Source organism: Massilia sp. Se16.2.3 (genome assembly GCF_014171595.1).
Taxonomy (GTDB): domain Bacteria; phylum Pseudomonadota; class Gammaproteobacteria; order Burkholderiales; family Burkholderiaceae_D; genus Telluria.
Window position 1 is genome coordinate 789,443 of sequence record NZ_CP050451.1, and the last position, 112,215, is coordinate 901,657.

The 112,215-nt window shown below is 64.3% G+C and carries 111 protein-coding genes and 6 pseudogenes (2 of these 117 only partly in view); 48 read left to right on the forward strand and 69 right to left on the reverse strand.

The features are described from left to right. The 7 genes from atpB to G4G31_RS03765 form a co-directional block, all read right to left on the reverse strand. On the reverse strand, positions 1-649 hold the 5' portion of the coding sequence (atpB, locus tag G4G31_RS03735; protein ID WP_182990344.1) for a F0F1 ATP synthase subunit A. The gene continues 188 nt to the left of window position 1, outside the view; only the first 649 of its 837 coding nucleotides appear in the window; the start codon lies at positions 647-649; its stop codon lies beyond the left edge, outside the window. 1 nt (position 650) lies between these two features. Next, the gene (locus G4G31_RS03740; RefSeq protein WP_182990345.1) at positions 651-986 is read right to left on the reverse strand and encodes an ATP synthase subunit I; all 336 of its coding nucleotides are present in this window, start codon (positions 984-986) and stop codon (positions 651-653) included. A gap of 375 nt (positions 987-1,361) precedes the next feature. Beyond that, on the reverse strand, positions 1,362-2,231 hold the full coding sequence (locus tag G4G31_RS03745; protein WP_182990346.1) for a ParB/RepB/Spo0J family partition protein: 870 nt from the start codon (positions 2,229-2,231) through the stop codon (positions 1,362-1,364). A gap of 18 nt (positions 2,232-2,249) precedes the next feature. Beyond that, on the reverse strand, positions 2,250-3,020 hold the full coding sequence (locus G4G31_RS03750; protein WP_182990347.1) for a ParA family protein: 771 nt from the start codon (positions 3,018-3,020) through the stop codon (positions 2,250-2,252). A gap of 153 nt (positions 3,021-3,173) precedes the next feature. Further along, complete coding sequence (rsmG, locus tag G4G31_RS03755; protein ID WP_182990348.1) at positions 3,174-3,821, reverse strand: 16S rRNA (guanine(527)-N(7))-methyltransferase RsmG; 648 nt, start codon at positions 3,819-3,821, stop codon at positions 3,174-3,176. Further along, a complete protein-coding gene (mnmG, locus tag G4G31_RS03760; protein WP_182990349.1) occupies positions 3,818-5,752 on the reverse strand; it encodes a tRNA uridine-5-carboxymethylaminomethyl(34) synthesis enzyme MnmG in 1,935 nt (644 codons plus the stop codon). The genes rsmG and mnmG overlap by 4 nt, the downstream gene beginning before the upstream one ends. 225 nt (positions 5,753-5,977) lie before the next feature. Further along, positions 5,978-6,748: a TSUP family transporter gene (locus tag G4G31_RS03765; RefSeq protein ID WP_182990350.1), complete on the reverse strand. Its 771-nt coding sequence runs from the start codon at positions 6,746-6,748 to the stop codon at positions 5,978-5,980. A gap of 184 nt (positions 6,749-6,932) precedes the next feature. On the opposite strand from G4G31_RS03765, the gene G4G31_RS03770 reads away from it, so the two are divergent. Beyond that, the gene (locus tag G4G31_RS03770) at positions 6,933-8,090 is read left to right on the forward strand and encodes an iron-containing alcohol dehydrogenase (protein WP_182990351.1); all 1,158 of its coding nucleotides are present in this window, start codon (positions 6,933-6,935) and stop codon (positions 8,088-8,090) included. A gap of 7 nt (positions 8,091-8,097) precedes the next feature. Here the strand turns inward: G4G31_RS03770 and G4G31_RS03775 are convergent, their stop codons facing one another. From G4G31_RS03775 to G4G31_RS03810, 8 genes are all read right to left on the reverse strand, one after another. Then, on the reverse strand, positions 8,098-8,961 hold the full coding sequence (locus G4G31_RS03775) for an alpha/beta fold hydrolase (RefSeq protein ID WP_182990352.1): 864 nt from the start codon (positions 8,959-8,961) through the stop codon (positions 8,098-8,100). Then, positions 8,958-9,980: a branched-chain amino acid ABC transporter permease gene (locus G4G31_RS03780; RefSeq protein ID WP_182990353.1), complete on the reverse strand. Its 1,023-nt coding sequence runs from the start codon at positions 9,978-9,980 to the stop codon at positions 8,958-8,960. Before G4G31_RS03780 ends, G4G31_RS03775 begins: the two co-directional genes overlap by 4 nt. Before the next feature lie 2 nt (positions 9,981-9,982). Further along, positions 9,983-10,867: a branched-chain amino acid ABC transporter permease gene (locus G4G31_RS03785; RefSeq protein WP_182990354.1), complete on the reverse strand. Its 885-nt coding sequence runs from the start codon at positions 10,865-10,867 to the stop codon at positions 9,983-9,985. Positions 10,868-11,089: 222 nt separating this feature from the next. Then, positions 11,090-12,295 carry an ABC transporter substrate-binding protein gene (locus G4G31_RS03790; RefSeq protein WP_182990355.1) on the reverse strand — a complete coding sequence of 402 codons (1,206 nt, stop codon included), beginning with the start codon at positions 12,293-12,295 and terminating at the stop codon, positions 11,090-11,092. A 40-nt stretch (positions 12,296-12,335) separates the two neighbouring features. Continuing rightward, positions 12,336-13,055 carry an ABC transporter ATP-binding protein gene (locus G4G31_RS03795; RefSeq protein WP_182990356.1) on the reverse strand — a complete coding sequence of 240 codons (720 nt, stop codon included), beginning with the start codon at positions 13,053-13,055 and terminating at the stop codon, positions 12,336-12,338. Beyond that, a complete protein-coding gene (locus tag G4G31_RS03800; protein WP_182990357.1) occupies positions 13,052-13,825 on the reverse strand; it encodes an ABC transporter ATP-binding protein in 774 nt (257 codons plus the stop codon). The genes G4G31_RS03795 and G4G31_RS03800 overlap by 4 nt, the downstream gene beginning before the upstream one ends. A 139-nt stretch (positions 13,826-13,964) precedes the next feature. Then, positions 13,965-15,605, reverse strand: coding sequence for a GMC family oxidoreductase (locus tag G4G31_RS03805; protein ID WP_182990358.1), 1,641 nt, complete (start codon positions 15,603-15,605; stop codon positions 13,965-13,967). 11 nt (positions 15,606-15,616) lie between these two features. Next, a complete protein-coding gene (locus tag G4G31_RS03810; RefSeq protein WP_182990359.1) occupies positions 15,617-16,648 on the reverse strand; it encodes a nitronate monooxygenase family protein in 1,032 nt (343 codons plus the stop codon). Positions 16,649-17,323: 675 nt separating this feature from the next. On the opposite strand from G4G31_RS03810, the gene G4G31_RS03815 reads away from it, so the two are divergent. Both G4G31_RS03815 and G4G31_RS03820 read left to right on the forward strand, forming a co-directional pair. Further along, positions 17,324-17,506, forward strand: coding sequence for a hypothetical protein (locus G4G31_RS03815; RefSeq protein ID WP_182990360.1), 183 nt, complete (start codon positions 17,324-17,326; stop codon positions 17,504-17,506). Between the two features lie 631 nt (positions 17,507-18,137). Continuing rightward, the gene (locus tag G4G31_RS03820; protein ID WP_182990361.1) at positions 18,138-18,932 is read left to right on the forward strand and encodes a 5'-methylthioadenosine/adenosylhomocysteine nucleosidase; all 795 of its coding nucleotides are present in this window, start codon (positions 18,138-18,140) and stop codon (positions 18,930-18,932) included. On the opposite strand, the gene ald is transcribed toward G4G31_RS03820, so the two are convergent. Together ald and putA are read right to left on the reverse strand one after the other, a co-directional pair. Beyond that, complete coding sequence (gene ald / locus G4G31_RS03825) at positions 18,902-20,017, reverse strand: alanine dehydrogenase (protein ID WP_182990362.1); 1,116 nt, start codon at positions 20,015-20,017, stop codon at positions 18,902-18,904. The two genes, G4G31_RS03820 and ald, sit on opposite strands and share 31 nt — an antisense overlap. A 46-nt stretch (positions 20,018-20,063) precedes the next feature. Further along, positions 20,064-23,710, reverse strand: a pseudogene (gene putA, locus G4G31_RS03830) (trifunctional transcriptional regulator/proline dehydrogenase/L-glutamate gamma-semialdehyde dehydrogenase). A gap of 211 nt (positions 23,711-23,921) precedes the next feature. On the opposite strand from putA, the gene G4G31_RS03835 reads away from it, so the two are divergent. After that, positions 23,922-24,377: an Lrp/AsnC ligand binding domain-containing protein gene (locus tag G4G31_RS03835; protein WP_056340766.1), complete on the forward strand. Its 456-nt coding sequence runs from the start codon at positions 23,922-23,924 to the stop codon at positions 24,375-24,377. A gap of 82 nt (positions 24,378-24,459) precedes the next feature. Here G4G31_RS03835 and G4G31_RS03840 read toward each other — a convergent pair whose 3' ends face one another. Then, positions 24,460-25,416, reverse strand: coding sequence for a LysR family transcriptional regulator (locus G4G31_RS03840; RefSeq protein ID WP_182990363.1), 957 nt, complete (start codon positions 25,414-25,416; stop codon positions 24,460-24,462). A 162-nt stretch (positions 25,417-25,578) separates the two neighbouring features. Here G4G31_RS03840 and G4G31_RS03845 point away from each other — a divergent pair, with 162 nt between their 5' ends. Continuing rightward, positions 25,579-25,788, forward strand: a complete 210-nt coding sequence (locus G4G31_RS03845; protein WP_182990364.1) for a hypothetical protein — start codon at positions 25,579-25,581, stop codon at positions 25,786-25,788. Positions 25,789-25,867: 79 nt separating this feature from the next. On the opposite strand, the gene G4G31_RS03850 is transcribed toward G4G31_RS03845, so the two are convergent. From G4G31_RS03850 to G4G31_RS03875, 6 genes are all read right to left on the reverse strand, one after another. Then, positions 25,868-26,464: a chalcone isomerase family protein gene (locus G4G31_RS03850; protein WP_182990365.1), complete on the reverse strand. Its 597-nt coding sequence runs from the start codon at positions 26,462-26,464 to the stop codon at positions 25,868-25,870. 166 nt (positions 26,465-26,630) lie between these two features. Beyond that, entirely contained in the window at positions 26,631-27,176 is a 546-nt protein-coding gene (locus tag G4G31_RS03855) for a DUF1003 domain-containing protein (RefSeq protein ID WP_182990366.1), read from the reverse strand. A 64-nt stretch (positions 27,177-27,240) separates the two neighbouring features. After that, positions 27,241-27,501, reverse strand: coding sequence for a YfhL family 4Fe-4S dicluster ferredoxin (locus tag G4G31_RS03860; RefSeq protein WP_182990367.1), 261 nt, complete (start codon positions 27,499-27,501; stop codon positions 27,241-27,243). A gap of 30 nt (positions 27,502-27,531) precedes the next feature. Beyond that, positions 27,532-28,029: a pantetheine-phosphate adenylyltransferase gene (gene coaD / locus G4G31_RS03865; protein ID WP_182990368.1), complete on the reverse strand. Its 498-nt coding sequence runs from the start codon at positions 28,027-28,029 to the stop codon at positions 27,532-27,534. A 212-nt stretch (positions 28,030-28,241) separates the two neighbouring features. Then, on the reverse strand, positions 28,242-28,886 hold the full coding sequence (gene rsmD, locus G4G31_RS03870; protein WP_182990369.1) for a 16S rRNA (guanine(966)-N(2))-methyltransferase RsmD: 645 nt from the start codon (positions 28,884-28,886) through the stop codon (positions 28,242-28,244). Positions 28,887-28,918: 32 nt separating this feature from the next. Further along, complete coding sequence (locus G4G31_RS03875; protein WP_229425334.1) at positions 28,919-29,815, reverse strand: DUF6279 family lipoprotein; 897 nt, start codon at positions 29,813-29,815, stop codon at positions 28,919-28,921. A gap of 27 nt (positions 29,816-29,842) precedes the next feature. On the opposite strand from G4G31_RS03875, the gene glmU reads away from it, so the two are divergent. Next, positions 29,843-31,219 (forward strand): bifunctional UDP-N-acetylglucosamine diphosphorylase/glucosamine-1-phosphate N-acetyltransferase GlmU, encoded by a 1,377-nt coding sequence (gene glmU, locus G4G31_RS03880; RefSeq protein ID WP_182990370.1) that lies wholly within the window; start codon positions 29,843-29,845, stop codon positions 31,217-31,219. 243 nt (positions 31,220-31,462) lie between these two features. On the opposite strand, the gene G4G31_RS03885 is transcribed toward glmU, so the two are convergent. Continuing rightward, positions 31,463-31,930, reverse strand: a complete 468-nt coding sequence (locus G4G31_RS03885) for an Lrp/AsnC family transcriptional regulator (RefSeq protein ID WP_182990371.1) — start codon at positions 31,928-31,930, stop codon at positions 31,463-31,465. 161 nt (positions 31,931-32,091) lie between these two features. On the opposite strand from G4G31_RS03885, the gene glmS reads away from it, so the two are divergent. The 11 genes from glmS (at position 32,092) to G4G31_RS03940 (ending at position 43,523) form a co-directional block, all read left to right on the forward strand. Then, complete coding sequence (gene glmS, locus G4G31_RS03890; RefSeq protein WP_182990372.1) at positions 32,092-33,921, forward strand: glutamine--fructose-6-phosphate transaminase (isomerizing); 1,830 nt, start codon at positions 32,092-32,094, stop codon at positions 33,919-33,921. Positions 33,922-34,241: 320 nt separating this feature from the next. Then, the gene (locus G4G31_RS03895; protein ID WP_182990373.1) at positions 34,242-34,901 is read left to right on the forward strand and encodes an ArsI/CadI family heavy metal resistance metalloenzyme; all 660 of its coding nucleotides are present in this window, start codon (positions 34,242-34,244) and stop codon (positions 34,899-34,901) included. 66 nt (positions 34,902-34,967) lie between these two features. Beyond that, positions 34,968-35,474: an ArsI/CadI family heavy metal resistance metalloenzyme gene (locus G4G31_RS03900; protein WP_182990374.1), complete on the forward strand. Its 507-nt coding sequence runs from the start codon at positions 34,968-34,970 to the stop codon at positions 35,472-35,474. A gap of 8 nt (positions 35,475-35,482) precedes the next feature. After that, positions 35,483-36,328: a phosphate ABC transporter substrate-binding protein gene (locus G4G31_RS03905; RefSeq protein WP_182990375.1), complete on the forward strand. Its 846-nt coding sequence runs from the start codon at positions 35,483-35,485 to the stop codon at positions 36,326-36,328. Continuing rightward, complete coding sequence (pstC, locus tag G4G31_RS03910) at positions 36,328-37,239, forward strand: phosphate ABC transporter permease subunit PstC (protein ID WP_182990376.1); 912 nt, start codon at positions 36,328-36,330, stop codon at positions 37,237-37,239. The genes G4G31_RS03905 and pstC overlap by 1 nt, the downstream gene beginning before the upstream one ends. 10 nt (positions 37,240-37,249) lie before the next feature. Beyond that, the gene (locus tag G4G31_RS03915) at positions 37,250-38,086 is read left to right on the forward strand and encodes a PstA family ABC transporter permease (RefSeq protein ID WP_182990377.1); all 837 of its coding nucleotides are present in this window, start codon (positions 37,250-37,252) and stop codon (positions 38,084-38,086) included. Positions 38,087-38,099: 13 nt separating this feature from the next. After that, the gene (locus G4G31_RS03920) at positions 38,100-38,981 is read left to right on the forward strand and encodes a phosphate ABC transporter ATP-binding protein (protein ID WP_182990378.1); all 882 of its coding nucleotides are present in this window, start codon (positions 38,100-38,102) and stop codon (positions 38,979-38,981) included. A gap of 36 nt (positions 38,982-39,017) precedes the next feature. Beyond that, on the forward strand, positions 39,018-40,352 hold the full coding sequence (locus tag G4G31_RS03925) for an RND family transporter (RefSeq protein WP_182990379.1): 1,335 nt from the start codon (positions 39,018-39,020) through the stop codon (positions 40,350-40,352). Then, positions 40,292-41,416 (forward strand): RND family transporter, encoded by a 1,125-nt coding sequence (locus G4G31_RS03930; RefSeq protein WP_182990380.1) that lies wholly within the window; start codon positions 40,292-40,294, stop codon positions 41,414-41,416. The genes G4G31_RS03925 and G4G31_RS03930 overlap by 61 nt, the downstream gene beginning before the upstream one ends. Then, complete coding sequence (locus tag G4G31_RS03935) at positions 41,413-42,237, forward strand: outer membrane lipoprotein-sorting protein (protein ID WP_182990381.1); 825 nt, start codon at positions 41,413-41,415, stop codon at positions 42,235-42,237. Before G4G31_RS03930 ends, G4G31_RS03935 begins: the two co-directional genes overlap by 4 nt. Continuing rightward, positions 42,234-43,523 carry a DUF1302 family protein gene (locus G4G31_RS03940; RefSeq protein ID WP_182990382.1) on the forward strand — a complete coding sequence of 430 codons (1,290 nt, stop codon included), beginning with the start codon at positions 42,234-42,236 and terminating at the stop codon, positions 43,521-43,523. Before G4G31_RS03935 ends, G4G31_RS03940 begins: the two co-directional genes overlap by 4 nt. Positions 43,524-43,562: 39 nt before the next feature. On the opposite strand, the gene G4G31_RS03945 is transcribed toward G4G31_RS03940, so the two are convergent. The 9 genes and pseudogenes from G4G31_RS03945 to G4G31_RS03985 form a co-directional block, all read right to left on the reverse strand. After that, positions 43,563-44,198, reverse strand: a complete 636-nt coding sequence (locus G4G31_RS03945; protein ID WP_182990383.1) for a class I SAM-dependent methyltransferase — start codon at positions 44,196-44,198, stop codon at positions 43,563-43,565. 37 nt (positions 44,199-44,235) lie between these two features. After that, positions 44,236-44,712, reverse strand: a complete 477-nt coding sequence (gene sufU, locus G4G31_RS03950) for a Fe-S cluster assembly sulfur transfer protein SufU (RefSeq protein WP_182990384.1) — start codon at positions 44,710-44,712, stop codon at positions 44,236-44,238. A 20-nt stretch (positions 44,713-44,732) separates the two neighbouring features. Next, complete coding sequence (locus G4G31_RS03955; protein ID WP_182990385.1) at positions 44,733-46,001, reverse strand: cysteine desulfurase; 1,269 nt, start codon at positions 45,999-46,001, stop codon at positions 44,733-44,735. Between the two features lie 96 nt (positions 46,002-46,097). After that, complete coding sequence (locus G4G31_RS03960) at positions 46,098-46,988, reverse strand: methyltransferase domain-containing protein (RefSeq protein ID WP_182990386.1); 891 nt, start codon at positions 46,986-46,988, stop codon at positions 46,098-46,100. 214 nt (positions 46,989-47,202) lie between these two features. Continuing rightward, positions 47,203-47,496 carry a hypothetical protein gene (locus G4G31_RS03965; RefSeq protein WP_182990387.1) on the reverse strand — a complete coding sequence of 98 codons (294 nt, stop codon included), beginning with the start codon at positions 47,494-47,496 and terminating at the stop codon, positions 47,203-47,205. A 242-nt stretch (positions 47,497-47,738) separates the two neighbouring features. Further along, complete coding sequence (locus tag G4G31_RS03970) at positions 47,739-48,464, reverse strand: helix-turn-helix transcriptional regulator (protein ID WP_182990388.1); 726 nt, start codon at positions 48,462-48,464, stop codon at positions 47,739-47,741. 292 nt (positions 48,465-48,756) lie between these two features. After that, positions 48,757-49,234, reverse strand: a pseudogene (locus G4G31_RS03975) (arsenate reductase ArsC). 224 nt (positions 49,235-49,458) lie between these two features. Then, positions 49,459-51,642 carry a CehA/McbA family metallohydrolase gene (locus tag G4G31_RS03980; RefSeq protein ID WP_182990389.1) on the reverse strand — a complete coding sequence of 728 codons (2,184 nt, stop codon included), beginning with the start codon at positions 51,640-51,642 and terminating at the stop codon, positions 49,459-49,461. A 686-nt stretch (positions 51,643-52,328) separates the two neighbouring features. Beyond that, positions 52,329-52,595: a hypothetical protein gene (locus G4G31_RS03985; protein ID WP_182990390.1), complete on the reverse strand. Its 267-nt coding sequence runs from the start codon at positions 52,593-52,595 to the stop codon at positions 52,329-52,331. Positions 52,596-53,013: 418 nt separating this feature from the next. On the opposite strand from G4G31_RS03985, the gene G4G31_RS03990 reads away from it, so the two are divergent. Beyond that, positions 53,014-56,016 (forward strand): type VI secretion system tip protein TssI/VgrG, encoded by a 3,003-nt coding sequence (locus G4G31_RS03990; RefSeq protein ID WP_308622098.1) that lies wholly within the window; start codon positions 53,014-53,016, stop codon positions 56,014-56,016. Between the two features lie 49 nt (positions 56,017-56,065). Beyond that, a complete protein-coding gene (locus G4G31_RS03995; protein ID WP_182990391.1) occupies positions 56,066-58,450 on the forward strand; it encodes a hypothetical protein in 2,385 nt (794 codons plus the stop codon). Here G4G31_RS03995 and G4G31_RS04000 read toward each other — a convergent pair. The 5 genes from G4G31_RS04000 to tssK form a co-directional block, all read right to left on the reverse strand. After that, entirely contained in the window at positions 58,447-59,394 is a 948-nt protein-coding gene (locus tag G4G31_RS04000; RefSeq protein ID WP_182990392.1) for an SUMF1/EgtB/PvdO family nonheme iron enzyme, read from the reverse strand. The two genes, G4G31_RS03995 and G4G31_RS04000, sit on opposite strands and share 4 nt — an antisense overlap. A 61-nt stretch (positions 59,395-59,455) precedes the next feature. After that, on the reverse strand, positions 59,456-60,232 hold the full coding sequence (locus G4G31_RS04005) for a hypothetical protein (protein WP_182990393.1): 777 nt from the start codon (positions 60,230-60,232) through the stop codon (positions 59,456-59,458). Between the two features lie 41 nt (positions 60,233-60,273). Beyond that, complete coding sequence (locus G4G31_RS04010) at positions 60,274-60,624, reverse strand: hypothetical protein (RefSeq protein WP_182990394.1); 351 nt, start codon at positions 60,622-60,624, stop codon at positions 60,274-60,276. A 276-nt stretch (positions 60,625-60,900) separates the two neighbouring features. Then, positions 60,901-61,128 carry a PAAR domain-containing protein gene (locus G4G31_RS04015; protein WP_182990395.1) on the reverse strand — a complete coding sequence of 76 codons (228 nt, stop codon included), beginning with the start codon at positions 61,126-61,128 and terminating at the stop codon, positions 60,901-60,903. Positions 61,129-61,192: 64 nt separating this feature from the next. Further along, positions 61,193-62,533, reverse strand: a complete 1,341-nt coding sequence (tssK, locus tag G4G31_RS04020; protein WP_182990396.1) for a type VI secretion system baseplate subunit TssK — start codon at positions 62,531-62,533, stop codon at positions 61,193-61,195. A 227-nt stretch (positions 62,534-62,760) separates the two neighbouring features. On the opposite strand from tssK, the gene tssE reads away from it, so the two are divergent. The 5 genes and pseudogenes from tssE to G4G31_RS04045 all read left to right on the forward strand — a co-directional run bounded on the left by tssE (position 62,761) and on the right by G4G31_RS04045 (position 69,395). Continuing rightward, the gene (tssE, locus tag G4G31_RS04025; RefSeq protein ID WP_182990397.1) at positions 62,761-63,246 is read left to right on the forward strand and encodes a type VI secretion system baseplate subunit TssE; all 486 of its coding nucleotides are present in this window, start codon (positions 62,761-62,763) and stop codon (positions 63,244-63,246) included. After that, on the forward strand, positions 63,247-65,085 hold the full coding sequence (gene tssF / locus G4G31_RS04030) for a type VI secretion system baseplate subunit TssF (RefSeq protein WP_182990398.1): 1,839 nt from the start codon (positions 63,247-63,249) through the stop codon (positions 65,083-65,085). Beyond that, a pseudogene (tssG, locus tag G4G31_RS28835) lies at positions 65,049-66,136 on the forward strand (type VI secretion system baseplate subunit TssG). Before tssF ends, tssG begins: the two are co-directional and overlap by 37 nt. A 174-nt stretch (positions 66,137-66,310) precedes the next feature. Further along, positions 66,311-68,023: an Hsp70 family protein gene (locus G4G31_RS04040; protein ID WP_182990399.1), complete on the forward strand. Its 1,713-nt coding sequence runs from the start codon at positions 66,311-66,313 to the stop codon at positions 68,021-68,023. 1 nt (position 68,024) lies between these two features. Beyond that, positions 68,025-69,395 (forward strand): TonB C-terminal domain-containing protein, encoded by a 1,371-nt coding sequence (locus tag G4G31_RS04045; protein WP_182990400.1) that lies wholly within the window; start codon positions 68,025-68,027, stop codon positions 69,393-69,395. A gap of 2 nt (positions 69,396-69,397) precedes the next feature. Here the strand turns inward: G4G31_RS04045 and G4G31_RS04050 are convergent, their stop codons facing one another. From G4G31_RS04050 to G4G31_RS04060, 3 genes are all read right to left on the reverse strand, one after another. Beyond that, a complete protein-coding gene (locus tag G4G31_RS04050) occupies positions 69,398-70,138 on the reverse strand; it encodes an SDR family oxidoreductase (protein WP_182990401.1) in 741 nt (246 codons plus the stop codon). A gap of 66 nt (positions 70,139-70,204) precedes the next feature. Beyond that, positions 70,205-70,636 (reverse strand): DoxX family protein, encoded by a 432-nt coding sequence (locus G4G31_RS04055; RefSeq protein ID WP_182990402.1) that lies wholly within the window; start codon positions 70,634-70,636, stop codon positions 70,205-70,207. 118 nt (positions 70,637-70,754) lie between these two features. Next, entirely contained in the window at positions 70,755-71,642 is an 888-nt protein-coding gene (locus G4G31_RS04060) for a LysR family transcriptional regulator (RefSeq protein ID WP_182990403.1), read from the reverse strand. Positions 71,643-71,743: 101 nt separating this feature from the next. On the opposite strand from G4G31_RS04060, the gene G4G31_RS04065 reads away from it, so the two are divergent. After that, positions 71,744-72,763: a zinc-binding alcohol dehydrogenase family protein gene (locus G4G31_RS04065; protein ID WP_182990404.1), complete on the forward strand. Its 1,020-nt coding sequence runs from the start codon at positions 71,744-71,746 to the stop codon at positions 72,761-72,763. Positions 72,764-72,888: 125 nt separating this feature from the next. Here the strand turns inward: G4G31_RS04065 and G4G31_RS04070 are convergent, their stop codons facing one another. Beyond that, positions 72,889-73,533: a DUF6624 domain-containing protein gene (locus tag G4G31_RS04070; protein WP_182990405.1), complete on the reverse strand. Its 645-nt coding sequence runs from the start codon at positions 73,531-73,533 to the stop codon at positions 72,889-72,891. 199 nt (positions 73,534-73,732) lie between these two features. Here G4G31_RS04070 and G4G31_RS04075 point away from each other — a divergent pair, with 199 nt between their 5' ends. Beyond that, a complete protein-coding gene (locus tag G4G31_RS04075; RefSeq protein WP_182990406.1) occupies positions 73,733-74,512 on the forward strand; it encodes a glutaminyl-peptide cyclotransferase in 780 nt (259 codons plus the stop codon). 6 nt (positions 74,513-74,518) lie between these two features. On the opposite strand, the gene G4G31_RS04080 is transcribed toward G4G31_RS04075, so the two are convergent. From G4G31_RS04080 to G4G31_RS27415, 4 genes are all read right to left on the reverse strand, one after another. Then, complete coding sequence (locus G4G31_RS04080) at positions 74,519-75,538, reverse strand: NAD(P)-dependent alcohol dehydrogenase (RefSeq protein WP_182990407.1); 1,020 nt, start codon at positions 75,536-75,538, stop codon at positions 74,519-74,521. 88 nt (positions 75,539-75,626) lie between these two features. Beyond that, a complete protein-coding gene (locus G4G31_RS04085; RefSeq protein ID WP_182990408.1) occupies positions 75,627-76,091 on the reverse strand; it encodes a DUF2269 domain-containing protein in 465 nt (154 codons plus the stop codon). A 1-nt stretch (position 76,092) separates the two neighbouring features. Continuing rightward, positions 76,093-76,668, reverse strand: a complete 576-nt coding sequence (locus G4G31_RS27410) for a DoxX-like family protein (protein WP_267873651.1) — start codon at positions 76,666-76,668, stop codon at positions 76,093-76,095. Then, complete coding sequence (locus G4G31_RS27415) at positions 76,635-77,396, reverse strand: NAD-dependent epimerase/dehydratase family protein (RefSeq protein ID WP_267873652.1); 762 nt, start codon at positions 77,394-77,396, stop codon at positions 76,635-76,637. Before G4G31_RS27415 ends, G4G31_RS27410 begins: the two co-directional genes overlap by 34 nt. Before the next feature lie 59 nt (positions 77,397-77,455). Between G4G31_RS27415 and G4G31_RS04095 the strand changes: the two genes are divergently transcribed. Then, positions 77,456-77,902 (forward strand): hypothetical protein, encoded by a 447-nt coding sequence (locus tag G4G31_RS04095; RefSeq protein ID WP_229425335.1) that lies wholly within the window; start codon positions 77,456-77,458, stop codon positions 77,900-77,902. Between the two features lie 33 nt (positions 77,903-77,935). Beyond that, positions 77,936-78,442 (forward strand): hypothetical protein, encoded by a 507-nt coding sequence (locus tag G4G31_RS04100; protein ID WP_182990410.1) that lies wholly within the window; start codon positions 77,936-77,938, stop codon positions 78,440-78,442. Positions 78,443-78,637: 195 nt separating this feature from the next. On the opposite strand, the gene G4G31_RS04105 is transcribed toward G4G31_RS04100, so the two are convergent. Both G4G31_RS04105 and G4G31_RS04110 read right to left on the reverse strand, forming a co-directional pair. After that, positions 78,638-81,115: a TonB-dependent siderophore receptor gene (locus G4G31_RS04105; RefSeq protein ID WP_229425336.1), complete on the reverse strand. Its 2,478-nt coding sequence runs from the start codon at positions 81,113-81,115 to the stop codon at positions 78,638-78,640. A gap of 162 nt (positions 81,116-81,277) precedes the next feature. Continuing rightward, positions 81,278-82,225, reverse strand: a complete 948-nt coding sequence (locus tag G4G31_RS04110; RefSeq protein WP_182990412.1) for a DUF808 domain-containing protein — start codon at positions 82,223-82,225, stop codon at positions 81,278-81,280. A 203-nt stretch (positions 82,226-82,428) separates the two neighbouring features. On the opposite strand from G4G31_RS04110, the gene G4G31_RS04115 reads away from it, so the two are divergent. The 3 genes from G4G31_RS04115 to G4G31_RS04125 all read left to right on the forward strand — a co-directional run bounded on the left by G4G31_RS04115 (position 82,429) and on the right by G4G31_RS04125 (position 83,782). Then, entirely contained in the window at positions 82,429-82,659 is a 231-nt protein-coding gene (locus tag G4G31_RS04115; protein ID WP_182990413.1) for a BrnA antitoxin family protein, read from the forward strand. 102 nt (positions 82,660-82,761) lie between these two features. Further along, the gene (locus tag G4G31_RS04120) at positions 82,762-83,046 is read left to right on the forward strand and encodes an HU family DNA-binding protein (protein ID WP_182990414.1); all 285 of its coding nucleotides are present in this window, start codon (positions 82,762-82,764) and stop codon (positions 83,044-83,046) included. Positions 83,047-83,146: 100 nt separating this feature from the next. Beyond that, on the forward strand, positions 83,147-83,782 hold the full coding sequence (locus G4G31_RS04125; protein ID WP_182990415.1) for a LysE family transporter: 636 nt from the start codon (positions 83,147-83,149) through the stop codon (positions 83,780-83,782). A 103-nt stretch (positions 83,783-83,885) separates the two neighbouring features. Here the strand turns inward: G4G31_RS04125 and G4G31_RS04130 are convergent, their stop codons facing one another. After that, entirely contained in the window at positions 83,886-84,236 is a 351-nt protein-coding gene (locus tag G4G31_RS04130) for a hypothetical protein (RefSeq protein ID WP_182990416.1), read from the reverse strand. Between G4G31_RS04130 and G4G31_RS04135 the strand changes: the two are divergent. From G4G31_RS04135 to G4G31_RS04165, 7 genes and pseudogenes are all read left to right on the forward strand, one after another. After that, positions 84,171-84,668, forward strand: a pseudogene (locus G4G31_RS04135) (hypothetical protein); the annotation flags it as partial. The gene G4G31_RS04130 and the pseudogene G4G31_RS04135 sit on opposite strands and share 66 nt — an antisense overlap. Before the next feature lie 179 nt (positions 84,669-84,847). After that, complete coding sequence (locus G4G31_RS04140) at positions 84,848-85,903, forward strand: hypothetical protein (protein WP_182990418.1); 1,056 nt, start codon at positions 84,848-84,850, stop codon at positions 85,901-85,903. An 88-nt stretch (positions 85,904-85,991) separates the two neighbouring features. Further along, positions 85,992-86,258, forward strand: a complete 267-nt coding sequence (locus G4G31_RS04145; protein ID WP_182990419.1) for a DUF493 family protein — start codon at positions 85,992-85,994, stop codon at positions 86,256-86,258. Positions 86,259-86,373: 115 nt separating this feature from the next. Next, positions 86,374-87,078, forward strand: a complete 705-nt coding sequence (gene lipB / locus G4G31_RS04150; protein ID WP_182990420.1) for a lipoyl(octanoyl) transferase LipB — start codon at positions 86,374-86,376, stop codon at positions 87,076-87,078. 23 nt (positions 87,079-87,101) lie between these two features. Then, a complete protein-coding gene (gene lipA, locus G4G31_RS04155) occupies positions 87,102-88,103 on the forward strand; it encodes a lipoyl synthase (RefSeq protein WP_182990421.1) in 1,002 nt (333 codons plus the stop codon). A 242-nt stretch (positions 88,104-88,345) separates the two neighbouring features. Then, entirely contained in the window at positions 88,346-88,573 is a 228-nt protein-coding gene (locus G4G31_RS04160) for a hypothetical protein (RefSeq protein WP_182990422.1), read from the forward strand. Between the two features lie 269 nt (positions 88,574-88,842). Further along, complete coding sequence (locus G4G31_RS04165; protein ID WP_182990423.1) at positions 88,843-90,834, forward strand: helicase-related protein; 1,992 nt, start codon at positions 88,843-88,845, stop codon at positions 90,832-90,834. A 100-nt stretch (positions 90,835-90,934) separates the two neighbouring features. Here the strand turns inward: G4G31_RS04165 and G4G31_RS04170 are convergent, their stop codons facing one another. Then, positions 90,935-91,273, reverse strand: a complete 339-nt coding sequence (locus G4G31_RS04170) for a ribonuclease E inhibitor RraB (RefSeq protein WP_182990424.1) — start codon at positions 91,271-91,273, stop codon at positions 90,935-90,937. Positions 91,274-91,376: 103 nt separating this feature from the next. Between G4G31_RS04170 and G4G31_RS04175 the strand changes: the two genes are divergently transcribed. Further along, positions 91,377-91,805, forward strand: coding sequence for a PaaI family thioesterase (locus tag G4G31_RS04175; RefSeq protein WP_182990425.1), 429 nt, complete (start codon positions 91,377-91,379; stop codon positions 91,803-91,805). Positions 91,806-91,838: 33 nt separating this feature from the next. Here G4G31_RS04175 and G4G31_RS04180 read toward each other — a convergent pair whose 3' ends face one another. The 7 genes from G4G31_RS04180 to G4G31_RS25130 all read right to left on the reverse strand — a co-directional run bounded on the left by G4G31_RS04180 (position 91,839) and on the right by G4G31_RS25130 (position 96,196). Next, positions 91,839-92,480 (reverse strand): hypothetical protein, encoded by a 642-nt coding sequence (locus G4G31_RS04180; RefSeq protein WP_182990426.1) that lies wholly within the window; start codon positions 92,478-92,480, stop codon positions 91,839-91,841. Positions 92,481-92,680: 200 nt separating this feature from the next. Then, positions 92,681-93,199 carry a peroxiredoxin gene (locus G4G31_RS04185; RefSeq protein ID WP_182990427.1) on the reverse strand — a complete coding sequence of 173 codons (519 nt, stop codon included), beginning with the start codon at positions 93,197-93,199 and terminating at the stop codon, positions 92,681-92,683. A gap of 15 nt (positions 93,200-93,214) precedes the next feature. Beyond that, positions 93,215-93,850: a BON domain-containing protein gene (locus G4G31_RS04190; RefSeq protein ID WP_182990428.1), complete on the reverse strand. Its 636-nt coding sequence runs from the start codon at positions 93,848-93,850 to the stop codon at positions 93,215-93,217. Continuing rightward, positions 93,843-94,439, reverse strand: coding sequence for a phosphoheptose isomerase (locus G4G31_RS04195; protein ID WP_182990429.1), 597 nt, complete (start codon positions 94,437-94,439; stop codon positions 93,843-93,845). Before G4G31_RS04195 ends, G4G31_RS04190 begins: the two co-directional genes overlap by 8 nt. A gap of 112 nt (positions 94,440-94,551) precedes the next feature. Continuing rightward, a complete protein-coding gene (locus G4G31_RS04200) occupies positions 94,552-94,911 on the reverse strand; it encodes a YraN family protein (protein WP_182990430.1) in 360 nt (119 codons plus the stop codon). Between the two features lies 1 nt (position 94,912). After that, on the reverse strand, positions 94,913-95,614 hold the full coding sequence (locus tag G4G31_RS25125; protein WP_229425337.1) for a penicillin-binding protein activator: 702 nt from the start codon (positions 95,612-95,614) through the stop codon (positions 94,913-94,915). Between the two features lie 201 nt (positions 95,615-95,815). Then, entirely contained in the window at positions 95,816-96,196 is a 381-nt protein-coding gene (locus G4G31_RS25130; protein WP_229425338.1) for a hypothetical protein, read from the reverse strand. Between G4G31_RS25130 and rsmI the strand changes: the two genes are divergently transcribed. Beyond that, positions 96,173-97,090, forward strand: a complete 918-nt coding sequence (rsmI, locus tag G4G31_RS04210) for a 16S rRNA (cytidine(1402)-2'-O)-methyltransferase (RefSeq protein ID WP_182990431.1) — start codon at positions 96,173-96,175, stop codon at positions 97,088-97,090. The two genes, G4G31_RS25130 and rsmI, sit on opposite strands and share 24 nt — an antisense overlap. A 19-nt stretch (positions 97,091-97,109) precedes the next feature. Here rsmI and G4G31_RS04215 read toward each other — a convergent pair whose 3' ends face one another. The 11 genes and pseudogenes from G4G31_RS04215 to G4G31_RS04250 all read right to left on the reverse strand — a co-directional run bounded on the left by G4G31_RS04215 (position 97,110) and on the right by G4G31_RS04250 (position 105,941). Then, on the reverse strand, positions 97,110-98,273 hold the full coding sequence (locus G4G31_RS04215; protein WP_182990432.1) for an FAD-dependent monooxygenase: 1,164 nt from the start codon (positions 98,271-98,273) through the stop codon (positions 97,110-97,112). Between the two features lie 7 nt (positions 98,274-98,280). Further along, positions 98,281-100,398, reverse strand: a pseudogene (locus G4G31_RS28840) (class I SAM-dependent methyltransferase). Positions 100,399-100,468: 70 nt separating this feature from the next. Continuing rightward, on the reverse strand, positions 100,469-100,972 hold the full coding sequence (locus tag G4G31_RS04225; protein ID WP_182990433.1) for a 3-hydroxyacyl-ACP dehydratase FabZ family protein: 504 nt from the start codon (positions 100,970-100,972) through the stop codon (positions 100,469-100,471). Beyond that, entirely contained in the window at positions 100,969-101,985 is a 1,017-nt protein-coding gene (locus tag G4G31_RS04230; protein WP_182990434.1) for a beta-ketoacyl synthase N-terminal-like domain-containing protein, read from the reverse strand. The genes G4G31_RS04225 and G4G31_RS04230 overlap by 4 nt, the downstream gene beginning before the upstream one ends. A gap of 20 nt (positions 101,986-102,005) precedes the next feature. Continuing rightward, complete coding sequence (locus G4G31_RS04235) at positions 102,006-102,632, reverse strand: beta-ketoacyl synthase (protein ID WP_374011273.1); 627 nt, start codon at positions 102,630-102,632, stop codon at positions 102,006-102,008. After that, positions 102,517-103,254, reverse strand: a complete 738-nt coding sequence (locus G4G31_RS25150) for a beta-ketoacyl synthase N-terminal-like domain-containing protein (RefSeq protein ID WP_229425343.1) — start codon at positions 103,252-103,254, stop codon at positions 102,517-102,519. Before G4G31_RS25150 ends, G4G31_RS04235 begins: the two co-directional genes overlap by 116 nt. An 11-nt stretch (positions 103,255-103,265) precedes the next feature. Next, positions 103,266-104,015, reverse strand: a complete 750-nt coding sequence (fabG, locus tag G4G31_RS04240; protein WP_182990436.1) for a 3-oxoacyl-ACP reductase FabG — start codon at positions 104,013-104,015, stop codon at positions 103,266-103,268. Next, positions 104,006-104,284: a hypothetical protein gene (locus G4G31_RS25155; protein ID WP_229425344.1), complete on the reverse strand. Its 279-nt coding sequence runs from the start codon at positions 104,282-104,284 to the stop codon at positions 104,006-104,008. Before G4G31_RS25155 ends, fabG begins: the two co-directional genes overlap by 10 nt. 17 nt (positions 104,285-104,301) lie before the next feature. Beyond that, the gene (locus G4G31_RS25160; RefSeq protein ID WP_229425709.1) at positions 104,302-104,610 is read right to left on the reverse strand and encodes a hypothetical protein; all 309 of its coding nucleotides are present in this window, start codon (positions 104,608-104,610) and stop codon (positions 104,302-104,304) included. A 58-nt stretch (positions 104,611-104,668) separates the two neighbouring features. Further along, positions 104,669-104,995, reverse strand: a pseudogene (locus tag G4G31_RS28845) (MBL fold metallo-hydrolase); the annotation flags it as partial. Continuing rightward, entirely contained in the window at positions 104,949-105,941 is a 993-nt protein-coding gene (locus G4G31_RS04250; protein WP_182990437.1) for a beta-ketoacyl-ACP synthase 3, read from the reverse strand. The gene G4G31_RS04250 and the pseudogene G4G31_RS28845, both read right to left, overlap by 47 nt. A 229-nt stretch (positions 105,942-106,170) precedes the next feature. Between G4G31_RS04250 and G4G31_RS04255 the strand changes: the two genes are divergently transcribed. The 8 genes in view from G4G31_RS04255 to G4G31_RS04290 are tightly spaced (at most 34 nt apart) and all read left to right on the forward strand, a layout consistent with a single transcriptional unit that may run on beyond the window. Further along, complete coding sequence (locus tag G4G31_RS04255) at positions 106,171-106,731, forward strand: flavodoxin (protein WP_202033867.1); 561 nt, start codon at positions 106,171-106,173, stop codon at positions 106,729-106,731. A 14-nt stretch (positions 106,732-106,745) separates the two neighbouring features. Then, positions 106,746-108,293 (forward strand): AMP-binding protein, encoded by a 1,548-nt coding sequence (locus G4G31_RS04260; RefSeq protein ID WP_229425345.1) that lies wholly within the window; start codon positions 106,746-106,748, stop codon positions 108,291-108,293. After that, positions 108,293-108,535 carry a hypothetical protein gene (locus G4G31_RS04265; protein WP_182990440.1) on the forward strand — a complete coding sequence of 81 codons (243 nt, stop codon included), beginning with the start codon at positions 108,293-108,295 and terminating at the stop codon, positions 108,533-108,535. The genes G4G31_RS04260 and G4G31_RS04265 overlap by 1 nt, the downstream gene beginning before the upstream one ends. Continuing rightward, positions 108,523-109,077, forward strand: coding sequence for a hypothetical protein (locus tag G4G31_RS04270; RefSeq protein ID WP_182990441.1), 555 nt, complete (start codon positions 108,523-108,525; stop codon positions 109,075-109,077). The genes G4G31_RS04265 and G4G31_RS04270 overlap by 13 nt, the downstream gene beginning before the upstream one ends. Further along, positions 109,074-110,132 (forward strand): 3-oxoacyl-ACP synthase III family protein, encoded by a 1,059-nt coding sequence (locus tag G4G31_RS04275; RefSeq protein WP_182990442.1) that lies wholly within the window; start codon positions 109,074-109,076, stop codon positions 110,130-110,132. Before G4G31_RS04270 ends, G4G31_RS04275 begins: the two co-directional genes overlap by 4 nt. A 34-nt stretch (positions 110,133-110,166) precedes the next feature. Then, positions 110,167-110,442 (forward strand): acyl carrier protein, encoded by a 276-nt coding sequence (locus tag G4G31_RS04280; protein WP_182990443.1) that lies wholly within the window; start codon positions 110,167-110,169, stop codon positions 110,440-110,442. 8 nt (positions 110,443-110,450) lie between these two features. Continuing rightward, positions 110,451-112,043 (forward strand): NAD(P)/FAD-dependent oxidoreductase, encoded by a 1,593-nt coding sequence (locus G4G31_RS04285; RefSeq protein WP_182990444.1) that lies wholly within the window; start codon positions 110,451-110,453, stop codon positions 112,041-112,043. After that, on the forward strand, positions 111,991-112,215 hold the 5' portion of the coding sequence (locus G4G31_RS04290; protein WP_182990445.1) for a diiron oxygenase. Its footprint extends 747 nt past the window's final position; the window shows 225 of its 972 coding nt (coding positions 1-225); the start codon lies at positions 111,991-111,993; its stop codon lies beyond the right edge, outside the window. Before G4G31_RS04285 ends, G4G31_RS04290 begins: the two co-directional genes overlap by 53 nt.

Here is a 112,215-nt window from a genome sequence, read left to right on the forward strand (position 1 = left end):
ACATGTTGCCGAACAGTCGCATACCGAGCGACACCATTTTTGCTACGTATTCGATGATGTTCAGCAGCAGGTTGAACGGCGCCAGCCAGATGCCGAAGGGTGCTGCGAACAATTCGTGGAGCCAGCCGCCGAAGCCTTTGATCTTGATGCCGTAGAACAGCATCAGCAGCAGCACGCCCAGCGAAATGCCGATGGTGCCGTTCAGGTCGGCGGTCGGGACCACGCGGTGGTAAGGGAACAGGTGCTCGACGCCGAACCATTTGAAGGCTTCGGAAAACAGGTCGACCGGCAGGAAGTCCAGCGAGTTCATCAGGGCAACCCACACGAACACGGTCAGCGCCAGCGGAGCGATGAAGCTGCGGTCGCCATGGATGATGGTCTTGGCCTGGTTATCGACCATTTCGACCAGGATCTCGACGGCAGCCTGGAAGCGGCCCGGCACGCCCGAGGTGGCGCGGCGCGCGGCCATCCACATCAGCAGGCAGCCGATCGCGCCCATCAGGACGGACCAGAAGAAGGTGTCGTAGTGGAAGACGGAAAAGTCGACCGGGCCATGTTGATGGTGGTTCGACAAGTGACTCAGGTGGTGCTTGATGTACTCGCCTGCTGTGGGCGCGTGCTGTGCTGCGCCTTCTACGGTTGTCGTCATATCAGTGCCTAAATAATAAGAATATGTAACTTTTCAGCGCCACGATGAACCCGGCGATGAGCGCCAGCGGGTTCAGGTCACGGTACAGCCACACGGTTGCGCCCAGCAGGGCAAGCGTGAAACCAATCTTTATAAATTCCCAGATGAAAAACGTGAGCGGGTTGGCACTGCCCGCTTTCGTTGATGCGAACAGGCGAAACGCCATGACGGCGTTGGGCAAAACACAGCACAGCCCGCCGAGTACCGCCGAAAACATCGCAGCCCATCCCCCCAGCAGTGCGGCGAGGACGCCAGCGACGACTGTTGCGATCAATTGCAGGGAGACCAGGCGCAACATTTTTTCTTCTTCGCCTAGGCCGTGGGAACCGAGTTACGGTGTGGTAATTACATGAATCAGCGGGATTATAAGTTCGATAGTGCATTTGAGTCAAACGTTTCCAGCTGTGCGGTATCGGGCACGTAGGGGCGCAAATGTCACATAAATCTGGGCAGTAGGCTCGGTTTTCGCCGCAGTTGGATGCGCGAAATACAGATGTCGGCGGGCGCGAACTGCCCGAAATATGGGCAGGCGCGGCAGGAAAAGTGTGGACATGATGACACGGCACGGAGCGCGCCCTGCCGTAGGGTTGGCCTCGGCGGCCCCGCGGTCCCCGCCGACGCGTCCAGCCGGCGTTCGCATGCCCGATGCGCCGGCTGGACCTCCTTCGGGGTCTTACGCGCGCAAGCGGGCCAGCACCCCGTCGAGCACATCGAGGTCGGCAAAGTCGATGATCATCTGGCCCCTGCCCTTCGGTCCCATCTTGAACACGACCGGTGTAGCCAGCTTGTCCGACAGCTCTTCCTCCAGGCGCACGATGTCGCCCGACTTTTCTTTTTGGGTTTTGGCCTGGGCCGGATTCGCCTGCTCTTCAATTGCGCGCGCCACCAGCTTTTCCGTCTCGCGCACCGACAGGCGCTTGGCGATGACCTGGTTCGCCAGGGCGATCTGGCTGGCGTTGTCGACCGACAGCAGCGCGCGGGCATGGCCCATGTCGATGTCGCCGGCCATCAGCATGGTCTGCACCGGTTGTGCCAGGTTCACCAGGCGCAGCAGGTTCGACACCGCGCTGCGCGAGCGGCCGACCGCGCTGGCCGCCTGCTCGTGGGTGAAGTCGAAGTCGGAGATCAGGCGGGCGATGCCCTGCGCCTCTTCCAGGGGATTGAGGTCTTCGCGCTGGATGTTTTCGATCAGGGCCATTGCCGCGGCAGCCTGGTCGTCGACTTCACGCACCAGCACGGGGATGTTTTCCAGACCGGCCAGCTGCGCCGCGCGGAAGCGCCGTTCGCCAGCGATGATTTCGTAGCGCCCCGCCTCGACCGGCCGCACCAGCACCGGCTGCATCACGCCCTGGCTTTTGATGGATGCCGCCAGTTCGTTCAGTGCGCCCTCGTCCATGCGGGTACGCGGCTGGTATTTGCCAGCTTGCAACTGGGCAACGGGCAAGGCCGTCGGCAGGCCGGCCGGTGCCGGGGCAGCGTCGAGGTCGCCGCCGAGGAGTGCATCGAGACCGCGGCCGAGGCCCTTGAGTTTTTTGGTAGCCATGTGGATAACTCTCCGTGATTACATTGTCTTGATGCGCTCGACCATTTCGGCGCCGAAAGCGATGTACGCCTGCGCCCCTTTCGAGCTCGGGTCGAACACGACGCCGGGTACGCCATACGAGGGCGCCTCGGCCAGGCGCACGTTGCGCGGGATGATCGTCTTGAACACCTTGTCGCCGAAGTGCTGCTCGAGCTGGCTCGAGACCTGCTGCGACAGCGTCATGCGCGGATCGAACATGACGCGCAAGAGGCCGATGATCTTCAGGTCCGTGTTCAGGTTCGCATGCACCTTCTTGATCGTGTTGACCAGGTCCGAGAGGCCTTCGAGCGCGTAGTACTCGCACTGCATCGGGATGATCACGCCATGCGCGGCGCACAGGCCGTTCAAGGTCAGCATCGACAGGGCGGGCGGGCAGTCGATCAGGATGAAGTCGTATTCCTGGTCGACCTGGGCCAGCGCGTTCTTGAGGCGGCGCTCGCGGTTTTCCAGTTCGACCATCTCGACTTCGGCACCGGCCAGTTCGCGGTTGGCGGGCAGCACGTCGAAGCGGCCGGCACCGGAGCGCACGCGTGCTTCGCCGATCTCGGCTTCACCGAGCAGCACCTGGTAGGTGGACGCTTCCAGCTCGGCCTTGTTGATGCCGGCACCCATGGTCGCATTGCCCTGCGGGTCGAGGTCGACCAGCAGCACGCGCTGCTCCAGCTTGGCAAGGCCGGCCGACAGGTTGACGCTGGTGGTCGTCTTGCCGACGCCGCCCTTCTGGTTTGCAACGCAAAATATTTTTGCCATCTGTTCTTATCCGGACGCGACAACATTGTTTAATATTGTTCATACCTTTTAGACCGTATTAACGATTTACAAGGTATAAACAATATAAACGATTTATATTGTTATGTTGGTTGATTGTGATTGGTGCTCGAATTGCCTGCTTGTCCTGCCTGCTTATCCTGGCGCCCGCTCGATGAATACCAGGTGCCGTTCCGCTTCCAGTTTCGCCACCCGCAAGGGCCGCAATTCCTGCACTTTCCATTCGCTCGGCAGCCTTTCCTGTTCCTCGCTTGGCGCTACCCCTTTCAGGGCAATGAAGCGTCCGTTCTCGGCCAGCAGGTGCCCGGACCAGTTGACGAAATCCGACAGGTCGGCAAAGGCACGCGAGGTGATGACATCGAAGGGCCCTGCTTTCAGGTCCTGCACCTTCATCGTGTACACCGTGACATTGCTCAGGCCCAGTTCCGCCTTCACCTGGGTGAGAAAGGCGGTTTTCTTGTGCACGGTGTCGATCAGGGAGACCTTCATGTCCGGCCGGGCAATTGCCAGCACGATGCCGGGCAGGCCCCCGCCCGCCCCGACGTCGAGTACGTTCTGCGCACCGGCAAAGGCCGGCACGGCGGCCAGGGAATCGAGCAGGTGGTGCGTCACCATCTGCATCGGGTCACGCAAGGAAGTCAGGTTGTAGACGCTGTTCCACTTCGCCATCAAGGCCAGGTAATCCATCAATTGCTCGCGCTGGGCCGCCCACAGCGGCAGGTCCATGGCGTCGATGCCGTCGCTGAGTACGGCCATCAGTGTGCCGCGGTCGAATCCCCTCACTGCGTTGCCTCCTCGGTTGGGGTATTGGTGAAGCCCCTGGCACCGCGCTTTTTCAGGTGCACCAGCAGCAACGAGATGGCCGCCGGCGTCACGCCGGAAATGCGCGAAGCCTGGCCCAGGGTTTCCGGACGCTGCTTGTCGAGCTTCTGGCGGACCTCGATCGACAGTGCAACAATGTCGAGGTAGTTCAGGTTTTCCGGCAGCTTCAGGTTTTCGTAGTGGTCGTGGCGTTCGACCTCTTTCGCCTGCCGATCGATGTAGCCGGCGTATTTCAGCTGGATTTCAACCTGTTCCTTCACCGCTGGATCTGCCACGCCGGGGCCGGCGAGCGGCTGCCCTTCACTGCCCGTCATCGTCATCAAGGTGTCGTACTCGACGCCGGGACGGCGCAGCAAATCGGCCAGGTTGTATTCGCGCTCGAGCGCCTGTCCCACGACGCGCTCCGATTCGGCTGCTGCGAGGATGCGCGGGTTGACCCAGGTCGAGCGCAGGCGCTCGAGTTCGCGCGCGACCGACTCGCGTTTGGTCTCGAATGCCGCCCACTGGGCGTCACCCACGACCCCGAGCTTGCGGCCGATTTCGGTCAGGCGCATGTCGGCATTGTCTTCGCGCAGCGACAGGCGGTACTCCGCGCGGCTGGTGAACATGCGGTAAGGTTCGGCCACGCCCTGGGTCGTGAGGTCGTCGACCAGCACGCCGAGGTAGGCTTCGGAGCGGCCCGGCGTCCAGGCCTCCTGCCCCTTGGTCTGCAGGGCCGCGTTCATGCCGGCGAGCAGGCCTTGCGCGGCCGCTTCCTCGTAGCCGGTGGTGCCATTGATCTGGCCGGCGAAGAACAGGCCGCGAATCGCCTTCGTTTCCAGCGAGGCTTTCAGGCCACGCGGATCGAAATAATCGTATTCGATGGCATAGCCCGGTCGCAGGATGAAGGCGTTTTCCATGCCCTTCATCGAGCGTACAAGCGCCAGCTGCACGTCGAACGGCAGGCTGGTCGAGATACCGTTCGGGTAGATCTCGTGGGTAGTCAGGCCCTCCGGCTCGAGGAAGATCTGGTGCGATTCCTTCGAGGCGAAGCGGTGGATCTTGTCTTCGATCGAGGGGCAGTAACGCGGGCCGACGCCCTCGATGACGCCGGTGTACATCGGGCTGCGGTCGAGACCGTTGCGGATGATATCGTGGGTTTGCGCATTCGTGTGCGTCACCCAGCACGGCACCTGGCGCGGGTGCATGGCGGCATTGCCCATGTAGGAAAACACCGGTACCGGATCGACGTCGCCGGGCTGTTCGCCCAGCACGGAATAGTCGATGCTGCGGCCGTCGATCCGCGGCGGCGTGCCGGTTTTCAGGCGGCCTTGCGGCAGCTTGAGTTCCTTCAGGCGGCTCGACAGCGCCACCGCCGCCGGGTCGCCGGCACGGCCGGCGGTATGGTTTTGCAGGCCGACGTGAATCTTACCGTCGAGGAAAGTACCGGCGGTGAGCACCACGGCACGGGCGCGGAACTGCAGGCCGATCTGGGTGACGGCGCCGACAACGCGGTCGCCCTCCACCATGAGGTCGTCGACAGCCTGCTGGAACAGCCACAGGTTCGGCTGGTTTTCCAGGCGCGAACGGATCGCCGCCTTGTACAGGATGCGGTCGGCCTGGGCACGGGTCGCGCGCACCGCCGGGCCTTTGGAAGAGTTCAGGATGCGGAACTGGATGCCGGATTCGTCGGTGGCAATCGCCATCGCGCCGCCGAGGGCATCGACTTCCTTGACCAGGTGGCCCTTGCCGATACCGCCGATCGACGGATTGCAGGACATCTGGCCAAGCGTTTCGATGTTGTGGGTCAGGAGCAGGGTCTTCTGTCCCATGCGTGCCGACGCGAGTGCGGCTTCGGTGCCGGCATGGCCGCCACCGACGACGATGACGTCGAATTCAGTAGGAAATAGCATGATGGAAGTGGAAAGCGAGGAGGGCTAATTCCCGATTATAGAATCTTTTGGGGTGTCGGACTCGGCGTCGACCGAAAACGGAAGGTTTTTTGTTTCACGTGGAACACACCCGCGACGTAGGTGGCGTTAGCTCAGCAGGCTGTTTCACGTGAAACAATGGCGGCGGCGATTGTTCAGGCACAAAAAAAGCCGGGTCTCCCCGGCTTTTGTTTCACGTGAAACAGCTCAACTGGCAAGCCGTACCACCGCATCGAACGCTGTCTTTACGATCAGCGTTGAGACTACCACCAGGAACAATTTACGCACGAATGCGCTACCGTGCTTGATCGCCAGCTTCGTTCCCACCAGCGAGCCACCCACCTGGCACACCGCCATCAGCAAGCCTAGTTGCCACAGCAAGTGCCCGCTGTAACCAAACCACATCAGTGCCGACAGGTTACATGCCACATTCACGATCTTTGCCGCCGCCGACGCGCTGAGGAAATCGAAGCCGAAGAAACGTACGAATAAGAAGATCAGGAAGCTGCCGGTACCCGGACCGAAGAAGCCGTCATAAAATCCGATAGCGGCACCGATGGCGACCGCCCACCAGCGCTCGGCACTGCCGCTGTGCACCGGCGCATGCACGCTGCCCAGGTCCTTCTTGCGAAAGGTGTAGAGCGCCACCGCCAGCAAAATGAAGGGCAACAAGGCCCGCACGAAGTCGCCCGGTACCCGCGTGACAGTCCAGGCACCGACGAAGGACAAGGCAAAGGCTGCCACTGCCGCCGGCGCGGCCGCGCTCCACGCAACGTGCACGCGCCGGGCGTAGTTCACCGCCGCGGCGCTCGTGCCGCAGATGCTGGCCAGTTTATTCGTGCCGAGCAGGGTCGCCGGCACCTCCCTGGGCAAGAAGGAAAAGATGGCGGGAACCTGGATCAGCCCGCCTCCACCGACCACGGCGTCCACCAAACCGGCAAGGAAGGCGGCGCCGCCAAGCCATACGAAATCGATCATCGATGCATCCGACATAGTGAAGAGGTGAAATTGTACGGCAAGGGGAACGGCCCGGCGCTCGCCACCTGTGCTCCCTAAGAGCCAGTGGATGCGTACGTGAAACCGCTCCACCTACGCCGAACGGCAGCGCAACTTTTGCCCGTTCTCGTGTAAGCTGACCGGACCGCCATCCCATCCAACGACCATGACCGCCTTTGCCTTCAGCACCGTCGCCCACATCGTGTCGCAACCCAGCGCCGCTGCCGAACTCGGCAAACTGATCGCCGAACGTTTTCCCCAAGCCCGCCGCGCCCTCCTCGTCACCGACGCCGGCTTCCTGCGTACAGGACTACTCCGGCCCGCGTGCGACGATCTCGCGCACCAGGGCATCGACGTCAGCATCTATTCGGACGTTGTCGCCGACCCGCCCGAAGCGACCGTTCTCGAGGCGGTGGCCTATGCCCGCGCGCAGGACGTCGACCTTGTCATCGGCTTCGGCGGCGGCAGTTCGATGGATGTGGCCAAGCTGGTGGCGGTCCTGGCCTCAAGTGCGCAGGAACTGCCGGCCATCTACGGCATCGGCAAAGTGGCGGGAACGCGGTTACCGCTGGTCCAGGTACCGACGACCGCCGGAACAGGCTCGGAGGTCACCAATATCGCCATCGTCACCACTGGCAAGACCACCAAGATGGGCGTCGTTGCGCCCCAACTGTATGCCGACCTCGCCGTGCTGGACGCCAGCCTGACACTGGGTTTGCCGCCACTCGTCACGGCCGCGACCGGCATCGATGCGATGGTGCACGCCATCGAGGCCTACACCAGCCGCCACAAGAAAAATCCCCTGTCCGATGTGCTCGCGCGCGAAGCGCTGCGCCTCCTGTCGGACAACCTGCTCGCTGCCTGCGAAAACGGCAGCAACCTGGAGGCACGGCAGGCGATGCTGCTGGGCGCCTGTCTGGCCGGGCAAGCGTTTTCGAACGCACCGGTAGCGGCCGTGCATGCGCTGGCCTATCCGATCGGCGGCATCTTCCACGTCCCCCACGGGCTGTCGAATGCACTCGTGCTGCCCCATGTATTGCGCTTCAATGCGCCGGCCGCGGCGCCGCTGTATGCGGAGCTGGCCGACGTGGTGGTGCCGGGAACAGGAGGAAGCGCGGAAGAACGGACGGAAGCCTTGATTGCTGCGATGCAGCAGTTTGCACAAAAAACAGGCATCGCTACCTCCCTGCGCGAGGTCGGCATCGGTAATGATGATCTTGACCGGCTGGCGGATGACGCCATGCTCCAGACCCGCCTGCTGGGGAATAACCCGCGCGAACTCACCCGCGAGGACGCGCGGTCAATCTACGCCGCCGCCCTGTAACGCCCATTCACAGCGCCTCGGCGGCGCGCGGCGGCACGGGCTGCGCCGCGCCAGGCGTGAAGAAGTCGAGCAGCAGCCGGTTGACCTGGTCGGGCGCCGTCAACTGCAGCCAGTGGTCGGCGCCATCGATACGCTCGTAGCGGAAGCCATCGGCCACATATTCCCGCGAATCGAGCATCTGCTCTTCTCCCGGGGCGGGATCGAGACTGCTCCAGACGCCCATGACCGGCACCGGCACCGGCTCGCGCCGGCTGCCGAGGGTCAAGCCGCGCGGCAGGTTCGCCCGATAATAGTTCAGTGCCGCCGTCAGCCGGCCCGGCTCGCGCAAGCCTTGCCGCCAGTAGCCGGCCTGCGTTGGTTCAGACGTAAAACGGCGTAGCGCAAAGAAATCTCCCGCACGCAGCGATGCCTCGGCCAGGCCGGGCAGCATGAACCACAGCATGTAGCTCGAACGTAGCTTCTGCATCAAGCCTGCCCCTGCAAACGCCGCCGGGTGACCGACCGACAGGGCCACGTACTGTTCGACGCGGCCTGGCGCATCCATGCACAGCTGCCAGCCCACCAGCGCGCCCCAGTCGTGCCCGACCACGCGGGCGCGCTCGATGCCCAGCAGGTCCATCAGGCCGAGCACGTCGTCGCGCACGTCGACGCGGTAGGCGGAGACGGCACCGGGCGCATCGGTCCCGCCGTAACCGCGCAGGTCGGGCGCCAGCACGCGGTAGCCGGCGTTCACCAGGGGCGCTATCTGCTTGCGCCAGACGATATGGGTATCGGGAAAACCGTGCAGCAGCAGCACAGCTGGCCCCTGCCCCGCGCTCATCACCTGCATGCGCAGGCCATTCACGCTGACCTGCAGGAATTGCTCTTTCATGCCGCCTCCCGTTCCGTATCGATGGCCATGTTAGCGCCAGCCACTTTCCTGTTGCGCGCGCCACGCGCGAACAGGGCGCCGAGTTCGCCGACGATACCGCGGCGGAACAGCAGCACGCAAACGATGAAGATCAGGCCCGTCACCATGCCGACCGATTCGCCCAGGGTCGAGAACCAGGCGACGCCGCTCTTGTCGGCGAGCCAGGTCCCGAACTCGCCCAGCTTGTTTTCCAGCGCGACAATGAGGAAGGCGCCGATGATCGGCCCGGCCATCGTGCCCATGCCTCCTACCAGGGTCATCAGGACGACCAGGCCCGACATGGTCCAGTGGACATCGGTCAGGGTCTCGAAGCCCAGCACGACCGTCTTGGTGGCCCCTGCAAGGCCTGTGAGGGCGCTGGAGAGCACGAAGGCGAGCAGCTTGTAGCGGTCGGCGTCGTAGCCCAGAGAAATGGCCCGTGGCTCGTTCTCCTTGATGGCCTTGAGCACCTGCCCGAAGGGCGAATGCACCACGCGCACAATCAGCGCGAACCCGGCCACGACGATGGCCAGTACGACGTAGTAGAGGGTCAGGTCGTTCGACAGGTCGATCGCGCCGAACAGGCGTCCGCGCGGCACGCCCTGCAGGCCATCCTCGCCATGGGTATACGGACTGCGCAAGGCCGCGAAATACACCATCTGCGCCAGCGCGAGGGTGATCATCGAAAAATAGATGCCCTGGCGGCGGATCGCCAGCGCCCCGATCGCCAGTCCCAGCAGCGAACTGGCGGCGACGCCGGCCAGGATGCCGAGTTCGAATGGCAGGCCGCTCGTGGCCAGCAGGTGACCGGTGACGTAGCCGGCGCTGCCAAAAAAAGCGGCATGGCCGAAAGAGAGCAGGCCCGTAAAGCCGATCAGGAGGTTGAAGGCGCAGGCGAACAGCGCGAAGCACAACAGCTTCATCAGGAAGACGGGATAGCCGAAGAAGGGCGCGGCCAGCGCCAGCGCCAGGACGAGGCCGTAGCCGATACGTTTATTCATGCTCACTTTTCCTTCCCGAACAGGCCGGCCGGGCGCAGCAGCAGCACGATGACCATGACGACGAATACGACCACTTCCGACCCTTCCGGATAAAACACCCGGGTCAGCCCCTCGATCACGCCCAGCATCAGGCCGGTGACGATGGAACCGAGGATCGAGCCCATGCCGCCGATCACGACGACGGCGAAGACGACGATGATCAGGTTTGAGCCCATCAGCGGGGTGACGTTGATGACGGGCGCCGCCAGCACCCCCGCCAGGCCGGCCAGCGCGACACCGAAGCCATAGGTCAATGTCACCATGCGTGGCACGTTGATGCCGAAGGCTTCGACCAGTTTCGGGTTCTCGGTACCGGCGCGCAGGTAGGCGCCCAAGCGCGTCTTTTCGATGACGAACCAGGTACCGAGGCAGACCGCCAGCGAAGCGGCCACCACCCAGGCGCGGTAGTTCGGCAAGATCATGAAGCCGAGGTCGGTGGCCCCCGTCAGCGCGTCGGGCACGTCCAGGGTCTGGCCGGAGACCCCGAAGAAGGAGCGGAACAGGCCTTCGAGCAGCAGCGTGATGCCGAAGGTCAGCAGCAGCCCGTATAGATGGTCGAGTTTGTACAGCCAGCGCAGCATCGTCTTTTCGACCGCGATGCCGAAGGCGCCGACCAGGAGCGGCGCGAGCACCAGCATCATCCAGTAGTTCAGGCCATACGAGGTGACGCCGATATAGGCGATGAAGGCGCCCATCATATAGAGCGCGCCGTGCGAGAAATTGATGACGTTGAGCAGGCCGAAGATGACGGCCAGGCCGAGCGAGAGCATCGCATAGAAGGAGCCGTTCACCAGGCCCAGCAGGAGCTGGCTCATCAGGGCTTGCAGGGGGATGCCGAATAGTTCCATAGGTGCCGAAAAGGTTGTGCGTCAGCGGTATGCGTCGAATTCAATGCACAGCGCAACACGTTTTCGATTTGCCAGCCTGGGTTGAACGCGTAGGCGGGAGACCCGCCTACCCTACGAGCAATGGCAATATTCGAAGGACCGTAGGGTGGGCGGGTTCCCCGCCCACGCGTTCAATTCACGTCCGAATCGACGCGCACATGTTTTGGACGCGACGAAAAACCCTCACTTCCAGGCCGCGCATTTCGTCTCGGCCTTGGTCGTGTACGCCTGCGCCCCCGGAATCGTTGCCACCAGCTTGTAGTAATCCCACGGATACTTCGACTCGCTCGGCGCTTTTACTTGCATCAGGTACATGTCGTGCACCATGCGCCCGTCCGGGCGGATTTCGCCGTTCCTGGCGAACATGTCGTTGACTTTCGTCGCCTTCAGCCTGGCCATCACCTTGGTCGGGTCATCCGACCCAAGCGCCTTGACCGCGTTCAGGTAGTTCGTCGTCGCCGAGTAGTCGGCCGCCTGCAGCATCGACGGTTCCTTCTTCATCTTGCCGAAATAGCGCTTGGACCAGGCGCGGGTGTCGGCATTCATGTCCCAGTACCAGCCGTCGGTCAGGTACATGCCTTGCGTCGTGTTCAGGCCGAGCGTGTGGATATCGTTGATGAACACCAGCAAACCGGCGATCTTCATGTTCTTGGTCAGGCCGAATTCCTTGGCCGCCTTGATCGAATTGATGGTGTCGCCACCCGCGTTCGCCAGGCCCAGCACCTGCGCCTTGGACGACTGGGCCTGCAGCAGGAAAGAGGAAAAATCGGAGGCCGACAGCGGGTGCTTCACGCTGCCGAGCACGGTGCCGCCATTTTTCTTGAGCACCTCGGTCGTGTCCTTTTCCAGCGACTGGCCGAAGGCATAGTCGGCGGTCAGGAAATACCAGCTCTTGCCGCCCTGCTTGATCACGGCGGAACCGGTGCCGCGCGCCAGCGCCACCGTGTCGTAGGCGTAGTGCACGGTGTAGGGGGAGCACTGTTCGTTGGTCAGTTGCGCAGTGCCGGCGCCGATGGCGATGAACACTTTTTTCTTCTCGGCCGCGACCTTGGCCATGGCCAGGCTGGCGCCGGAATTGGTGCCGCCGATCAGCATGTCGACGCCGCCCTGGTCGAACCATTCGCGCGCCTTCGAGGCGGCGATGTCCGGCTTGTTCTGGTGGTCGGCCACGACGAATTCGATCTTCTTGCCGGCGATGGCACCGCCCATGTCGGCGATCGCCATGCGCACGGCTTCGGCGCCGCCGTTGCCGTCGACGTCGGAATACACGCCGGACAGGTCGGTGATCATGCCGATCTTGATGGTGTCGCCGCTGATCTGGGCATGTGCGGGAGCGGCCAGGCTGCCGAAGGCGGCGGCGGTGGCGAGGGCGAGGGCTGTGCGTTTCATGTGGTCTCCGTTCTTGTGGTCTTGTGGGTAAAAACGTGGATCAGACGCCGAGCAGTTCCGTCAGCACCGGCATGCGCGTATCGAGCTCATGGGCGGCGATGGTTTCGACGATCTGGCCGTGTTCGACGACGTGGAAGCGGTCCGCCAACGGCGCGGCAAAGCGGAAGTTCTGCTCGACCATCACGATGGTGTAGCCCTTTCCCTTCAGGGTCGTGATCATGCGCGCCAGCGTCTGCACGATGACCGGCGCCAGCCCTTCGGAGATCTCGTCGAGCAGCAGCAGGCGCGCGCCGGTACGCAGGATGCGGGCCACGGCCAGCATCTGCTGCTCGCCGCCGGAGAGGCGCGTGCCCTGGCTGTGGCGGCGCTCGTACAGGTTCGGAAACATGGCATAGATCTCGTCGAGCGACATCGCCGTGCCCGCCCCATTGCCCGTCCCAGGCAGCACCGGCGGCAGCAGCAGGTTTTCCTCGGTCGACAGCGAGGCGAAGATGCCGCGCTCTTCCGGGCAATAGCCGACGCCGAGGTGGGCGATGCGGTGGGTCGGCAGTTTGATCGCTTCGACACCGTTGATGCGGATCGACCCGCTGCGGCGCCCGGTCAGGCCCATGATGGCGCGCAGGGTGGTGGTGCGCCCGGCGCCATTCCTTCCGAGCAGGGTAACGACCTCCCCTTCGGCCACCGAGAACTCGACGCCGTGCAGGATGTGCGATTCGCCGTACCAGGCCTGCAAATTGGAAATTTCGAGTGCCGCGCTCATGCGTGCGCTCCTTCGAGTTCGCCATCGGCGCTGCCCATGTAGGCCTGCATCACTTGCGGGTTGCGCGAGACTTCCGCATAGGTCCCTTCGGCCAGCGTGGCGCCGCGCTGCAGGACGGAGATGCGGTCGCAGATGCCGGAGACGACGTTCATGTTGTGTTCCACCATCAGGATGGTGCGCCCGGCCGACACTTTTTTGATCAGTTCGGTGACGCGGTGCACGTCTTCATGGCCCATGCCCTGTGTTGGCTCGTCGAGCAGCATCAGTTCAGGCTCCATCGCCAGCGTGGTGGCAATCTCGAGCGCGCGCTTGCGCCCATAAGGGAGGTCGGCGGTGACGGTATCGGCAAAGCCGGCCAGGTCGACCTCGGCCAGCAGCGCCAGCGCGCGCTCGTCGAGCCGGGACAGCGAGCGTTCGCTCTTCCAGAAGTGGAAACTCGTGCCGAGCTGACGCTGCAGGCCGATGCGCACATTTTGAAGTACCGTCAAATGGGGGAAGACGGCGGAAATCTGGAAAGAGCGGATGATGCCCATGCGCGCGATCTGCGCCGGTTTCGAGGCCGTGATATCGCGGCCATTGAACAGGATCTGCCCGGAGCTGGGCACGAGGAACTTGGTGAGCAGGTTGAAGCAGGTGGTCTTGCCGGCGCCGTTGGGACCGATCAGTGCGTGGATGTGGCCGCGCTGCACCTGCAAGTCGACGTGGTTAACTGCAATAAAACCCTTGAATTCCTTCGTCAGGCCTTTTGTTTCCAGTATGACGTCCGCCATCGTCTCTCCAGTGCGTGAATCACCCCTGCGCCGAAATCCCTTAACAAATATTACACACAACAGTTATGGCCCACAATACAACACAGCCCTTGTGCACCCGCGCACACACCGGAATCCCGCGCCCACCAATTGTGCAAAATTACACAGGCAAGTTTTTGGTTCGGGCGGCACGGATCGCGTCTGCCGCCTTTTCCGCGATCATCAGGGTCGGCGAATTGGTGTTGCCGGAAGTAATAAAAGGCATGATGGAGGCGTCGACCACGCGCAGGCCGTCCACGCCGATCACGCGCAAGTCGCTGTCGACGACGGCCAGCGGATCGTCGCGCCGTCCCATCCGGCACGTGCCGACGGGGTGGAAAATCGTGGTGCCGATCAGGCCGGCAGCCTGCGCCAGTTCTTCCTCGGTACGGTAGAGCGGCCCCGGCTTGAACTCCTGTGGCCCATAGCGCGCCAGCGCCGGCGCGGCCACGATGCGTCGCGTCAGCGACAAAGCCGCCGCCGCAGTCTGCCGATCTTCCTGCGTGCTGAGGTAATTCGGCGTGATCTTCGGCGCCGCATAACTGTCCTGCCCGGCCAGGCGCACGTGTCCGCGCGAAGTCGGCCGCAGGTGGCAAACGCTGGCCGTAAATGCGGGAAAACCGTGCAGCGGGTCGCCGAACTTTTCCAGCGACAGCGGCTGCACGTGGTACTGCAAATCCGGCGTCGCCTGCCCGGGATGCGAACGGGCAAAGGCACCCAGCTGCGACGGCGCCATCGACATCGGTCCGCTCTGGAACAGTGCGTACTCGAGGCCGATCCTGAACTTGCCGAACCAGTTGTTGGCGCTGGTATTCAGGGTTTTGACGCCTTGCACCTTGTAGACCATGCGTAGTTGCAGATGGTCCTGCAGGTTTTCGCCGACGCCGGGCGCTTCCACGCGCGGCGTGATGCCGTGGCGCGCCAGGTGGGCGGACGGCCCGATGCCGGACAGTTGCAGGATGTGGGGCGATCCGATGGCGCCCGCGGCCAGCAGGGTTTCACGTGCGGCGCGCGCCATGTAGGCATGCCCGCCGCCGGTAAACTGGACGCCGCGGCAGACGGTCCTGCCATTGTCCTCTTCCAGCACCAGGCGCTCGACATGGCAGCCGGTCATGATGGTCAGATTCGGACGCTGGGCCGCCGGTTTCAGGAAGGCTTTCGCGGTATTCAAGCGGATGCCGCGGCGCTGGTTGACCTCGAAATAGGACGAGCCGGCGTTGTCCCCGGTATTGAAATCGTCGACCTTGGCAATGCCCACCTCTTCGGCCGCATCGCGGAAGGCATCGAGGATTTTCCAGGACAGGCGCTGCTTTTCCACGCGCCATTCGCCGCCGGCGCCATGCAATTCGCTGGCGCCAAGGTAATGGTCTTCGCTCTTCCTGAACAGCGGTAGCACCTGCTCCCAGCGCCAGGAATCGTCGCCGCAGGCCTCGGCCCAGCGCGCATAATCCTGGGCCTGGCCACGCATGTAGATCATGCCGTTGATCGAGGAACTGCCGCCCAGGACTTTGCCGCGCGGGTAGATCAGGCTGCGCCCGTTCAGGCCGGGATCGGGTTCGGTATTGAACAGCCAGTCGGTGCGTGGATTACCGATGCAGTGCAGGTAGCCGACCGGGATGTGGATCCACAGGTAATCGTCGCGGGCACCGGCTTCGATCAGGAGCACGTTGATGTCGCGATCGCGCGTGAGCCGGTTGGCGAGTACGCAACCGGCAGTGCCGGCGCCAACGATGATGTAGTCGTATTCTCCGGCCGATTCCACGCACCCTCCCGTCAGGACTGCAATTCAAATGCCAGTAATTCCACCAGGCGCGCCGCCGGCATCGGCCGTGCACGCGCATAGCCGGTACCAGCCCAGAGCGACATCAATTCGGTATCGCCGCTGGCCGCGGCCGCTGCCCGGATACTGCCGGTCAAGGCGTTCTGGACCGGATAAGGCGGCACCTGCCGCTCCACTTGCGCCATCTGGCGCATGAAACGGTTCTCGATGCCGCGTGCGTAGCGCCCCGAAAAACTGCGCGTCAGCCGCGTCTGGTCGGCGCCGGCAAGCAGGCGCGCCTTGTAGGCCGGATGGATGCCGGACTCGTCGGTAACCAGGAAAGCCGAGCCCATCTGCACGGCACGGGCCCCAAGCGCCAGTGCGCGCCGGATATCGGCGCCGTCCATGATGCCGCCGGCGGCAATCACGGGGATGCGGACCGCCTGCACGACCTGCGGCCAGAGGGCGCTTGCCGTCAGCGTCGCGTCTTCCTGCCTGCCGATGAAGGTGCCGCGGTGGCCGCCCGCCTCGACCCCGGACGCGACCACCGCATCGGCGCCGATCGCCTGCCAGGCCAGCGCTTCCTCGACGGTGGTAACGGTACCGATGACGAGGATATCGGCCGCATGCAGGCGCTCGACCTGCTCGCTGCCGAGGATGCCGAAAGTGAAGCTGGCCACGGCTGGCCGCAGCGCCAGCAGGGTCTCGAACTGCGCGGCAAAATCCTCGCACCATTTTTTGGGGCGCGGCAGCTCGCTCCAGCCCAGGCTTTCCCAGATGGGACGCAAGAATTCGCCCGCCTGTGCCAACTGGTCTTCGCTCGGGGCTGGCGTACCCTGGATAAAAAAGTTCAGCAGGAAGGGCCGGCTGGTGAGGCTGCGAATACGGGCGACCTGCTCCTCGATCACCTGCGGCGCCAGCAGCGAGCCGGGCAGCGCACCCAGACCACCGGCATTCGATACGGCCGCGACCAGCTCGGGCGTGCAAGCGCCACCGGCCATCGGTCCCTGGATCACCGGTACCGGGAACAATGCATCGAATTCCATGTCAGCCCCCTCCGCTCGTCAGTTGATGAAGGCAGCTTACCAGATCGTAAACGGAACGCCAGAGGGGCATCTGTGGATAAGGTTCTTGATATCCACAGGAACGGTTTGTGCAGAAATGGCGCGTTTGGGGAGGCGCGAAAAATTGTCCAGATTCATCAACTGAGCGATACAGCGGCAACGCACCCGCTTATACCGCGTGTAAACCCATGATTTCTTGTCTGTTAACCGGCTTATCCACAGAAAGTGCCACTTGTTAACACTACTACTAAACTTGTATACAGATATTGGTTGTAAACCTGAGAGGCCTCGCGCGCCCTGCCTGGGAAAATATTTTTTGCTGCGCGCTCGAACTGTTGGGCTGATGCTGCAAAAGCCAACGCAGCGCTGGCAGCCTGGCGTCTCTTCCCTGTCGGCCTTGCCAGCTGACGCACGACAGCACTGCCGGCAACCCGAAAACCGCGCCCGCGGGAAGCAGGCTGTGGACAAGCTCATGCATATCCACAGGAAGGAATGTGCAGAACGCGCGCGATTGCCGAGCTGCCGAAATCTGTCCGCATTCCGTGCAAACCCGATACACCGTTTGTTCAGCACATCAGGAATGACGTAAACCCTTGAGCCTGTGGAGAAAATCGGTCTTATCCACAGTTCGGAGGGCGTTTACTACTACTATCAATTTTGTATACATCTATTGTTATTAAACAGAAGAAGCCGGCGGCGCTGGAAAACCCCGAAGCGCTCGCGCCGGTTTGCGCTACTGCTGGCGCTGGCGCTGTCGCGACGCAGCCATTCGATGGTTTGGCAGGAAAAGAAGGGATGGCGCTCATTGCCCATGCCGGCAACCTGCATCCAGGAGCTTGAGGAAGGCCAACCGGACGGCTGCCGCACCGTCGATGCACGGAGTTCGGATCGCACGAGCACACTGACGGCCCTGATCACGGCAGAGCACACTTCCGGCAAAAGATGGCGTCGTCGGTTCAGTAAGCGATCAGCAACACGCTTCAAGCTGAACAACGGTAAGCGTATGAGGCAAGCTCCACTGCGCGATCAGACCTGTCGGACGCTCGCTGTCGGCAGTGGCAATGCGCACATGCCCGCAAAAGCGCGCTGCCGGCACCGGGTCACGGCCGTTTTGCCAGCGATAAGCGCTATCTGGCAGACCGGCCTGTGGACAAGCCGCTGCATATCTACAGGATCCGATGTGCAGAAACGCTGTTACTGGAAGCCCGCTGTTTTTTCTCCAACATCGGTGCAAGCGCGATACAGCGCTTGTCCAGCCAGTCGCGGATAGCGTAAGCCGCTGATCTTGTGGAGTAAACCAATCTTATCCACAAGAAGAGCTTCGTTTACTATCACTACCAGCTTTATATATACATTTATTACTGTAAACATCTGAAAGCAGGGAAAAACGGGACAACCCGTCTTCAGCCAAGCAAAACCGCTTGGAAAACACCGTTTTCAGACTCTTCAACCCATCAACAACATCAAATTCATGCGTCTCGGGATCATCAGTGCACTACAAGAAGAACAGCAGGGGCTCGTGGAGGCCATGGAGAGGCCCTACAAGCTCATCCATGGTCAACGCGAGTACTGGGCTGGAACACTGTGGGAAATCGACGCTGTGTGCGTTCTGTCGCGTATAGGCAAGGTTGCTGCCGCCATGACAGCCACCACGCTTGTGGAAAAGTTCGGAGTTACGCACATCCTGTTTACCGGCGTGGCCGGTAGCGGCGACCCCAGCGTACGTGTCGGCGACATCGTCGTGGCCGATTCGCTGGTCCAGCACGACATGGATGCCAGCCCGCTGTTTCCCCGTTTCGAGGTGCCGCTGACGGGCTTGACCCATTTTCCGGCCGACCATCGCCTCAGCACGCAGCTGGCCGACGCCGCCGCTGCGTTCCTCGAGACCGAATTCCTGGACGTGATCGATGCGCGCGAACAAGCGGCATTCGCCCTGGCGCAACCGCGTGTCCACCGCGGCTTGATCGCCAGCGGCGACCAGTTCGTCAACGAGCGCGCGCATATCCATGCCCTCAACGATGCCCTGCCGGGCCTGGTGGCGGTGGAAATGGAAGGGGCGGCGGTGGCCCAGGTGTGCTATGAGCTGGACCTGCCCTGTTGCGTGATGCGGACGATTTCCGACAACGCCAATGAAAACGCGGCCACCGACTTCATGCGTTTCGTGAAGTCAGTGGCCGCGCGCTATGCTTTTCATGTCGTCAGGCAGTTCTGCCTGCAGATCGGGGGCGTCTCCGTTCAGGCCAGCAGCGAGTCCGCCGGCACGTAGTTGTAACCCAGGGCCTGGGCCACGGCTTCATAGGTGACCTTGCCCTGGCAGACATTCAGGCCATGGCGCAGGTGCGCGTCCTCACGCAGGGCGCGTTGCCAGCCTTTATTCGCCAGCGCCAGGGCGTGGCCAATGGTCGCGTTGTTCAGCGCAAAGGTGGACGTACGCGCCACCGCGCCCGGCATGTTCGCCACGCAGTAATGCACGACACCATCGACAACGAAGGTAGGGTCGGCATGGGTGGTCGGGTGCGAGGTTTCGAAGCAGCCGCCCTGGTCGATGGCGACGTCCACGACCACCGCGCCCTTCTTCATGCGCGCGATCATGTCGCGGGTGACCAGTTTCGGCGCCGCCGCGCCCGGTACCAGCACGCCGCCGACGACCAGGTCGGCCGACAGTACCGCTTCTTCCAGCGCATGCGCGTTCGAATAGACCGTGGCGATGCGGTTGCCATAGACCAGGTCGAGCTGGCGCAGGCGGTCGATGTTCTTGTCTAACACGGTAACGCGGGCACCGGTCCCGACCGCCATTTGCAGGGCATTGGTCCCGACCACGCCGGCGCCGATGATGACCACGTGGCCTGGCGCCACGCCCGGCACGCCGCCCAGCAGCAGGCCCATGCCGCCCTTCGATTTTTCCAGGTGGGCAGCGCCGGCCTGGATGGCCATGCGTCCCGCCACTTCGCTCATCGGTGCCAGCAGCGGCAAGCCGCCGCCCGCGCCGGTGATGGTTTCGTAGGCAATGCAGACCGCTTTCGATTTGACCAGCGCCGCGGTCTGTTCCGGATCGGGCGCCAGGTGCAGATAGGTGTAGAGGATTTGTCCCTCGCGTAGCATCGCGCACTCGCCCGGCTGCGGCTCCTTGACCTTGACGATCATCTCGGCACGGGCAAAGAGCTCCTCGGCCTGGTCGACAATCCTGGCCCCGGCCGCGACGTACTGCTCGTCGGACAGGCCGATCTCGGCACCGGCGTTCTTCTGGACCATGACCTGGTGGCCCCGGTTGACCAGCTCGCGCACGGACGGCGGGGTCAGGCCGACCCGGTACTCGTGGTTCTTTATCTCTTTTGGAACGCCAACTAACATGTCTTCCTCCAATGAGCTACACAATGAACAACAAACCTTTACATGATTACAGCCCCAGCGTCATCAGGCTTGCGTTACCCCCAGCGGCCGTCGTGTTGACGCACAGGGCACGCTCGGCCACCAGGCGCCACAGGGCGATCGGGGCTGCGATATCCGTGTCGACGATGCCGACGATGGCACCCGGGCGCGCCGCCAGTTCGGTGCGCAGGTTGCCCTGCAAACCGGTTTCCAGCATCGCCATCTGGAAGTCGCACTGCGCCACTTCGGCGGCACCGATGAATTGCAGCTGATCCTTCAGTTCCGGCGGCAGATCGTCCGGCACGTGCAGGCCGGGACTGACCAGCACCAGCGCCCGGTTACCGGTCGCCATGGCGGCGGCCAGCTGGTTCAGCATGCCCCGTTGCGATTCGGCCGCGCACAGCACCACCCCGCGCGGGGTAAAGGACAGGCGGTTGCGTTCGCCGGTCGGGCCGGGTAAATCGATGGCCGTGCCGTTCAGTTGCGTGCGCGCATAGCGCTCGCCGAGGGCGACCAGGTCTTCCAGGCCGTGGGTGTGGGCCCAGACCATCAGCGCATCGAGCGCAGGATACGGACGGCGGGCATGCTCGAGCAGCGGCGCGGCACGGCGCTGCAGGCGCTTGATGTAGAGCGGGCCGCCAGCTTTCGGGCCGGTACCGGATTTGCCTTCGCCACCGAACGGTTGCACGCCAACGACAGCGCCAACGATGTTGCGGTTCACGTAGATATTGCCGACATGGGCGCGCGCGGTGATGAAATCGATGGTCTCGTCGATGCGCGAATGCACGCCCAGGGTCAGGCCGTAACCGGTGGCATTGATGGTGTCGACCACGCGGCCGAGGTCGGCGCGGCGGTAGCGCACGATGTGCAGCACGGGCCCGAACACTTCCTGCTTGAGTTCATCGAGCGAGGCAATTTCCAGCACGGTTGGCGGCACGAACGTCCCCCCCTCCGTGAGCGCTTTCGGCAGTTCCAGCGCAAAATGGTTTTTCGCGGTGGCACGGGTACGCTCGATGTGATTCAACAAATTGCGCTGGGCCTCGGCATCGATCACCGGGCCGATGTCAGTCGCCAGGCGGTCCGGGCTGCCGACGCGCAGTTCTCCCATCGCGCCCTTCAGCATGCGGATCGTCTTGTCGGCAATATCTTCCTGCAGGAACAATACGCGCAGGGCCGAGCAGCGCTGGCCGGCGCTGTCGAAGGCCGAGCTCAATACGTCCTGCACCACCTGTTCCGGCAAGGCGGAGGAATCGACGATCAGCGCATTCTGGCCACCGGTTTCGGCCACCAGCGGAATATCGATGCCCTCGTTGTCGGCCCGCTTTGCCAGCGTGCGGTTGATCAGTTGCGCCACTTCCGTCGAGCCCGTAAAGATCACGCCTTTGACGCGCGCGTCGCCGGTCAGGGCGGCACCGACGACTTCGCCTCGGCCCGGCAGCAATTGCAGGCTGGCCAGCGGGAAGCCGGCTTCGTGGAACAGTTGCACGGCGCGATGGGCGATCAGCGGCGTCTGTTCCGCCGGTTTGGCCAGCACGACATTGCCGGCGGCCAGGGCCGCAGCAACCTGGCCGGTGAAAATCGCCAGCGGGAAGTTCCAGGGGCTGATACACGTCACCGGTCCCAAAGCCTGCGCCGGCGCGGCGTCTTTCACTTGCGCGCCGTAGTAGCGCAGGAAGTCGACGGCTTCGCGGATTTCCGCGATCGCGTTCGGCAAGGATTTGCCCGCTTCGCGCACGGCCAGGGCCATCAGCTCGGCGCAGTGTTCTTCGAACAGATCGGCAACGCGGTCGAGCATGGCGGCACGGTCAGCGTTGGCGCCGGCTTGCCACTGGGCGGCGAAAGCGGTGGCTGCGTTCAGGGCCGTTTCGACGTCTTGCGGCGCCGCTTCCTGCACCTGGCCGACGCGATCGGCATGCTGGGCCGGGTTGCGCACTTGCAGCGTATCGGCGCCGAGCACCGGGCCGGCGATCAGCGGTTTTCGCGGTAGTCGCGCTGGCGCGCCAGCTCCAGGCCAAGGCTGCGCAGTGCATCTTCGTTCGTCAGGTCGATGCCGGCGGAATTCCTGCGCTCGGCACCAAACAGGGCGCGCGGCTGGGCAATGGCCGGGTGCGGCAGGCAATCGGCGGCGCGCGCGACTTCGAACGGGTCGTTCAGCAGGCTGTCGACGGGGATCTTTTCGTCGACGATCTGGTTCACGAACGAGGAATTCGCGCCGTTTTCCAGCAGGCGGCGCACCAGGTAAGCCAGCAGCGTTTCGTGCGAGCCGACCGGGGCATAGATGCGGCAGGTTTTACCCAGATTGTCCTTGCCCACGACCTGGTCGTAGAGCGTCTCGCCCATGCCGTGCAGGCACTGGAATTCGTAGTTGTCGACACCCTGCTCTTTCGCCCAGGTGTAGATCACCGACAGGCTGTGCGCATTGTGGGTGGCGAACTGGGCATAGATGACATCGAGCGCACCGAGCAGTTTTTTCGCACAGGTCAGATACGACACGTCCGTGTAGACCTTGCGCGTATAGACCGGGAAGCCCGGCATGCCGTCCACCTGCGCGCGCTTGATCTCGGCGTCCCAATAGGCGCCTTTTACCAGGCGCACCATGAACTTGCGGTTGCTGCGCTTGGCGAGGTCGATCACGTAGTCGATCACGAACGGGCAGCGCTTCTGGTAGGCCTGCACCACCAGGCCGATGCCCTCGAAACCGGCCAGTTCCGCATCAAAAGCCAGTGCCTCGAGCATGTCGAGCGAGATTTCCAGGCGGTCCGCTTCCTCGGCATCGATGTTGATGCCGATGTTATAGCTTTTCGCCAGCAAGACCAGGTTGCGCACACGCGGCAGCAATTCGTTCATCACGCGGGCGTACTGGGCGCGGCTGTAGCGCGGGTGCAGGGCGGACAGCTTGATCGAGATCCCGGGGCCGGCCTTGATGCCGCGCCCATTCGAGGCCTTGCCGATCGCGTGGATGGCTGCCTCGTAGGAAGCATAGTAATTCTGGGCATCCAGTTCAGTCAGCGCCGCTTCGCCCAGCATGTCGTAGGAATATTGATAGCCGCGCGCCTCGTTCGGCTGGCTGTTTTTCAGGGCCTCCTGAATCGTCTGGCCGGTGACGAACTGGTTGCCGAGCATGCGCATGGCCAGGTCGACGCCCTTGCGGATCAGCGGTTCGCCGCCGCGGGCGATCAGGCGCGTCAGGGCGGAGCCCAGGCCGCGCTCGCTGCTGGACGAGACGAGTTTGCCGGTGACCAATAAACCCCAGGTGGCGGCATTCACGAACAGCGAAGGCGATTCACCCAGGTGGCTGCGCCAGTCGCCCTTGCTGATCTTGTCGGCGATCAGGCGGTCGGCGGTGGCGCTGTCGGGAATGCGCAGCAGCGCTTCGGCCAGGCACATCAGCGCGACGCCTTCTTCCGACGACAGCGAGAATTCATGCATCAGGGCGTCGACGCCGGAAGCGCGGGTGCGTTTCGCGCGCACGCTCGTGACCAGGCGCTGGGCCAGCGGTTTCGCTTCCGCGCCCGGACGGGCGCCTTGTGCCAGCAGCCACTGGACGGCTTCCTGCTCGTCGCGGCGGTAGGCGGCGGTGATGGCGGCGCGCAGGGGCGTCTGCTCTTGCCGGGTTTCAGCCTGGAAGGCGTCGAAGGGAACGAAGGTGGTGGCCGGAGTGGCGGCGATCTGCATGGTGGTCTTTTATTAAACTAAAACAGGTCCAGGGTGCACAGCAAAACGCGCCGCACTGCATGGCAGGCGGCGCGCATCTTGGCAGGCGCTTCAATCGTTTGATTGTAGAAGGAAATCTTCTGGATTAATTCTGTTTTTAACGGGCACTAGCAATAGATAGTTTTTGGTGCGAGAATTCGACCAAATAATATTTACGCTTAAGAGAGACGGCATGCTCGACAAAATTTCGAAGAAGATCCTGGCCGAGTTGCAGAACGATGGACGCATCAGCAACGTCGAGCTGGCGACCCGGGTCAACCTGTCGCCGGCGGCCTGCCTCGAGCGCGTGCGCAAGCTGCACGAATCCGGCTACATCATGGGCTATACGGCCCAGTTGAATCCGCAGTTGCTGGATGTGTCGCTGCTGGTCTTCATCGAAGTGGTGCTGGACCGCACGACGCCGGAAGTGTTCGACGCCTTCAAGCAGAGCGTGCAATTGATCCCGGAAGTGCTCGAGTGCCACATGGTGGCGGGCGGCTTCGATTACCTGGTCAAGGCGCGGGTGAAGGACATGGCGGCCTACCGCGAATTCCTCGGCAAGACGCTGCTACAGAAAGGCGTGCGCGAGACGCATACCTATGCGGTGATGGAAGAGGTCAAGAATACGACGAAGTTGCCGATCAGGTAAACGCGTTCAACCAACGCTCGACCTTGTAGGGTGGGCGCCCCGTGCCCACGCCGTACATGGCATACGGTGAGACCGGCCCACCCTACGCGGCTTGCCGCTCCGCCTTCGGTGCCGTCGCCACGGCGGCGGTGGTTTCCAGGTTGTTGCGCAGCCAGCGGTGGGCGGGGCTGCGGCCGTCGCGTTCGTGCCAGAGCATGTCCAGATGCACGGCCGGCAAGGCGAACGGCAGTTCGCGCCAGATCAGCGACTCCGTCATGCCCGTCGACACCATCAGGTGCTTCGGCAGCACCGTGATCAAATCCGAGTTCGCCACCACCCGCCCTGCTGTGAAGAACTGGTTCACGGTCAACAGGATGCGCCGCTCGCGGCCGATCTGCGCCAGCGCCTCGTCGACCAGGCCGTGCGCCCGACCCGAAAAACTCACCAACAAATGGTTCGCCTTGCAATAGGTGTCGAGGTCGAGCTTGGTGTTGGCCAGTGGATGGTTCTTGCGCATCACGCACACATACTGGCCCGAGTACAGGCGCTCGTGGCGGATCGGCGAACCGGTCTCATACGACAGCTGGGCAGCCACGCCCGGAAAGAAGCCGACCGCCAGATCAATGTCGCCGCGCAACAGCATCGGCCGCGGCTCGCGCGTGGTCAGCGGCACCATGCGGATGTTGACGCCCGGCGCTTCGCTCTCGATCGAGCGCATCAGCGAGGGTAGCCAGTAGGCGGCGGTGGCATCGGCCATGGCCATGCGGAAGGTTGCCTGCGCTTTCGAGACATCGAAGGTTTCCGGCATGACCGCCGCTTCCAGCGAGGCCAGCGCCTGGCGCACGGCCGGCCACAGGGCTTCGGCACGCGGGGTGGGCTTCACGCCATACGCCGTGCGGATCAGCAATTCGTCGCCCAGGCTTTCACGCAGGCGTTTGATGGCATTCGATACCGCCGGCTGGGTCATGGCCAGGTGGCCGGCCGCGCGCGTGAGGTTTTGTTCGGTCATGACTGCGTCGAATACGCGCAGCAGGTTCAGGTCCAGTGTCAGGAAGCTCATGGAAAAATCGTCTCGGTGGCAGCGCGCTGCCTGTTTATCGGTCTGGTTTCAGTGTACTCGATTTCATTCATGATCCATATAAGGGCCATTAGAAAACGGAATTAGATTTATATGCTGCATTGCACTATAGTTCTTAGAAACAACGTTCCGTAATCAAACATCATGTCGTTCGTCTCTGCCGTCACCCAATTGTCTTTCCCGCTGCTGCCCCTGGCCGACCTGCTGCGCCTGGCCTGCCTGCTGGCGCTGCTGGCCGCTTTCCTGCTGTTTTTCCGCCCCTTGTTGTCGGGACTGGTCCGCGCGTCGTTGCTGGTGCTGCGTCCCCGTACTGCGCGCACGCGCGGCGCCGCTGACGGCGTGCTCGGCGCTTGAAGCCAGCACACGAATGAAAAACGCGGCCCCGGTTTCCCGGCGCCGCGTTTTTTTATGCCCGCATTTTCCTGCTGCGTGATTAGCGCGCTTCGCCCAGCAAGGCCGGCTTGAGCGAGCGGTCGGCCGGCTTCTCGCCCAGCCAGATGCGCAGCACGGCATTATAGAAATTCACATCCGAAATCGGTTCGCCGATCCGCTTGCCGTTCAGCTCGCAGACGGTGCCGGTGCCCGGGATCCAGTCCAGGTGGAGCACGTCGCCCTTCTTGATTTCGTCGACGGCGGCAAAGATTTCGCCGAGCTTGCCGATCTGGCTGACGATCTTCGCCTTTTCAGCCTTGTCCAGGTTGGCGTTGATCCCTTCCGTGAAAGCCTTGCCCATGTCGTCGGCGCCAACATCGCGTGCCATCACCAGAGTCACGCGGCGCGGACCTTCCATTTTCAGGATGTCGGCCAGGCCCGTCTTTTTCTCGGGCAGATAGAGGCCGGCCGCGTAGACCTTGATGATGATCTTGGTGCGCATACCGGCGCCATTGAGTTTCAAGTCCTTGCCGGCAACCTTGTTCGTGTCCTCGAATTTGATGCCATTCACGTCGACGGCGGCTTGGGCATGCAGTGCCAGGGTCAGCGCCAGCGCCGCGCCGCTGGCAAGGGTGATCGGGTGCTTGAAAGCGGTCATATTGTCTCCTGTCCTGTTTTGGTATGCGGGGCTGCCGTGGCGCCAGGCGCCCGAAAAAGTATGGTCGTGCTAAAAGCGACCGTAGCAATATAGCAGCTAAATATTGTCGTACAACAATATTGAACAGGTATTTTAATGCTGCAAGAGCACAATACAACGGGGACGATCAATGACGTGCAGGGTGGTTTTCGCGTTCGATCGCTTCGAGGACGGTGTGAGTGTCGGCCGATTGCTTCAGTTCCTCGGCCTCGGCATCGGGCTTGTCGGGCAGGTTGGGCGAATCGTGGCGCAGCTCTTCGATCATGGCGATGATCTTGCTGGTCTTTTCCTCGGCCAGCAGGCTGATCTGCAAATCGAGGTGGGCATTGTGCTGGGCCAGCAGCGACATGCGGTTCTGGCGAATCAGGACGGTGGTGGAGATGAGTAAGGCATTCAGGCCGATAATGCCCTGCAGCCAAAAAAAGGGCGGTTCGTCGAACTGGTCGAAGCCCAGCTCGGGCGCGACCAGATTCCAGGCGATCCAGGCGACGATAAACACCAGATTGGCCACGACATACGCAGGCGTTCCCAACACCTGGCTCATCTTTTCAATCAGGGCCTGGGCGCGCGGCACCTCTTCTTCGTGGCGTGCGTAATGGTCGGCAATGGTGCCAATGTTCCGGGTTACCGATTGCGGCAGGCGCGAGCGCGCGTCGTCGTCGTTTTGGGCCATCGGCGCAGGATAGCACGGTCGGAAAAAACGCCTTGCCGGGCAGTGCGAGGGGCACCGCGAAGAATCAGGCGGCGTTCTTGGCGGCCGTCAGGCGTTCGTATTTCGCCAGCAATTCTTCGCGCGTTTCGCGCCAGGCTGGATTGAAGGGAATGCAGGCGACCGGGCACAGCGAGGCGCACTGCGGTTCATCGAAGTGGCCGACGCATTCGGTGCATTTGTGCGGATCGATCTCGTAGATCTCCGTACCCATCGAAATGGCGTCGTTCGGGCACTCGGGCTCGCACACGTCGCAATTGATGCATTCGTCGGTAATGAGTAAGGCCATGATGCTTGTGCGGTAAATGAATGCCCGGGATCAGGCTGTCGGCGGCGCCATGGCGGCGATTTTCTTTTGCAGCCAACGGTCGACCGAAGGGAAGACGAATTTCGACACGTCGCCGCCGAGCATGGCAATCTCGCGCACGATGGTGCCGGAGATGAACTGGTACTGGTCGGACGGGGTCAGGAACAGCGTTTCGACGTCGGGCAGCAGATAGCGGTTCATGCCGGCCATCTGGAACTCGTATTCGAAGTCGGACACGGCGCGCAGGCCGCGTACGATCACGCGGGCGTCGTGCTGGCGCACGAAATCCTTCAGCAGGCCGGAAAAGCTTTCCACCTTCACGTTCGGATAATGGCCGAGTACTTCGTTGGCGATTTCCAGGCGATCCTCGAGCGAAAAGAACGGCTTCTTGTTCTTGCTGTCGGCAACGCCGACCACGAGCGTGTCGAACAGGCCCGATGCACGGCGCACCAAATCCTCGTGGCCGCGGGTGAGCGGGTCAAAAGTACCTGGATAAACGGCTACAACCATTGCGGCTCCCTGGAGAAACACCGATATTGAAAGGCGCATTATGCCTGAAATTCCGGCAGTCGCCCCGGCATTGAACCAGTTTTGCCCGCGAATTGGGCAAGGATGCGGGGTTTATGCCTTAGAGCAGCTAACAAACTGTTCAGGGCAAGACGCATCGTCGAAGACAGTACGACTGTACGGCGAGACGATGCAACGCAGCCATGGGCGGTTTGTTAGCTGCTCGTGTTTTCGTGCAATTTCAGTAAATGGTAGTAGACCATCCCTGCCTTGTCGGCGCGGATCTGTTCCCAGGGCGCGAGCCACTCAGGCGTTTCTTCGCCCGTCGGCAGGGCATGTTCGGCCTCGACATACACCATGCCGTCCGTCTTCAACAGGTCAACGCACAGCGGCAGCGCCTTGGCGACGAAATCCTGGCCATAGGGCGGATCGAGGAAGATGACATCGAAACGCTGCCCGCGCAGCGCCAGGTCGCGCGCGACGGCAAAGGCGTCGCCGCGCAGCGGGTGGACATTGTCCGCCTTCAGGGTTTCCTTGTTGAGTTCGAGCTGGCGCACGGCCGGGCCGTGGAAGTCGAGCATGGTGACGGAACGGGCGCCGCGGCTGGCCGCCTCGAAGCCGAGGGCGCCGCTGCCGGCGAACAGGTCAAGGCAATCGACCGTTTCCCAGTCGCCGCCGACCTGGTGGTGGATCCAGTTGAAGACGGTTTCGCGTACGCGGTCGGGCGTGGGGCGCAGGCCGAGGGCGTCGAGCACCGGCAGCAGGCGGCGTTTCCATTGTCCGCCGATGATGCGTACCTGCTGCGGCGCCAGCCGCGGACGGCCGTGCTGGCCCTGGGGTTTGGTTGGCTTTCTATGCATGGCCGGCACTATAGCACCGCCACGCTGCTGCCTTATTTCGCTTCCTTGGCCAGCGCATTGAAATCGTTGATCCAGCCCTGCATGCGCTGCTGGGCGTGCGCCTTTTGCGCCGGGGTTGCCAGGCGGATTGCCGTCAGGATGAAATTGGTGGTGGCGTTGATATAGCTGTCATAGAAGGCCTTGCGCTCGGGCGCTTCCATGCGGGCGAGGAACTCGTGCAGCAGGCTGTTGATCATCACTGTCGTCTGTTCCTTGTTCGGCTTGTCGCGGGCGATCTTGCGCGCCAGGGTGAGGATGCGGCGCTGGCGGTAGATGCGTTCTTCCAGCCAGATCTGGCTGTCGAGCGGACGGGCATCGGAGGCGCGGCGCAGCGCTTTCTCCTGTTCGTTGGAAAAGCCGCCGAACCACAGCTTGAACTGGTCCATCGACTTGTCGAAGCGCGCCTCATTGCGTTTTTCATTGCTGCCGCTGACGAACTTGCGGCGGTATTCCTCGTTCTTCTTGTTGAAACGTTCTTCCATCTGGTCGATCTGGTCGGGCGTGAGCGAGCGCGCCAGGTCGACCATGTCGGGGACGGCGCGAAAGGCCAGGGTTTCGGTATGGCGGCGGATCTCCCGGTAATCGGCGAGCAGGTCGGCCTGGGTTGGCTGGCCGGCAAGCTGGCGCTGGAAAGTGCCGAGCAGGGCAGCGTAATCGTCGAGCTGGGTTTTGCGGTGCCATTGGAACAGTTCGCCGATGTCGCGTTTGACCCAATCGCCTTGGTCGCCTTCGAAGTCCACATAGGCGTCCAGCCACCAGTACAGTAGGGTGTCGCCATGGTTGTAGCTGAAACGGATGGTGCTGCAGGCGGTCAACAGTGCCAATAGCGCGACGACGAACAGCGCACGCGTGCGCTGGAACAAGGGGTCATGCATGCTAAACTTTTTCATCTTATTAACTCTTCTTGAATTCGGCCTATGAACGTAGTCATCCTTGCCGCCGGCATGGGAAAGCGCATGCAGTCCGCGCTGCCTAAAGTGTTGCATCCGCTGGCTGGGAAGCCGCTCCTGCAGCATGTGATCGATACCGCGCGTGCGCTGCGGCCGAGTAAATTATGCGTGATTTACGGACACGGGGGCGCAGCGGTGCCTGAGATGGTGGCCACGCTGGCGCGTGATGGCGAAGCGCCGATCGACACCGCGCTGCAGCAGCCGCAACTGGGCACCGGCCACGCCGTGATGCAGGCCGTGCCGCAACTGGACGAGAGCGTGCCGACCCTGGTGCTGTATGGCGACGTCCCGCTCACGAGTGTCGATTCGCTGCGCCGCCTGGTCGAGGCTGCGGGTAACGACAAGCTGGGCATTCTCACGGTCGAGCAGGCCAATCCCTTTGGCCTGGGCCGCATCATCCGCGAAGGCGGGCGCATCGTGCGCATCGTCGAGGAAAAGGATGCGAGCGAAGCCGAGCGCGCGATCCGCGAAATCAACAGCGGCATCATGTGCATCCCGACCGCGCACCTCAAACGCTGGCTGGCGGCGCTGTCGAACAACAATGCGCAGGGCGAGTATTACCTGACCGACATCGTGGCCCAAGCCGTGGCGGACGGCGTCGAGGTGACCTCGGCCTCGCCGTCGGCCGAATGGGAAGTGGCGGGCGTGAACAGCAAGGTGCAGCTGGCGGAACTGGAACGCCGCCACCAACTGAACATTGCGAACGCCCTGCTGGAAAAAGGCGTGACCCTGATGGACCCGGCGCGCATCGATGTGCGCGGCGAACTGATTTGCGGGCGCGATGTCGTGATCGACGTCGGCTGCGTGTTCGAGGGCCGCGTGGAACTGGCCGACGGCGTGCGCATCGGCGCGCACTGCGTCCTGGTGGATGTGAAGGTCGCTGCCGGTGCGAACATCAAGCCGTTCTGCCACCTGGAAGAAGCGATTGTTGGCCCGGCATCGCAGATCGGCCCGTATGCGCGCCTGCGTCCGGGCACCGAACTCGGTGAAGATGTCCACATCGGCAACTTCGTCGAGGTGAAAAACAGCCAAATCGCCGCGCACAGCAAGGCGAACCACCTGGCCTATGTCGGCGATGCCACGGTGGGCTCGCGCGTGAACATCGGCGCCGGCACCATCACCTGTAACTACGATGGCGCCAACAAATTCCGCACCGTGATCGAAGACGACGCCTTCATCGGCAGCGACAGCCAGCTGGTGGCGCCCGTCACCGTGGGTAAAGGTGCCACGCTCGGCGCCGGCACCACGCTGACGAAGGACGCGCCGGCCGGCAAGCTGACCATCTCGCGCCCGAAGCAGATGACGCTCGAAGGCTGGACCCGTCCTGTGAAAACGAACAAGTAATCCACCGCCTGTACACTGGATATTGACAGCGAAATCACAGGCAAATCACAGGGATATCCACCGGCTTATGCAGGGTTTTACCGGGGATATCCGCTGTGATTCCACAAGTCATCCACTGAGTTATCCACAGGCAAATCCATCGAGCAGTACTGTAGGGTGGGCGCCCCGTGCCCACCGATTCAGACCGTAGGGTGGACTCCCGAGTCCACGCGGTGCAGCGTCAAATCAGCCATGACGTCCGGTTCAAACCGCAATCCGCGTCTCGAACTTGCTCCGGAACGTAGAAAAATACGCCTTCACATTGCGCACATTCGCATGGGTGGCAAACAACCGGTGCGCCAGCGCGTGATAAGCCGGCATATCGACCACCTGTACCACAAGCACGAAATCCGGCCCGGGCGCCACCCGATAGCACTGCAGCACGGCTTCTTCACTTGCCACCAGCGCTTCGAACTGCGCCATCCGCTCGGCCGCCTGCACATCGAGCGTGATCTCGACGATGGCCGTCAGGCGCGCCCCTACCTTCTCCGGCGCGACGATCACAACTTGCCGCTCGATAACACCGCGTTCGGTCAAGCTCTTGACCCGACGCAGGCAAGTTGGCGGCGACACGTGTACCAGTTCCGCCAACTCGGCATTCGTCTGCGATGCATCAGCTTGCAGCGTATTCAGGATGCGACGATCGAGGTCATCCAATTCGGGTAGCGCCATATTGAAATCCTGAGAAAGAAATCCGCTTATCTATGAAATATCATTTCATCACCATTCACCGATGAAATTTTATAACAAAATTGGCCACACTCTGTACGCATATTTCATCACCGTTGCCATACGATATGCCCCGTTGCTAATTTTTTAAATGAGGTTCGTCCATGTGCGGTATCGTCGGAGCAGTTGCGCAGCGTAATATCACCCCCATCCTGATCGAGGGCCTGAAACGCCTCGAATACCGCGGTTACGATTCCTGCGGCGTGGCGCTGCACGTCGAAGGACGCCTGGCCCGCTCGCGCAGCACCTCGCGCGTGGCCGACCTCGAAACGCAAATCGCCGGTACCGGCCTGCAAGGTTTCACGGGCATTGCCCATACCCGCTGGGCCACCCACGGCGCCCCGGCTTCGCACAATGCCCACCCGCACTTCTCGCCAAACGAAGAAGCGGCGCGCATCGCGCTGGTGCATAACGGCATCATCGAAAACCACGACGAGCTGCGCCGCGAATTGACCGAACTCGGCTATGTCTTCACGAGCCAGACCGATACCGAAGTCATCGCCCACCTGGTCGACCACATGTACAACGGCGACCTGTTCGACACCGTCCAGCAAGCCGTGAAGCGCCTGCACGGCGCCTACGCGATTGCCGTGTTCTCGCGCGAGGAACCGCACCGCGTCGTCGCCGCACGCCAGGGCTCGCCGCTGATCGTCGGCGTCGGCGAAGGCGAGAATTTCGTTGCGTCGGACGCGATGGCGCTGGCCGGCACCACCAACCAGATCATCTACCTGGAAGAAGGCGACGTCGTCGACCTGCAACTGTCGCGCTACTGGATCGTCGACGTCGACGGCAAACCGGTCGAGCGCGAAGTCAAAACCGTGCACGCCCACACCGGCGCCGCCGAGCTTGGCCCGTACCGCCACTACATGCAGAAGGAAATTTTTGAACAGCCACGCGTCATCGGCGACACGCTGGAAGGTGTCACCGGCATCATGCCGGAACTGTTCGGCGACAACGCTTATAAGGTCTTCAAGCAGATCGACCGCGTGCTGATCCTGGCCTGCGGCACCAGCTACTATGCCGGCCTGACTGCGAAATACTGGATCGAGTGCATCGCCAAGGTGCCGGTCAATGTCGAGATCGCCAGCGAATACCGTTATCGCGACAGCGTGCCGCACCCGAACACCCTGGTCGTCACCATTTCGCAATCGGGCGAAACCGCCGACACCCTGGCTGCGCTGAAGCACGCACGCAGCCTCGGCATGCCGCACACGCTGACGATCTGCAACGTCTCGACCAGCGCCATGGTGCGCGAATGCGAACTGGCCTACATCACCCGCGCCGGTGTCGAAGTCGGCGTCGCCTCGACCAAGGCGTTCACCACCCAGCTGGCCGCCCTGTTCCTGCTGACCCTGACGCTGGCGCAAGTGAACGGCCGCCTGACGGACGAGGAAGAAGCCGAACACCTGAAACAGATGCGCCACCTGCCGGTCGCCATCTCGGCGGTGCTGGCACTGGAGCCCCAGATCATCGCCTGGGCCGAGGAGTTCGCTCGCAAGGAAAACGCCCTCTTCCTCGGCCGCGGCATGCACTACCCGATCGCCCTGGAAGGCGCGCTGAAACTGAAGGAAATCTCGTACATCCACGCCGAGGCCTATCCTGCCGGCGAACTGAAACACGGCCCGCTGGCGCTGGTGACCGAAGAAATGCCGGTGGTGACGATCGCCCCGAACGACGCGCTGCTGGAAAAGCTGAAATCGAACATGCAGGAAGTGCGCGCGCGCGGCGGCCAGCTGTACGTGTTTGCCGACGTCGATTCGCGTATCGTCTCCGGCGACGGCCTGCACGTGATCCGCCTGCCGGAGCACTATGGCGAACTCTCCCCAATCCTGCACGTGTGCGCGCTGCAGCTGCTGGCCTATCACACGGCGCTGGCACGCGGTACGGACGTCGACAAGCCGCGTAACCTGGCGAAGTCGGTGACGGTGGAATAAGCCCCTTGTTGTCGCGGCAGCCAATTCTGCCGTAACGAAAAAAAGCCCGGACAGCCTGTCCGGGCTTTTTATTTTTGCGAGGCCGATCCCTGCCATCAGTCCCTTGCGTAGCGCCTCGCCCCAGGCACAGCCAGCGCTCGCGCAGCGGCGTACCACTACCCCAAAGCAACACCCCATTAAGCCCGGCAACACCTCCCTTCCCCTTCGTACAGGCACTGACCAATCGGACAGTAGGCGCCCGCATAGCCCCTCCCTATACTCGGCCACGAATACGCTTTTGCACACAGTAAAAGGTATTTCACCTAACGCGGAGAGTGAACATGTCTGAAGTCGACCCTATTGCAAACACCGGTTCGTCCTGCTGCCCGCCTCGTCCGGGACAGGCGGCCGCGGCATCCTGCTGCGCACCGAGCGCGGCTGCCCCAAGCGCTGCGGCATGCTGCGCCCCGGCTCCAAGCCAGGCCGCCGGCTGCGGCGGCGCCGTGATCCTTGACGACGGTACCGACGAAGTGAGCGCGGTCGACTTCCCGAACGAGCGCCGCATCCACATCAGCCTGAACGTCAGGAACCTCAAGAAATCGCTCTGGTTCTATCGCATCCTGTTCAACCGCAACCCGAGCAAGCTGCGCGAGGACTACGCCAAGTTCGAGCCGACCGTCCCGCCCGTGAACTTCACCCTCAATGAGCACGCCGACGCCATCGACCGCGACGGCCACTTCGGTATCGAGGTCAAGAGCACCGAGGCCGTGCAGGCCGTGATCAACCGCATGACGGCCGCCGGCATGACGGTCAATACCCGCGAGACGCAGGTGTCGTGCTGCTATTCGGTGCAGGACAAGGTCTGGGTGGTCGACCCCGACGGTAACCACTGGGAAGTCTTTGTCGTCACCAACAGCGAAGCGGTCGAAGGCTGCGGCCTTTCCTGCATCTGCTACGACAAGGAAACCGGCGGCTGCAACTGGAAATCGAACCGCGATTAAAACGCCCCCGTCGCGCATTCCAGCCGCATCCGATCCCGCATCGCCCAACCCATTACGAGAGCCGCCATGGACCAGAACACGAACACCGCAGCCCCGGCCGAAGCCGAGCCCTTCCAGCTGAAACCCGCCAATTTCCCTGGCGACGAGCGCATCCATATCAGCATCAACGTGGCCGACCTGTTCGACTCCGTCAACTTCTACCGCCATTTCTTCGGCATCGATCCAGTCAAGATCCGCGAAGGCTATGCCAAGTTCGACGTGCAGGATCCGCCGCTGAATTTCTCCGTCAACGAAAACCCGCTCGACACCCGCACGCAAGGCCACCTGGGCATCCAGGTGAAAAGCACGCGCGTGGTGAAGGACACCTATGCACGCCTGCTGAAAGCCGGCTTCAAGATCCTGACCGAGGACGGTGCCGAGTGCTGCTACGCGGTGCAGACCAAGATGTGGGTGGCCGACCCGGACGGCAACCGCTGGGAAGTGTTCTGCACCACGGTGCCGGATGCCGAACAGGGTTGTGGCGAAGACTGCATCTGCCACCAGGAATTCGAACGCAGCGTCGTCACCCAATAAGAGGCCATATGAAACCCTTCCTGAATCTGACCTTGTCCGCGCTGCTGGTGGCGGGTGCGGCGCTTGCCGGTCCGGCGCTGGCGCAAACCGTGATCACGGCCACCGGCGCGTCGACCATTGCGCCGCTGATGTCCGAAGTCGGCAAGCATTTCGAGAAAGCCAACCCGCAGGTGCGCGTCGAGGTGCAGTCGGGCGGCACCTCGCGTGGGATTGCCGACGTGCGCCAGGGTAGCGCGCGCATCGGCATGGTCTCGCGTGCGCTGCACGAGGACGAAAAGAAGGACCTGGAAGCGCTGTTGATTGCCCGTGACGGCGTCGCCATGGTCGTGCACAAGTCCAATCCGGTAAAAGCGCTGACGCGCGAACAGATCATTGCCATCTATACCGGCAAGGTGAAAAACTGGAAGGAAGTGGGCGGCGCCGACGCGCCGATCACTGTCATCAGCAAGGCCGAAGGACGCTCGACGCTGGAAGTGTTCACCCACTACTTCGGCGTCACGCCGCGCGACATCAAGGCGCAGATCATCATCGGCGACAACCAGCAGGAGATCCGCACCGTGTCGACCAACAAGGGCGCCATCGGCTATGTCTCCATCGGTTCGGCCGAGTACGAGGCCAGCCACGGCACGCCGATCAAGATGCTTGCGCTGGGCAACCTGGTGCCGTCGACGCAGAGTGTGGCGTCGGGCGCCTACCCGATCGCACGCGATTTGAACCTGGTGTACCGCAAGCCGCTCAGCAAGGATGAATCCGCCCTGCTCGCCTACATGTCGACGCCGGCGGCGAAGAAGGAAATCCTGGCGCAGTTCTTCATCCCGGTGGCCACTGCACCGGTCGTGGCGAACAGCAAGTGATGAAAGCCCTGGTGCCGGGCCATGCGCTGTTGCGCGGCGCCCCCAGCCAGCCTGCCGAGGGCAGCGGGCGCCGCGTCGACAGCGTGCTCCTGGCCGTGGTGTGCTGCTGCGCCCTGGTCGCCTCGCTGCTGATCGTCCTCATCGGCGTGTTCCTCGTCAAGGAGAGTTATCCGCTGGTGCAGAAGATCGGCTTCGCGCGTTTCCTGTTCGACGAAGGCTGGTGGCCGGGCAGCGGGCAGTACAACCTGGTGCCGATGATCGGCGCCAGCCTGCTGCTGACGCTCAGCGCCACGCTGATCGCCGCGCCGCTGGCCATCGTCTTTGCCGTCTGCCTCGCCTTTTATTGCGGCGAGCGGCTGCGCCGGGCATTGCGCCTGCTGGTCGACCTCAGCGCCTCGGTCCCCACCATCATCTATGCGTTCTGGGGACTGGTGACAATCGTGCCGCTGGTGGCTGCCATCGACGGCCCGGGCACGAGCGTGCTGGCCGGCAGCCTGGTGCTGGCGCTGATGATTTTTCCGACCATCGCCATCCTCTGCCATTCGGCGATCGCCGCCGTGCCCAGCCATTATTTTGTCGCCGGCGCCGCGCTCGGGGTGCGCCGCTCGGCCTTGATCCGCCACGTGGTGCTGCCGCATGCGCGCAGCGGCATCGTCGCCGCCGTCATTCTCGGCGCGGCCAGGGCCATCGGCGAAACCATGGTGGTGCTGGTCCTGTGCGGGAACATCGTGCAGATGCCCTCGTCCGTCTTCGATCCGGTGCGCACGCTGACGGCCAACATTGCCCTGGAAATGCCCTATGCCCAGGACGACCACCGCGCGGCGCTCTACGTCTCGGGCCTGATCGTCCTCCTTGTCGTGACCACGCTCGTCCTGATGAGTGAACTGTATGCACACCGCAAGCACCGCTAGCACCGCTGACATGCGCCCCTGGCAGATCCTGCCGCGCGCCGCCCTCTGGCTGGTCGTCGCGGCCGTGGCGGCGGCCATGCTGATGCCCGTCATCGACATCGTCATCCACGGCCTGCCGGTGCTGAGCTGGGAATTCATCACCGAGAACCCGCGCGACGCCGACCGCAGCGGCGGCATCGCCTCGGTGCTGGTGTCGACGGCGCTGATCACGGGCGTGAGCCTGGCGGCGGCGGTGCCGGTCGCTTTCGGTACCGCTGTCCTGCTGTCGGAATACGTGCCGGCCGACGGGCTGCTCGCTTCCCTGATCCGCGGCAGCCTCGACGTGCTGGCCGGCGTGCCCTCGGTGGTGTTCGGCCTGTTCGGCCTGACGCTGCTGTGCCGCCAGCTGGGGCTGGGCTACTCCATCGTGGCCGGCGGCCTGACGCTCGCCTGCATGATCCTGCCGACGCTGACGCGCACCATGTACAGCGCCTTCGACGCGCTCGGCACCCAGTACCGTTTCGCCGGCTCGGCGCTGGGCGTGTCGCGCATGGCCATCCTGCTGTACGTGAGCCTGCCGCTGGCGCTGCCCGCCGTCACCGCCGGCATCGTGCTCGGCCTGACGCGCGCGCTGGCGGAGACGGCCGTGCTGCTCTTCACCAGCGGCTACTCCGACCGGATGCCGACCTCGGTCTTCAATTCCGGACGCAGCATTTCCCTGCACATCTACGAGCTGGCGACGAACGTCTCCGGCGGCGACGGCGCCGCCTATGGCTCGGCGCTGGTGCTGATCATGCTGCTGGGCGTGGCCAGCCTGTGCATGCACGCCTTGTCGAACCGCATCCAGAAAAAATTCATCTCATCCTGAAACGGGCGCAACCATGAGCAAGATCGAGCAAAGCGAAGAATTGGCGGCCGCCTGCCTGGCCGCCTGCCAGAACGTGCAGACGGCATGCGAGGGCGGCGAAGACTGCTGCACCGAGAACGTGCCGAGCGCGTGCGAGGGCGACGACTGCTGCATCGTGGTCGACAAGGTCGGCATCCGCTACGGCTCCCACGTGGCGATGAAGGACGTGTCGCTGCGCATCCGCGCCAACAAGGTCACGGCCATCGTCGGGCCCTCGGGCTGCGGCAAGTCCAGCTTCCTGTACTGCCTGAACCGCCTGAACGACATGGTGCCGAACTGCGAAGTCTCCGGCTGCATCAGCTTCGATTTCTTCCAGGGCGCCGCGGCGCCCGACCACGCGCTGCGGCGCCAGATCGGCATGCTGTTCCAGAAGCCGAACCCGTTTCCGTTTTCGATCTGGCGCAACCTCGAGTTCCCGCTGATGCAGCACGGGGTGAAGGACAAGGCCGAGCTGGCGGCGAAGATCGAGCGTGCCTTGATGGACGTCGGCCTGTGGGACGAAGTCAAGGACAAGCTGCACAAGCCGGCCCTGACGCTGTCGGGCGGCCAGCAGCAGCGCCTGTGCCTGGCGCGCGCGCTGATCCTGCAGCCCAGCGTCCTCTTGATGGACGAGCCCTGCAGCGCGCTCGACCCGCTCTCGACCAGGAAGATCGAGGAACTCATCCGCAGCCTCTCGGCCACCATCACCATCATCCTGGTGACCCACAACATGGCGCAGGCGCGGCGCGTGGCCGACTACGTGGCCCTGTTCTGGAGCGAGGGCAATTCCGGCCGCCTGCTCGAATACGGCACCGCGCGGGAAGTGTTCGATTCGCCCAAGAGCGAACTGACACGCTCCTATCTCGCTTTCGCCTGACCCGCCTTACCGAACCATCCACCCGGAACACGAGCCATGAATACATTCTTCGAAAAATACGCGCGCTTCATCGTGCAAAAACGGCGCTGGGTCATCTTCGCCATCCTCCTCGTGACGGGCTTTCTCGGCTCGCGCCTGATGAACCTGCAGGTCGACATGGACCAGGATACCTGGGTGCCGCAGTCGCATCCGTTCGTGAAAACCACCAAGACCCTGGAAAAGATGTTCGGCGGCCGCGAAATCGTCATGATCGGGATCGCCCCGAAAAACGGCGACATCTACCAGCCCGAGGTCCTGGCCCGCATCGCCCGCATCCAGCATGAGATCGAGAACATGCCGGAAGCGATACGCCACAACGTCATCAGCCTGGCAGCCAACAAGGTCAAGGACATCAAGGGCAGCGCCGACGGCCTGGAAGTGCAGCCGATGATGGCGCAGGTGCCGTCTACCGAGGCAGAAATGAACACGCTGCGCGAACGCGTCGAGCGCAACGCGATCTACACCAATTCGCTGGTGTCGCCCGACCACCGCGCCGCCGCCGTCATCGCCGACTTCAAGCTCGATTATTCGAAGCCCAGCTACGAGCCCCTGATGGCCAAGATCCGCGCCATCATGGACCGCGAACGCAACGCCGACATCGCCGTCTACGCCGCCGGCCTGCCGGTCGACTTCGGCTCGTTCGAGCACAACATGATGCAGATGCCGATGTTCTTCGGCGTGGCACTGTTGATCATCATGCTGATCCAGTACTACTCCTTCCGCAGCTTCCAGGGCATGCTGCTGCCGATCGTGACGGCCTTGCTGAGTGTGATATGGGCGCTCGGCTTCATGGGCCTGATGGGCGTGCACATGGATGGCTTGAACACGACCACGCCGATCCTCATCATGGCGGTGGCCGCCGGCCACTCCGTGCAGATCCTGAAACGCTACTACGAGGATTTCCAGCGCCTGCGCACCCTCGAGCCGCACTCGGACCGCAAATGGCTGTCGCAGCGCGCCGTGGTCGACTGCATGGGCCACGTCGGACCGATCGTCGGCACCGCCAGCGTCATCGCCATCATCACCTTCTACACGCTGACCCACTCGGAAGTGTCGTCCTCGGCACACTTCGGCTTCTTCGCCGGCTCCGGCGTGCTGGCCACCCTGATCCTCGAAATGACCCTGATCCCGGCGCTGCGCGCCAGCCTGCCGGCGCCGAAGGTCAAGGAAACGGCCGCCGAACAGAAAACCGGCCTGCTCGACCGCATGCTCGGCGCCCTGTCCCACGGCCTGGCGGGGGCGGCCGCGCCGGCTGGATCCTCGCCGCCGGCGTGGCGGTGGTGGCCCTGCTGGGCGCAGGTGTCACCTTCATCAATGTCGACAACAGCCTGAAGAATTTCAGCCGTCCGGACAGCCTGGTGCGCACCGACGACGCTGCCCTGAACGGCATGTTCGGCGGTACCAATACCGTGTTCTTCCTGGTCGAAGGCCTGCAGCCCGACGCCATCAAGGATCCGAAGGTCTTAAAAGCCATGGACGAGCTGCAGAAGTTCGTGACGGTCCAGCCGCATGTCGGCAAGGCGATGTCGATCGTCGACATCGTCAAGCGCCTGAACCAGGCGATGCACGGCGACGATCCGGCCTATTTCAGCATCCCCGACGACAAGGCGCTGGTCGCCCAGTACCTGTTCATGTATTCGCTCTCGGGCGGCCCCAAGGATTTCAGCAGCTATATCGACGGCGACTACAAGCGCGCCGCCATGTGGGTCTTCGTCAAGACCGACAGCACCTCCTACGCCACGGCGCTGCACGACCGCGCACAGGCGCTCATCAAGGACAAGTTCCCCGCCGGGGTGACCGTGCGCATGGGCGGCAGCCTGGCGCAGACCGTGGCCGGCAACAACGCGCTGACCCAGGACAAGTGGCGCAGCGTGTGGCAGATGGTGGCCGTCGTCTTCATCCTGTCCTCGCTGGCGCTGCGCTCCCTGGTCGGCGGCCTGTTCGTCACCCTGCCCCTCACCATCGTCGTGTTCGCCAACTTCGGCGTCATGGGCTGGCTCGGCATCCCGCTCGACATGGGCACCATGACCACCGCGGCAATGGCGATCGGCATCGGCGCCGACTACGAGCTGTACCTGCTGTTCCGCTTCAAGGAAGAACTGGGCCGCACCCACGACAGTTACCAGGCGACCTACCGTTCCCTGGTCACCTCGGGCAAGGCGGTGATCTACGTCGCCCTGTCGATCGCTGCCGGTTACTCCTTCCTGCTGACCTCGGGCTTCGCCTTCTACACCCGCCTGGCGGTGATGGTGATCGCGACGATGATCGTCAGCGGCTTCGTGGCGGTGATTTTCCTGCGCGCGCTGACGATGGTCTTCAAACCGCGTTTCATCTATGGCCAACACAATGCGCGCGCCGCCGCCGGCGCCGCGATCCGACTGGAGGAACGTGCATGAAAACGACTACCCATTTCAGCTGGTCGCACCGCTGGGCCCATCTCGGCGGCCTGGTGCTGGCCACGGCCCTGCAATCGGCCCACGCGGGCGCGGCGCCTGGCGTCGACGAAATCATGCAGAACAATTTTTATGCCTCCAAGGTCAAGGCGCTGGAAAAGCACGTCACCCTGACGCTGACGGACGAGGGCGGCGTCAAGCGCGAGCGCAAGCTGCATGCCATCTCCGCCCTGCAGCCGAACGGCATCGATTCGCGCCTGATGGTGCGCATCGTCGCGCCGGCCGACGTCAAGGGCGTGGGCTTCCTCAAGCACGAGCACATGGACGGCGAGGACGAGCAGTGGATCTTCCTGCCAGCCCTGCATAAGAGCCGGCGCCTGGTGGCGAACAACAAGAAGGACAGTTTTCTGGGCAGCGATTTTGCCTACGGCGACATCCTGACGCCGAAAGTCACGCTCTACCAGAACCGGCTGGTGGGCTCTGAGATCATCGACGGCATCGACTGCTATGTCATCGAGTCGGTGCCGGTGGACGACAAGGTCAAGCGCGATTACGACTACGGCAAGAAGGTGCAATGGATCGCCAAGTCGAACTTCCACGAGGTCAAAATCGACTACTACGACCTCGCCGGCGCCCTGCTGAAAACCCAGGTCGTCAAGGGCATCACGCAGATGGGCAAGGATGGCGGGCGCTGGGCGGCGACGATGCGCCAGATGGTCAACCACCAGACCAGACACACGTCGACCTTCGTTGCGAATGCCGCCAAGGCCGATATCGCTATCCCGGAAAGCACGTTTACGTTGAGGAACCTTGAACGCGAATGAGCGCGGCTGGCCGCTGTCTGGCCCAGGCGCTGGTCGCAGCGGCGGCCGGCGCCACGGAGCCGGGGGCCGAACCCGCGCCGCTCGAGGGCGAACTGGCGGGACCCGCGGCAATCAAGTTCGCCAGCGCCGCCCGCCTGAACTACACGCGTTCAGACAAGGTCCTGAGCGACGAACGCCACTTCGTGCTGTCGACCTTCGAGACCAAGGCTTCCTACGACCTGTCCTCCAGCCTGCGCGCGGCGCTGCAGCTGCGCGCCAGCGCCATCCTCGCGCCCGGCACCCGCTCCCAAGTCGACTTTCCCTACGCTTACCTCGACTGGCGCACCACGGCCGCCGATTTCCGCATCGGCAAGCAGATCCTCGCCTGGGGCAAGACCGATGCCTTGAATCCCACCGATATCGTCACCCCGCGCAACTACACGACCCTGCTGCCCTTCGACGAGGACGAGCGCAGCGGCGTGTGGGGCGCGCGCGGCACCTATTACGTCACCGATACGGTCGCGGCCACCCTGTTTTTTGGCACCCGCTTCAAGCCGTCCACGCTGCCTTTCGCCTCGCGCGGGGCGCAGCAGTACCGCTTCGATGCCGACGGTGCAAAGAAGCGCCAGGTCGGCGTGCGCGTCGCCGTCACCCGCGACGACATCGATTTTTCCGTCAGCGCCTACCACGGCGCCAGTTTGCTGGCGCAGGCGGAACGGGCCGAAACGCGCGCCGGCACGCACACGGTGTTCCTGCGCTACCCCACCATCGACATGGTCGGCGCCGACCTGGCCCGCAACTTCGGCAAATTCGGCATGCGCATCGAAGCGGCCGCCGTCCGCCCCGTGCGCGGGGAGGCGACAGCGACCGGCTTGCGGCCCTACCGCTACCTGGTGGCCGGGATGGACCGCACCTTTTTCAGCGACCTGAATGTCAATGTCCAGCTCTTCGGACGCTGGACCGATCCCGCACCAGGGCGCGCCGGCGCCTGCGGCTGCGTTGACGCCATGGGGGCGGAACTGACGGGGCTGAACGGCCTGATCTTCGTCCAGTCGCGCCGCCGCACCCAGGGCATGACCTTCCGCGTTGCCAACCAGTGGATGAACCAGACCCTCAGCGCCGAAGTCTTCGTGCAGCATTATTTTGGCGACAACAGCACCTATGTGCACCCGATGGCCACCTACGCGCTGAGCGACCGCACCCGGATCACGGCCGGTGCGGTCTGGTATGGGGGGAATGAGGGCAGCCTGTTTGGCGTCATGAAGAAAAACAGGAGCGTGTTCAGCGAACTGCGTTACTCCTTCTAGCGCGGCCTCGCGGCCGCGCCGGTTCGGCGGGCGAGCGGTTTATTTCGTCGCCAGCACGCAGACGCCACGCGACAGCGGGCCCTGGGAGATCGGCGAGGTGGCGTGCGTCGCGCTTGCGAAGCCGACTTCGTCGAGCATGGCCATCAGTTCGCGTGCCGGATACAGCCGGAACACGCCCGTCTGCGTGATCCTGACGCCGGCCATTTCCTCGGCATCGCCCATGTAGACGGCCAGCTGGCCGCCGGGACGCAGCACGCGCAGGATTTCGCGCAGGGGCTCGCGCGGGTTCTGCCAGAAATAGATGACGTTCACGCAGAACACCTTGTTGAAGCTGGCGTCCGGATACGGCAGCCTGGCCGCGTCGCCGACGCTCAGTTCGACCTGTCCGCGCGCGATGGCCTCGCGGTTGCGCGACGAGGCTTGCGCCAGCATGGTGTCGGAAAAATCGATGCCGCGGATTTTTCCGGAGGTGATTTGCTCGGTCAGCAATTCGATGGCCTGGCCGGGACCGTAGCCGATCTCGAGGACGTCGTCATAGGGTGCAAGCCCCAGCTGCGACAGCGTCCATGCGTTCGCTTCGCGGTTGATGCGGCTCATCGAGAGGCCGAAGAGCCGGCCGAACAATCCGTTCGGGCGGCGCGCCTGCTGCGCCATGGCGTGTACGAGGGAAGGCATCTGGTTTTCTCCGTCTTTTTTGTGTGAAGCGGGCCGCCTATTCGGCAAGCTCCGCAATGTTCGACCTGGCGATGTGCGCCGTCGACAGCAGCGTGCCGAGCGTGTTCCAGGAAAGGCTGACGCATTCGGTGCGCGAAGGCACATCGCGTATCCGTTCGAAGACGCGCAAGCCCGCCAGCTGCGGCGTCTGCAGGCGCTCGCCCGCGTCCACGTCGCCGGCCACCATCGCCGGGAACTGTTCGCGCAAGGCGCGCGCCCCGGCGATCGACAGGCCCTTGATCGCGTCCGTCATCATCGAGGCCGACGCCATGCACAGCGCGCAGCAGGCCGAGCTCGAGAACGACACGGCCTGGACGCGCCCGGCGTCGACCCGCAGGTACAGCCGCAGATGGTCGCCGCAGATCGGGCTGTCGCCTTGCAGCTGCAGGTTCGCGTCGGCCAGCACGCCCCGGTTGTTCGGCTGGCGGCCGTACTTGAGGATCTCGTCCTGGTACAGGATTTGGGCATTCGTCATCGCGCTCTTTCGTGGGTCGGTCAGGGTGCGGCGAAGATGCGCTTGACGTGTTTCACGCCGTCGACCAGGGCATCGATTTCGTCGCGCGTGTTATAGAACGCGAACGAGGCGCGTGCCGTGGCGGGCACGCCGAAACGCTCCATTACCGGCTGGGCGCAGTGGTGGCCGGCGCGGATCGCGACCCCATACGAATTGAGCAGGCTGCCGACGTCGTGCGGATGGATGTCGTCGAGCATGAACGACAGCACGCCCGCCTTCTGTGCGGCGGTGCCGATGATGCGCACGCCCGGCACGGTGCGCATCCGTTCGTCGGCATAGGCCAGCAGTGCCGACTCGTAGGCCGCGATCCGGTCCATGCCGATGGCCGACAGGTAGTCCACCGCGGCGCCGAGGCCGATCGCCGCGACGATGGGCGGCGTGCCGGCTTCGAATTTGTACGGTGCGACGTTATAGATGGTCTCCTCGAACGTGACGCGCAGGATCATGTCGCCGCCGCCCAGGTAGGGGCCCATGCGTTCCTGGATGGCGCTGCGCGCATACAGGATGCCGATGCCGGTCGGGCCGAACAGCTTGTGGCCGGAGAAGGCGTAGAAATCGCAATCGAGGTCGCGCACGTCCACCGCCATGTGCGGGATGGCCTGGGCGCCGTCGACCAGGGTGACGATGCCGCGCTTCTTCGCTTCGGCCACCATCAGCCTGACCGGATTGACCGAACCGAGTGCATTCGACACGTGCGACATCGCCACCAGCCGGGTGCGCGCGTTGAGCAGCTTCATGTATTCATCGACCATCACTTCGCCGTCGTCGTTCAGGGGAACGACGCGCAGCACGCACTTCTTTTCCTTGCACAGCATTTGCCAGGGCACGATGTTCGAGTGGTGCTCGAGCGTGGTGACGATGATCTCGTCGCCTTCCTGCAGGTTCGGGCGGCCGTAGCTTTGCATCGCCAGGTTGATCGAATCGGTGGTGCCGCGCGTGAACAGGATTTCGGTGTGGCTGGCGGCATTGACGAAGGCGGCGACTTTCTTGCGCGCGCCTTCGTAGGCTTCGGTCGCCTCGGCGCCGAGCGTGTGCACGCTGCGGTGCACGTTGGCGTGTTCGTTGGTGTGATAGCGGTGGATGCGGTCGCTCACCTGGCGCGGCATCTGTCCCGAGGCCGCGTTGTCGAGATAGGCGAAGGTCCCTTTCGGCTCCATGTGCCGCTGCAGGACAGGAAAGTCGAGGCGCACGGCATCGACATCGAAGAAATCGGCTTGGACGTTCACGTCCCGCAGTAAGTTTGCCGCCATGTTTGCTCTCCAGGTTTGATAGGTAGGGGCGTGCAGCCCCACACGCCTGCCCTGCAGGCGCGTGACGTGCTGGTCGTACGGTGTGCTTTTTTTTGTTCAGGCGCAGCAGGACGACTGGTTGTCGCAGCAGCCGCCCGTGCTCGCCGCCGGTGCCGCCGTGGCCGTGGTTGCCGCTGGTGGGCAGACGACGCCCGGTGCGCAGCCGCAGGCCGACAGCGGAGCCGCTTTCGCCAGCGCCGGCAGGTCGAGCACCATGAAGTTGTCGCTGTACGGCGCCATGCGCAGGCGCGCGGCCGTGGCATCGCACACCTCGGTCGGGGTGAAGCGCACGAAGTCGTGGTCCTCTTCGTCCTTCACGCTGGCGTAGGGGCCGAGGTAGATCGCGGCATGGCCGCCATAGACGCAACCGGAGACCTTGCTGCTCGGCAGTTTATAGGCGCGCAGCGTGATCGAGCCGAAGTGGTAGCCGGCGACCTTTTCCCAGGTCGATTCGTCGAGCTGCGTCAGGCCGAGGAAGCCCAGGCTTTCGTAGGTGCTGACGAGTTTATTCACGGGGATGGCGCCCGTATAGCACTCCGCCCACAGCTGCTCGTTGGCGCGGTCGGCTTCGGCCACTTCGCGGTCGACGACGATGTCGGAGATGACGAGGCGTCCGCCCGGGCGCAGGATGCGGTGGATTTCCTTCATCACGACGTCCTGGTGCAGCGACAGGTTGAGCACGCAGTTCGAAATGACCAGGTCGACACTGTTGTCCTCGACCGGGAGCTGTTCGATGACGCCCTTGCGGAATTCGACGACGTTGTAGCCGAGTTCGGCTGCCACTTCCTGGTTGAATTCGTGTGCACGCTCGAGCATGGCGTCGGTCATGTCGACACCGATGACTTTGCCGGTCGGGCCGACCAGGCGCGCGGCGACGAAGCAGTCGATACCGACGCCGGAGCCGAGGTCGACGACCGTCTCGCCGGCTTGCGCGCCAGCCTTGAGCAAGGGGCTGCCACAGCCGTAGTTGTGATCGAACGCCTGCTTCGGAATGTGCCTGGTGAACTCCGATTGATAGGATTGCGGGCAGCACAGACCGGCAGGGCGGGCCGCCGCATCTGCATACACGGCGCCCACGGTTTTGGTTTTTGAATCTAGCGTCTCTACGTTCATTCGATCACCCCTGGATGGATTTTCTTACCGTTTTTTTTGCGGACAGCGATCAGGCTTTCTGATCGTAGCAGTCGCATTTCGACAGGCTCGCCTGCACTTCGGAGGCGTTGATGGCGCCGCGCAGGTGCATGGTGACGTTGCCGTCGACGCCGTCGACGACAACCGCTTCCAGGCGCGACTTGAAGTCGTCGCTGCAGCAATCCGATGGGCAGCCGCTACCGCCTGGCGCGCACATATTCGCCATGGCCTGCATCTTCTCAACCGTGATCACGTCGCCTGCGACAGTGATGTCGACGCCTTTGTCGAGCTGGGTCATTCCGGTAACGTTGTTGTTGAGATTCATGGTGTTTCTCCTAGATGGTTGAGGTCTTCAATCGGGGCCAGACCGTTCTCGGGCTGCCCTACGTTGAGCAGGCATTAGACCATCCGGAAAAGCACGAAACTAGCTGACCGTGCGTACAGGCAGGGGCGGCGGACAGGACAGGAGGCGTGCAATGGGGGGCGCGCGCCGGCGCCTGCGCCGGAAGGCGCAACAGGCGAGCTGGGAGGAAACAGCGCAGGCCGCCGGACGGCGGCCCGGAGGAATTACAGCAGGGCGTACTGGTGCGCGACCGTGACGGCCTGGGCGCGGTTGACCACGGCCAGTTTGCGGTACACGTTTTGCAGATGGAATTTGACGGTGCGTTCGGTGACGCCGAGGATGGAGCCCGTCTCGCCGCAGCTCTTGCCGACCGCGACCCATTGCAGGATTTCCTTTTCGCGCGTGGTCAGCACGATGGGCTCGCTTTGCTTGCCCTGGGCTTTTGCCACGACGGCGTTGGCGGACAGGCGGCCGATGGCGGCGGACAGGTAGGGCGTGAGCCCGTCGAGCAATTCCTGGTCTTCCGACGACTGGTCCTTGCGCACGAATGCGGCGCACAGGGCGGGCGTCCTGGTGGAATTCTTGGTGGAATAATTGCAGACCATGATGCCGTCGTCGGTCCTGGTGATGTCGCTGGGGGTGGCTCCGTTGGCGTCGCTGGTGTTCGATGAGCCCGTACAGGAGGATCGACAACTGAGCTTGCGTTCGGCATCGGCCCTGGCGCCATCGCGCTCCTCGGACACCAGCGCCGGATCCTCGGGTGGCTGCAAATGGCATTTCCCGGGCAATGCCGATTCGGAGCAGGTGCCGATCACCAGCTCTTCGCAGCGCAAGGTCTCGTAGGCCAGCCTTTTCAGGCTTTCGTACAGCGCCGCCGAGTCCCTGGTTTTTTGCGTATCAAAAATAAAATCGAGCACGGAAATCAGTTCCGGTTTCGATAAGTTCTGCATGTCGTCTCCCTAACTTCAAACGAAAACTTTTCAAATAGTCTTGGCTATCGGATCGTTTTTTCTATGATTGTCACCACCGCGTTGCAGGCAACGCGGCCGTGGTCGTATCGTGAAGTCCGGGCTTGGGCCCGCATCGGGGCCAGCCTGTTTTTATTGGTTTCCAGAGAATCCCGTCCGTCGAGCGGCTTTTGCTTACCGCCGACCACGTCGAGCTTCCGGCTAAATTGCAGGCCGGTCAACTAGCAAGAAGATGGGGTAGTGATAGGTTTTCAACTACGGTATGCAGCACGGCTCAGGCCAGTTGCCCGATGCGGGTCAGTTCGGCCGCCAGGTGCGCCCGGTCCTGGCGCAATTCGTCCAGCGGCAGCGCGAGGAAGGCCTCGATGCGCAGGCGCAGGATGCGGTAGGCCTGCATGAAGGCGGCATCGATTTCCTCGTCGGTCCCGGTCGCATGCGCCGGGTCGTCGACGCCCCAGTGCGCGCGCATGACCGGTCCCGGGTGAACCGGGCAGGTTTCGCCGGCGGCGCTGGCGCAGACGGTGATGACGATGTCCGGCGTCGCCGGCAAGTCTTCCCGAGGATTTGCTGTGGTAGCCCTCCGTGGAAATGCCCTCGCGCCGCAGCAGCGCCAGCGACCGCGGGTGTACCTGGCCGGTCGGTTTGCTGCCCGCGCTCAGCGCACGCCATGGCGCCGGTGCCAGGTGATTGAAGGTCGCTTCGGCGAGAATCGAACGGCAGGAGTTACCGGTGCAGAGAAACAGGATGTGCATGGATGGAGCGCCTTTTATTGTCGGGTGAACGCCAGGGCGCTCTCCGACAGGATCAGGAAACGGCGCGCGCTGGCAAGGGCTTGCGGCAAATGGGTGGGGGCGGGACGACGCGTGTGCCCCGGATTGCGGACGCAAGTGTGCCCCTGAATCGGGGCACGAGGCAAGTCAAATCGGCCCGGAGGGGGTGTCCGGACCGTATTCCATGCGGTGTGGGTGAAGTCGGCTTACTGCACCGTCAAGGCCACATCATCGACCAGGAAAGTCGTCTGCGCTGACGAATCCTCCGCCCCGGCAAAGAACACCTGCACCGTCTGGCCCTTGTACGCCGTCAGGTTCACGCTGCGCTGCACATAGCCGGTACCCTTGTTCAGGTTCGAGTACGAGGCCGGCGTCGCCAGGATGGTGCCGCCGCTATTGCGCACCTGCAGTTTCAGCGTGTCGTAGACGGTGGTCGTGGTCGTTTCCGCCGAGGTGATCTGCAGCCAGAAGGTCAGCGTTGCACTGGTGGCCGTCGACGGAATCGCGACCTGCTGGTACAGGTTGTCGGTGCGGGTGGTACCGGTGCCAGCAAACTTCGCTTTCCAGCTGCCGGTGCGCGCCGGCGTGGCGGTGGAATTGTTGACGATGCCGCTGCCGCCGCTCCACGATACCGCACCCGATTCGAAGCCCGGATTGGCCAGCAGCTGGGTGCCGGTCGTCGTGTTGCTGACGCTGAAGGCCACCGCGCTGGAGCTGCCGATATTCCCGGCCGCGTCATAGGCCTTCGCTACCAGGCTGTGGCTGCCATTACTCAGCGTGGTCGAATTGAGGGTCATCGAATATGGAGACGTGGTGTCGCTCCCTTTCAGGACGTTATCGACCAGGAACTCGACCTTGCTGACGCCGACGTTGTCGCTGGCATTCGCCGACAGGGTAATCGTCCCGCCCGTGCCGCTTTCGCTGGCGGAGACGGTCGGCGCCAGGGTATCGCCCGAGGTGGAGGTGCCCTGCGTGACCCAGATCGGCGCCGACCACAGGATGTTGCCGTCGTTTTGCGTGACTTTCGCGTAGTAGAAATGCGCGCCCGCGCCTGGCGTGATGGTGGCGCTCGCGCTGCTGGACAGCTGGGTCACGGTGCCGTTGCGGCCGGGTACGCCTTCGAACAGGGCAACCGAGCTCACGCTCTTGCCGGAGGTGCTGGCGAAGTTGGCGTTCAGGGTCAATGGGCCGCTATTGGTAAAGCGCTCGCCCATCACGTGGCCGTTGGCGGTCAGGATCAGTTGCGAGGTCTTGTCCATGGTGGCGAACACGCGGCGTGCACGCAGGGCGTCGTTGAAGCTGGCGCTACTCAGGGCGGTGCCGGTCGGGATCAGAACGCCCGTGCGGTTGGTATAGGACGCGCCCCAATTGGCGCAATGGTTGTCCTGGTTGGTCGAGAAGGCGACGTGGAAGCCCGCCTCGAGCGCCTTCTTGCAGGCGCCCTCGAAGTTGCTGCGGCCGGTTTCGGTCTCGGTGGTATTGGTGGAGAACGCCGACGTGTTGAGCACTTCGCACAGCACCATCGCCTGGTCGCCATCGGCCGTATAGCCGAGCGGGACGCCGTTGACGAGGAACTGGCCGCTGGTGTCGGGGTGGTTGAACTGGCCGAGGTAGCCGCGGTTCTTCATCAGCGTGTAGAGCGAGGCGTAGTCGTTCTTGGCGACGAAGGTGTCGCCGATCAGCTGGTTGCTGCTGTTGTATTCCCATTCCAGCAATTCGGTGCTGTTGAGGATATTCAGGTGGCCGCCATTGTTGATCACGCCCCACTCGAGGCCATAGACCCCCAGGAAACCCGGGTTCGCCGCGTTGAAGTCGCTGGCCGCTTTCAGGCCGGACTGATACAAGGCCTTGGCCGTCGCCGGGCTGGCGGCCGTGTTGGTGCCGTCCGAGCCGTCGTACATGTGGTTGTGCTCGGACGTCATGAGGATGTCCAGGCCCTTGTTCTTCGCATAGGCAAAGGCCTCGGCCGGGCCGTAGGCCGCCGATTGCGGCGCCTGCGCGCCGGTGCAGGAGCCGAGGGCGCCGCCGCCATCGCTGTGGTTGGTCTGGCTGTGCAGGTTGGCGTAGTACACCGTGTGGGGCAGCGAGCCGGTGGCCGGGGCCGAGGCGGGGGAGACGGTACCCGCCGAGCCGCCGGCGATGCTGGCGCTGCTGATCGTGCCGGTACTGCTGGTGGCCGGGGACGAGGTGGGACGGGGACGCGCCGGTTTCGCCTTCTCGGGCGTAGGCAGTGGCGCGAACGGGGGCATCGGCACCGTGTCCGGTGGACCGACGACGATGTCCCAGCTTTGCTCGACACTGTGTCCGCCTTCGGCCTCGAGCAGGGAATCGACTTCCTCGGCGACCGGCTGGACGCGGCGTCCATCGGCTGCGCGTGCCAGCGCCACCATGCACACTGGTAGATGCCATCGCGCAGGGCCGGGTTTGCCGCGCGTCCGGCCCAGTTCACCTTGACCTCGACCGGCTTGCCGCTCAGGCGCTGCGTACCCTGCCAGCGCTCGACCACGCGCCCGGCCGGGTCGATCAGTTCGAGGCGCCAGACGATGTCCTGCGCCTGCTCGACATACGGGTAGCTGAAGCTCAATGCGAAGGTGCGGCCTTCCTGCGCGGCCGCGGGGGCCGTGTAGGGCGCATGCAGCGTCGCTTCGAACTCGCGGTGATCGGCCTCCGACGCATGGCCGGTGATGGCCAACCCAAGCGCCAGGACTAGTGGCAGCAACTTCAATGAACGAACGCGACGCATGTGACTCCCCTTTTTCTCTCGTTATCAAATAAAGTACAAATTATTACAACAATGCATGACACAAACGTTACATGCAAGCATTGTTTGTCTGTACTGACGAGATGAGGGGCGTTTGTCGACAACGGGCTCCGTCGCATGTGCGAAAGCGGCCGGGATGCGGCGTCGCCGCGAGCGTGCGCTGGCCAGAGGAGAACGTGAGGATAGCGGCCGCTCGGTTGGGCGGCGTGACGATCGCGATCGGGCTATTGGAGACAAGATGCCGCCGGCGAGCGCAGCGAGGTAGCCGGGCGCGTCGGCGGTTGCAGGCTGCCTGGAGCCGGGCAGCCGTCGAGATCAGCGCGAGTCGCTGCCGTCGGGCATGTCGGCGCCCGGATCGCCCAGTTTTTTCACCAGGCTGTCGTCACCCGCAACGCCGCCCTGTGCGCCCTCGATCGGGCCATTCGGCATGTCGTCCGAAGTGCCGGGACGCCCGCCACCGGCCGCCGCGCCCATGCCGTTCTCGCTTGACGTGCCCGGCGCCGCGGCGCCTTGCGTGCCGCCGGGAATGGCGCCACCCGCGCTGCCGCGGCTGCTCTGCGGCGCACCAAACCGGCCCGACATTGCTCTCGGCAGAAGTCTGCACGAAACCGCTTTCACGGCTTGTACCGGCGCCTGTCCCGCCCGTGTAGTGCCCGGCCGAGCTGCCGCCGGCGGCGCTTTGCTGGCTCTGCCCGGCGCCTGTTTCAGGCGTACCGGACAGGCTGTCGGCACTGCGCCCGGGGTTGCTTGCCGACCCCGCGTTGTTTCCTTGTTCACCTGCCTGATCTTGCGTTTTATCCCCGGCCATCGTGATTCTCCCTGAGCGTGAATGCATGATGGTTGATGCTAGCGCTTTCGGCGGGCGCTCCAATCGGCGCAGTGGCTGAACGCGTGTAGGAAAGGTCGGACGATGTGTCCCTCTTGCTGTTGATCAAGGATTGCCTGCAACCCACAGGTAACAATGCGCCTTTAGGACCGGACTCATCATGTGGTGTTGTTGATGCACACCATGATGTCTCCTTCTCTTGATCTGGCACATCGCGCTTCAGTGGAGGCATCAGTGGTCGAGCTATTTTCGCGCTTCACGCAAGATACCCGTTTGCTGGGTATTCGTACTCCTCTCGGTCCGGACACATTGCTGGTCGAGTGCCTCCGCGGTGAGGAAGGCCTGAGCAGCGGTTTTACGTTTCAGGTATCTCTTCTTTCCACGGACGCTGATATCCCGCTCAAGTGGCTCATCGGCCAGCCGGCGCTGCTCGAACTTTTAACCGCAAGCCCAGGGATGGGCAGGCGTCCTTTTCACGGCTATATCACCGCCGCCCAATGTGTCGGCGCCAATGGTGGCTTTGCTCGCTATACGGCAAGGATCGAGCCCTGGTGTGCTTTCCTCAAGTTCGGGCGCGACAGCAGGATGTTTCAGGACAAGACGGTTTTTGACATCCTAGACGCCGTCTTCGGAAGGTGGCAGGGCATGGGCAAGCTTGTCCCCATGTGGCGTTACGACATTGCCAATCGGGAGGTCTACCCTGTCCGGTCCCTGACCTGCCAATATCAGGAATCGGATTTCGCCTTCGTCGAACGGCTGATGTACGAGGAAGGCTTGTTTTACTATGTGGAACACAGCCCTGCTGGCAATGACGAGGATCCGGGCTGCCATACGCTGGTCATTGCAGACCACAACGGGGCCTTCCAGCCGAATACACAAGCCGACATTCGCTTTGCCCAACCCGGCGCAGTCATGCGGGAAGACAGCATGGACCGCTGGCGCATCGCAACGCGTTCGGTCATGGAGAGCGCCAGCATGAGCAGTTGGGACTATCGCTCAGTCAACGACCGTCCGGTGGCTGCGAGCGCCGGTTCCCATACGTCAGGCCCGATCAATCGCGACACGCCCGGGGCCTACGCCTACCCGACACGTGCGCAAGGGGAACGTATTGTCAGCAACCAGCTGCAGGCACGACAGCTGGTAAAAGAGACACATACAGGTGCCGGCACCGTACGCACACTTGCGCCCGGCACGACGTTCAGCTTGCATGGACACGCGCACCTGGATCAGGCACACAGTGATGATGCGCGAACCTTCCTGGCAGTGCGCGTACTCCACTTGGCGAACAACAACCTGAGTGCCGAGCTGCGGGGTGCGGTCACGCAGGCATTGGGACACGAGCACGCTCCGGCCTTCGGCGAGGAGCCACGCGATAGCCTGCACGCACCTGCCAACGCAATCAGCGAGCGCCCGCTTTATCGCAATCGCGTCGATGCCATTCGTAGCGAGGTGCCATACCGGAGCTGCAACGATGACGGTCATGGGGTGGTGCTCCACCCACGGCCAACGATCACCGGCCAGCAGACGGCGATCGTCGTCGGTCCCGCAGGCGCCGCGGTCCATACCGACCGCGACAACCGCATCAAGGTGCAGTTCCATTGGCAGCGTAACGCGGGCCGGGATGATCAAAGCCATAGCCGACTACACCACCCGGCTCCAGTCGGACAAACCGGCGCCCCTGCCGACGATCGTTCCGGTACCTGGGTGCGCCTGGCCATGCCACTTGCACCCATTGCGGGAGCGAACTGGGGTGCGGTGGCTGTACCGCGGGTGGGGAGCGAGGTGCTGGTTGATTTCCTGGACGGGAATATTGATCGGCCCGTCGTCATCGGTAGTCTCTACAACGGCGCGGGGGAAACTGATGCCCAGCACAACCGGAGCGCACATGGCCCCGGATCCACGACCGGCAACGCTCCAGCCTGGTTTCCTGGCGAGAGCGGTGCGCATGCGCATCCAGCGGTGCTGTCCGGTATCAAGACGCAAGGCATGAGCACCAGCCAAAGCGGCACCGGCGCCCATAACCAATTGGTATTCGACGACACGGCCGCGCAGTCGCGGCTTGCGCTGCAAAGTCGGGCCGCTTCGCAAGCGGATACTGCCGAACTCAATTTAGGCAGCCTGCGTCACCAAGTGGACAACCAGCGCCTGCATCCGCTCGGGTTTGGTGCCGAGCTGCATGCGACCGGAAGCGCTGCACTGCGCGCAGCCAGGGGTTTGCTGTTATCCACAGATAAGCGCACCGGTGCCAGTGGCAGTCAACTCGACTCGCGCGAGGCTCTGGACCAGGTCGAACAGAGCGTGGCGCTGCAGTCCGCAATGGCGCGCACCGCTCAACAACATCATGCCGTGCTGCCGGGCGAGAAAGGAGACGCCGGGGCTAAATCGGCGCCACTGCCTGCCTTGGGCGCGATGGAAGGCATCGTCGACGTATTGAAAAGCGCCGACACTGGGGCGACTTCAGTTGGCGGAAAGGGCAGCGTCGCGGCCTACAGCGAGCCCCATCTTCAGCTGTCGAGCCCAGTAGGCATTGTGGCGACAACGCCCGCCGATGCGATCTTTACCGCCGCGCATACCTCGAGCCTTAGCGCCGGCCAGGACTTGAACCTGGCAGCAGGGGCAAACAGTGGCCATGCGGTCAAATCGGGCATCAGTCTTTTCACGTACGGCAAGGCAAGCGCCAAGGAGAAGCCCAACCAGGAGCGCGGCATCAAGCTCCATGCTGCCAGCGGCAAGCTGAGCAGTCAAAGCCAGTCAGGCGAAACCCGTCTTACTGCAGACAAGACGATCACGGTCGCCAGTGTCAACAAGAATGTCACCGTCGCAGCGAACAAGCACCTGTTGCTGACCGCACAAGGGGCATGCCTGAAGCTCGAGGGAGGAAACATCATGCTGCATGCGCCTGGCAAGGTCGAGTTCAAGGCAAGCAAGAAGGAATTGACCGGCCCAGCCGATGGCAGTGTGAGCAAGCCCAGCTTGCCCAAGGCAAAGGAGATTTATAACGAAGCCTTTGTCGTGCTGGACGAGGAGACGAAACAGCCGCTGGCGCACGTGCGCCATCGGCTGGAGTCGGCCAGCGGCGTCATGGTGGAAGGCGTGACTGACGCGCAGGGCAGGACACAACGCATATTTACATCGAAACGTGAAGAACTCACCTTGCATCTGCCAAAGGATGAGTAAGGCCAGCGCTTAGTTTTCGATTTTCGATCATATCCCCGGAGAAAACCAGATGAGCGAAGCATTCACTGCCGTTAAATCCGCACCGACGACCACGCCGAGAGAGACTTATGTCGAGGTTGCGCATTCGTTGACAGACGGCGTCCTGGTCTATCGCCCCGGCGACAATTCGTTTATTGCGCTGTATCCGGACGAGTGGCTGGCATGCCGCGCCGATGGGCATCAGAACAAGACCGCCATCGAGGAGCTGCAGGAAGCCAACCGCGAGGTCACGGCCAAATCGCTGGCGTTGCGGGAATTACTCGAACAACCGAATGCGGCCAGAGCCGACATTGCGGGAGCGCGCAAAGAGCTCGATGCGGCACTGAACACCCTGTCGCAAAAGAGCGATGCAGCCAAGCAGCGCGTGGAGGCCCTGGACAGTCAAAAAGTCGACCCGAGCAAACTGGTCGAGCTCGTGCCCATGACGATGAAACGCCTGGAAGGAAGGACGCATACGCCGATTTATGTCAACGTCAATAGATTGCGGGGAGCGCTGGCTGACGGCCGCGTGTATGTCGTGGATGGCTCTGCGGAACGAGCCAAGCCGCCAAAGCAAAAGCTTTTCAATGGCACGACGCTGAATACAACGGAAATCCGCAACCGGATCCAGAACCAGGTGCAGGACAAGGCGAAATACAGCAAGAAGTGGAAATTGGCGCCGAAGGATGCCGATCAATTCAGCGGGATCCTGACCGATTGGGCGAAGGTGATGGGTGCGGACGCTACCGCCTGGCTCGAGCGAAGCCAGAAGGAAGTCCTGGAGGGGATGTTCCGTCCTTTTCACGGCAAACCCGATAGCGACCCGAACGATCCCCACCGAATGATCGACACCAAAGCGGAAGCGCAATTCCTGCGCTGGGCGGCGGGAGCGGGTGCCGAGGCGACCTTCATGGGGTTCCAAGGTAACTTGAATGATGCACGCGATACGGACTGGAAAAAACGTTTGCTTCGGGGTGCCAGGTCCGCCCAGTTCAGCGTCAAGGCCAATGCCGAGGCGTCCTTTGCCGTTGGTGAAGCGAAAGTCGAAGCGACGCTTTATCTTCCTCACGCGGCCGGGTGGCATTTGGATGGTGAGCTTACTGGACATGCACTGGATTTCGGCTACTTCCGGATGCGGGGCGACCTGACGCTGTCTGCTCTCGCTGGTGCCAGCATTGCCCTGGAAGCCGGCGCGGCATTGATGATCACCGGACAGTTACAAGGGATACGCGGTACGCCCCGCAACGGCAACGGCAACGGCAACGGCAACGGCAACGGCAACGGCAACGGCAACGGCAACGGCAACGGCAACGGCAACGGCAACGGCAACGGCAACGGCAACGGCAACGGCAACGGCAACGGCAACGGCAACGGCAACAGCAACAGCAACGGTGAAGGCAGTGGCAATGGTTTCGTCAAACGTATGCGCGCCAGCGCCAACGTTGGAGCCAAAGGCAAGGCGGATATTTTCGCTGGCCTTAAGGAATCGATCAACTTAGCGGGGGCGCTGCAGTGGCTCAATCCGGAAGGCTTGATCGGTCCAAACGGCCCTAAAAAGCCAGACCCGAACAAGGCGATCGCGGCGTACGCGGATGTGGCCAAGGTAAGCACCAGTGTGAGTGCTATTCAAGGTCTGGCGGCAACGCTCGGCTTCGAATGCGATTATCGGGGAGGGCGATTTGTGATTGCGGCAAAGGCAGGAGCGTGTCTCGGTTTGGGCGGCTCAGCGAGCGTTGGCTGTGAGGTCGGCGCGGCGCAAATTGGACAATTTTTTATGTGTATCGCACATCAGTTGAAACAGGCGGATTATCGGAAATTGGTAGATTTGATGACGACTGTAGCATTCAGTACATTCAATCAAATTTTATATATGCACGTTGTCGCTGACAAGAAAATTGATAGTTTCATTGGTATGGGTGTAACGAAAATTAACGAAAAATATGAGGATGTCATCTTAAATGTAAAACAAAACGGAGAGCTTTTTTTGCGAAAAGTTGAGGAGCAATTGAGATCGGGATGGGGTTGGTTCTCTTACATGCCCCCTGAATCACGAGGTGCTGTAATAAACAGTATTGCTGAGGCTTTAGAACAACCTCAATTTAGGAATAATCACGATCTAAAACAGCTGGCTGCTTTCTCAATAAACGAATTACTTTCGACGACACAGTCGAAAGGGCATTTAAACAATACGCTCGAACGTATCAACGTTGCAATGCACAAGTCCGAGCGCAGTCAAGGAATTAATCTGATTAAATCTATTGTTGAGGATACGAAGTTTGCCTATTGTATCGAGCGCTGCACCGCGCAACTGGATCATTCTACACCGCTTGTAGGACGGGCATTTCTTCGCAATGATGAGCCTGAATTTCAGCTGGCGCAATTTCCGCTACATCATCCGGGTTATCGAGTGACTTAACGCTTCATTGTGGTTTCATTGCGTGCGCACCGAAAATTCTCGACATTGAAACCAGAATACTCTGGAAAAGGAATCATCACTTCTTCAAAGGTAACCCCATTAGGAAAAGTTGATATCATCGGCTGAGGATCGCTCCCTATTCGCATAAAAACCATGGCGGCAATTTCTGCAGTTCCGCCAACGCTACCACGCATTACTTTTTTGGTTCCCGTGATGGGGCCGCTTGGATTTTTTACTGACGAGGTCTTATAGTAATCCTCGCTGAACCAATCGTTTACCCACTCGGATGTATCTTCAGACATTCCAAACAATCCAGCTGGGTTCGGAGGATACGTACCGACATCAGAAACTGGCGGCTTTTTTTCCCCGTATATCCATTTTTTCGGAAAATTCTTTCCCCTCTCGATCTTGCCGCTATCGGTAGCGAACAACACCTTCCTCCCGCCTGACCGCGCCGCATATTCCCACTGCGCCTCCGTTGGCAAATCGAACGGAAGGCCGGATCGCTCTGCCAGCCAAGCACAATAGGCCTTCGCCCCATACCAGCTCACGCCGGCCGGGCGCTTCGGTGCGCGATCCTTGAGGTCGCGTTCACGCATGTCGATCCGCGCCTTGCCCACTGCATCCGTGAACACGTCGAAGTCCTCGAACGTGACCTTATAAGCCATCATCGAAAAGCCATCCAGTGTCACTTTGTGGAGCGGCCGGGAATAGGCATCGAAATCGTAAGGAACGCCGTCTTCATTGCCCCAGTCCCCCATCTCGAAACTGCCCCCTTTCAGCGGCCGCATCGACTGCTTCACTTTCTTGAGCAAGGCCTGGACACGGACCTCGACATTGGGATCCGACGATGATGTGCTGGCGAGAGACGCGGTGTCGGAACACGAAGCCGACAGGTGCAGGCCGGCCAAAACGACGAGCGCGCTAAGTCTGGAAGAATGCATGATTGGAGAACCGGAAAATTATTGGGAAACGTGGGCGCAAGTGCACTGCAGGGATAAGGTCTTACGAAGCCAGCACTGCCGGCCGGACGAGCGCAACGCAGCGAACATAGGGATCATCGTTGCTGACGCAGAGCACCGGCCCGCCCCGCACGATTGCCTGTTCCCGCGCCAGCGCCAGCGCAGCGACATAGGGCACAGCGCCGCAACTGCCGCTGCCTGCACCAATACATGCGACATCGCTCGCATCGTCGAGTTGGGACATGGCGGCGGAAACGAACCCTTTCAGCTCGAGCACGCGGTTTGCGCGTTCATCGGTGTCGGCGATGACCATCGCCAATTGCCCTACTTCGATATTCGCCTGCTTGCACGCGCGTTCTGCCAGGTCCGCGAGAACTTTGCTGTCAATCCGTTTGGTCTGGTCCGCCGACGCGTCACGGCGTGCATCGACGCCTGGCTCCAGCACTACGCCAGCGGTACCCTCTCTCGTGTGTGCCAGCCGAACATCGGCCAGCAACAAGCCGGCGGCGCCCTCGCCTGGCACCAGGCCTTGCGGGCGCGCCGCGGCGAACAGCAGGCCACGCGCCGCCCAGTCGTCCACCGTGTCCTGGTCGATATGCGAGGCGAAAGCGACGACCAGCGCAGCCAGTTTCACATCCGGCGCCGCGGCATCCTGCGCCAGCTGCCCCAGCACGGCCGCCGGTGCCGCATGCGTCGGGTCGACATCGATCCAGGTGACACGCTTGGCCGGCCAGCCGAATTGCACCACCACGTGTTTCAGCCAGAGACTGGCCGCGCTGCGCTGCTCGACGGTCCAGCCCGACGGCAGCAGCGGCAGCAACCGCAGCGCTGGCGGATCGCCTTCAAGTGGCATCAGGTCCGTTACAGCCTGGCTTGCGAGGTCGCGCGTGACGGCCGTGCCCGGGTCAGGGCGCGCCATTGCGCCTCGCTCCAGCGCAGCTGCGCCATGCCCTGCTCCGTCAACCATTCGCCGATTTCTTCCTGCAGCGCTTCGTCGACGGCGTCATTGCTGCGTGCGCTCATGACGGGAAAACCGTCGTCGTCGACCAGTTCCGGATCGAGATCGGGCCGCGCCTTGCCGTCGGCAATGGCGGCGGCGAGCTCCTCGGCCGAGGCACCGTGCGGACTGCGCAGTGCCGTGCCCGGATCGCAGCGGAGCGCCGCCCGGCGTCGCGGCGGCAGCGCGCGCGGCCGGTGCCGGCGTTGCGGCACCCTTGGCGGGAGCGCGCGCGGTCAGCAGGCGGCTGCCGGTCCAGACGCCGAAACACAGGCCCAGTGGCAAGACCAGCAGCATCAGCGCCAGGTCGACGCCGTCGGTGCGTGCTCGGCGCCGCGCCAGTACCAGATGGCGCCGCCCCAGCAGGCGGTGAACAGGCAAGTACCGACGAGGGCGCGCTTGAGCCAGGCGGGGCGAGCCCGCCGCCGAAAGGGTAGTTGAAGTCATCGGTGTGGATTAAAGGTTGTCGATCGTGGCCTGCTGGCCGGCGATCAGGAGGCGCCGCAGGCGGTCTTGTCGCCGTGGCGGGCGGCCGGTTTGCCGTCGATGATCAGGGTGCTGTCGCCGCTGATGATCGGGTTCGGTCCGTGTTTCGGGCAGACCGTCTTGTCGCCCATGCGCGCAATCGGCTTGCCGCCGCTGTCGCTGTGGGGTGACGCTTCGATGACGGCGCCGCCGTGCGAGGTTTTGTCGCCGAGTACGATCAAGGGTCCTGCCATGCTGCCTCCAGTCGAAACGGGGGAATGACCGCCCGGGCTTGCGGGACGTACGCTGCCGGTGGCTTCAGCCGGCCACCGCCATCAGTTCCAGTTTCAGTTCCTTGAGCCCTGCGGGCACGTAGATCGAGATCGACTGCGCCTTGAGCATGCGCTCGTACATTTGCCCCTTTGCTTCGAGCATGAAGTAGCAGGTGTCGGGGCGCACGGCCAGGGCGGCGGGCGGCTGCGGGGTGTATTGCAGGCGCACCCCGGGCAGCGCCGAGAGGACGAATTTCTCGACGTCGTCGGGCGCGCCGACCTTGAAGCGCAGGGGCACCAGGTCGACCAGCTGCACCGCCGGCAGGTCGGCGCCGACGGCAATATAGAAGGTGGTCTTGTCGTCGATCTTGCCCGAGTCGAGCGCGCCAATGTGGTACGAGGGGCGTACCTCACTGAGGGCGATGGCGAAGTACTTGGACGAGATCACGGTGTCGAGCAGCTCGCGGATGATCGTGTGCAGCTTGGCAAAGGCCGGGCCCGGATCGCTGTGTTGATAAGGCGGCAGGTCGGCCAGGGTCCAGCTTTTCGAGAAGGTCATCAGGCCGCCGGCCACGTCCAGCAACTGCTCGTAGAGGCGTTCCGGATGCAGGCTCGGATGGTGGAAATGGTGGCTCAGCGTGGCATAGGCGCTGCTCGCGGTGTGCAGCAGCCAGAACGAGGACATGTCGCCCGAGCGGAATTCGATCACGTTGCGGCTGGGCTCGCGGTGGTGGCCGTACAGCGCGGCCACTTTCGCCTGCAGGGCGTCGAGCAGGCGCCGCAGCTGCTGGAACAGCGGCGGGGCGGCGCCGATCGACAGGCTGGGCGCGACGAAGCCCGGGTCGAGCTCGAAGCCGCCGGTGGCGGCGCGGCGCAGGCGCAGCAGCGGGAAGTGGACAAAGGCGTCGCGCGGCTCGTATTCCGAGACCAGGCGCATCGCTTTTTTCAGGTAGGCCAGCTGCACCGGCGCCGCCTGGGTGTACAGGTCGGCCGTCTCCTGGTTGGCCTGGACGAAGCGCGCGGTGTTCGCCGCCTGGCCGCTGGGAACGAAGTTGCCGGTAAACGGTTTCAGGCCGGGCAGCGCGGCGTAATAGGTGACGGTTTGCTGCGACTGCTGCAGGGCATTCAGGTCGACGTTGTCGGGCAGGGCGTCCGCGTGCGGTGCGTCAATGAGTTCGCCATCCTGGAAGCGCAGCGCCAGGTCGTGGATGGCCAGCACGTTGTTGGCCAGCGCTTCGCGGTCGACCTGCAGGCGCTCTACCCCCCAGGCATACGGGTGCACCGCCTTGATGCCCTTGTGCAGGCAATGTTCGTGGTACTGGTCTTGCCGCTGGAAGTGCTGCGGCCGCAACAGCAGGCCTTCGCCCCAGAGTACTTTGCTCGTCATGTCCCGTCACCCCTTGAATAGTGTGCGCATCCGCATGCGATGCCGCGTCTTTGCCAACGGAAACAGTAGCACCCGCCCCAACGGTGAGGATTTGCGCTTGCTCAAACGTCGGTATTGCACAACGCCATCACGGGCGTTTGCGCTTCCTTATTTTTCTTCAAGGCCGGTGGCGCGTTGCACGGACACACTAGTCCGATGCCCGTGCCAATGAGATGAAGGAGAGTGCCATGACAGGCTTCACGCCAGGATTGTTCGACCGCCTGCTCGGGGTGCCGCAGCGCGGCGGCGGCGCGCTGTCGCGCAATGCCTTGGAAGACATGAAGGATGCGGTGGCGCGCGACCTCGAGGCGCTGCTCAATACCCGCTCGGTGATACCGGAACACCTGTTGAAGGGTTTTCCGGAATGCGTGCGTTCGGTGGTGGGTTACGGCTTGCGTGACTTCGCCGATTTGTCGCTGTCGAGTCCGTCGGACCGCGCGGCGATCTGCCAGTGCATCGAAAAGGCGATCGCCTGTCACGAGCCACGCCTGCGCAAGGTGAAGGCGCACCTGGAACTGCGCGACGGGGCCGTCAACCGCCTGAACTTTTCGATCACGGCGCTGCTCGTGGCCAGTGCGTCGCAGGAATCGGTGAATTTCGACGCCGTGCTGCAGCCTTCCACACTCAGCTACAGCATCAGCAAGGCAGGGCGCGCGGCGCCCGCGGGAGCGTAAATGGAACAGATGCTGCCCTATTACGAAAGCGAGCTCGGCTACCTGCGCCGCACCCTGCGCGAATTCGCCGAGCGCTATCCGAAGATCGCCGGGCGTCTCTTGATCGGCGGCGAGGTCTGCGAAGACCCGCATACCGAGCGCATGATCGAGTCCTTCGCCCTGCTCAACGCGCGCATCGCGAAGCGCCTCGACGACGATTACCCGGAATTCACCGAAGCACTGTTCGACGTGCTCTACCCGCACTACCTGCGCCCGTTTCCCTCTTGCTCGATCGCACGCATGGACACGGCCGGCGCCGGGCAGCAGAGCACGGCCGGCACCATCCCCCGCGGCACCGAGCTCACCACCCGCCCGGTGCGCGGCGCCGCCTGCACTTTCCGCACCGTGTATGAGGTGACGGTGGCGCCGCTGGCGCTGAACGCCGCCGCGTTCGCCGACATCCTGCGCGCACCGATTGGGGTGCGCGCGCCGGCCAACGCCAGCGCCTCGCTCAGCCTGAGCCTGGCCTGTACCGGCGCGCAGACGCTGGCGCAGCTGGCGCTGCCGACGCTGCGGCTGTTCATCGATGGCGAACCCTCGTTCTGCGCGGCGCTGCGCGACGCCCTGTTCATGCGCGCCTGCGCGGCTCGGGTGGAAGCGGACGGCAATGGCCGCTGGCTGCCACTGGGGGCGGTGCCCGTGTGCCCCGCCGGCTTCGACGAAGACGAGGCGCTGATCGACTTCCCGGCGCGCTCGCACGCGGCTTATCGCCTGTTGACGGAATACTTCTGCTTTCCCGAAAAATTCAATTTCTTCGATATCGACCTGGCCGCCGTCTGCGCCGCCCTGCCCGCGAGCACCAAGTCGGTCACGCTGCACCTGGCCTTGTCCAGCATCCGCAGCGACTCGAACACGGCCCGCCTGCTCGGCACCCTGTCGGCCCATAACGTGCTGCTCGGCTGCACGCCGGTGGTGAATTTGTTCCGCCAGCGCGGCGAGCCGATCCGCCTGACCCACGCCACGGCGAGTTACCCGGTGCTGGCCGATGCGCGCCGCGCCTTTGCCTACGAGGTGCAGGCGATCGATTCGGTGAACCTGGTGCGGCAGACGCCGCAAGGCGAAACCATCGTTGAATTCCGCCCCTTCTATTCGCTGCAGCACGCCCAGACGGCAGAGCAGCACGGGCATTACTGGGCGATGCGGCGCGACGAGACCCTGCTCGAGCGCAGTCCCGGTTTCGAGACGCACATCACCATCGTCGACATCGACTTCGACCCCGCCGCCGTCGAGACCGACACCCTGAACCTGGAACTGACCTGCTCGAACCGCGACCTGCCCGCCCTGCTCAGCTACGGCCAGGCTGGCGGCGATCTGTTCCTGGAAGGGGGATCGAGCGTGCGCAGCATCAGCTTCCTGCGCAAACCCACGGCTTCCTGCCGCTTTCCCAGCGGCCGCGGCGCGCACTGGCGGCTGATTTCGCACCTGTCGCTGAACCACCTGTCGCTCAGCGCCGGCGGCGTGGATGCCTTCCGCGAAATGCTGGCCCTGTACGACCTGCCGCGCTCGCCCGCATCGCAGCGCCAGATCGGCGGCATTGTCGCCATCGAACAGAAAGCCACCAGCGCCTGGCTGGCAGGCAATCCGTTTACCTGCCTGGTGCGCGGCGTGCAGGTGCGCTTGAGCATCGACGAGGAAGCCTTCATCGGCAGCGGCATCCACGGCTTTGCCCACATCGTCGAGCGTTTTCTTGCTCTGTATGTGCATGCCAACAGTTTCACGCAACTGGTCATCGTGTCCGCGAAAAGCGGGGAAGAATTATTCACATGCACACCCAAAAGCGGCGATTTGAGCCTGCTGTAATCGAGCGCCTGTTCCGCGAGCCCTACCGCTTCGAGTATTTCCAGGCGGTGCGCCTGCTCGAACTCTGGTTGAAACGCAATGGCGCGCCCGGTCAGGGACTGGTGGCGAATTTTTTGCGCTTCCAGAACTCGACCTCGCTGCGCTTTCCGGCAAGTCAGTTGGAAGCCATCCAGACCGAGCCACGGGGCATCGATCTCAAGGCCAGTACGCTTGGCGCGGCGCTGGCCTCTAGTGAAATGAAATGGATCCGCATCACGCCTTCCTTCATGGGCCTGCTGGGTGGACACGGGGTGCTGCCGCCGCACTATACGGAACGGATCGCCGACCACCTGTTCAACGAAAAGGACGAGGGCGCGCGCGCCTTTCTCGACACCTTCTCGAACCGCTCGCTGGCGCTGTTTTATGCGGCCTGGCGCAAGTACCGCCTGCACCTCAAATATGAACTTGGCGGGCAGGACCGCTTCCTGCCGCTGCTGCTGTCGCTTGGAGGCTTGGGCAATACCGCCCTGCGCGCGCGCCTGGCGCAGCCCGAACGAGGTGCCGTACTGGACGAGTCGCTCGGCTACTTTGCCGCCTCGCTGCGCCAGCGGCCGGTGTCGGCGGTGCAGGTCGGGCGGGTGCTGTCGGCATATTTTGGCCAGCTTGTCCGGGTCGAGCAGTTCGTCGGTGCACGGTACACACGGTGCCGCTGGAACAGCAGACCCTGCTCGGCAGCGACAACGCCGTGCTCGGCAGCCGCGCGATTGCCGGCGAGCGCGTCTGGCAGCGCGACCTGCGGCTGCGCCTCGTCGTCGGGCCACTCGACTATGCCGGTTTCATCGGCTTCCTGCCCGGCGGGCAGGCAGCGCGCGCCCTGGCCAGCCTGCTGGTGCTACTGGTGGGTGTGACGCTCGAAATCGAAGTGGAACTGGTGCTGCGCGCGGCCGATGTGCGCCCGGTGACCATGCGCGAAGGCAGCACGCTGGGGCGGCTCGGCTGGGATACCTATCTGGTGGCCGGCCAGGAAAGCCAGGACCGGCAGGATGTGCGCTACGCGATCGCCATGGAGTAAGCGCGCGCCACAAGCACCCCGGCTGCGTTGCAGCGCCGCACCGCAGCGGCTGCTAGAGGCTCCCTCAGCGTGCATCCGCCGTGCATGCTTACAAAAAAAGCACTTTCTTCTGGAAGCCCGTCTGTGCCTGCGATATGATGCTTTTTTGCAATTTTGAATGCATCGGAGCGCAGCATGATCGTCGGGATTGACCTGGGCACCACCAACAGCCTGGCCGCGGTATGGGAAAACGGCGCGGCGCGCCTGATTCCGAACAGCGTCGGCGAATTCCTGACACCTTCCTGCGTCAGCGTCGACGAGGACGGCTCGATTCTGGTCGGACGGGCCGCGCGCGAACGCCTGCAGACGCATCCGAAGGCGAGTGCCGCCAACTTCAAGCGTTTGATGGGCAGCGACAAGACGCTCCAGCTGGGGAAAAAAAGTTTTCGCCCTGAGGAACTCTCCGCCCTGATCCTGCGCTCGCTGAAGGAAGACGTCGAGGCGGCGCTGGGCCAGCCGGTGCTTGAAGCCATCATCACCGTCCCTGCGTACTTCTCCGACGCGCAGCGAAAAGCGACCCGCGCCGCCGGTCAATTAGCCGGCCTGAAAGTCGAACGCCTGCTCAACGAACCCACCGCGGCGGCAATGGCCTACGGCATCCACCTGCGCGACAGCGAATCGAAATTCCTCGTCTTCGACCTGGGCGGCGGCACCTTCGACGTGTCCGTGCTCGACCTGTTCGAAAACGTGATGGAAGTGCGCGCCTCGGCCGGCGACAATTACCTGGGCGGCGAAGATTTCGTCGGCGTCCTGGTCGAGCGCTTCTTCCAGGAAGCGAAAGTGCCGCAAGCGCTGCGTGGCGACCCCCAGTTCATGCAGCGCCTGCACGCCCAGGTGGAACTGGCCAAGCGCGCGCTGAGCGAGGCGCCGCAGGCATCCATCCGCGTCGGCGACGGCAAGGCGGATTACGGCATGACGCTCGACGAAGCAAGCTTCGAGAAAGCCTGCGCCGATTTGCTGGCACGCCTGCGCCACCCGGTCGAGCGCGCCCTGCGCGACGCCCGCCTGCCGATCGCCCAGCTCGACAACATCGTGCTGGCCGGCGGCGCGACGCGGATGCCGATCGTGCGCCGGATGGTCGCGCGCATGTTCGGGCGCTTCCCGTCGGGCGACATCAATCCGGACGAAGTCGTCGCCCTGGGGGCGGCGGTGCAGGCCGGCCTGAAGATGAACGATGCGGCCCTCGACGAAGTCGTGATGACCGATGTCGCCCCGTATTCGCTCGGCACCGATACGTCGATCAGCCTCGACAACGGGAACATGTCGCACGGCCATTTCGACCCGATCATCGAACGCAATACCGTGATCCCGGTCAGCCGCGTCAAGCGTTACTACCCCGTGCAGGACAACCAGGCCCAGGTCGACCTGAACATCTACCAGGGCGAAGCGCGCATGGCGGCCGACAACATCAAGCTCGGTCAACTGAAGATCAAGCTGCCGCCCGGCCCGCGCGACCAGAACGCCGTCGATGTGCGCCTGACCTATGACGTGAACGGCCTGCTGCAGGTGGAGGCGACGCTGGTGCGCACGGGTGAAGTGCACACGCTCGTGATCGAAGGGAATCCCGGCCTGTTGACCGAGGCGGAGATCGCCCAGCGCCTGGTGGCGCTGTCGGAACTGAAAATCCACCCGCGCGACCGTATGGAAAACCGTACCCTGCTGGCACGTGGCGAGCGCCTGTACCAGCAGCTGCGCGGCGTGGCGCGGGAACAGCTCGGCAAGCAGATCACGCATTTCGAAACGGCGCTGGAATCGCAGGACCGCCACGTGATCGCTCCGGCCCTGGTCGAATTCCGCAAGGTGCTCGACTACTTCGAGCACCAGAGTTTCCTGCTCCCGGACGATTGAGATGGAAGCGACGCACGACTTCCTGCTTGCGCTCGGACTGGACGAACAGGCCGACGAACGCGCCATCCGCCGCGCTTATGCGAAAAGGCTGAAGGGGATCGACCAGGCGCAGGATGCAGCCGGCTTCCAGGCCCTGCGCGATGCCTACGAGACGGCGATGGACTGGGCGCAGTACCGGCAATACGAGCACAGCGGGCAGGAAGAGTCAGCGCCTGGCGAGCACGAGCCGACGCATGCCGTCCATGCCGAGCTGCCTCCTGCACACAGCGGGACCGTCGCGCTCGACAGCGCCGGCACCGCAACGGTGGCCCAGGAAGCGGCAGCTGATCCGGTCGCGCCTGTCGAAGAGCCGGCCGAAGCCCTCAGCGAGGCCGAACGGGCGCTGGACGCCGTCTGGGAGCGTTACCTGGCCGACGTCAACGCGCTTGCCGCACGGGAGCAACTAGCCGACGTCGACGCCTGGGAGGCGGTATTGCGCACGCGCCTGGCCGACGCTGAACTCATCAACATCGATGCTCGCCTGCAGTTCGAATGGCGCATCGTCAGCATCCTGGGAAACGGCTGGCGTCCCGGCCACGAAACCCTGTTCCCGGCGGCGATCAATGTCTTCGGCTGGGACCGCGAGCGCCGCGCGCTGGCGCAGTTCGGTTACTACGGCAATCTGCTGAACCAGGCGATCGACGAACGCACTGTGTTCTTCGCGCAGGAAATCACGATGCGCTCGGTGCAGCAGAGAATTACCATGCTGCTGCGCCGTGAAAAACAGGCCGATACGCTCGAGATCGTGCAGAGCATGCGCGAGCTGCGCTCGATGCAGGCGCGTTTTCCGGCGCTGCTGTTCCTGGTCACGAATCCCGACAACGTCGCGCACTGGGACGCCACCTGGGCCGCGCACGATCCCGACCAGCCGCGTGTGTTCAGTCCACGCGAGAAAGCGGCACGCTGGTTCCTGCGCATCGTGCTGGTGGCCTTCGCGTTCAAGTTTTTGCACTTCATGTACGAACTCGATTCGCCACTGGTGCCGGCCGAGCCTGCGGCAGATGCCGCGCATCAGGAAGCGGGGCGCGGCGAACCGCCGACGCACGCCCAGCTGCTCGAGCACCTGGCACCCCTTGCTTACCAGCTGCCGGGGAATGCGCCTCCCGGCAACTATATGGTCAAGCTCGGCGTCTCCCTGGACGAGGACGGCAAGGTCAAGACCGTGACCACGCTGACGCAAACGGCGCTGCCCGGCTTTGACGAGGCGGTTGCCGCCGCGATCTGGGCCGCCAAACCCTTTCCGGCCACAACTGCCAGGTTTTTTTTCGTCGACATGACCGCGCATATCGCGCCGCCGGCCAAAGGCAAGCAGTCTGGCACGAAGGCGCTCTAAACCTACACGATCCCGCCATTCACCCGCAGCGTCTGCCCATTCACCCATTCCCCTTCCGGTCCGACCAGGAAGGACACGGTGTTCGCAATATCCTCGGGCGTACCGAGCCGCTCCAGCGGCGCCGCCTTGGCCAGGCGTTCGACCAGTTCCGCCGGCTTACCGTCGAGGAAGAGTTCGGTCGCGGTCGGCCCCGGTGCCACCGCCATCACCGAAATACCCTTGCCGCGCATTTCCTTGGCAAAGATGTTCGTAAAGGTCTCCACCGCCGCCTTGGCGCCCGCGTACACGGCATAGCCCGGCATGGCCAGGCCGATGACGCTGGTGGAAAAGTTGACGATGCGTCCGCCATGGCGCAGGCGGGTGGCGGCCAGGCGCAGCATGTGGAAGGTGCCGCGCGTGTTGATCGAAAAAATGCGCTCGTACAGGGCGTCGTCGGTATCGGCCAGCAGCGTCGTGCCGGGCTGGATGACGCCGGCGTTGTTGATGACGACATCGATCTCGCCAAACGCTGCCTGGGCTTCGTCGAACAGGCGCGCCGCGTCCGCGCTGCTGGCGACGTCGGCCTGGATGGCGACGGCGCGTCCGCCCCGGGCGGCAATCATGTCGACCACTTCCTCGGCATCTTCTCGCCGGCTGGCGTAATTGACGGCCACTGCGAAACCATCGTGGGCAAGGCGCAGCGCGATGGCGCGGCCGATGCCGCGTGAAGCGCCGGTGACGATGGCGGCTTTTCCGTTGGACATGCTCTTCTCCAATTCAGAATGAGGATCGCAGTGTAGAGCTTCGCCCAGGAGCGTGCTGGCGTCCCTTCAGTTCCACTTGCCGGCGCGTCCGCCGACGCTGTAGCGCCCCGCTCCTAGCAGAGCGACGGCGATGGCTGCGATGAAATACATGCCCTGCAGTTCGAGCGCCCAGCCACCCGTGGGCGACATCGTGAAGAACTGGGACGTATGCACCAGCAGCACGGCGACGACCATGTTGCCGGCCACGATCAGGGCCGCGGGCCGGGTCCAGATGCCGAACAGGATCAGCAAGGGCGCGATGATTTCACCCACATAGACGAGGTAGCCGATCGCTGCCGGCAATCCCATCTGCGCCAGTGCTCCGGTCACGAAACCGATGCCGCTGCTGAGCTTGGAGAAGCCGTGAAACAGGAGCAATATCGCCAGGACCACGCGCAGCAGCAGCTTGCCGAGGTCCTCGCGCTTGGCTGCGGCGGGCGCAATCGTCTGGGTGTTCATCGCTCTGCTCCTGTGGCGGGTGGTGGCGGAAGCCGGTGTACGGCCTGTATTGTCGTTCAGTCACGGCCATCTTAGGGGGAGCACACTGGCACCGGCGCACAGTTCGGTGGCGATGCGTTCACGAGAGGTAGTTCGCCAGGCCGTAGACGTCGATGAAGTCGAGCAGGGCACTCAGCGCCGCCGGACGGTGGCTGCGTCCAGGATAGACGGCGTAATAACTGTTGTCGGTCGGGCGGTGTTCCGGCAGCACCAGCGCCAGGCTGCCGTCGGCAAGCGCCTCGCGCACCATGAACCAGGGCAGCAGCGCGATGCCGGCGCCAGCGAGGGCCAGCCCGCGCAGCGTGTTCAGGTTATTCGCACGCAGCGGCGCGTGGGCGGCGTTGACGGTAATGACCTTGCCTTCGCTGTGCAGCGGCCACTGCGGCAGCACCCCGTGCAGCAGCAGGCGGTGGCGGTCCAGTTCGAGCGGATGGGCCGGCATCCCATGCGCGCTCAGGTAGCCAGGCGCCGCCACCAGCACGCGGCGGATGGTGCCGACGCGGCGCGACACGAAGCTCGAGTCGCCCAGCTGGCCGGTGCGCAGCGCCAGGTCGATGCGCTCGGCGACCAGGTCGAGGTGGGAATCGGTGATCACGCATTCGACGGTGACGACCGGGTGGCGCGCGTGGAAGGCGGCCAGCAAGGGCGGCAGCAGCAGGATGCCCGAGGCTTCCGGCGCCGTCAGGCGCAGGTGGCCGCCGGGCTCGTCGCGCAGGCGCGAAATGGCGGCGTCGGCGGCGTTCGCCGCCTCCAGCATGGCGCGGCAATGGCTGAGGTAAACCTGGCCGGCGGCCGTCAGGCTCAGGCGGCGCGTGGTCCGGTGCAGCAGGCGCATGCCGAGCGCGGCCTCGAGTTCTGCCACGCGGGCGCTGACTGTCGATTTCGGCAAGCCCACCGCCGCGGCCGCCGCCGTGAAGCTGCCGCTGGCAGCCACCTGGGCAAACAGCGCCATCGCATCGAGTTTCATTGTCCGGCTTCCTGGATAGTCTTTTCGGATTATAGCGACTAATCAGATCAATCTCGGGTGGGTACACTGGCTGCCATCCAATTCGATAACAAGGAAACACCATGAAAGCCATTGCCGCCTTTGCCTCCCTGCCCGCCGACAACGAAGCCGCCCTGCAGGACGTCACCCTGCCCGACCCGGTCGCCACCGGCCACGATTTGCTGGTCGAAGTGCATGCGGTCTCGGTCAATCCGGTCGATACCAAGATCCGCCGCGGCTTGCCGGCCGAGGGGCAGCTTGATGCGAAGGTGATGGGCTATGACGCCAGCGGCATCGTGCGCGCCGTCGGTCCGGAAGTCACGCTGTTCCGCCCGGGCGACCGCGTCTGGTACGCCGGTGCGATCAACCGCCCCGGCAGCAACAGCGAACTGCACCTGGTCGACGAGCGCATCGTCGGGCGCATGCCGATCAACCTCGGCTTTGCCGAAGCAGCGGCGCTGCCGCTGACGGCAATTACCGCCTGGGAACTGCTGTTCGACCGCCTGGGACTGGAATTCGGCGCGCACGCCGGACAAAAACTGCTGGTGGTGGGCGCGGCCGGCGGCGTCGGCTCGATCCTGGTCCAGCTGGCGCGCCAGCTGACCGGCATCACCGTGATTGCCACGGCTTCGCGTCCGCAGACCCAGGAATGGGTGCGCATCCTCGGTGCCCAGCACGTCGTCGACCACAGCGGCCCGATCGACGCGGCGCTGAACGCAGCCGGCCTGGGCGAAGTGGATTACGTGGTCAGCCTGACCCACACCCACAAGCATTTCGAAAGCCTGGTGAATGCCCTGAAACCGCAGGGAAAACTGGCGCTGATCGACGACCCGGAACCGATCGACATCCGCATCATGAAGCGCAAATGCCTGTCGCTGCACTGGGAACTGATGTTCACCCGTTCGCTGTTCACGACGCCGGATATCCAGGAGCAGCACCGCCTGCTCAACGAAGTGGCGCAACTGGTCGAAGATGGCCGCATCCGTACCACGCTGGCCGAGCACTTCGGCCCGATCAATGCCGCCAACCTGCGCCGCGCCCATGCCTTTATCGAAAGCGGGGCGGCCAGCGGCAAGGTGGTGCTGGAGGGTTTCGAAGGGTAATGCGGCCCGTTTAAGGTTGTCTCCCGGCATTTTTAGAAGGCTGCGCCGGGAGTGCGAAAACAAGCGCAGTCAACGATATTACTGTTTATAACATTTATATGAAATAAATTGAATAAACAATATGGTCATTGCGGGGACGAAGAAGCCTCCGGCAGCGGCACCGGACAGTTTTCCTTGACGATCATGTCGTTGATGCCGCGCTTGTAGTCCTCCAGCGGCGGCAGGCCGGCTTCCTTGCGCCGCAGTTCCACCTGCTTGCGGTCGTCGAGCGGATAATAGTTCCAGTTGCAGGCATCGACCTGGCGCAGCTGGGTGCCGAAGAGCTGGGGACGTTCTTCCAGCAGGGCGACACGGTCGGTCGTGATGGCCAGGTAGAGCACCGGCGCTTGCCTGTGCGCGACGGCCGATTCGAGGTGACGCAGCAGGCGGCGCTGGAAGGGCAGGTCGGTGCTGGCCGTCTGCGCCAGTGCCCAGGCCAGGCCGGCTGCGCGTGCACCCACGCCCGGGCCTGGCCAGCCGCAGGCGTCGAGCAGTTCCGCCAGGCGCGCCGCATTTTGGCGTTCCACCCATTCCAGCTGCTCGATGCGGCGCGCCGCCAGCGCATCCTCGGGCGGCGCCAGGTAATCGACGCCCACCCGCAAGGCTTCGGCCGACTCGCGCATCCCCGCCAGTTCCTGCGCGTAGCCCGCGCAGACCGGTGCCGCCTGCGCCGCCACCGGCGCCATCAGGGCTGCCAGCCAGAACACTGCCGCCTTTCCGAGGTGTGCCATCGTTCTGTTCTCAAAATTGCAATGATTAAAGCCTAACACGGGTCTGCGCAGCGGGGCGGGCGCACGCTTGCCGCGGAGTGCGGCAGCAGGCGCGGTGTTGCGGACGCGCCGTGGCCACGCCCTGCCCTGCCTGTCGCCACAGCGCCCGCGCCCGCCTTCTGCTACAGTAACCGCTCCCATTCACCGCCTCCGGCCCAGCATGCTGAAACCCTCCGTCCTCGTCGCGTTTGTCCTCTCGGCCTGTGCCTGCCACGTTGCTTCGGCCGCGATTCCCGTCTACGGTTTCATCGTCAAGAACACCTATCCGCACGATCCGAAAGCGTTTACCCAGGGCCTGTTCTTCCGCGACGGTCACCTCTACGAAAGCACCGGCCTGACCGGCCAATCGACGCTGCGCCGCGTGGAACTGAAAACCGGCAAGGTGCTGCAGAAGACGGCGCTGCCGCAGGACGTGTTCGGCGAAGGGTCGACGGCCATCGGCGACAGTATCCTCGGCCTGACCTGGCAGGCGAAGACGGGCTATATCTTCGATGCCAAGACGCTCGCCATGAAGGGCCGCTTCCCCTACGAGGGAGAGGGCTGGGGCCTGGCCAGCGACGCGAAATACGTCTACATGAGCGACGGCAGCGCCAGTATCCGCGTGCTCGATCCGAAAACGCTGAAGGAAGTTCGCCGCGTTCCGGTCAGCGCCGACGGCAAGCCGATCGACTCGCTGAACGAACTGGAAATGGTCGACGGCGAACTGTATGCCAACGTCTGGGGGACCGATGTCATCGCCCGCATCGACCCGGCCTCGGGCAAGGTGGTCGGCTGGATCGACTTGAGCGGCCTGCTGCCGCGCGAAAAACGCGGCACGGGTTCCGTCGATGCCGTCCTGAACGGCATCGCCTACGATGCGAAAACCCGCCGCCTGTACGTCACCGGCAAGCTGTGGCCGAAATTGTTCGAAATTGAGCTGGTCAAATTCGAAGGCCGCTGAGTTCGCTCAGGCGGTGACGGCAATCACCACCTTGCCGAAGTGCGAGCCCGATTCCATGTAGCGGTAGGCTTCTTTCGCCTGGTCGAAGGTGAACACGCGGTCGACCACCGGCTTCAGGTCGGCCACCGCTGCGAAGCGCATGACTTCCTCGAGCATGGCGCGGCTGCCGACGAAAATGCCGACCATGCGCTTGGCGCCGGCCAGCAGGGCGGCCGGATTGACTTCTCCCCCGAAACCGCTGACGCCGCCGATGATGGCGACGCTGCCGCCCATGGCGCAGGAGGCGACCGAACGGTTCACCGTGCCCTGGCCGCCCACTTCCAGCACGACGTGCGCGCCGATGCCGTGCGTCAGGCGCAGCACTTCTTCCTGCCACTCGGGCGTGATGCGGTAGTTGATCGTGTGGTGTGCGCCCAGTTCGCGCGCGCGCTGCAGCTTCTCGTCGCTCGAGGAGGTAATGATGGTGCGCAGGCCGGCCGCTTTCGCCAGCTGCAGGCCGAGCACCGAGACGCCGCCGGTGCCGAGCAGCAGGACGGTGTCGCCCGGCCTGATGTCGTTGCTCGATTCGAAAATCGCATTCCAGGCCGTGACGCCGGCGCAGGGCATGGTGGCCGCTTCCACATAGTTCAGCTGCGGCGGAATCTTGACGAGTGCCTCTTCGTGCAGCACGACTTCCTCGGCGAGCATGCCGTCGATGTCGCCGCCTAAAGCATGGCGGATCTTCGCCGCCGAGCTGCGGCCATCGAACCAGTGCGGAAAGAAGGAGCCGGCAACGCGGTCGCCCACCTGCAGGCGCGTCACGCCGTGGCCGGTGGCCAGCACTTCGCCGGCACCGTCCGAGCACGGAATGATGGGGTTATCCACATTCACCAGGTAATTACCGCTGGCCACCATCAAGTCGCGGTAATTCAGCGACACCGCATGCACGCGCACGCGCACCTCGAACGGGGCCAGTTCGCGCTGCGGAAAGTCCACGCACTGCAACCCGTCGATGTTGTCGCCAGGGAGAATCTGGTAAGCCCGCATCATTGCCTCCTGTGAGTGAGCGGTAAGTGAGAAAAGTCGCGGTCCATTCTACGGCGGCCGCTGCCCTGTCCTGGTTCGCTTGATGTACTTACATCGGTTTCGCCACCATCAGCCAGAAGATCGCGACAAAGGCGGCAAAGGCGGGAATGCCGAGCGCAACCCAGGTCCTGAAATAGCGCCAGTACTGCGGCGGCAAGGCGGTGTTCGTGCGCACCGCTTCGGCGGCCAGGTCGCGCAGGCGGATCTGGATCCAGACCACTGGCAGCCAGCAGGCGCCGGCCAGCACGTACAGTGCCACCGACCACATGATCCAGGTGCTGTGGAAGGGGTAGCCCGCCAGGTGGATCATGTAGAAGCCGGTGGCCGGCTGGATCACGGCGGTGGTGGCCGTAAACAGCCAGTCGGCGACCACGACATTGCGGCTGACCACGGCGATCGCGCGCACGTCGCGGCTGATATTGGCAAACAGCATGTACCAGGCCGAACCGATGCCGGTGCCGAACAGGAAGGTCGACGACAGGATGTGCAGCCACTTCACGACAACATATTCCAATTTACTGTTCCTCCAGTTCGTACAACAGCCAGATCGCGGCCAGCATGGGTAAATTCTTGGTCAGGGGACCATAGGGGTGCAGCAGGAATTCGGGCAGCTTGAACGCTATCACGACCGTATAAAAGCCGATCAGGACCAATTGTGCGAGCCAGAGCGGGCGGCGCCGCGGCAGGAAGGCGATGCCCAGCCCCAGCAGCAGGTCGAAGCCGGCCGCGCCGTACAGCATCAGCGGCTGCAGGCTGGCGGGAATGCCGGTGCGCGCCAGCAGATCGTAGCTGGCCTCGACCGGGTACAGGCCGAAGGAAACGATGGCCGTGGCGATCCACACGGCGACGATGCTCCAGCGTAGCAGCGGCAGCAGCCAGCCCAGCTTGGCCGGGGTGCGCTCGGCCTGCGGTTCGGCGATGAATTCAGCGATGCCTTTCGGCGGGCGGCCCAACAGCGCGGTGATGGCGGCAGGGTCGCCGGCGTTGCCGCGGTCGAGCATGCGCAGGGCGTCCTCGTCCAGCAAAGCGCCGGGCAGCCAGCGCCCGCCTTTCGCCATCAGGCGCGCCAGCGCCCCGGGCAAGGGCAGCACGCGCAGCGGCCCATGCCCATGGCGCTGCGCAGCGCCGCCAGGTAATCGGTGAACGGCAAGGCCTGGGGACCGACCAGGGGCACCCGCTGCGCCCTGCCACCGGGCACGGACGGCTGCCGCAACAGGGCCAGGATCGCGCCCACCACGTCGTCGATGTGCACCGGCTGCACCAGCTGCGGCGCGTTGCCGAAGCGCACCGCGAACGGCAGGCTGGCAAGCATCTTGAACACCCGCGCGCTGGTGCCCTCCTTCCCGTACACCAGCGAGGGCTGGACGATCCAGGCGCGTTGCCCCGCGTGCAGCGGCAGGCTGGCCAGGAAGTCGTCGCCGGCTTTCTTGCTCAGGTGGTAGCGCGTCTCGGCCTCATCGTCCGCGCCCAGGGCCGACAGCTGGATGATGGTCTGCACCTGCGGGGAGTCGGCGCAGGCGGCGAACAGGGCGCGCGGGGTTTCCAGGTGCAGGCGTTCGAAGGTCTGGCTGCCGGACTCGCGGAAGATGCCGACCGTGTTGATGACGGCGTCGATGCTTCCCTCCGCGGAAGTCAGGCGCGCCAGCCAAACCGATTTGCCGGTATCGTTTGCGAAGTCAGCCTGCACGTAGTTCAGGCGCGGATCATGGCTTGTTTTCGGTGTGCGCACCGCGCACACGACCTGGTGGCCGTCGGCCAGCAGCGCCTTCAGCAGGTGCTGCCCGATGAAACCGCTGGCGCCGGTCAGCAAGATCCGCATGCAACTTCCTTTCACCCGAGTCGAAGAGGATTATCAATATGGCAGATTGGTCAACATCCATGCAACGCGGCCTGGTCGGTGGTGCCGCGTCCAGTATCGTCTCCACCGCCGCGCTGGCCCTGCTCGGCCGCGGCGAGGCCGGCAGCGCCTACGCGCCGACGAATGCCGTCAGCCACTGGATCTGGGGCGACGAAGCGGCCGAACACGACGGCTTTTCGCTGAAATACACCATCACCGGCTACCTGATCCACCATGCCAGCGCCACCTTCTGGTCGGTGCTGTTCGAAAAGCTGGCCGGCGAAAAGCTCGACCGCAAGGACCTGCGCGTAACGCTCGCCGCGTCCGCCGCTACTTCGGCGATCGCCTGCTTTGCCGACTACAAACTGACGCCGAAGCGCCTGCACCCCGGCTACGAGAAGCGCCTGTCGAAAAAGTCGCTGGCCGGCGTGTATGCCGCCTTCGCAGTCGGCCTGGCCATCGGCGCCATCGCCCTGCGCCGGAATTGACCGTTCGGCCAGTCTAGAACAGACGGGAAAATCGTGCCGCCGCCCTTTATTTGTGCGCTGCTGCTGCACGGCCTGCTTGGCCTGGCCGATATTGTCGTCAACCACGAGCTGCTGGCGAAATTGCCGGCCCGGCCCGGGGCCGCCGAAGAGGAAGGCCTGCACGCGGCGCGCGAAGCGATTTTCGCCTGCCTGTTCGCCTCGCTCGCCTGGTACGCGTGGCACGGGGACTGGGTGTGGTGGATTGGCATCCTGCTGCTGGCCGAGGTGATCGTCTCGGCGCGCGACGTCGTCGTCGAAGGCGACACACGGGTGCTGCCCGTATCCGAGCGCGTCCTGCACCTGCTGCTGTTCATCAACCTGGGCGTGCTGATCACCCTCGCGGCCTATGTCGCGACCGGGTGGCATGCCGCCCCGGCCGGACTGGCGCGCGTCGATTACGGCTGGGCAAGCTGGATTTTGTCGGCGCTGGCGCTGGGCGCCGCCGCCTGGGCCCTGCGCGACGCCCGCTCGGCGCTGCGCCTGGCCCGCGGCATGGCATAAGGCTGGGCGGCTTCACCGCCCAGCCACCATCGGGTCTTAGAGCCTATCCCGGTAGTCCGGAGTCGCTGCTGGCGCGCCTGACAAACGCGTGCTGCGTTGCTCGTCGTTGCATGGCCAGCCATGCGGCCTCCTCGCGCCTTGCCCGCGCTTGCCATGCATCGCCACCAGCTTTCCCCGGACTACCGGGATAGACTCTTAGAACCCGTAGTTGGCCCGCGCGTACACGAAGCGTCCCGAACGGCCGAATGGCGAATAGTTCGAGAACGGCGTGTTGCCGCTCGGGTTCAGCGCCGGCGGCAGGGTTTCCGGATACTGGTCGAACAGGTTGTCCGCACCGAGCGCCAGCGTCAGCTTGGGCGTGACCGCATAGCGCGCTTCCAGGTCGACCACGGTGCGAGCCGCCAGCGGGAAATCGGCCGCGGGCGTGGTACCCGGCGTCATCGTCTTGCCGTAGCGGGTAGCGCGGAAGGTGGCGCCCAGGGGACCGAGTTTCCAGTTCAGGTTGGCGCTGAGCTTGCTGCGCGGCTGGCCTTCCTCGATCGCGATGACATTCGCGCGGTCGAACAGCACCGGTGCCGGATTCAAGGCCGCGAGCTGGGCCGTGACCGGTACTTTGGTGACCTCGGTGCGATTGAAGTTCGCCGCCAGCGTGGCGTCGAAGCGCCCTGCCGTGCCGGCGGCGATGGGCCAGTTCATCACGATGTCGACCCCGTCGGTGGTGGTGTCGACGCCATTGATGAAGAAGCGCCCGCCGGTGACGCCGATAAACCCCTGCGAGGCGATATAGGCGGCGACATTGGTCTGCAGCAGATTCTCGGACAGGACGATGCGGTCGCGGATCTTGATGCGGTAGGCGTCGATCGTGATGCTCACCGGGTCCAGGCGCAGCACCGCGCCGAGCGACAGGTTGAGCGACTTCTCGGCATCGAGCGGCTGTGCGCCGAGGGCGGCCGCGACCGGATTGGTCGGCTGGAAGGTCGCGATTTCGTAGGGGATGCCGTCGACGAAGTTGGTCGAGGTGGAGGTGAAATTCTGCTGCTGCGGCGACGGCGCGCGAAAGCCGTTCTGCACCGAGCCGCGCAGAGCGAAGCTCTTGCTGAAGTCGTAGCGGCCGGCGAGCTTTCCTGCCAGGCTGTTGCCGAAGTCCGAGTAGTGTTCGGCACGCACGGCTACCGAGGCCAGCAGCTGCGGCGTCAGGTTCGCTTCCAGGTCGACAAAGGCGCCGACCGCGCTGCGGTGGGTATCGATCTCGTTGGCCGGGCGAAAGCCGGGGAACACCTGGGCGCCGGGGGCCGCCGGCTTGCCATCGGCCAGCTTCTGGCCGCCATAGCTCCACGATTGTTCTTCGCCGGCGAAGAGTTCATAGCCTTCGCGCCGCACTTCGGTGCCGACGGCAACGTTCAGCGGCGACGACAGGCCGGGCACATCGAAGGGACGCACGCCGGTCAGGTTGAACACCAGCTGGTCGTACGAGAAGCCGCCGGCATCGAAGACAGTCTTGCTGGTCGGTCCGATCGAGCGGTTCAGCGTGTTCTGGATTTCGAATTCCATCCGGTTCTTGCCGTAGCCGAGGGAGGCGTCGAGGTCCCAGCTGCCCATTGCCCAGGTGACGCCGCCGGTGACGGAAAAGTCGTCGACGGTGGGCGCGATGATGGGCAGGAAGCCGTTCGGGTAGATCGAGGTCAGGTTGCGCACGTCCTGCGGGATGCGGAAATAGCCGGCCGAACGCGCTTCGCGGTTCTGGTAGCTGGCCCAGCCATAGACCTTGACGCCGTTGCCGAGGTTGTTGCCGGCGTTCGCGAACAGCGTGGTCTGCTGCATTTCCGGGTCGCCATACCAGGCATTGAAGCGATTGATCGTGTTTTCGCGCGGATCGAAGGCGCCGTTGGCCAGGCGCGCGTATTGCTGGCGCATGTCGTAGCCGCTGCGTTCGGTGCGGTTCTGGTCCTTGTACTCGGCGGCGATCGTGATGTGGCCGCTCTCTCCCCAGGGCAGGCCCTTCCAGGCACTGACCGTCGTGCTCTGGCCGTCGGTGCGTTCGCGCGAGGCCGGGCCGCTCCAGGTAGCGCCGCCAGGTGCCACATCGTTCCGGAGGTCGTATTCGGTGATGCGCGCGCCATAGGTAATGGCCGCTTCGCCGCCGTCCCGGTCGGTACGCAGGCGCAGGTTGACGACGCCGGCGATCGCATCCGACCCGTACTGGGCGGCGGCGCCATCGCGCAATACCTCGATGTTCTTGACGATCGCGGTCGGGATCGTGTTCATGTCGACGGCGGCCGAGCCGCGCCCGACGCTGCCGTTCAGGTTGACGAGGGCGGAAGAATGACGGCGCTTGGAGTTGACCAGCACCAGGGTCTGGTCGGGCGCCATGCCACGCAGCGTGGCCGGGCGGATGGTGTCGGTGCCGTCCGTCAGCGAGGGACGCGGGAAGTTCAGCGAAGGCAGCGCGACCGACAGCGCCTGGTTCATCTCGGTGGTGCCGGTGTTCTTCAGGGTGTCGGCGGAAATGATGTCGACCGCGGACGCGGTGTCGAGGGCGCTGCGGTTCGCTACCCGCGTGCCCGTCACGACGACGGTGGCGGCAGTGCCTTCGGTGGCGGTGCTGTCCTGCGCCCAGGCGGTGCTTGAGAACATCGCGGCGATCGAAAACGCCAGCACCGTCTTCTGTGTCACTCTTCTTTGCATGTTGTTCCCTCACGTGGATTGGCCAAGCGGAAAGTGCTGGAACCAGTCTGGAGGGCACGTTTGGAAGTGTCAAACTGCAACACGATCCTTAGTGAAAAATGCAACAGTTGTACTTACGTAAGGTGTCTGTAAGGCGGATCGGCCTACGGCTCAGTGCGCGGCGGCAGGTGTTTTCTTGCCGCGCAGTTTATTGACGATCGTGACGACCAGCAGCACCAGGGCACCGACGACGACGCCGGCCAGCGCGTCGATGACGGTCGGGGTAATCGCATGCAGCAGGCCGCCGAGAACGGGCACTTCTCCCATGCGCTCGGCCGCGCTCTCGGCGAAGTGGTGCAGCGGTTCCCAGTTGTGGCCGATGATGCCGCCACCCACCATGAACATCGCGGCCGTGCCGACGACGGACAGGAATTTCATCAGGCGCGGCGCCGCCGCCAGCAGCAGGCGTCCCAGGCCGCGCGCAAAGCCGCTGCTGCGCTGGCTCAGGTACAGCCCCGCATCGTCGAGCTTGACGATGCCGGCCACGAGGCCGTACACGCCGATCGTCATGACCAGCGCAATGATGACCAGCACCGCCACCTGCTGCATGAACGGCATGCTCGAGACCGTACCGAGGGAAATGACGATGATTTCCGCCGACAAAATAAAGTCGGTGCGAATGGCGCCCTTGATCTTGTCTTTCTCGACCGCGCACATGTCGACGTTCTGGTCGGCCAGGGCTGCCGCCAGGCGTTCCTCGTTGGCCGCGTCTTCCTCCGGGCTGTGCAGGAATTTATGGGCCAGCTTTTCAAAACCCTCGAAGCAGAGGAAGGCGCCGCCGATCATCAGGAGGGGCACGATCAGGGCCGGCACGAAGGCGGAAATCAGGAGCGCGGCCGGCACCAGGATCGCCTTGTTCATCAGCGAACCCTTGGCCACGGCCCACACCACGGGCAATTCGCGCTCGGCGTGCACGCCCGTCACCTGCTGGGCATTGAGTGCCAGGTCGTCGCCGAGCACGCCAGCGGTCTTCTTCGCCGCCACCTTGCTCATCAGGGTGACGTCGTCCAGGACGCTTGCGATGTCGTCGAGTAATGCCAGCAAACTGCCTGCAGCCATGGGTCCTGCTCCTGTGATTATCAATATGGCAGCATCTTAACCGAGGGCAGGGTCATTCAGCACACAGTTCAGCCTCGTTAATTGCGTTTCAGTCCCGAAAAAACGCAGCTCGTCGCTTTCGCAGCGCGGCAATAGCGGGACGTACGTATAGTCAGTATCAAGGGCTGCGGTAGGGCAGCCTCCCCCAGACGAAGGAGACCAGGATGAACCAGACCCACGCCGCCGCCAGCCAGCTTGCCCCAGTTCACGCCGCGCCGGTGCGCCGCACGCGTCCGCCGAAGCGCAAGACCCGCATCACGATCTATCTCGACGACGAGGTGCTGAACGAGTTCCGCAACTTGTCCGAGCGCTGCGGTACCGGCTACCAGACCCTGATCAACGCCGCCCTGCGTACCCGCCTGGCAACCGGGGGCGCCGAACCGAGCCTGCTGTGACGGGCGCGCCTTGAAAATGCCCCCGCGCGCGCGGGAGCGTGAAAGATTACACGTGGCAATTATTTGTGCTACTCTTTCTGCTCTTTCAACCCCGGAGGCACCATGAAAAAAGGCGAACTGATCGCGGAATTTGCCAAGCGTACCGAGATGTCCGGTACCGCTGCCAACAGCGCGGTCAACACGATCATCGAGATCATCACCGAGCGTCTGAAAAAAGGCGACACGGTCGGCATCACCGGCTTCGGCACGTTCTCGGTGACCAAGCGCGCAGCGCGCAAGGGTCGCAACCCGGCAACCGGCGAAGTCATCAAGATCGCCGCGTCGAAGACCCCGCGTTTTGCTGCCGGCGCCACCCTGAAGGCCGCCGTCAATCCGCGCAAGAAGTAATCCCGTCACACCGTATTGTCGGCATGCAGCCGCGGCCCCGGCCGCGCGCATGCCGTTTCTGCTTTACCCTTTCCTTCTCTTCGACTCCCGAGTTGCTCCCATGAGTTTCGCCACCTGGATCGCCTTCGTCATCGCCGGCACCGTCATTGCCATTTCTCCCGGTTCGGGCGCCGTCCTGTCCATGTCGCATGGCCTGGCTTACGGTGTGCGCAAGGCCAGCGCCACCGTGCTGGGACTGCAGCTGGGCCTGATCCTGGTGTTGATCATCGCCGGCGCCGGCGTCGGTTCGCTGGTGCTGGCCCATGAAGGGGCGTTCAGGGTCGTCAAGTGGACCGGCGCGGCCTACCTGGTCTACCTCGGCGTGTCGCAATGGTTTTCGAAAGTCGCTACTGGCCCGGTGGCCAGCAGCGCCGGCCTGGCGGCGCATCCGTCCTTCGGCAAGCGCGTGCTGACCGGTTTCCTGACGAATGCCACCAACCCGAAGGGCATCATCTTCATGGTGGCGATGCTGCCCCAGTTCATCTCGAAAGATGCCCCGCTGCTGCCGCAGCTGCTGATCCTGGGCGTGACGATGGTGACCATCGACAGCCTGGTGATGCACGGCTATGCGACGCTGGCCGCCTCGATGCAGGGGCTGTTTCGCAACCCGCGCGCGATGCGCATCCAGAACCGCATATTCGGCACCGTGCTGGTGGCTGTTGGCCTGACCCTGGTCTTCGTCGAGCGCGGCGCGTAAACTGCCTTTTTGCGGCAAGCGCAGGCGTGCTCGTGTTTCAGTCACGCACCAATTGCAACCTTCTGTAAGCCCGATTGCCGCGACAGGCACCGTTGCGGTGTAATCAGGTCGACGCATTCCGTCCCACCCGCCTGGAGCCCATGATGAAACGCCGTTTATCGACCACCGCAACGCTGCTGGCATTGGCGGCCTTTTCCACCCTGGTGCTGGCGGACGAAGCCCCCGGCCGGGTCGGCCGCGTTTCTCTCACCCAGGGCCAGGTCAGCATCAGCACGCCGGGCGAAGCCGCCAGCACCGCGCTGGTCAACTGGCCCGTCACCTCGAACCACACGATTTCCACCGCGCCGGGGCGCGCACCGAGCTGCGCATCGGCTCGACCGCGATCCGCCTGGACGGCGATTCCGCGCTCGACGTCGTCGAACTCGACGACGACCGCTTGCGCCTGCGCCTGCATTACGGCAGTGCCAGCATCCGCGTCGTCAATCCCGAGGTTGCCGCGGCTTTCGAACTGAGCACCCCGCAGGCACGGGTGATCCTGCAGCAGCCCGGGCGCGTGCGCGTCGATGCCGAACGGGTGCGCGACACCAGCAGCGTCAACGTGTTCGACGGCGTGGCCGTGGTCGAGGGCGGCGGCGAGCGCCTGACCGTGCGCGCCGGCCGCAGTGCCGAGATGCAGGGGCAGGATCTGCGCACCACGCAGGCGGTGCCGGACGCGTTCGACGACTGGGTGGCCGTGCGCGACCGCGCCAGCGACGCCGTGCTCGCCACCCGCTACGTGCCGGCCGAGATGACCGGCTACGAGGATCTCGACCGCTACGGCAGCTGGCAGAGCAGCAGCGAATACGGCAGCCTGTGGCTGCCGGCGGTCGCCAGCGACTGGGTGCCCTACCGCGACGGCCGCTGGACCTGGATCGCCCCCCGGGGCTGGACCTGGGTCGACAACGCTCCCACGGGGCTACGCGCCCTTCCACTATGGCCGCTGGGTGCACGTCAACCGGCGCTGGGCCTGGGCGCCGGGCCGCCACGACCGCCATCCGGTGTGGGCGCCGGCCCCTGGTCGGCTGGGTGGGCGGCAGCGGCTGGAACCTGAACTTCAGTGCGCGTCCGCAGCTGGCACAGGGCTGGTACCCGCTGGCCCCGCACGAGCGCTACGTGCCGCCCTACGTCATGTCGGAGGAACGCCTGCGCCGCCTGAATGCGCACGGCTGGGGCGATGGCAAGCACGATCGCCGTGATGGCAAGCACGACGGCAAGCACGACTACCGCCGCCGGGGCCTGACCGTGGTGCCGCAGGACCGCTTCGCCCAGCGTGGCGAAGTCGTGGTCGGGCGCGAGCCGCGCACCACGCCGCCGGCGGCCTGGCAGGGCGCGCCAACGGCCCTGCCGCCGGCTCCGCTGCAGGCCTGGCGCGGGCGTGACGGACGCGACGAGCGGCATGGCGGCGAGCGCGATGGCCGCTGGGAGGGCCGGCGCGATGGCCGCCAAGACAACGCCGAGCGCACACGCGCACCGGTCGCCATGCCCGCGCCGGTACCGAGGGCGCAGCCTGCGCCGCTGACGGCGGCTGCGCAGGCGGCCGGCCAGGCGGCAGCTGCGGCAGCCGCGGCCACATCCCCGCAAACAGGTTACGTGCGCCAGCCGGGCGTCATCATGACGGCACCGCCGGCGGGGTTTGCCGGACGCGAAGCGCAGCGCGAAGCACGTGAAGAACGCGATGGCTTCGAAGGCCGCCAGCGCCGCGGGTTCGCGCCGGCGCCGCGCGACGAGGGCGCCGCGGGCGTCATCGGGATACCGCGTCCGGCACCAAGCGCCAGCCCGGCGCCGCAGCGCAGCAGCGCAGCCGCGGTTCTGGAAGCGGTGTCGGCCAATGCGCGGGCGCAAGCGCAAGCGCAAGCGCAAGCGCAAGCGCAAGCGCAAGCCCGGGCGCAAGCACAGGTCCAGATGGCGCGGCCGGTGGCCACCGAGGTGGCACCACCGCAGCGGGTCATGTCGGCGCCGACGCCCTCCCCGGCCCCGTCCGCCGCGTCCTCGGCGGCCCAGTCGGCCGCATCGGCCGCGGTCGGACGCCGCTCCGACAGCGGGCCGAGCCCGCGCGCCGGCTTCCACCAGCGCGAGCGTTGACGCGGGCGGGCGGCAAGGCAGCCGCCCTGCCCGGTCCGCACACGCCTGCGCGGACCGGGCTACAATACCCTTTTGCACTGGAATTGCCATGGACCCGAAAGAATCCCTCATCGAATACCCGAGCGACTTCCCGATCAAGGTGATGGGCCCGACGCACGAGGCCTTCGCCACCACGATCGCCGAGGTGGTGACCGGCTTCGACCCCAGCTTCCACCACGGCCGCATGGAAGTGCGCCCTTCGGGCAAAGGCAACTACACGGGCCTGACCTGCACCGTGCGTGCCACCAGCCGCGAGCAGCTCGACGACATCTACCGCACGCTGTCGGCGCACCCGATGGTCAAGATCGTCCTGTAAGCACTGCAGCAAGGGCGGCGGCGCCTGCCCGTCGCCGGGCAAGGCCGGGTACGCTGGCATATAATGACGGAGCTGAGCGTGCAAGGCGCTCGAAACCATTTCCGACCGGATTCCCATGCAACCCACCCGTCCCGCCGGCCCGATCATTCGCGCGCTGGGCCGCGCCGACTACGAACCCACGTTTGCCGCGATGCGCGCCTTTACCGACGCGCGCACGCCGCAGACGCCGGACGAACTCTGGATCGTCGAGCATCCGCCGGTCTTCACGCTGGGCCTGGGCGCCGACCCTGCCCACCTGTTGCAGGGGGAAGGCGTACCGGCGCATGACATTCCCGTGGTGCAAACCGATCGCGGCGGCGAAGTGACCTACCACGGTCCCGGCCAAGTGGTGATCTACCTGCTGATGGACCTGCGCCGCAACAAGCCGGGCGGCAAGTTGTATGCCCGACAGTTTGTGGAAAAAATCGAACAGGCGGTCATCGACGTGCTGGCGGCGTATAATCTCGCCGGTGAGCGCATCGCCGGCGCGCCCGGCATCTATATCGCCGAGGGCCCGCGCCGCGGTGCCAAGATCGCCGCGCTCGGCTTGAAAGTGCGCGGCAATGGCTGCACCTATCACGGAGTCTCGCTGAACGTGGCGATGGATTTGGCTCCGTTTTCATGGATCAACCCCTGCGGTTATTCCGGCCTCTCCACCGTCGACATGCGCACGATGGGCATCGAGGCGCCACTTGCCGATGTGCAGGCTGCACTGGCGCAGGCGCTGGTGCTGCACCTGGCGCAAGGCCTCAAGCCTGCCGAACCGAACAACTCCAACTGAAGCCCGTCTGGGCCCTGAGCGACATGACTACCGAAACCGAAACCGGTCTGAATTCTGCCTCGAACGCCGCCTACAACGCCAGCGACAAGCAAAAAGGTGCCAGCAAGACTTCGCGCATCCCGATCAAGATCGTGCCGATCGCCGAGGCCGAACGCCTCAAGAAGCCCGAATGGATCCGAGTAAAAGCGGCCACCGCCTCGTCGCGCTTCTACGAGATCAAGGACATCCTGCGCGCCAACAACCTCGTCACCGTGTGCGAGGAAGCAAGCTGCCCGAACATCGGCGAATGCTTCGGCAAGGGCACGGCCACCTTCATGATCATGGGCGACAAGTGCACGCGCCGCTGCCCGTTCTGCGACGTCGGCCACGGCCGCCCCGACCCGCTCGACGTCAACGAGCCGGGCAACCTGGCGAAAACGATCGCCGACCTGCGCCTGTCGTATGTCGTGATCACCTCGGTCGACCGCGACGACCTGCGCGACGGCGGCGCCGGCCACTTCGTCGAGTGCATCACGAAAACGCGCGCCCTGTCGCCGAATACCAAGATCGAAGTACTGGTGCCGGACTTCCGCGGCCGTTTAGAGAAGGCACTGAACATCTTCGCCGATGGCTTGCCCGACGTGATGAACCACAACCTGGAAACCGTGCCGCGCCTGTACAAGGAAGCGCGCCCGGGCGCCGACTACAAGCATTCCCTGGTGCTGCTGCGCGACTTCAAGAAGATGTACCCGAACGTGGTCACGAAGTCCGGCATCATGGTGGGACTCGGTGAAACCGACGAGGAAATCCTGCAAGTCATGCGCGACATGCGCGAGCACGACATCGACATGCTGACCATCGGCCAGTACCTGGCGCCGTCGAACTCGCACCTGCCGGTGCGCCGCTACGTGCACCCGGACCAATTTAAAAAGTTCGAGGAAGCGGCCTACGAGATGGGTTTTGTCCACGCCGCCGTCGGTGCGATGGTGCGCTCCTCGTACCACGCGGACCAGCAGGCGCACAACGCGGGCGTGGCTGCCGCCTGAGCGTCCACAACAAGAAGACAGCCTGGCGCATTGCATTGGTGGGCAGTCAGGCTTGTCGGATTGATGTCTGCAGCATCTTCAACGCGCTGTCGGGATTTATTCTTTATCTTCCCGAACGCTGTTCAGCCGATGAACACGGCCTTATCATTCATGCATGGATGATAAGGCCGTTTCATTTGGTGGCGGCGACGACGCGCTCACGTGCGGGAAGAAGTTGAGTGGTTTCCGGAAAGGACGAGAACGTGAAGTTCAGTATACGAAAACCGATCGAGCTGACCTTATTTGCGGCCATCGTCATATTATTGGCTTTTTCATCACTTATTTTTAAAGAGCCGACATTCGATGCATTGCAAGAGGAATGCAGGGCTACTTGCCTGAAGCAGGAAAAATTTGGAAGAATGGTCAAGCGGGACGAACCTTTCACTACCAAACCATCTGGACAACACTTTGACTGTGTTTGCGGAGCGTGAGCCGTACACGCGCTGCCGCAGCGTCTATTCCCACGGTGACCATGGCGCGCGCGTCTTGTATGGCTGCCAGCGCGTTTGTCGCTTGGGTTCACACTTCCATGTTGCGACAAGCAAGGCAGTAATGGGCCAGAGTCAAACGCACACCTGACCAACCCGGGCACGACAGGGAGGCCGTTTTGATTGCGACGCCCCATCCACACCTTGCGGAACGAGAGCAATATCCCGTCCGCGCTATAGTGATAGCAAGCAGACATCACCTTCAATGACACATGAGTAATTCCCGCTACGAAACTGACGAGAACGACACGGGCGACGACGACGCCTTCCTCGGACGCGAGCTCGGCCTGGCCGAGCGCGGCATCGAGCTGGTCAAGATGGAAGGGCGCGTGTTCCTGCGTTTTTCCGGAGAAGTGCGCTACGAAGGCTTGCGCGTACCTTATGCGCTGGTACCGGCGCGCGGCGTGCTGGCCAAGCCAAGTAAATGGCGCAAGATGGATTTGATTGCCCGGCGCGAATTGATCGAGGAACGCACCGGCGACAAGGCGCTGGCCGAGCTGCACATGGACGCCGAGGAATTCGTGCGCGACATCGCCGAGCAGGCCGACGATGCCGGCTTCGATCCGCGCCTCTTCCTGGGTGTGCTGGACGAACTGGAAACCTCGGAGCCGGCCGACTACGTGTTCGAGCGTATCCGCCAGCGCGTCGAACACGCGATCGAGCGCGAGCAGGAAGAGCGCCACGCCGCCCGCACCAAGGAAAGCATCAACCTGGCCGAGTACCCGCAATCCTTCGAAGTCGCCAGCCGCATGCAGCGCAAGTTCATCGCCCTGCTCGGCCCGACCAATTCCGGCAAGACCCACCGCGCGATGGAAGCGCTGGCGAAAGCGCAGAGCGGCGCCTACCTGGCGCCATTGCGCCTGCTGGCGCTGGAAAACTACGAACGTTTATTGGCGGCGCGTCCGCATGGCGAGGAACTCAAGGTCAGCCTGATTACCGGCGAAGAACGCCGCATCGCCGAGGGCAGCACCCACGTCGCCAGCACCGTCGAGATGCTCGACAGTAAAACGCCGATCGAAGTCGCCGTCATCGACGAAATCCAGATGCTGGCCGACCGCGACCGCGGCGCCGCCTGGACCGCCGCCGTCTGCGGCGCGCCGGCGTCGACCGTCTACCTCGTTGGCGCACCGGAAGCGCGGCGTGCCATCGAGGCCCTGGCCGAGCGCCTGGAAGTGCCGCTGGAGGTGCATGTGCTGAAACGCATGGCACCGCTGGCGATGGAACCGTCGCCCGTACGCAAACTGACCAATTTGCGCCGTGGCGATGCCGTCATCGCCTTTTCGCGGCGCGACGTCCTGATGTGGCGCGACATGATCACGGAAAAGGGGCTATCGGTCGCCACCGTCTACGGCAACCTGTCGCCGGAAGTGCGGCGTGCCCAGGCCGAGCGCTTCCGGGAAGGAAAGGCCGACATCGTGGTCGGCACCGACGCGCTGGCCATGGGCCTGAACATGCCGATCGCGCGCATCGTCATGACGACGGCCGTGAAATACAACGGTGTCGAGGAAGAAGAGATTTCGGCGGCGCTGGCCAAGCAGATTGCCGGCCGCGCCGGCCGCTACGGCGTGCACGAGGAAGGTTTCGTTGCCGGTTACGACGACGACACCCATGAAGTGATGCGCGCCCTGATGAAGGAAAAGATCCCGCCGGTGCCGTCCAGCGGCTTCGCGGTCGCGCCATCGCTCGAGCAGTTGCACCGGATTTCATCGGTCACCCACGAAACCTCGCTGGTGAAACTGTTAAAACGGTTCGTGCACAACATCGACGTGCCGGACGGCTTCTTCTATCCGCGCATCACGGAAGACCAGAACGAGCGCGCCGAATGGCTCGATACCCTGGACCTGTCGGTGGCCGAGAAATTCATGCTGTCGCTGGTACCGATATCAAGCCGGGTGCCGATGCTGCAAAGCGCCTGGGAGCACTGGGCCCTGTCGCTGGCGAAGAAAAAGGTCTGCAAGCTGACGCCCCATTCGCAGGAATTGTTCTGGATGAATTTGCAGGAGGTGGAAGACACCTGCCGCATGTATTCGGCCTACGCCTGGCTTGGCTACCGCCAGCCCGACTTTTTCCCGAGCATCGAAGAAGCGCAGAAACTGGCGCGCGAGGCGGCCGAGCGCGTCGATTCCCTGCTGCAGCAGCAAAACGCGGCCACGCGCAAGCGTCATGCCGGCAGTGGCGGGGGCAAGCCGAAGCGGCGCGCGTAGGGTGGCCGGCTCCACCCGACGCCAGGCATTCCCGCTGCTCCAGCGCCGCCCACGCGTTCACACCATGCAAGCACCGGGGCGGCTGGACACCAGGCTGCGGCTATTGCGCGAAGCAACCCCAGCCGTCGTTCTGCCCGCCGAGCTCGGTAGCATCGCGCGCCAGCAGGCGTTCGTAAGCGGTGACGTTGGCGTGGGTGGGAACGATGACCGGGTGCGCCTGCACCTGCCAGGGAAAGCCCGGCTTGTCGTAGCGCGAGAACGAGACCTTCTGGCCTTCGCGCAGCAGGTAGTTCGCAAAGCGTAGCGCATCTTTCTCTTCCGGGAAGATGACCGAAAAGTCGACCTCGCGCGCCTTTGCCAGGTCGTCGCCGTCGTGTCGCATGTTCCACAGGACGTTGCCGTTTTCGTCGTCGGGAAATTGCAGAAAGTCTCGTTCCATGGTGTCCCTGTGTGCTGCGCCGCGTTGCCCCTGGCGTGGGGCGTCTTGCACGCGCTGGCGGCGCCCGGTGTAGGATGCCTGATTCTACAGTTGGGAATACCATATGGACAATAAATATACGCCCGAAAGCCTGAACCGCTTCGGCCAGGGCACGCTGCCTGCCCACCTCGGCATCGAGATCACGGAAGTTGCCGAAGGCCGTGTCGGTGCGCGCCTGCCGATCCAGCCGCACCTGCTGGCGCCGAATGGCTACCTGCACGCCGGCAGCGTGGTGACGCTGGCCGACACCGCCGCCGGCTATGCCTGCATCGCCCACCTGCCGGAAGGGGCGCACAGCTTTACCACGATCGAGCTGAAATCGAACCACCTGGGCACTGCGCGCGCCGGTGCGATCGCCTGCGTGGCCACGCCCGCCCACCTGGGCCGCACCACCCACGTGTGGGATGTGACGGTCACGGACGAAACGAATGGCAAGACGATCGCCCTGTTCCGCTGCACCCAGATGATCCTGTATCCGAAAAACGCCGCTTAAGCGTTTCGACGTAACGGTGCTGGCGGGGCGATCTTAAGGTTGCGGCGGCACGCAGGCCGCCGCCATGCCGGCGGCGGTGCCGCCCACGGCGGGTAAATCGGATGGCGCCTTGCCGTTGCCGACGAGGATGGCCGGCTGGCCTTTGTAAGTCAGGGTCAATTGCTCGCCCGCGTAATTGGCCGGGGTTTTCGGCACGAACACGGCGAAACGGTAGTTCAGGTCGGGATAGAAACCGCTCTGGAAAATCTGCTCGGGCGGGCCTTCCTGGATTTCGGCGGCAATCGCGTCGAGGAGGGGCGTGGCGTCGCCGCGCGTGTTCAGCTCGGCCTGGCCCTGGTAACGCAGTGTGTACGGGGGCAGGCCGCCGTATTCGCGGCCTTCATAGCTGACGCGGAAATTGTTGACGTTGTAGTGGAAGCCGCGCCGCGCGTGCTCGGTGACGTCGACGTTGCACAGCACGAAAATGGCCCAGAAGCCGTGCGCATCCACCGGCGACAGGTGGCCGACACGGTACAGGGCCGCCGACAGCGGGATCGGATTGGTAAAGCGGATCTCGTGTGCATTGGCCACATGCTGGTATTGCAGGACAGCCAGCGGCTGCGGGCGCGGCCCGGCGCACGCTGCCAGGCCGAGCAGCGCGGCAACGACGGTTATCCTGCGAATTGAGTGACCCATCCTATCTCCTTGGCGAGCATGAACGCAGGCTCGCGCTCAGCGAACGCATCAAGCTTGGCCGATTCCGGCGCCGCAGGCTTGCGTTAAGTCAGGCGTGCTGTGGCGCTCGCGCCTATACAGCCGGGCCTGCGAGCCAGTTTAATGACAGATCGGCATCACGGCAAGGCGGACACGACAGTAGAGGGCAGCCGCACGCTGTTTCAGCCGGCAGCCAGCGCCTGGCGCAGCAGCGCATGGACTTCGGCGAAATCCGGTTCGCCGACATAGCGTTTGAGGATGCTACCGTCCTTGCCGATCACGAAGGTGGTCGGTGTCAGGGTGACGTCGCCGAAGGCTTTTGCCAGGTCGCCGCCAGCGTCCAACGCGACAATGAAGGGCAGCTTGCGCGTTTCCGTGAAATTGAGGACGTAGTTGGGCGGATCGTACTGCATCGCCACGGCGACGAATTCCAGGCCCTGCCCCTTGAACTTGTTATACGTGTCGACCATCGCCGGCATCTCGCGCACGCAGGTCGTGCACGAGGTTGCCCAGAAATTGACCATCACCACCTTGCCGCGCAAGGCCGGCGTGCTGATCTTGTCGCCGGCAATCGAGATGAAGGTGACGTCCGGCGCCTTGGGTGTGGAGAAGAACGCGGCATAACCGCCGCCCGCCAGCGCGAGCACGAGCGCGCCGATGGCGGCGGGCCGGATCCATGAGCGGGTGGTGCGAGCGGTCATGAGGTCAGCGCAGGATTACAGGGCGACCGAGGAGGTCTTCGGATACTGGGCCCGCAGTTCCTCTTCGGTGAGGTACTCGAAGATCTTGACCACGCGCTGGACGCCGGAGACGCTCTTGGCGATGTTCGCGCCGAGGTCGCCTTCGCGCTGGGTCACGCGGCCCATCAGGTAGACGGTGCCGCGCTCGGTGACGACCTTGAACGAGGTGGCCGAGATGGTCTTCATTTCGACCAGGCTGGCCTTGACGTTGCCGGTGATGATGGCGTCCGAGGAGCGCGAGGTATAGCTCGACGGGCCGGAAATGGCCAGCTCGTTGATGACGTTCACCACGTTCTCGATCTTGCGCACTTCCTGCTCGACGGCGGCTTTCATCGCCTCGTCGCGCACTTCACCGGTGAGCAAGACTTTGCGGTTATAGCTGGCGATGTTGACGTGGCCGGCCGAACCGACCAGTTTCGGCACCTGCATCTCGGCCTTGACGGTGATCGCCTTGTCCTCGGTCTGCGCGCCCAGCGTGCGGCGGTCCATGGTGGCGGCCGCACCCATGGCGGCGCCACCGATGACCAGCGGCACGCAGCCCTGGAGCGAGCCCAGCAGGGCTGCGCACAGGACGGCTTTCGCCAAAGGGCTGTTCAGGCCGCGTTCATTCATTCTCGTCTCCTCCGAATAGCGCGACGTCGATGCCGTCGCAAATAGCGTGAATTGCCACCAGATGCACTTCCTGGATGCGCGCGGTACGGCTATGCGCCACGTTGATGTGCACGTCGGCGTCGGTCAGCAATTTCGCCAGCGCGCCCCCGTCCTTGCCGGTAAAGGCGACGATGCGCATTTCGCGCTCGAGCGCGGCTTCGACGGCGGCGAGCACGTTGCCCGAATTGCCCGAGGTCGAGATCGCCAGCAGGATGTCGCCGGCCTGGCCGAAGGCCTGCACCTGCTTCGAGAAGATTTCCTTGTAACTGTAGTCGTTGGCGACCGCGGTCAGGATCGAGGTATCGGTGGTCAGGGCGATGGCGGGCAGCGGAAAGCGCTCGCGCTCGAACCGGCCGACCAATTCGGCCGCGAAGTGCTGGCAGTCGGCGGCGGAACCGCCATTCCCGCATGCCAGGATCTTGTTGCCGTTGGACAGGGCGCCGAACATGAGTTCGATCGCCTGCGAAATAGGGAGCGTCAGGCTTGCTGCCGACTTCAGTTTGAGGTCGGCGCTCTCCTGGAAGTGAGCGAGGATGCGTTGAGTGTTCATAGCCGAAGATTATAGTGCAGTGGCAAGCCGGGACGGCAAAGCGTTTTAAGAATTGCTTACATTTCAACGGTGTACTGGTGTTTCGTACGGGGCCGCGTACGGTTCGTCGCGCTCACGCTTCGATCACGTTCTGCAGCCACTCCAGCTGGTCGCCATCGATGGCAACGACGTCGAAACGGCAGGGCGGCGTCACAGGCAGGCGTTGCAGATATACCTGGGCGGCGCGCACCAGGCGCCGGATCTTGGCCGGGGTGATGCTGGCGGCCGCGCCACCATGGCGGCGGTCGGCGCGCTGGCGCACCTCGACAAAGACCGGGGTGGCGCCGTCGCGCATGACGAGGTCGATTTCCCCGCCCTTGCAGCTGAAATTGACTTCCACCGGGCGCAGGCCGGCGCGCTCGAGGTGGCGCAGCGCCGCCTGTTCCCACTCGCGGCCCTGGGCCTGCTTCGGCGAGAGGCGCGGCGGCCACATGTCATCTCCCGGCCGCCACCGGCTCGTAGCCGATACCGTCGCGGTACACGGCCGTGGCCTCGTCGCGCCGCAGCGACCAGGCGCCATTGTTCATGCGCACGCTCAGGCGCCCGGTCACGCCGTCGAGCTCGAAATTGCTGCCGGGGCGCTGCACCAGTTCGCGCGCAAGCCGGAAAGCGTCGATGCCGAGCGCGTACAGGCGCTGCATGTCGAGCGACTCGAGGTCGACCGGGCGTGGATACACCATCACGCTCGGGTGGTCCGGCTGGATGGTCCAGGGCAGGTCGAGCAGGCGCACGCCGTCCAGTTCGGGTACCGCCAGCCCCGGTTCGCGGCCCGGGTTGGCGGCCGAGACGCCATAGGTCGGCAGGGAAGTGCCCAGCGCGCTGCGTACCTGGCGCAGCCCGCCGGCATCGAGCGCGGCGAACACGAGTTCGGGACGCTCGCTTTCCAGGCGCGCACGCAGCGCGGCCAGCGCATTGCCGTCGACATAGCCCTCGTTCACGGGCAACTCCACGCTCAGATTGGTGCGGCCGAGCCGGTTCCAGCGCGCCGCGAAGGCGCCGGCCACGCGCTGCTGCCACGCCGCGCTGCCGCCCAGCACCGGGGCGCGGCCACCGGGGTGTTCCGCCGCGGCCCAGTCGGCCACCTGGCGCGCTTCGTCTTCCAGCGACAGGCCGACCACCAGCATCTGCGCCGGCAAGGGCCGGTCGAGCTGGGGTGGGTCAGCGCCAGCGTCGGCTTGGTCACATACTGGCTACCGGCCACCGCGGCGACATTCGGGCGGGCCAGCGGGCCGACGACGATGTCGTTGTCGGCCACCGCGCGCGCATAGGCGGCCAGCGTGGACTCGGGCGAATCGCCGCTGGCGACGATGTTGACTTCGATGCCGGCGCGGTCGCGCTCATGGCCGGCAAAAACCGGCGCGCACCGCATCGGCGGCGCGGCCCAGCGCGGGAGACTGCAAGGGCAACAGCAGCGCAACGCGCGCGCCGTTGCCGCTGCGGGCGCTCGCCTGCGGACCATTCCCTTCGTCGGGGTAGAGTTCCACGGGAGACGTCACCGTTTCCGAGCGCTCCGGCTCGGCGGGCGGCGGTGGACGTACCGCACTTGTGTTTGGCACAGCGGGCGCGCACAATCCGCCCGGTACGCCGCAACCCCGATCGGGGGGCAAAGGTGTATTGCCGCAGCCGGCAATCAGGCCGAACACGGCGGTGGCCAACAGGCCGTTTAGTATTTTTATACGCATCGCATCCTCAACATGACCGAGAATCAGTCTTCCCATCAGCCCATCGATATCGCCAAGCTCCCTGTGATGGCCGAGGCAGCCCAGCAGTCTTATCCTACAGCAACACTGTACGTCGTGGCGACGCCGATTGGCAATGCTACCGACATCACGCTGCGTGCGCTGCACCTGCTGGCCCTGGCCGACGTGGTTGCTTGCGAGGATACGCGTAAAACCGGCGCCCTGCTCACCCGTTACGGCTTGAACAAGCAGATGGTGGCGGCGCACCAGCACAACGAGCGCGAGGTGGCCGACAAGCTGGTCGCGCGCCTGCGCGCCGGCGAACGGGTGGCGCTGGTGTCCGATGCCGGCACCCCGGCCGTGTCCGATCCGGGCGCGCGCATCGTCGACGCCGTGCGCGCGGCCGGCCTGCGCGTGATCCCGCTGCCGGGCGCCTCGGCCTCGGTGGCGGCGTTGTCCGCGTCCGGCCTGGTCAACGACCGTTTCAACTTCGTCGGCTTCCTGCCGGCGAAGTCGAAGCAGCGCGAAGCGGCCCTGCTGGAACTGGTACGGGAACCCGCCACCCTGGTGATCTATGAAGCGCCGCACCGCATCGTCGACTGCGTCGAGGGGCTGTCGAGCGTGTTCGAGCCGACCCGCCAGGTCGTCTTTGCGCGCGAGCTGACCAAGATGTTCGAGGAAGTGCATCGCTGCCAGTTGCAGGAGGCGCTGGCCTGGGTCAGGTCCGACCAGCACCGCGAACGCGGTGAATTCGTCGTGCTGGTCGAGGGCGCGACGCTCGAGACCGACGCCCAGGATATCGAGGCCGAACGGATCCTGCAGATCCTGCTGACCGAATGCAGCGTCAAGCAGGCGGCCAACCTGGCGGCGCAGATCACGGGGCGCAAGAAGAACGCTTTATATGAGCGTGCCTTGCAGATCAAGGGCGAATGATCGAACGACGTAGGGCGGCCTAAGCCACCGCCACCGGCCGCAAATGCGCGCTCTGTCGGCTGCTGCCCTGCAAGGCCCCATTGAAACAGGCGGCGAAGCTGGCCTTGTCGGCGAAGCTGGACACGAGCGAGTGGCCATAGGTCACCACCGCTTCGTTGACCCCATGGCGGCGGCGCTGGTAGGCGTCCAGCGCCTCGGTCAGCGGCAGCATGCCCGACAGCGCAAGCCCGAGCTGCTGCGCCAGTTCCCCCGCGTCTTCGATCGCCAGGTTCATGCCCTGGCCGGTGATCGGGTGCACGTTGTGGATCGCGTCGCCCAGCATTGCCACGTTGTGCCGATGGTAGGTGTCGAGGTTGATGCGCCCGATCGGAATCCCTTTGAAGATGCCGGTGTCCGTCACTTCGTCCACCGCGTCGGCGCTGGCCTCGCCGACGAAATGCCGCAGGCGTGCGCGCAGCAGGGCGCCGCTGCGGTCGGCCATCAGCTCGCGCATTTCTTCTTTCGGAAAACTGACCACCACCCGGCCCTCGCTGGCGCTGACCGGATAAAAATAGGCCAGGCCGTGGCGGGAGTCGACATACAGCCGGTTGCACTCCTCCACGCTGGGCACCAGCCGCGTCGTCCCGAAGCACATCGGCGCCGGGTAGACGGTGCGTTCGGTGGTGATCGCCAGCAGCCTCCTCGTATAAGACGCGAAACCGTCGGCGCCCACCATCACCGTGGGGGCGACCGTGTGCCCGTTATCGAGCGTGACGGTGGCGACCCCGCCGTCGGCACGCGATGCCACGCTGGCGATGCGGGTATTGAACAGGCATTCGATGCTTTCGAAACGCGTCATCTGTTCCAGCACCAGGTTGCGCAGGCGCTCGCAGGGAATCAGGATGAAGTAGCCCAGTTCGTCGTTGGCGCGGTAGTCCACCGTGCACAGGGGTTCGCGGTCGTGGAAGACGCGCAGCAGCTCGCGCCGGCGTCCGCCGATGGCGGCCACCTCGTCCAGCAAACCCATGTTCTCGATGACGCGGATGCCGGCCGGCTTGAGCAGGTCGGCGCCGCTGAGCATGCGCCCGCGGTCGGCATGCTCGACCAGCAGCACGCGCCGCCCCTGGCGTCCCAGCAGGTAAGCCAGGGTGGCACCGGCGATGCCGCCGCCGTTGATGAGGACATCGACCTGTTCGTGTGCCATTGTGGCCCTATGCCTGGACGGGAACGTAGTTGGCGATATTGAAGAAGCGGTAGGCGTTCAGGGTATCGAGCCCGGGGAAGCCTTCCGGATGGATGCGCCCGTGCACGGCGCCGCTCGGCGTGAAGCCCGCCAGTGCCAGCGCCAGGCGGAACTCGTTATACGGCATCATGAACTGGCGCGACAGGAAGTGCATGCCCCAGTTGAAGGGATGCGGCAGCTTCTCCACTTTCATCCAGGCCGCGTCGTCCTGCGGCGTCTCCTCGATCAGGTTTTCGGCCCAGGGGCTGTGGGCCTCGACCGTCAGGAAGCCGTGCTCGATGAAGGGCTTCCAGCGTCCCATGAAGTCGACCAGGTCGGCCGCGGCGACGAAGCCGGGCACCAGTCCCTGCGCGTCCGAATAGGCCACGCGGAAGGCATTCTTGAGCGTGGCGAGCGTCCATTCGCCTGCCGGCAGCGCCGCGCCGTAGAAGGTGGCGGCGACATCGGCCAGCAAGGCACGGTTGGCGCTGTCCAGGTGGGCCTGCAGCACGCGCTCTGCATCGGCGTCGCTGCGGATCTGCAAACGCCGGTTATGGACCAGGAACATGAAGGTGTGGACGAAGTCGCGCAGGCCGGGCGCGCGCAGGCTGCCGTCGGCGCCGCGCATCCGCAGGCCGCTGTCGCGCACCGCCTCGTCGTATTTGGCCGGGTCGGAGATGTCGGCGTGCAGCACGCGCGTCTGCACGCCCTCGTGCCCGTCGAAGGCCGACAGGGGTTTCGCGCGCGCGGCTGCGCGCCGATTCGTTGTAGTCGGCGCCGATCACCAGCAGCGGGTGGGTAGCCAGATGGCGGCCGCGCGCCGTGTGCCCGATGACGTAGTCGGCCAGGCGCTTGAGTGCCGTGCCGTCGCCGCAGCCCATGTCGGCAAGGCCGGCGGGCTGCTGGTCGAGCGGCGTCTCGTCGAAGATGCGGTGGATGATCTTCTGCGAAATCTCGCGCGAGGCCGGGCCCGAACCGGCACCGCTGGAGGCGTAGATGTTCATCACCCGGTCGATATGGGTGTCCTGGTCGATGCCGAGCGGGTCGGGGTCGCCGAACAGCAGGTCCTGCAGGCGCGCGTACGAGCGCAGGTAAGAGGCGGGCAGGGCGGCGAAGGGCGCCGCGATCGGGCGGTACACGTCGCCGCGCTCGGTCAGGCGCACGCAGGTAGCGCCGGGGTTGAATTCCACCTGGCCGAGGCGCGCCAGCAGGCGCCAGGCTGCCGCCGGGAAGACCGGATCGGTGTTGGCGCTGCCCGGGGCCAGGGCGATCCAGGTGCGCTCGTTGCCGACGGCGCCGAAGATCGACGGCGCCACGGCCGTGCGCTTGTTGTTCTTTTGTTCGAACACGGGCATGTCGAGCGCGATCCAGGTCGGTCCGGCCAGCAGGCCGTCCATGGCCGTGACGAGCTGGGTGCGTACGCGGCGGGCGAGGGCGGTGTCGTCCTGGTTCTCGCCCAGGCCCCAGCCCTGCGCGCTCTCGTCGACCAGCGCCACATAGGTGGCCAGCGCTTCCGGATCGATCAGGCGGCGGTGGCACAGTGCGTGGCAATGCTGCAGCACGGCGGTGGCCGCGGCCAGGCGCTTGAAGGTGGCCAGGTGGGCTTCGACGATACCGACCGCGCAGGCGCCGGCCGGGGTCAGCGAATAGCGCATGGTCCGGTCGCCGCCTTCGCAGCGCAGCCAGCCTTGCAGCGCCAGCAGGTTGAAGGCGCCCCACAGCGTGCCCGGGTTGCGCTCGGGTCGGCCTTCTGGCTGCGGGCAAAGGCCAGCATGGAGCGGGTTTCGCCCGGTGCCAGGTCGCGGAAGGCGCCGCTTTCCACCAGCTTGGTCAGCGTGGGAACGATGACGATCCCGTTCGCCCACTGGAAGCTGTGGCTGTAGGCGAGGATTTTCAGAGCGTCGGCGCTCTGCATGCGCAGGCTGGCGTCGCCGTCGGCCTGGACGCAGGCGATCGGACCGGCGCCCTCATCGAGTTCGACCCGCAGGCCGCTTGTTGCCGGCAGGCCGAGGAGGGCGCGCGCCTCGGCGCCATGCGAGTGCAGGTAGGCGTTCAGTTGCGCGGCCAGCAGGGTGTCGCGGCACGGAAAATCGAGTGGTTTGTTCATTTTTCTGTCCCAAGCTTGGATGAAGTGTGTTGGTGTTATCGGGTTCGCTCACCGAAGGCGCCGGGCAGGGCTACTGTTCCAGCTTGCTCTTCGATGCCTTGCCTACCGTAAGCCTGCCGCGTACGCAGCTCTTGCCGCCCTGGCTGGCCAGGACCTTGAAGTGGACGAATTCTCCCAGGCGCTCGTCGACGTCCACGCGCAGTTGCAGCAGCGTGCCGGGAAACACCGGGCGGGTATTGCGCACTTCCGTGCGCAGCAGGATGTAGATGTCGTCCGGGTCGGGTGGCGAAGCCGCCCGGCGCGCTTCCAGCGCCATGAACATGGCGCAGGTCTGCGCCAGCGCTTCCGTTACGAGCACCCCGGGCATGACCGGGAAATCCGGAAAGTGCCCCTGGAACCAGGGCTCGGCACGCGAGACGGCTTTCACCGCGTCGAGCGATTCGCCTGGCAGGTAGGCACCCAGGGCGTCGACCAGCAGGAAGGGCTCGCGGTGCGGAATCAGGCTTTTCACATCGATGCGGCGCACGTCGACCGGGTCGGCGTTCCCCGATTGCAGGGCGAGGTGTGCGCTCATGCGCGGCGCTCCATCACCAGCGCGCCGAACTGCCCCTGTTCGTCGAGCGAAACGATGCCGAGCCGGCGCAGGACCGGCGGCTGGCTGCCGAGGATGTGCGTGCGCACCAGGTCGGCATCGCCCCACAGCACTTCGCGCGCCAGTCCTGGGGCCAGCAGCGTGCCGCAGGATTCGCCATAGCCGTACAGGCGCTCGCCCGGCAGCAGGCTGTTGCTCACACCGAGCCCGCCGATGGCGCTGCACAGGGCATCCATGTCGAGCAGGGCGCTGCCGCAGGCGAGGATCACCGCGTCGAGCGCGGGCGTGCCGAAGCGCGCCTGCGCCTCTGCCTTCAGCGCCTGCGCCAGCTCGAGCGCGCCGGCAGCGGCCTTCATGCGGATGCGCGGCGCGTAGAACACAAGGCCCGCATCGACCGGGGCGGGAACCAGCGCGTGCACCACCGCCACCTCGCGCTGGACGGCAAACGCGGCCCGGTGATAGTCCGACGCCACCTCGACCCCGCCGACGAGCGCGCAGTCGATCGCCCCTTCCACCAGGCCGTGCAGGGCTGTTTGCAGCGCATGCATGCCGCCGCTCTGGCCGGCGGCGATGGTGCAATTCGGCCCCGTGATGCCGATATAGCTGGCGAAATGGCTGCCCACCACATTGGCCAGGGTATTCGGCGCCAGCAGCGGGCTGGCCTCGTCCGGACCGTGCACCTTGATGCACAGGTCGAACTGGTAGTCGTCGCGCAGGTTGACGGTTTCCTCGCAGGTGTAGACGCCGATGCGCTCCGGTGCCGAGGAGAGCAGCTGCGCCAGGCGCGCCTCGTCGAGCACGGCCACCGCGGCGCCGCCGAACAGGCGGGTGGCGTCGCTCAGGTAACGGATCTTGCGGCCGAGGCGGCGTTCGCTGTCGTAGTCCGCCAGCGGCGCCTGCAGCGCGGCGTGGCGCTCCGCCAGGCCTGGCAGCAGTGCCGGGCTGCTGGTATCGGCCGCCAGCGTGTAGCGGCTGTTTGCAATCGCAAATTCCATCGTGGTCTCGCTCTGTGTGGTTATGGGTGGGCGGGTTCGAATCGGCTGAACAGCACGGTGGCGACATTGCCGCCGAAGGCGAAGGCGTTGCTCATCACATGGCGCATCGGCGGCGCGCGCGCGCGGCCGGGCACGACGTCGAGCCTGACGGGGAAGGCGCTGTCGATCTCGGTCGTGTTGATGGTCGGCGGGGCCACCCGGTGGTGCAGGGCCAGCGCGCAGGCCACCGCTTCGAAGGCGCTGGCCGCGCCCATGCAATGGCCCAGGCTCGACTTGATCGAACTGACCGGCAGGCTGGCGAGGCGCTCGCCGAACACGCGGTGCATGGCGACCGCTTCGGACTGGTCGTTGGCGGCGGTACCGGTACCGTGCGCGCTGACATAGTCGATGTCGTCCGGGCTCAAGCCGGCCAGCTGCAGCGCGCGGCCCATGGCGGCGACCGCGCCGCGCCCTTCCGGATGCGGTGCGGTGGCATGGTAGGCATCGCAGGTCAGCGCATAGCCGGTGACTTCGGCGTAGATGTGGGCGCCTCTAGCGAGGGCGTGTTCGTATTCTTCCAGCACCAGCATGGCCGCGCCTTCGCCCACCACCATGCCTTCGCGCCGCTGGTCGAAGGGACGGCAGGCGGTCGAGGCCGAGGCGCTCAAACGGTGGAAAATCGTGTAGCAGGCGCGGCTGAACGGGTCGGCGCCACCCACCCGGGGCCATGCTTTCCTGGCCGCTGCGGATGCGTGCGAAGCCGCTGCCGACGGCGTAGTTGCCGGCCGCGCAGGCGTTCACGAAGGTCATCGCGCCGCCCTGGCAACCGAAGCGCCGGGCCACCACGGTGGAGAGGAGCGAAGCGCCGAAGTTGGCCAGTCCTTTGCCCTCTTCCGGCGTCAGCACGGATGCTTCGTTCAGGTCGTGACGGTCGATGACCTGTTCCACGAGATCCTGGTTGCCCATCGTGGTACCGATCAGGACCGAGCAATCGTTGCCGTCGGCGAGCACCGCACCCAGGCCGGCGTCGCCCAGCGCCATGCGCGCCGCCGCCAGCGCATACCCGACCGCCTGGCCATACTCGCCCAGGCTCGCGTCCTGCGCTTCCGGCAAGTCTTCCCAGTCCTTGATTTCCGCCGCCAGGTCGCGCGGATACAGGGCGTTGGGCAGGCGGGTCAGCCTGTCCACGCCGCTGACACTGCCGGTCAGCGCGTTCCAGAATGCCTCGGTGCTCGATCCGACCGGGGAAACCACGCCCAGGCCGGTGATGACGACTCGTTTATTTGCCATTGGAAGTCTCCTTATGCGCTCATGCCGCCGTCGATGACGAGGGTCTGGCCGGTGATGTAATCGGCGTGCTGCGACAGCAGGTACAAGACGGCGTCGGCGACTTCGTCGACGCGGCCCATGCGCCGCAGCGGAATCCGTTTGTGCAGCTTCTCGCGCGCCGCTTCCGGCATCGCGCCGACCATGTCGGTGTCGATGAATCCGGGCGCGACGGCATTGACCTGGATGCCGAAGCGGGCCACTTCGGCCGCCAGCGTCGCCGTCAGCGCCAGCAGGGCCGCCTTGCTGGCGGCGTAGTTGGCCTGGCCCGGAGACGCGCGCAGGCCCGAGACCGAGGACATGTTGACCAGCTTGCCCTCGCTGCGGCGGATCATGCGCTCGAGAACAAAGCGCGCCATGTAGGCGCTGCCGTTCAGGTTGACGTCGATGACACGGTCCCAGTCGGCCAGCGGCATGGTCAGAAAACTTTTATCGCGGGTGATGCCGGCGTTGTTGACCAGGGCGAAAATCGGTCCCTGCGTGGATTCGATCTGTTCGACCAGTGCACTGGCGGCGTCGGGGTCGCTGATGTCGGCGCGGTAGGCGCTCACCTGGCGGTCGGCGCCGCGCAATTCGGCCACCATGGCGTCGGCGATAGCCGCTTCGTTCTGGTAAGTAAACGCCACGCGCGCGCCGCAGTCGGCCAGGCGGCGCACCACGCCATGGCCGATGCCGCGGGTGCCGCCGGTGACCAGCACCAGTTTGTTTCTCAAATCTACGAACATGCTTGACTCCAGGAGGTTGAAGAAGAGGCCGCCGCGATCAGGCCGGCCATCCGGCGCATGCTGGCCAGGTGCAGGTCGGCGGGAACGAAACCTTCCGATTGCGGCGCCCATTCGCGGTGCAGGGCGCGGGCGAGCAGGTCGAGCCGGGCGCGATGCTCGGGATGCGCTTGCTCGAGGTGACCGATGTGCGCGTGAATGCGTTCTTCGAGGCGCCGGCAGGCTCGCAACGCGTCGGCGACGCCGTTCGTGGCGGCGGCACCGGTGAGCATGCCGCCGTGCCCGGGGATCAGCTGACGCAGCGGCAGGGCGCCCAGTGTCGCCAGGGTGCCCGGTAGCGGGAATAATCATCGAACACGAGCGGGTGCCATGCGCCGCTGGCCTCGTTGCGTTCGCCCAGCGCATCCGAGGCGAACAGGCGCGCACGGCGTTTGTCGTGAAACACGATCTGATCGTCGGCGTGGCCAGGCGCGGCGATCGCGCGCAGCGCATGTTCCGGTCCCAGCACCAGCAGCTCGCCGGCCGCCACGGGCGTCACCGGCAGCGTCTCCCCGTGGTGCGCGCGTCCAGCCGGCCGGCGCCGGACCGATGCGCGCATTCATGCTGTCGATGAAAGCTTGCGCGCGCGGACTGCCCCATCCGGCGGCGCTGGCGCTGGACGCGAGGATGCGTACCCGCGGCAGGCGCGGTACCAGCCAGGGCAACAGGGCGCAGTGGTCGTAGTGCATGTGGGTGACGAGCCAGTGGCGCACGTGCGCCGGGTCGCCGACGATGGCGAGCAGCTGCTCCCACACGATCGGGGCGGCGGCACTGACGCCGCCTTCCACCGGGCCCAGGCGGCGGGGCCGGTACGTAGCAGGAACACCGGTACTTCGCTGTCGCCCAGCAGGTACAGGTCGTCGTCGATGCGGCCGGGCCCACGCAGCAGCGTGGCGCTCATGGCTTGCGGTAGAGGGCTGCGCCCCAGGTCGCACCGGAGCCATAGGTGAGCATCAGCACCAGTTCGCCGGATGCGATGCGGTCCCAGTTCATGGCCAGCGTCGCGGGCATCGAGGCCGAGGCCATGTTGCCCAGCTGGTCGACCGTCAGGTGCAGCTTTTCGGCCGGGATTTCGAGGCGCAGCTGCACTTCGTCGAGGATGCGCAGGTTGGGCTGGTGGCAGATCACGTGGTCGATGTCGCGGATGCCCAGGCGATGGCGCGCCAGCATCGCGCGGGCGATGCGTACCAGGGTGCCGCTCGCATGCTCGAACATGGGCCGTCCGCGCATGACGAATTCGGTGCGGCCGGCGTCGATGTCGGCCGGGCTCAGGAAACGTTCGCCGGCGGTACCGGGGGCGGCGGTCATCAGGAGGTCGAAGTAATGGCCGTCGGCGCCGAGTTCGAGGTCGATGATGCCGCGGTCAAGCGCGGCACCGCCCTGGACCACGGCCGCCGCGGCGCCGTCGCCGAGCAGGATGGCGAGGTTGCGCCCCGCATCGGAGCAGTCCATGCGCTTGGACAGCACCTCGCCGCAGACCACCACCACGTTGCGGTATTGCCCGCCCTGGAGCAGGCCGTGCGCCAGGCGCAGGCCGTACAGGAAACCGCTGCACTGGGCGCGGATGTCGACCGCCGGCGTGTGCCCGAGGCCGAGCTCCGCCTGGATCAGGCAAGCCTGCGAGGGATCGTGGTGGTCGGGCGAGAGGGTGTTGACGATCAAGAAGCCGACCTCGTCGGCCCCGATGCCGGCGCTCGCCAGCGCGCGCTGCACAGCCGGCACCATCAAATCGCGCGTCGTTTCACCGGGAGAAACATGCCTGCGCGTGATCACGCCGGTTCGTTCCAGAATGAATGCCTCGGTCGTATTCATGCGCTGCTCCATCGCAGCGTTATTCATCACATTATGCGGCAAACATAATCCGATCCCGCTAATAAACGAATTGCTCATAAGTAATTATCCTTATTATTGTGCATTCATTCGACCAGGCAAATTCCGCAGAAAGATACGCAGCATTCCATCCCTCGTCAATCGATAAATTTATTTTTTGTAAACGTTGACTCTGCAGTATTTCTTGGGTTTAATGAGCGGCCTTTAGGATTGCTCGGAATGTACGGAATAATCAAAACGGGTAATCCATGCCGATAGAATAATCAGGTCGCATGAATATGCACGGGGGATGGCGCTGATAATGAAAACCGCTATTTATTTCGGTTCCACCTCCGGTAATACGGAGGAGGTAGCCGATTTGATTGCCCGCTATCTCGGCATGCATCAGGTCGACAAATACGACCTTGCCCGTACCGGCCTGGCCGGCGCCGATGCCTATGACTTGCTGGTCTTCGGCATCCCGACCTGGGATGGCGGCAACCTGCAGGGGGACTGGGAGGACCGCTGGCAGGAGTTGTCCCGGATTGATTTTTCGAATCGCCTGGTGGCCCTGTTCGGGCTGGGCGACCAGTACGGCTACAGCGAGACTTACCTCGACGGCATGGGAATGCTGCATGCGCATTTGAGCGGACTGGGTGCGCGCATCGTCGGCAGCTGGCCGGCCGCCGGCTACAGCTTCGAGAGCAGCAAGGCGCTCTGCCAGAGGGAAGGACGCTTCGTCGGGCTGGCGCTCGACGTGGAATCGGAGGGGCACCTGACCGAGCCACGCGTCATGGAATGGTGCCGTCAAGTGGTTGAGGCCGCGGCCGAACGGACCGTCTCCGCTGCTGTTACCTGTGCTGTTACCTGATTCCTAGGAAGCAAATGTCACCAGATAATCTTGCACGTGAATTGCTTGAGCGAAATATCGTGCCCGACGCACCGCTGTATTACTACGGCAACGAGATCGTCACGCATGGTGCTTTCAAGAAACAAGTGCTGCGTTATGCCAGTTTGCTGGAGGAGCGCGTACAAGCCGGTCAATTCGTCGTCATCGCATTGAACGATTCGCCGGTATTATCCGCGCTATTCCTGGCGTGCATCGCGCTCGGTGCCGTCCCGGTCATGGTCAATCCACGTTTGTCGGCCGGCCAATTACGGGCGATATGTGTCGATTGCCAGGCCAGCATATTCATTGGGCATGAAGAGCGTTATGAAACCGTCCAAAATATGCTTGGGGAATTGATTCCCCAGCCTGTCTTATATATGCGCAGTACCAGTAATTATCTCGACCAGGACCAGGATCTCGACATTTTCCTGATGGGCGGGTCCGAACGCTGGAATGATTTCCACTTATCCGCAGCGGATAGCCTCTGCTATCTGCAGTACACCTCCGGCTCCACCGGAACGCCGAAGGGCGTGATCCACACGCGGGCGACGACGCTCGGGTTTTGCCAGAGTTTCGCCGGCGCGCATTTAAAGCTGCGAAGCGAAGACCGCCTGTACTCCGTACCCAAGATGTTTTTCGGCTACGGCATGGGCAACAGCCTGTTCTTCCCCCTGTTCAGCGGCGCCAGCGCGGTACTCGACGAGCGCTGGCCCGACCCGCGCGCTGTCGCCGCCAACCTGGCGCGCTACCGTCCCACCGTCTTCATGGCCGTGCCCGCGATGTACCGCGCCCTGCGCGCCGATGCCGCCGTGCTGGCATCCTGCGTGCGCATCGCCTTCTCGGCCGGCGCCTCGCTGCCCGCCGCCGAATTCCGGGCCTGGCAGGAGCGCGGCGTGGAGATCTGCGACGGTATCGGCGCCACCGAGGTGGGCCATGTATTCCTTGCCAACGCGCCGGGCCGGGCCCGCCCCGGCGTCACCGGCCTGCCGCTGCCGGGCTATCGCTGCGCGCTGCTGGGCGAAGAGGGCCAAGCCGTGACCGACGCCGGCGGATCCGGCGTGCTCGTGGTGAGCGGCCCCGGCGTGAGCCCCGGCTACTGGAACAGCCCGCGCCATGGCGACGCGGCCTTTGCCGGCGGCACCTACCGCACCGGCGACCTGTTCCTGCTCAACGAAGACGGCAGCTATACCTACCAGGGACGCGAGGACGACAAGTTCAAGGTCAACGGACGCTGGGTGGTGCCGATTTCGGTCGAACGGGCGCTATGCGACCGCTTCCCCGACGTGGCCGAAGCGGTGCTCGTTCCCTCCACCCGCGAGCACGATGGCGCCAAGCCGACCCTGTTCATCACGCTGCAGCCGGGCGGCCAGGCGCTCGACAAGGACGGCATCGACCTGTGGCTGCGCGGCAGCTTCGAATCGCACCACCTGCCACGCCGGATCGTCCACCTCGACGCGATGCCGCGCAACGACAACGGCAAGCTCGTGAAACACGAATTGATCGCCCGGGCCGCGGCCCTGCTCGGCGAGGAGGCACACGCCTGATGCGTATCCTGAACTGCGCCGTGCAGATGCCGGCCGAAATCGACATGGCGATCGACGCGCTGCTGCCTGCGGCCCAGGCGACGCTGGCCGGTGCCGGCCTGGCCGCTACCGACATCGACATGATCGTCACCATCTCCGTCTCGCCCGACCACCGGCGGTCGACCCCTGCATCATCGGCCCGCGCATCGGCCACTCGCTGCAAAAGGCCCCGGGTGCCGAGCACGCCTACGTGTTCGACCTGATGGACGCCAGCGTGGCCAAGGCCCTGCACCTGGCCGACATCTTCGCCTTCCAGCAGGGCTACCGGCGCGTGCTGTTCGCCCGTGCCGAATGCGGCCACGGTGTGCGGCCCGATCCCGTGTCCGGCTTTGCCGTTCCCGATGGTGCCATGGCGCTGCTGTGCGAGCCCACCGGCACCAGCCGCTGGTGCAGCCGCACGCTCGACGGGGTCAAACCGCTGATGTTGATGCTCAACGAGACGATTCGCCACGCCGGCGACCAGACCACGCAGGTGCGCTTCGCCCCGCCGCCCGACATTGGCGCCCGTTACGCCGAGGCGGCGCGCGCCTGCGTGGCCGAACTCCACGGGCAAGCGTGGGACGGCGCCCGCCATCTCGTCGAGCACTGGCAGATGGACGGCAGCGGTAGCGGCCCCTTCGACAGCGCCCTCGGCCTGGCGCCGCTGCTGGCGGAGGGCGCCGCGGGTGAACTCACCCTGCTCAGTTTCGACCCCTTCGGCCCCGCCGCCGATGCCGTCACCGTGAGTTACGGGAGGAGCGCATGATGGAGCACCGCGTCAAGATTGCCGCCATTACCTGCGAGATGCCGCGCGAGCGCATCCGCAACGATTCCCCCGTGTTCGCACGCCTGCCGGAAACGCCGGCGCGCTGGTGGCGCTTCTGGGGCATCGAGGAGCGTGGCCACTTCAGCGCCGCCAACGACGAGAGCGAGCTGCTGGCCGCCGAACGCGCCTGCCAGCGCATCCTGGCCACGATGGGCTTGCGCCCGGACGACATCGACATGCTGATCTGCTCGTCGTCGGCGCCGACCCTGAGCGACAGCGCCGGGGTGCTGCCGCACGCGGGCGTGCGCATGCATCCGCGCCTGTCGCGCGTGCTGCGCGAGCGCCTGGGCGTCACCCGCGCGCTGGCCTTCGACACCCAGGTCGAATGCGCCAGCTTCATGCTGAACATGAACATCGGCGCCAGCTACATCCGCAGCGGCCGGGCCGAGCGCGTGCTGGTGGTGTGCAGCGAATACGTGTCGCAAATGCTCGACTTCACCTCGCACAGCTGCACGATCTTTGCCGACGGCTGCGCCGCCGCCCTGCTCACGCGTGGGGGCGAAGGCGACGTGGCCGACCTGATCGCCGTCGACCAGTTCTCCAACGCCGATCACTACGAGGTTGCGACTGGCCGCTTCCGCCACGAGGAAGGCGATACCCGCAAGGAGGGGCCGGTCAAGCCCTACTTCACGCTGTCGGACAACGGCCAGGCCGAGCTGCAGGAATTCGTCCCCGAAAACGTACCGAAAGCCGTGGCACGCGCGCTCGCCAGGACGGCGCTGACGCCGGCCGACATCGATTTCTTCGTCTTCCACCAGCCTTCGCCGATCCTCGTCTACAGCTGGGCGAGCGGCATCGGCATCGGCGAGGACAAATACCTGATCAGTACCCGCGACACCGGCGTGATGGTGTCGGTGGCGGTGCCGCACAACCTGTGGATGGCGCTGGAGCAGGGACGCATCGCGCCGGGTGACACCATCGTGCTGGCCGGCGCCGGGATCGGCTGGGGCTTCCTTGCCCAGGTATGGAACGTCGACGGCATCGTCGCGTGTTAATTCACCTTGATTCACTTTCATTGAGAGAAGCCACATGCTAGACCTGCACACCACCATCCGCAACCTGATCATCGAAGCCGCCGAACTCGATGAGGACACCGAGATCGGCCTGACCGACTCGCTGCACGACCACGACGTCGATTCCCTCGCCGGCCTGGAAGTGACGGTCAACCTCGAGAAGAAATACCAGATCAAGATTCCGCCGGCACGCTATGAGGAACTGGTCAGCATCGGCGCCATCGCCGCGATCGTGCAGGAACTGATCGACGCCAAAGCGGGAACGGCGGCGCAAGTGGCGCAGCCTGCCTGACAGCGTCCATGTCCGAGGAACGCCTCAAGGTCGATGAGCTGGTGGTGGGCGCGGGCCTCACCGGCCTGGTCTACGCCAACGTCGCCGCCGCCCACGGGCGGCGCGTCGCCGTCGTCGAAAAGCACACCAAGCCGGGCGGCTACGCGACCAATTTCGATCGCAAGCGCAAGTTCGTCTTCGACTGCAGCCTGCACAAGATCACCGGCTTCGGTCCGCGCGGGAATTTGCAGGACGCGCTCGAGCGCGCGGGCCTGATGCAGCACATCGACTTTCACTACTACGACGAGCTGACCACCTTCATCATCGGCGAGCGCCGCATCGCGCTGCCCTGCGACGGCGAACGCCTGGTCGCGGCACTGCTCCAGCACTTCCCGCACGAACGCGCGGCCCTGGCCCGCTTCATGGCCGACGTCGGCAGCTACGGCTACCAGACCTACATGCTGGCACGGGTGGCGCTGGGCGAGCACCAGCTCGACATGGAAAGCTTCGCCGAGTCGCGCCGCCTGGCGCGCATGACGGCTTTCGATTACTTCAAGGCCGTGTTCAGCGACCGCCAGCTGATCACCCTGCTGTGTTCGCTGGCGATCAACCTCGGCGTGGAAGCGATGGAGGCCGATGCACTGTACTTCCTGCACTTCGCCTACACCTTCATGCTGACCCGCAAAGCCTATGTGAAGGGTTCTTCGCAATACCTGTCCGACACCCTGGCGCGCGAGCTCGAACGCCGCGGCGGCACCCTGCTGCTGGGCGAACGCCTGCTCGGCATCGAGACGGCAAGCGGCCGGGTGGCGGGTGCGCACACGCGCCGGCGCCGCTTCGAGACAGATCACATCGTGTTTACCGGTTGCCCCCATCACGTCGTCGAGCTGCTGCCGCCGGCCGTGGCCGTGGACGACTTCCAGAAAAAGCTCGACAAGCTCGAATTCGGCCTGGGCGCCTTCATCGTCTACCTGGGCCTGTCGGCGCCGCCGGCGGCGATCGGCATGCTGCAGTCCGATTACCTGATCGCCGACGAAGCTTATCTCGACGGCGCTGCGGCCGGGGCGGACTGCCCGCTGCGCTACCAGCGACGGCCGCTGTCGGTCTCGAACTACCACGCGCTCGACGCTTCCTACGGCTACGTGGTGCAGCTCGAGATCCTCGAACAGCAGGACGACTGGCTCGACCTGCCGCGCGAGGCCTACAAGGAAAAGAAGCGCGAGATCGCCGAGCAGGTCATCAACCGGGCCTGCCGCTATTTTCCGCAACTGCGCGATGCCATCGAATACATGGACATCTCGACCCCGCGCACGAACAAGAAGTACACCAATTCCGGAGGGGGCTCGTCCTTCGGCTACAAGCCCGTACCGAAGCGCAACGTCAGCTTCCTGAAAAGCCCGCCGGTCGACGGCATCCAGTTCGTCGGCACCTGGGTCAACGGCGCCGGCTACGAGCCGGCCATGTGCCTCGGCTTCACCGCCGCGACGCTACGCCACGAAAAGCTGCGCAAACTGAACGAACAGAACCAACAGATCCAACCAAGGGGACATGCTGAACATGGAAGCACAAGTGGAAGCGATATTCGCAGAACCGAAGAAGCAGCGCCTGTTCTCGCTGACTAGGAAGCTGATCGACACCTCGGAGCGCGGCGGCATGACCATGCTGGCGCACCACCCCTGGGACATGGAAGTCGGCACGCCCTGGATCCGCAAGAAGGAACGCGTTTCCATCTACGGCACCCCCTACTGGGACCTGGCGAGCGAGGACGAGATCCGCCGCCTGGCGCTGGAGGAA

Bases quoted from the DNA above. Each gene is read 5' to 3' on its own strand.
- G4G31_RS03740 (WP_182990345.1), bottom strand. From the start codon at position 986: ATGTTGCGCCTGGTCTCCCTGCAATTGATCGCAACAGTCGTCGCTGGC.
- G4G31_RS03745 (WP_182990346.1), bottom strand. From the start codon at position 2,231: ATGGCTACCAAAAAACTCAAGGGCCTCGGCCGCGGTCTCGATGCACTC.
- G4G31_RS03750 (WP_182990347.1), bottom strand. From the start codon at position 3,020: ATGGCAAAAATATTTTGCGTTGCAAACCAGAAGGGCGGCGTCGGCAAG.
- mnmG (WP_182990349.1), bottom strand. From the start codon at position 5,752: ATGCTATTTCCTACTGAATTCGACGTCATCGTCGTCGGTGGCGGCCAT.
- G4G31_RS03765 (WP_182990350.1), bottom strand. From the start codon at position 6,748: ATGATCGATTTCGTATGGCTTGGCGGCGCCGCCTTCCTTGCCGGTTTG.
- G4G31_RS03770 (WP_182990351.1), top strand. From the start codon at position 6,933: ATGACCGCCTTTGCCTTCAGCACCGTCGCCCACATCGTGTCGCAACCC.
- G4G31_RS03775 (WP_182990352.1), bottom strand. From the start codon at position 8,961: ATGAAAGAGCAATTCCTGCAGGTCAGCGTGAATGGCCTGCGCATGCAG.
- G4G31_RS03780 (WP_182990353.1), bottom strand. From the start codon at position 9,980: ATGAATAAACGTATCGGCTACGGCCTCGTCCTGGCGCTGGCGCTGGCC.
- G4G31_RS03785 (WP_182990354.1), bottom strand. From the start codon at position 10,867: ATGGAACTATTCGGCATCCCCCTGCAAGCCCTGATGAGCCAGCTCCTG.
- G4G31_RS03790 (WP_182990355.1), bottom strand. From the start codon at position 12,295: ATGAAACGCACAGCCCTCGCCCTCGCCACCGCCGCCGCCTTCGGCAGC.
- G4G31_RS03795 (WP_182990356.1), bottom strand. From the start codon at position 13,055: ATGAGCGCGGCACTCGAAATTTCCAATTTGCAGGCCTGGTACGGCGAA.
- G4G31_RS03800 (WP_182990357.1), bottom strand. From the start codon at position 13,825: ATGGCGGACGTCATACTGGAAACAAAAGGCCTGACGAAGGAATTCAAG.
- G4G31_RS03810 (WP_182990359.1), bottom strand. From the start codon at position 16,648: ATGGAATTCGATGCATTGTTCCCGGTACCGGTGATCCAGGGACCGATG.
- G4G31_RS03820 (WP_182990361.1), top strand. From the start codon at position 18,138: ATGCGTCTCGGGATCATCAGTGCACTACAAGAAGAACAGCAGGGGCTC.
- ald (WP_182990362.1), bottom strand. From the start codon at position 20,017: ATGTTAGTTGGCGTTCCAAAAGAGATAAAGAACCACGAGTACCGGGTC.
- G4G31_RS03835 (WP_056340766.1), top strand. From the start codon at position 23,922: ATGCTCGACAAAATTTCGAAGAAGATCCTGGCCGAGTTGCAGAACGAT.
- G4G31_RS03840 (WP_182990363.1), bottom strand. From the start codon at position 25,416: ATGAGCTTCCTGACACTGGACCTGAACCTGCTGCGCGTATTCGACGCA.
- G4G31_RS03845 (WP_182990364.1), top strand. From the start codon at position 25,579: ATGTCGTTCGTCTCTGCCGTCACCCAATTGTCTTTCCCGCTGCTGCCC.
- G4G31_RS03850 (WP_182990365.1), bottom strand. From the start codon at position 26,464: ATGACCGCTTTCAAGCACCCGATCACCCTTGCCAGCGGCGCGGCGCTG.
- G4G31_RS03855 (WP_182990366.1), bottom strand. From the start codon at position 27,176: ATGGCCCAAAACGACGACGACGCGCGCTCGCGCCTGCCGCAATCGGTA.
- G4G31_RS03860 (WP_182990367.1), bottom strand. From the start codon at position 27,501: ATGGCCTTACTCATTACCGACGAATGCATCAATTGCGACGTGTGCGAG.
- coaD (WP_182990368.1), bottom strand. From the start codon at position 28,029: ATGGTTGTAGCCGTTTATCCAGGTACTTTTGACCCGCTCACCCGCGGC.
- rsmD (WP_182990369.1), bottom strand. From the start codon at position 28,886: ATGCATAGAAAGCCAACCAAACCCCAGGGCCAGCACGGCCGTCCGCGG.
- G4G31_RS03875 (WP_229425334.1), bottom strand. From the start codon at position 29,815: ATGAAAAAGTTTAGCATGCATGACCCCTTGTTCCAGCGCACGCGTGCG.
- glmU (WP_182990370.1), top strand. From the start codon at position 29,843: ATGAACGTAGTCATCCTTGCCGCCGGCATGGGAAAGCGCATGCAGTCC.
- G4G31_RS03885 (WP_182990371.1), bottom strand. From the start codon at position 31,930: ATGGCGCTACCCGAATTGGATGACCTCGATCGTCGCATCCTGAATACG.
- glmS (WP_182990372.1), top strand. From the start codon at position 32,092: ATGTGCGGTATCGTCGGAGCAGTTGCGCAGCGTAATATCACCCCCATC.
- G4G31_RS03895 (WP_182990373.1), top strand. From the start codon at position 34,242: ATGTCTGAAGTCGACCCTATTGCAAACACCGGTTCGTCCTGCTGCCCG.
- G4G31_RS03900 (WP_182990374.1), top strand. From the start codon at position 34,968: ATGGACCAGAACACGAACACCGCAGCCCCGGCCGAAGCCGAGCCCTTC.
- G4G31_RS03905 (WP_182990375.1), top strand. From the start codon at position 35,483: ATGAAACCCTTCCTGAATCTGACCTTGTCCGCGCTGCTGGTGGCGGGT.
- pstC (WP_182990376.1), top strand. From the start codon at position 36,328: ATGAAAGCCCTGGTGCCGGGCCATGCGCTGTTGCGCGGCGCCCCCAGC.
- G4G31_RS03915 (WP_182990377.1), top strand. From the start codon at position 37,250: ATGCGCCCCTGGCAGATCCTGCCGCGCGCCGCCCTCTGGCTGGTCGTC.
- G4G31_RS03920 (WP_182990378.1), top strand. From the start codon at position 38,100: ATGAGCAAGATCGAGCAAAGCGAAGAATTGGCGGCCGCCTGCCTGGCC.
- G4G31_RS03925 (WP_182990379.1), top strand. From the start codon at position 39,018: ATGAATACATTCTTCGAAAAATACGCGCGCTTCATCGTGCAAAAACGG.
- G4G31_RS03935 (WP_182990381.1), top strand. From the start codon at position 41,413: ATGAAAACGACTACCCATTTCAGCTGGTCGCACCGCTGGGCCCATCTC.
- G4G31_RS03940 (WP_182990382.1), top strand. From the start codon at position 42,234: ATGAGCGCGGCTGGCCGCTGTCTGGCCCAGGCGCTGGTCGCAGCGGCG.
- G4G31_RS03945 (WP_182990383.1), bottom strand. From the start codon at position 44,198: ATGCCTTCCCTCGTACACGCCATGGCGCAGCAGGCGCGCCGCCCGAAC.
- sufU (WP_182990384.1), bottom strand. From the start codon at position 44,712: ATGACGAATGCCCAAATCCTGTACCAGGACGAGATCCTCAAGTACGGC.
- G4G31_RS03955 (WP_182990385.1), bottom strand. From the start codon at position 46,001: ATGGCGGCAAACTTACTGCGGGACGTGAACGTCCAAGCCGATTTCTTC.
- G4G31_RS03965 (WP_182990387.1), bottom strand. From the start codon at position 47,496: ATGAATCTCAACAACAACGTTACCGGAATGACCCAGCTCGACAAAGGC.
- G4G31_RS03970 (WP_182990388.1), bottom strand. From the start codon at position 48,464: ATGCAGAACTTATCGAAACCGGAACTGATTTCCGTGCTCGATTTTATT.
- G4G31_RS03980 (WP_182990389.1), bottom strand. From the start codon at position 51,642: ATGGTGGCGCTGGCACGCGCAGCCGATGGACGCCGCGTCCAGCCGGTC.
- G4G31_RS03985 (WP_182990390.1), bottom strand. From the start codon at position 52,595: ATGTCGGGCCGGTTTGGTGCGCCGCAGAGCAGCCGCGGCAGCGCGGGT.
- G4G31_RS03990 (WP_308622098.1), top strand. From the start codon at position 53,014: ATGCACACCATGATGTCTCCTTCTCTTGATCTGGCACATCGCGCTTCA.
- G4G31_RS03995 (WP_182990391.1), top strand. From the start codon at position 56,066: ATGAGCGAAGCATTCACTGCCGTTAAATCCGCACCGACGACCACGCCG.
- G4G31_RS04000 (WP_182990392.1), bottom strand. From the start codon at position 59,394: ATGCATTCTTCCAGACTTAGCGCGCTCGTCGTTTTGGCCGGCCTGCAC.
- G4G31_RS04015 (WP_182990395.1), bottom strand. From the start codon at position 61,128: ATGGCAGGACCCTTGATCGTACTCGGCGACAAAACCTCGCACGGCGGC.
- tssK (WP_182990396.1), bottom strand. From the start codon at position 62,533: ATGACGAGCAAAGTACTCTGGGGCGAAGGCCTGCTGTTGCGGCCGCAG.
- tssE (WP_182990397.1), top strand. From the start codon at position 62,761: ATGACAGGCTTCACGCCAGGATTGTTCGACCGCCTGCTCGGGGTGCCG.
- tssF (WP_182990398.1), top strand. From the start codon at position 63,247: ATGGAACAGATGCTGCCCTATTACGAAAGCGAGCTCGGCTACCTGCGC.
- G4G31_RS04040 (WP_182990399.1), top strand. From the start codon at position 66,311: ATGATCGTCGGGATTGACCTGGGCACCACCAACAGCCTGGCCGCGGTA.
- G4G31_RS04045 (WP_182990400.1), top strand. From the start codon at position 68,025: ATGGAAGCGACGCACGACTTCCTGCTTGCGCTCGGACTGGACGAACAG.
- G4G31_RS04050 (WP_182990401.1), bottom strand. From the start codon at position 70,138: ATGTCCAACGGAAAAGCCGCCATCGTCACCGGCGCTTCACGCGGCATC.
- G4G31_RS04055 (WP_182990402.1), bottom strand. From the start codon at position 70,636: ATGAACACCCAGACGATTGCGCCCGCCGCAGCCAAGCGCGAGGACCTC.
- G4G31_RS04060 (WP_182990403.1), bottom strand. From the start codon at position 71,642: ATGAAACTCGATGCGATGGCGCTGTTTGCCCAGGTGGCTGCCAGCGGC.
- G4G31_RS04065 (WP_182990404.1), top strand. From the start codon at position 71,744: ATGAAAGCCATTGCCGCCTTTGCCTCCCTGCCCGCCGACAACGAAGCC.
- G4G31_RS04070 (WP_182990405.1), bottom strand. From the start codon at position 73,533: ATGGCACACCTCGGAAAGGCGGCAGTGTTCTGGCTGGCAGCCCTGATG.
- G4G31_RS04075 (WP_182990406.1), top strand. From the start codon at position 73,733: ATGCTGAAACCCTCCGTCCTCGTCGCGTTTGTCCTCTCGGCCTGTGCC.
- G4G31_RS04080 (WP_182990407.1), bottom strand. From the start codon at position 75,538: ATGCGGGCTTACCAGATTCTCCCTGGCGACAACATCGACGGGTTGCAG.
- G4G31_RS27415 (WP_267873652.1), bottom strand. From the start codon at position 77,396: ATGCGGATCTTGCTGACCGGCGCCAGCGGTTTCATCGGGCAGCACCTG.
- G4G31_RS04095 (WP_229425335.1), top strand. From the start codon at position 77,456: ATGCAACGCGGCCTGGTCGGTGGTGCCGCGTCCAGTATCGTCTCCACC.
- G4G31_RS04110 (WP_182990412.1), bottom strand. From the start codon at position 82,225: ATGGCTGCAGGCAGTTTGCTGGCATTACTCGACGACATCGCAAGCGTC.
- G4G31_RS04115 (WP_182990413.1), top strand. From the start codon at position 82,429: ATGAACCAGACCCACGCCGCCGCCAGCCAGCTTGCCCCAGTTCACGCC.
- G4G31_RS04120 (WP_182990414.1), top strand. From the start codon at position 82,762: ATGAAAAAAGGCGAACTGATCGCGGAATTTGCCAAGCGTACCGAGATG.
- G4G31_RS04125 (WP_182990415.1), top strand. From the start codon at position 83,147: ATGAGTTTCGCCACCTGGATCGCCTTCGTCATCGCCGGCACCGTCATT.
- G4G31_RS04130 (WP_182990416.1), bottom strand. From the start codon at position 84,236: ATGCAGGCGCAGGCGCAAGCGGTCGTCGTCGAGTTCGACGACGTCGAG.
- G4G31_RS04145 (WP_182990419.1), top strand. From the start codon at position 85,992: ATGGACCCGAAAGAATCCCTCATCGAATACCCGAGCGACTTCCCGATC.
- lipB (WP_182990420.1), top strand. From the start codon at position 86,374: ATGCAACCCACCCGTCCCGCCGGCCCGATCATTCGCGCGCTGGGCCGC.
- lipA (WP_182990421.1), top strand. From the start codon at position 87,102: ATGACTACCGAAACCGAAACCGGTCTGAATTCTGCCTCGAACGCCGCC.
- G4G31_RS04165 (WP_182990423.1), top strand. From the start codon at position 88,843: ATGAGTAATTCCCGCTACGAAACTGACGAGAACGACACGGGCGACGAC.
- G4G31_RS04170 (WP_182990424.1), bottom strand. From the start codon at position 91,273: ATGGAACGAGACTTTCTGCAATTTCCCGACGACGAAAACGGCAACGTC.
- G4G31_RS04175 (WP_182990425.1), top strand. From the start codon at position 91,377: ATGGACAATAAATATACGCCCGAAAGCCTGAACCGCTTCGGCCAGGGC.
- G4G31_RS04180 (WP_182990426.1), bottom strand. From the start codon at position 92,480: ATGGGTCACTCAATTCGCAGGATAACCGTCGTTGCCGCGCTGCTCGGC.
- G4G31_RS04185 (WP_182990427.1), bottom strand. From the start codon at position 93,199: ATGACCGCTCGCACCACCCGCTCATGGATCCGGCCCGCCGCCATCGGC.
- G4G31_RS04190 (WP_182990428.1), bottom strand. From the start codon at position 93,850: ATGAATGAACGCGGCCTGAACAGCCCTTTGGCGAAAGCCGTCCTGTGC.
- G4G31_RS04195 (WP_182990429.1), bottom strand. From the start codon at position 94,439: ATGAACACTCAACGCATCCTCGCTCACTTCCAGGAGAGCGCCGACCTC.
- G4G31_RS04200 (WP_182990430.1), bottom strand. From the start codon at position 94,911: ATGTGGCCGCCGCGCCTCTCGCCGAAGCAGGCCCAGGGCCGCGAGTGG.
- rsmI (WP_182990431.1), top strand. From the start codon at position 96,173: ATGACCGAGAATCAGTCTTCCCATCAGCCCATCGATATCGCCAAGCTC.
- G4G31_RS25130 (WP_229425338.1), bottom strand. From the start codon at position 96,196: ATGGGAAGACTGATTCTCGGTCATGTTGAGGATGCGATGCGTATAAAA.
- G4G31_RS04215 (WP_182990432.1), bottom strand. From the start codon at position 98,273: ATGGCACACGAACAGGTCGATGTCCTCATCAACGGCGGCGGCATCGCC.
- G4G31_RS04225 (WP_182990433.1), bottom strand. From the start codon at position 100,972: ATGAGCGCACACCTCGCCCTGCAATCGGGGAACGCCGACCCGGTCGAC.
- G4G31_RS04230 (WP_182990434.1), bottom strand. From the start codon at position 101,985: ATGGAATTTGCGATTGCAAACAGCCGCTACACGCTGGCGGCCGATACC.
- G4G31_RS25150 (WP_229425343.1), bottom strand. From the start codon at position 103,254: ATGGCAAATAAACGAGTCGTCATCACCGGCCTGGGCGTGGTTTCCCCG.
- fabG (WP_182990436.1), bottom strand. From the start codon at position 104,015: ATGTTCGTAGATTTGAGAAACAAACTGGTGCTGGTCACCGGCGGCACC.
- G4G31_RS25155 (WP_229425344.1), bottom strand. From the start codon at position 104,284: ATGCTCACCGGTGCCGCCGCCACGAACGGCGTCGCCGACGCGTTGCGA.
- G4G31_RS25160 (WP_229425709.1), bottom strand. From the start codon at position 104,610: ATGCGCGCATCGGTCCGGCGCCGGCCGGCTGGACGCGCGCACCACGGG.
- G4G31_RS04250 (WP_182990437.1), bottom strand. From the start codon at position 105,941: ATGAGCAATTCGTTTATTAGCGGGATCGGATTATGTTTGCCGCATAAT.
- G4G31_RS04255 (WP_202033867.1), top strand. From the start codon at position 106,171: ATGGCGCTGATAATGAAAACCGCTATTTATTTCGGTTCCACCTCCGGT.
- G4G31_RS04260 (WP_229425345.1), top strand. From the start codon at position 106,746: ATGTCACCAGATAATCTTGCACGTGAATTGCTTGAGCGAAATATCGTG.
- G4G31_RS04265 (WP_182990440.1), top strand. From the start codon at position 108,293: ATGCGTATCCTGAACTGCGCCGTGCAGATGCCGGCCGAAATCGACATG.
- G4G31_RS04275 (WP_182990442.1), top strand. From the start codon at position 109,074: ATGATGGAGCACCGCGTCAAGATTGCCGCCATTACCTGCGAGATGCCG.
- G4G31_RS04280 (WP_182990443.1), top strand. From the start codon at position 110,167: ATGCTAGACCTGCACACCACCATCCGCAACCTGATCATCGAAGCCGCC.
- G4G31_RS04285 (WP_182990444.1), top strand. From the start codon at position 110,451: ATGTCCGAGGAACGCCTCAAGGTCGATGAGCTGGTGGTGGGCGCGGGC.